103 protein-coding genes and 17 pseudogenes are annotated in these 114,268 nt (G+C 53.4%); 54 read left to right on the top strand and 66 right to left on the bottom strand.

Annotated elements, in window-relative coordinates:
• Positions 1-763 precede the first annotated feature (763 nt).
• Positions 764-1,648, bottom strand: a pseudogene (locus tag LY264_RS25265) (DUF4158 domain-containing protein); the annotation flags it as partial.
• Positions 1,649-1,807: 159 nt separating this feature from the next.
• Between LY264_RS25265 and LY264_RS25260 the strand changes: the two are divergent.
• The 4 genes from LY264_RS25260 to LY264_RS25245 all read left to right on the top strand — a co-directional run bounded on the left by LY264_RS25260 (position 1,808) and on the right by LY264_RS25245 (position 4,201).
• Positions 1,808-2,392 (top strand): recombinase family protein, encoded by a 585-nt coding sequence (locus LY264_RS25260; RefSeq protein WP_012695450.1) that lies wholly within the window; start codon positions 1,808-1,810, stop codon positions 2,390-2,392.
• Between the two features lie 185 nt (positions 2,393-2,577).
• Complete coding sequence (locus LY264_RS25255) at positions 2,578-3,135, top strand: OsmC family protein (protein WP_153754014.1); 558 nt, start codon at positions 2,578-2,580, stop codon at positions 3,133-3,135.
• Positions 3,136-3,276: 141 nt separating this feature from the next.
• Positions 3,277-3,858 carry a TetR/AcrR family transcriptional regulator gene (locus tag LY264_RS25250; protein WP_000210409.1) on the top strand — a complete coding sequence of 194 codons (582 nt, stop codon included), beginning with the start codon at positions 3,277-3,279 and terminating at the stop codon, positions 3,856-3,858.
• Between the two features lie 4 nt (positions 3,859-3,862).
• A complete protein-coding gene (locus tag LY264_RS25245) occupies positions 3,863-4,201 on the top strand; it encodes a carboxymuconolactone decarboxylase family protein (protein WP_000888080.1) in 339 nt (112 codons plus the stop codon).
• 29 nt (positions 4,202-4,230) lie between these two features.
• Here the strand turns inward: LY264_RS25245 and LY264_RS25240 are convergent, their stop codons facing one another.
• Positions 4,231-4,560: a thioredoxin family protein gene (locus LY264_RS25240; protein ID WP_002431133.1), complete on the bottom strand. Its 330-nt coding sequence runs from the start codon at positions 4,558-4,560 to the stop codon at positions 4,231-4,233.
• Between the two features lie 213 nt (positions 4,561-4,773).
• Here LY264_RS25240 and LY264_RS25235 point away from each other — a divergent pair, with 213 nt between their 5' ends.
• The 3 genes from LY264_RS25235 to LY264_RS25225 all read left to right on the top strand — a co-directional run bounded on the left by LY264_RS25235 (position 4,774) and on the right by LY264_RS25225 (position 7,486).
• Positions 4,774-5,880 carry an alkene reductase gene (locus tag LY264_RS25235; RefSeq protein WP_006687059.1) on the top strand — a complete coding sequence of 369 codons (1,107 nt, stop codon included), beginning with the start codon at positions 4,774-4,776 and terminating at the stop codon, positions 5,878-5,880.
• 65 nt (positions 5,881-5,945) lie between these two features.
• The gene (locus LY264_RS25230; protein WP_001194072.1) at positions 5,946-6,647 is read left to right on the top strand and encodes a DsbA family oxidoreductase; all 702 of its coding nucleotides are present in this window, start codon (positions 5,946-5,948) and stop codon (positions 6,645-6,647) included.
• 65 nt (positions 6,648-6,712) lie between these two features.
• Complete coding sequence (locus tag LY264_RS25225) at positions 6,713-7,486, top strand: SDR family NAD(P)-dependent oxidoreductase (protein WP_004729618.1); 774 nt, start codon at positions 6,713-6,715, stop codon at positions 7,484-7,486.
• Between the two features lie 210 nt (positions 7,487-7,696).
• Here LY264_RS25225 and LY264_RS25220 read toward each other — a convergent pair.
• A pseudogene (locus LY264_RS25220) lies at positions 7,697-8,044 on the bottom strand (EamA family transporter); the annotation flags it as partial.
• Between the two features lie 240 nt (positions 8,045-8,284).
• On the opposite strand from LY264_RS25220, the gene LY264_RS25215 reads away from it, so the two are divergent.
• The 6 genes and pseudogenes from LY264_RS25215 (at position 8,285) to LY264_RS25190 (ending at position 12,698) form a co-directional block, all read left to right on the top strand.
• Positions 8,285-9,037: an alpha/beta hydrolase family protein gene (locus LY264_RS25215; RefSeq protein WP_004729622.1), complete on the top strand. Its 753-nt coding sequence runs from the start codon at positions 8,285-8,287 to the stop codon at positions 9,035-9,037.
• Positions 9,038-9,063: 26 nt separating this feature from the next.
• A pseudogene (locus LY264_RS25210) lies at positions 9,064-9,377 on the top strand (Tn3 family transposase); the annotation flags it as partial.
• Positions 9,378-9,476: 99 nt separating this feature from the next.
• Positions 9,477-10,430 carry an IS110 family RNA-guided transposase gene (locus LY264_RS25205; RefSeq protein WP_022652300.1) on the top strand — a complete coding sequence of 318 codons (954 nt, stop codon included), beginning with the start codon at positions 9,477-9,479 and terminating at the stop codon, positions 10,428-10,430.
• Positions 10,431-10,848: 418 nt separating this feature from the next.
• Positions 10,849-11,178, top strand: a complete 330-nt coding sequence (locus LY264_RS25200; RefSeq protein ID WP_000493286.1) for a type II toxin-antitoxin system RelE/ParE family toxin — start codon at positions 10,849-10,851, stop codon at positions 11,176-11,178.
• The gene (locus tag LY264_RS25195; RefSeq protein ID WP_000780222.1) at positions 11,159-11,440 is read left to right on the top strand and encodes a helix-turn-helix domain-containing protein; all 282 of its coding nucleotides are present in this window, start codon (positions 11,159-11,161) and stop codon (positions 11,438-11,440) included. The genes LY264_RS25200 and LY264_RS25195 overlap by 20 nt, the downstream gene beginning before the upstream one ends.
• A 277-nt stretch (positions 11,441-11,717) precedes the next feature.
• A complete protein-coding gene (locus LY264_RS25190; RefSeq protein WP_016947617.1) occupies positions 11,718-12,698 on the top strand; it encodes an IS5-like element ISKpn26 family transposase in 981 nt (326 codons plus the stop codon).
• A 322-nt stretch (positions 12,699-13,020) separates the two neighbouring features.
• Here the strand turns inward: LY264_RS25190 and LY264_RS25185 are convergent, their stop codons facing one another.
• A complete protein-coding gene (locus tag LY264_RS25185; RefSeq protein ID WP_022652299.1) occupies positions 13,021-13,629 on the bottom strand; it encodes a TetR/AcrR family transcriptional regulator in 609 nt (202 codons plus the stop codon).
• Positions 13,630-14,005: 376 nt separating this feature from the next.
• Between LY264_RS25185 and uidA the strand changes: the two genes are divergently transcribed.
• The 11 genes from uidA (at position 14,006) to mphR(A) (ending at position 27,717) form a co-directional block, all read left to right on the top strand.
• The gene (uidA, locus tag LY264_RS25180; protein WP_022652298.1) at positions 14,006-15,817 is read left to right on the top strand and encodes a beta-glucuronidase; all 1,812 of its coding nucleotides are present in this window, start codon (positions 14,006-14,008) and stop codon (positions 15,815-15,817) included.
• The gene (gene uidB / locus LY264_RS25175) at positions 15,814-17,187 is read left to right on the top strand and encodes a glucuronide transporter (protein ID WP_022652297.1); all 1,374 of its coding nucleotides are present in this window, start codon (positions 15,814-15,816) and stop codon (positions 17,185-17,187) included. Before uidA ends, uidB begins: the two co-directional genes overlap by 4 nt.
• Positions 17,188-17,235: 48 nt before the next feature.
• Positions 17,236-18,501: a glucuronide uptake porin UidC gene (uidC, locus tag LY264_RS25170; protein ID WP_022652296.1), complete on the top strand. Its 1,266-nt coding sequence runs from the start codon at positions 17,236-17,238 to the stop codon at positions 18,499-18,501.
• 301 nt (positions 18,502-18,802) lie between these two features.
• Positions 18,803-19,987, top strand: a complete 1,185-nt coding sequence (uxuA, locus tag LY264_RS25165; protein ID WP_022652295.1) for a mannonate dehydratase — start codon at positions 18,803-18,805, stop codon at positions 19,985-19,987.
• 106 nt (positions 19,988-20,093) lie between these two features.
• Positions 20,094-21,563 (top strand): fructuronate reductase, encoded by a 1,470-nt coding sequence (locus LY264_RS25160; protein WP_022652294.1) that lies wholly within the window; start codon positions 20,094-20,096, stop codon positions 21,561-21,563.
• A gap of 19 nt (positions 21,564-21,582) precedes the next feature.
• The gene (uxaC, locus tag LY264_RS25155) at positions 21,583-23,013 is read left to right on the top strand and encodes a glucuronate isomerase (RefSeq protein WP_022652293.1); all 1,431 of its coding nucleotides are present in this window, start codon (positions 21,583-21,585) and stop codon (positions 23,011-23,013) included.
• 217 nt (positions 23,014-23,230) lie between these two features.
• Positions 23,231-24,019 carry a Uxu operon transcriptional regulator gene (gene uxuR, locus LY264_RS25150; protein ID WP_032430963.1) on the top strand — a complete coding sequence of 263 codons (789 nt, stop codon included), beginning with the start codon at positions 23,231-23,233 and terminating at the stop codon, positions 24,017-24,019.
• Between the two features lie 147 nt (positions 24,020-24,166).
• Positions 24,167-24,871 carry an IS6-like element IS26 family transposase gene (locus LY264_RS25145; RefSeq protein ID WP_001067855.1) on the top strand — a complete coding sequence of 235 codons (705 nt, stop codon included), beginning with the start codon at positions 24,167-24,169 and terminating at the stop codon, positions 24,869-24,871.
• A gap of 121 nt (positions 24,872-24,992) precedes the next feature.
• The gene (locus LY264_RS25140) at positions 24,993-25,898 is read left to right on the top strand and encodes an Mph(A) family macrolide 2'-phosphotransferase (protein ID WP_000219391.1); all 906 of its coding nucleotides are present in this window, start codon (positions 24,993-24,995) and stop codon (positions 25,896-25,898) included.
• Positions 25,895-27,133, top strand: coding sequence for a phosphorylated macrolide efflux MFS transporter Mrx(A) (mrx(A), locus tag LY264_RS25135; protein WP_000004159.1), 1,239 nt, complete (start codon positions 25,895-25,897; stop codon positions 27,131-27,133). Before LY264_RS25140 ends, mrx(A) begins: the two co-directional genes overlap by 4 nt.
• The gene (mphR(A), locus tag LY264_RS25130) at positions 27,133-27,717 is read left to right on the top strand and encodes a macrolide-binding transcriptional repressor MphR(A) (protein WP_001137892.1); all 585 of its coding nucleotides are present in this window, start codon (positions 27,133-27,135) and stop codon (positions 27,715-27,717) included. The genes mrx(A) and mphR(A) overlap by 1 nt, the downstream gene beginning before the upstream one ends.
• 492 nt (positions 27,718-28,209) lie before the next feature.
• On the opposite strand, the gene LY264_RS25125 is transcribed toward mphR(A), so the two are convergent.
• From LY264_RS25125 to LY264_RS25100, 7 genes and pseudogenes are all read right to left on the bottom strand, one after another.
• Positions 28,210-28,974: an IS6-like element IS6100 family transposase gene (locus LY264_RS25125; protein ID WP_001389365.1), complete on the bottom strand. Its 765-nt coding sequence runs from the start codon at positions 28,972-28,974 to the stop codon at positions 28,210-28,212.
• Between the two features lie 117 nt (positions 28,975-29,091).
• Positions 29,092-29,157 (bottom strand): annotated as a pseudogene (locus LY264_RS26045) (EAL domain-containing protein); the annotation flags it as partial.
• 43 nt (positions 29,158-29,200) lie between these two features.
• Positions 29,201-29,506, bottom strand: a complete 306-nt coding sequence (locus LY264_RS25120) for a PadR family transcriptional regulator (RefSeq protein ID WP_000130000.1) — start codon at positions 29,504-29,506, stop codon at positions 29,201-29,203.
• Positions 29,507-29,516: 10 nt separating this feature from the next.
• Positions 29,517-30,722, bottom strand: a complete 1,206-nt coding sequence (gene chrA, locus LY264_RS25115; RefSeq protein ID WP_000184001.1) for a chromate efflux transporter — start codon at positions 30,720-30,722, stop codon at positions 29,517-29,519.
• 155 nt (positions 30,723-30,877) lie between these two features.
• Positions 30,878-31,081 carry a hypothetical protein gene (locus LY264_RS25110; RefSeq protein WP_000376616.1) on the bottom strand — a complete coding sequence of 68 codons (204 nt, stop codon included), beginning with the start codon at positions 31,079-31,081 and terminating at the stop codon, positions 30,878-30,880.
• Between the two features lie 127 nt (positions 31,082-31,208).
• A complete protein-coding gene (sul1, locus tag LY264_RS25105; RefSeq protein ID WP_000259031.1) occupies positions 31,209-32,048 on the bottom strand; it encodes a sulfonamide-resistant dihydropteroate synthase Sul1 in 840 nt (279 codons plus the stop codon).
• Complete coding sequence (locus LY264_RS25100) at positions 32,042-32,362, bottom strand: DMT family transporter (RefSeq protein ID WP_118881660.1); 321 nt, start codon at positions 32,360-32,362, stop codon at positions 32,042-32,044. The genes sul1 (LY264_RS25105) and LY264_RS25100 overlap by 7 nt, the downstream gene beginning before the upstream one ends.
• 299 nt (positions 32,363-32,661) lie before the next feature.
• Between LY264_RS25100 and LY264_RS25095 the strand changes: the two are divergent.
• A pseudogene (locus tag LY264_RS25095) lies at positions 32,662-33,534 on the top strand (IS1380-like element ISEcp1 family transposase); the annotation flags it as partial.
• On the opposite strand, the gene LY264_RS25090 reads toward LY264_RS25095, so the two are convergent.
• From LY264_RS25090 to dfrA12, 10 genes and pseudogenes are all read right to left on the bottom strand, one after another.
• Positions 33,464-34,072, bottom strand: a complete 609-nt coding sequence (locus LY264_RS25090; protein WP_214632583.1) for a phosphoribosylanthranilate isomerase — start codon at positions 34,070-34,072, stop codon at positions 33,464-33,466. The pseudogene LY264_RS25095 and the gene LY264_RS25090 overlap by 71 nt on opposite strands.
• A 4-nt stretch (positions 34,073-34,076) precedes the next feature.
• Positions 34,077-34,442 carry a bleomycin binding protein Ble-MBL gene (gene ble / locus LY264_RS25085; protein ID WP_004201167.1) on the bottom strand — a complete coding sequence of 122 codons (366 nt, stop codon included), beginning with the start codon at positions 34,440-34,442 and terminating at the stop codon, positions 34,077-34,079.
• A gap of 3 nt (positions 34,443-34,445) precedes the next feature.
• A complete protein-coding gene (locus LY264_RS25080; protein WP_004201164.1) occupies positions 34,446-35,258 on the bottom strand; it encodes a subclass B1 metallo-beta-lactamase NDM-1 in 813 nt (270 codons plus the stop codon).
• A 100-nt stretch (positions 35,259-35,358) separates the two neighbouring features.
• Positions 35,359-35,535 (bottom strand): annotated as a pseudogene (locus LY264_RS25075) (IS30 family transposase); the annotation flags it as partial.
• Positions 35,536-35,766: 231 nt separating this feature from the next.
• Positions 35,767-37,308 carry an IS91-like element ISCR1 family transposase gene (locus LY264_RS25070; protein ID WP_000050481.1) on the bottom strand — a complete coding sequence of 514 codons (1,542 nt, stop codon included), beginning with the start codon at positions 37,306-37,308 and terminating at the stop codon, positions 35,767-35,769.
• Positions 37,309-37,712: 404 nt separating this feature from the next.
• A pseudogene (sul1, locus tag LY264_RS25065) lies at positions 37,713-38,553 on the bottom strand (sulfonamide-resistant dihydropteroate synthase Sul1).
• Positions 38,547-38,894: a quaternary ammonium compound efflux SMR transporter QacE delta 1 gene (locus LY264_RS25060; RefSeq protein ID WP_000679427.1), complete on the bottom strand. Its 348-nt coding sequence runs from the start codon at positions 38,892-38,894 to the stop codon at positions 38,547-38,549. The pseudogene sul1 (LY264_RS25065) and the gene LY264_RS25060 overlap by 7 nt, the downstream one beginning before the upstream one ends.
• A 163-nt stretch (positions 38,895-39,057) precedes the next feature.
• A complete protein-coding gene (locus LY264_RS25055; RefSeq protein WP_001206356.1) occupies positions 39,058-39,849 on the bottom strand; it encodes an ANT(3'')-Ia family aminoglycoside nucleotidyltransferase AadA2 in 792 nt (263 codons plus the stop codon).
• A 5-nt stretch (positions 39,850-39,854) separates the two neighbouring features.
• The gene (locus LY264_RS25050) at positions 39,855-40,145 is read right to left on the bottom strand and encodes a DUF1010 domain-containing protein (RefSeq protein WP_001336345.1); all 291 of its coding nucleotides are present in this window, start codon (positions 40,143-40,145) and stop codon (positions 39,855-39,857) included.
• Positions 40,146-40,256: 111 nt separating this feature from the next.
• Entirely contained in the window at positions 40,257-40,754 is a 498-nt protein-coding gene (gene dfrA12 / locus LY264_RS25045) for a trimethoprim-resistant dihydrofolate reductase DfrA12 (protein WP_001083725.1), read from the bottom strand.
• Between the two features lie 144 nt (positions 40,755-40,898).
• Between dfrA12 and intI1 the strand changes: the two genes are divergently transcribed.
• A complete protein-coding gene (gene intI1, locus LY264_RS25040) occupies positions 40,899-41,912 on the top strand; it encodes a class 1 integron integrase IntI1 (RefSeq protein WP_000845039.1) in 1,014 nt (337 codons plus the stop codon).
• A gap of 474 nt (positions 41,913-42,386) precedes the next feature.
• Here intI1 and LY264_RS25035 read toward each other — a convergent pair whose 3' ends face one another.
• Together LY264_RS25035 and tetR(D) are read right to left on the bottom strand one after the other, a co-directional pair.
• Positions 42,387-43,091 carry an IS6-like element IS26 family transposase gene (locus LY264_RS25035; protein WP_001067855.1) on the bottom strand — a complete coding sequence of 235 codons (705 nt, stop codon included), beginning with the start codon at positions 43,089-43,091 and terminating at the stop codon, positions 42,387-42,389.
• An 11-nt stretch (positions 43,092-43,102) separates the two neighbouring features.
• Entirely contained in the window at positions 43,103-43,759 is a 657-nt protein-coding gene (gene tetR(D) / locus LY264_RS25030) for a tetracycline resistance transcriptional repressor TetR(D) (RefSeq protein ID WP_000113282.1), read from the bottom strand.
• Positions 43,760-43,854: 95 nt separating this feature from the next.
• On the opposite strand from tetR(D), the gene tet(D) reads away from it, so the two are divergent.
• From tet(D) to LY264_RS25015, 3 genes and pseudogenes are all read left to right on the top strand, one after another.
• The gene (gene tet(D) / locus LY264_RS25025; RefSeq protein WP_001039466.1) at positions 43,855-45,039 is read left to right on the top strand and encodes a tetracycline efflux MFS transporter Tet(D); all 1,185 of its coding nucleotides are present in this window, start codon (positions 43,855-43,857) and stop codon (positions 45,037-45,039) included.
• Between the two features lie 94 nt (positions 45,040-45,133).
• Positions 45,134-46,243 carry an S-(hydroxymethyl)glutathione dehydrogenase/class III alcohol dehydrogenase gene (locus LY264_RS25020; RefSeq protein ID WP_000842134.1) on the top strand — a complete coding sequence of 370 codons (1,110 nt, stop codon included), beginning with the start codon at positions 45,134-45,136 and terminating at the stop codon, positions 46,241-46,243.
• A gap of 21 nt (positions 46,244-46,264) precedes the next feature.
• Positions 46,265-46,687 (top strand): annotated as a pseudogene (locus tag LY264_RS25015) (alpha/beta hydrolase-fold protein); the annotation flags it as partial.
• Between the two features lie 45 nt (positions 46,688-46,732).
• Here the strand turns inward: LY264_RS25015 and LY264_RS25010 are convergent.
• From LY264_RS25010 to LY264_RS24970, 9 genes and pseudogenes are all read right to left on the bottom strand, one after another.
• Positions 46,733-47,437 carry an IS6-like element IS26 family transposase gene (locus tag LY264_RS25010; RefSeq protein ID WP_001067855.1) on the bottom strand — a complete coding sequence of 235 codons (705 nt, stop codon included), beginning with the start codon at positions 47,435-47,437 and terminating at the stop codon, positions 46,733-46,735.
• 64 nt (positions 47,438-47,501) lie between these two features.
• Positions 47,502-48,752 (bottom strand): annotated as a pseudogene (locus LY264_RS25005) (DNA-binding domain-containing protein); the annotation flags it as partial.
• Between the two features lie 74 nt (positions 48,753-48,826).
• Complete coding sequence (locus LY264_RS25000) at positions 48,827-49,495, bottom strand: EAL domain-containing protein (RefSeq protein ID WP_001300294.1); 669 nt, start codon at positions 49,493-49,495, stop codon at positions 48,827-48,829.
• A gap of 35 nt (positions 49,496-49,530) precedes the next feature.
• Positions 49,531-49,767, bottom strand: coding sequence for a broad-spectrum mercury transporter MerE (gene merE / locus LY264_RS24995; protein ID WP_000993386.1), 237 nt, complete (start codon positions 49,765-49,767; stop codon positions 49,531-49,533).
• Positions 49,764-50,126, bottom strand: coding sequence for a mercury resistance co-regulator MerD (gene merD / locus LY264_RS24990; protein WP_001277456.1), 363 nt, complete (start codon positions 50,124-50,126; stop codon positions 49,764-49,766). Before merD ends, merE begins: the two co-directional genes overlap by 4 nt.
• A 17-nt stretch (positions 50,127-50,143) precedes the next feature.
• Positions 50,144-51,838, bottom strand: a complete 1,695-nt coding sequence (gene merA, locus LY264_RS24985) for a mercury(II) reductase (RefSeq protein ID WP_000105636.1) — start codon at positions 51,836-51,838, stop codon at positions 50,144-50,146.
• 51 nt (positions 51,839-51,889) lie between these two features.
• Complete coding sequence (merC, locus tag LY264_RS24980) at positions 51,890-52,312, bottom strand: organomercurial transporter MerC (RefSeq protein ID WP_001447540.1); 423 nt, start codon at positions 52,310-52,312, stop codon at positions 51,890-51,892.
• A gap of 35 nt (positions 52,313-52,347) precedes the next feature.
• The gene (merP, locus tag LY264_RS24975) at positions 52,348-52,623 is read right to left on the bottom strand and encodes a mercury resistance system periplasmic binding protein MerP (protein ID WP_000732292.1); all 276 of its coding nucleotides are present in this window, start codon (positions 52,621-52,623) and stop codon (positions 52,348-52,350) included.
• 13 nt (positions 52,624-52,636) lie between these two features.
• Positions 52,637-52,987: a mercuric transport protein MerT gene (locus LY264_RS24970; protein WP_001294663.1), complete on the bottom strand. Its 351-nt coding sequence runs from the start codon at positions 52,985-52,987 to the stop codon at positions 52,637-52,639.
• Between the two features lie 71 nt (positions 52,988-53,058).
• Here LY264_RS24970 and merR point away from each other — a divergent pair, with 71 nt between their 5' ends.
• Positions 53,059-53,493: an Hg(II)-responsive transcriptional regulator gene (gene merR / locus LY264_RS24965; RefSeq protein ID WP_000429836.1), complete on the top strand. Its 435-nt coding sequence runs from the start codon at positions 53,059-53,061 to the stop codon at positions 53,491-53,493.
• Between the two features lie 281 nt (positions 53,494-53,774).
• Here merR and LY264_RS24960 read toward each other — a convergent pair whose 3' ends face one another.
• From LY264_RS24960 to LY264_RS24945, 4 genes are all read right to left on the bottom strand, one after another.
• Positions 53,775-54,635 (bottom strand): broad-spectrum class A beta-lactamase TEM-1, encoded by an 861-nt coding sequence (locus LY264_RS24960; protein ID WP_000027057.1) that lies wholly within the window; start codon positions 54,633-54,635, stop codon positions 53,775-53,777.
• An 820-nt stretch (positions 54,636-55,455) separates the two neighbouring features.
• On the bottom strand, positions 55,456-56,826 hold the full coding sequence (locus LY264_RS24955; RefSeq protein WP_000971921.1) for an IS1182-like element ISCfr1 family transposase: 1,371 nt from the start codon (positions 56,824-56,826) through the stop codon (positions 55,456-55,458).
• 114 nt (positions 56,827-56,940) lie between these two features.
• Positions 56,941-58,077 (bottom strand): protein NO VEIN domain-containing protein, encoded by a 1,137-nt coding sequence (locus tag LY264_RS24950; protein ID WP_000080861.1) that lies wholly within the window; start codon positions 58,075-58,077, stop codon positions 56,941-56,943.
• A gap of 50 nt (positions 58,078-58,127) precedes the next feature.
• Positions 58,128-58,355 (bottom strand): hypothetical protein, encoded by a 228-nt coding sequence (locus LY264_RS24945; RefSeq protein WP_000248278.1) that lies wholly within the window; start codon positions 58,353-58,355, stop codon positions 58,128-58,130.
• 23 nt (positions 58,356-58,378) lie between these two features.
• Between LY264_RS24945 and LY264_RS24940 the strand changes: the two genes are divergently transcribed.
• Positions 58,379-58,570, top strand: coding sequence for a hypothetical protein (locus LY264_RS24940; RefSeq protein ID WP_000951934.1), 192 nt, complete (start codon positions 58,379-58,381; stop codon positions 58,568-58,570).
• Between the two features lie 481 nt (positions 58,571-59,051).
• On the opposite strand, the gene LY264_RS24935 is transcribed toward LY264_RS24940, so the two are convergent.
• Positions 59,052-59,594 (bottom strand): AAA family ATPase, encoded by a 543-nt coding sequence (locus tag LY264_RS24935; RefSeq protein ID WP_000587837.1) that lies wholly within the window; start codon positions 59,592-59,594, stop codon positions 59,052-59,054.
• A gap of 12 nt (positions 59,595-59,606) precedes the next feature.
• On the bottom strand, positions 59,607-60,467 hold the full coding sequence (aac(3)-IId, locus tag LY264_RS24930; protein ID WP_000557454.1) for an aminoglycoside N-acetyltransferase AAC(3)-IId: 861 nt from the start codon (positions 60,465-60,467) through the stop codon (positions 59,607-59,609).
• Between the two features lie 232 nt (positions 60,468-60,699).
• Between aac(3)-IId and LY264_RS24925 the strand changes: the two genes are divergently transcribed.
• Positions 60,700-61,404, top strand: coding sequence for an IS6-like element IS26 family transposase (locus tag LY264_RS24925; RefSeq protein ID WP_001067855.1), 705 nt, complete (start codon positions 60,700-60,702; stop codon positions 61,402-61,404).
• 143 nt (positions 61,405-61,547) lie between these two features.
• Here LY264_RS24925 and LY264_RS24920 read toward each other — a convergent pair whose 3' ends face one another.
• Positions 61,548-62,189 (bottom strand): type A-2 chloramphenicol O-acetyltransferase CatII, encoded by a 642-nt coding sequence (locus tag LY264_RS24920; RefSeq protein ID WP_001011939.1) that lies wholly within the window; start codon positions 62,187-62,189, stop codon positions 61,548-61,550.
• 149 nt (positions 62,190-62,338) lie between these two features.
• Entirely contained in the window at positions 62,339-62,839 is a 501-nt protein-coding gene (locus tag LY264_RS24915; protein ID WP_001239317.1) for a hypothetical protein, read from the bottom strand.
• A 79-nt stretch (positions 62,840-62,918) separates the two neighbouring features.
• On the opposite strand from LY264_RS24915, the gene LY264_RS24910 reads away from it, so the two are divergent.
• Positions 62,919-63,623 (top strand): IS6-like element IS26 family transposase, encoded by a 705-nt coding sequence (locus LY264_RS24910; RefSeq protein WP_001067855.1) that lies wholly within the window; start codon positions 62,919-62,921, stop codon positions 63,621-63,623.
• A gap of 33 nt (positions 63,624-63,656) precedes the next feature.
• On the opposite strand, the gene LY264_RS24905 is transcribed toward LY264_RS24910, so the two are convergent.
• Positions 63,657-63,926 (bottom strand): hypothetical protein, encoded by a 270-nt coding sequence (locus LY264_RS24905; RefSeq protein WP_249457705.1) that lies wholly within the window; start codon positions 63,924-63,926, stop codon positions 63,657-63,659.
• A 326-nt stretch (positions 63,927-64,252) separates the two neighbouring features.
• Here LY264_RS24905 and LY264_RS24900 point away from each other — a divergent pair, with 326 nt between their 5' ends.
• From LY264_RS24900 to LY264_RS24890, 3 genes are all read left to right on the top strand, one after another.
• On the top strand, positions 64,253-64,990 hold the full coding sequence (locus LY264_RS24900; protein ID WP_001446887.1) for a recombinase family protein: 738 nt from the start codon (positions 64,253-64,255) through the stop codon (positions 64,988-64,990).
• Positions 64,987-65,211, top strand: coding sequence for a hypothetical protein (locus tag LY264_RS24895; RefSeq protein WP_000743213.1), 225 nt, complete (start codon positions 64,987-64,989; stop codon positions 65,209-65,211). Before LY264_RS24900 ends, LY264_RS24895 begins: the two co-directional genes overlap by 4 nt.
• Positions 65,212-65,421: 210 nt before the next feature.
• Positions 65,422-66,915 (top strand): IS91-like element ISCR2 family transposase, encoded by a 1,494-nt coding sequence (locus tag LY264_RS24890; RefSeq protein WP_001120888.1) that lies wholly within the window; start codon positions 65,422-65,424, stop codon positions 66,913-66,915.
• Between the two features lie 235 nt (positions 66,916-67,150).
• On the opposite strand, the pseudogene glmM reads toward LY264_RS24890, so the two are convergent.
• Both glmM and sul2 read right to left on the bottom strand, forming a co-directional pair.
• Positions 67,151-67,393 (bottom strand): annotated as a pseudogene (gene glmM, locus LY264_RS24885) (phosphoglucosamine mutase); the annotation flags it as partial.
• An 86-nt stretch (positions 67,394-67,479) separates the two neighbouring features.
• Entirely contained in the window at positions 67,480-68,295 is an 816-nt protein-coding gene (gene sul2, locus LY264_RS24880) for a sulfonamide-resistant dihydropteroate synthase Sul2 (protein WP_001043260.1), read from the bottom strand.
• Positions 68,296-68,624: 329 nt separating this feature from the next.
• Here sul2 and LY264_RS24875 point away from each other — a divergent pair.
• Positions 68,625-68,729: pseudogene (locus LY264_RS24875) on the top strand (Arm DNA-binding domain-containing protein); the annotation flags it as partial.
• Between the two features lie 253 nt (positions 68,730-68,982).
• Here the strand turns inward: LY264_RS24875 and LY264_RS24870 are convergent.
• The 4 genes from LY264_RS24870 to LY264_RS24855 form a co-directional block, all read right to left on the bottom strand.
• Positions 68,983-69,987 (bottom strand): IS110-like element IS5075 family transposase, encoded by a 1,005-nt coding sequence (locus LY264_RS24870; RefSeq protein WP_000427619.1) that lies wholly within the window; start codon positions 69,985-69,987, stop codon positions 68,983-68,985.
• A gap of 78 nt (positions 69,988-70,065) precedes the next feature.
• Positions 70,066-73,032 carry a Tn3 family transposase gene (locus tag LY264_RS24865; protein ID WP_001138070.1) on the bottom strand — a complete coding sequence of 989 codons (2,967 nt, stop codon included), beginning with the start codon at positions 73,030-73,032 and terminating at the stop codon, positions 70,066-70,068.
• Positions 73,033-73,034: 2 nt separating this feature from the next.
• Complete coding sequence (locus LY264_RS24860; RefSeq protein ID WP_003124096.1) at positions 73,035-73,595, bottom strand: recombinase family protein; 561 nt, start codon at positions 73,593-73,595, stop codon at positions 73,035-73,037.
• Positions 73,596-73,649: 54 nt separating this feature from the next.
• Complete coding sequence (locus LY264_RS24855) at positions 73,650-74,354, bottom strand: IS6-like element IS26 family transposase (RefSeq protein WP_001067855.1); 705 nt, start codon at positions 74,352-74,354, stop codon at positions 73,650-73,652.
• A 64-nt stretch (positions 74,355-74,418) separates the two neighbouring features.
• Here LY264_RS24855 and LY264_RS24850 point away from each other — a divergent pair.
• Positions 74,419-76,962, top strand: a pseudogene (locus LY264_RS24850) (Tn3 family transposase); the annotation flags it as partial.
• Positions 76,963-77,250: 288 nt separating this feature from the next.
• Here the strand turns inward: LY264_RS24850 and LY264_RS24845 are convergent.
• Positions 77,251-77,607, bottom strand: coding sequence for a cupin domain-containing protein (locus LY264_RS24845; protein ID WP_000215515.1), 357 nt, complete (start codon positions 77,605-77,607; stop codon positions 77,251-77,253).
• Between the two features lie 402 nt (positions 77,608-78,009).
• The gene (locus LY264_RS24840) at positions 78,010-78,714 is read right to left on the bottom strand and encodes an IS6-like element IS26 family transposase (protein ID WP_001067848.1); all 705 of its coding nucleotides are present in this window, start codon (positions 78,712-78,714) and stop codon (positions 78,010-78,012) included.
• Between the two features lie 85 nt (positions 78,715-78,799).
• Here LY264_RS24840 and LY264_RS24835 point away from each other — a divergent pair, with 85 nt between their 5' ends.
• The 4 genes from LY264_RS24835 (at position 78,800) to LY264_RS26040 (ending at position 80,992) form a co-directional block, all read left to right on the top strand.
• A complete protein-coding gene (locus tag LY264_RS24835; RefSeq protein ID WP_008322227.1) occupies positions 78,800-79,822 on the top strand; it encodes a DEAD/DEAH box helicase in 1,023 nt (340 codons plus the stop codon).
• Positions 79,823-80,074: 252 nt separating this feature from the next.
• Positions 80,075-80,305 (top strand): type II toxin-antitoxin system VapB family antitoxin, encoded by a 231-nt coding sequence (gene vapB / locus LY264_RS24830; protein WP_001261276.1) that lies wholly within the window; start codon positions 80,075-80,077, stop codon positions 80,303-80,305.
• A complete protein-coding gene (locus LY264_RS24825) occupies positions 80,302-80,718 on the top strand; it encodes a type II toxin-antitoxin system VapC family toxin (protein ID WP_008322233.1) in 417 nt (138 codons plus the stop codon). The genes vapB and LY264_RS24825 overlap by 4 nt, the downstream gene beginning before the upstream one ends.
• Before the next feature lie 193 nt (positions 80,719-80,911).
• Positions 80,912-80,992: a DUF596 domain-containing protein gene (locus LY264_RS26040; protein WP_371822463.1), complete on the top strand. Its 81-nt coding sequence runs from the start codon at positions 80,912-80,914 to the stop codon at positions 80,990-80,992.
• Between the two features lie 271 nt (positions 80,993-81,263).
• Here LY264_RS26040 and LY264_RS24820 read toward each other — a convergent pair whose 3' ends face one another.
• The 6 genes from LY264_RS24820 to LY264_RS24795 all read right to left on the bottom strand — a co-directional run bounded on the left by LY264_RS24820 (position 81,264) and on the right by LY264_RS24795 (position 88,503).
• Positions 81,264-82,184, bottom strand: coding sequence for a carbohydrate kinase family protein (locus LY264_RS24820; protein ID WP_008322235.1), 921 nt, complete (start codon positions 82,182-82,184; stop codon positions 81,264-81,266).
• Entirely contained in the window at positions 82,181-83,551 is a 1,371-nt protein-coding gene (locus tag LY264_RS24815) for a hypothetical protein (protein ID WP_008322237.1), read from the bottom strand. Before LY264_RS24815 ends, LY264_RS24820 begins: the two co-directional genes overlap by 4 nt.
• 77 nt (positions 83,552-83,628) lie before the next feature.
• Positions 83,629-84,648, bottom strand: a complete 1,020-nt coding sequence (locus LY264_RS24810; RefSeq protein WP_004113181.1) for an ABC transporter permease subunit — start codon at positions 84,646-84,648, stop codon at positions 83,629-83,631.
• On the bottom strand, positions 84,635-86,167 hold the full coding sequence (locus LY264_RS24805) for a sugar ABC transporter ATP-binding protein (RefSeq protein WP_008322240.1): 1,533 nt from the start codon (positions 86,165-86,167) through the stop codon (positions 84,635-84,637). The genes LY264_RS24810 and LY264_RS24805 overlap by 14 nt, the downstream gene beginning before the upstream one ends.
• Before the next feature lie 64 nt (positions 86,168-86,231).
• Complete coding sequence (locus LY264_RS24800; protein ID WP_008322243.1) at positions 86,232-87,185, bottom strand: ABC transporter substrate-binding protein; 954 nt, start codon at positions 87,183-87,185, stop codon at positions 86,232-86,234.
• A gap of 286 nt (positions 87,186-87,471) precedes the next feature.
• Complete coding sequence (locus LY264_RS24795; RefSeq protein WP_008322245.1) at positions 87,472-88,503, bottom strand: LacI family DNA-binding transcriptional regulator; 1,032 nt, start codon at positions 88,501-88,503, stop codon at positions 87,472-87,474.
• A gap of 505 nt (positions 88,504-89,008) precedes the next feature.
• On the opposite strand from LY264_RS24795, the gene LY264_RS24790 reads away from it, so the two are divergent.
• From LY264_RS24790 to LY264_RS24760, 7 genes and pseudogenes are all read left to right on the top strand, one after another.
• Positions 89,009-89,206 carry a hypothetical protein gene (locus LY264_RS24790; protein WP_008322246.1) on the top strand — a complete coding sequence of 66 codons (198 nt, stop codon included), beginning with the start codon at positions 89,009-89,011 and terminating at the stop codon, positions 89,204-89,206.
• A 4-nt stretch (positions 89,207-89,210) separates the two neighbouring features.
• Positions 89,211-89,741: a thermonuclease family protein gene (locus LY264_RS24785; RefSeq protein WP_008322250.1), complete on the top strand. Its 531-nt coding sequence runs from the start codon at positions 89,211-89,213 to the stop codon at positions 89,739-89,741.
• 275 nt (positions 89,742-90,016) lie between these two features.
• Positions 90,017-91,072, top strand: coding sequence for an IS630-like element ISEc33 family transposase (locus LY264_RS24780; RefSeq protein WP_249457704.1), 1,056 nt, complete (start codon positions 90,017-90,019; stop codon positions 91,070-91,072).
• Between the two features lie 28 nt (positions 91,073-91,100).
• Positions 91,101-91,798 (top strand): IS1 family transposase gene (locus LY264_RS24775; protein WP_223216367.1). Its coding sequence is split into 2 segments (ribosomal slippage): positions 91,101-91,350 and positions 91,350-91,798, totalling 699 coding nucleotides; the frame shifts between segments, so codons are not numbered across the junction.
• Between the two features lie 20 nt (positions 91,799-91,818).
• Positions 91,819-92,139, top strand: a pseudogene (locus LY264_RS24770) (tyrosine-type recombinase/integrase); the annotation flags it as partial.
• The gene (locus tag LY264_RS24765) at positions 92,123-94,249 is read left to right on the top strand and encodes a tyrosine-type recombinase/integrase (RefSeq protein ID WP_022652239.1); all 2,127 of its coding nucleotides are present in this window, start codon (positions 92,123-92,125) and stop codon (positions 94,247-94,249) included. The pseudogene LY264_RS24770 and the gene LY264_RS24765, both read left to right, overlap by 17 nt.
• A 154-nt stretch (positions 94,250-94,403) precedes the next feature.
• Positions 94,404-95,612 (top strand): type II restriction endonuclease, encoded by a 1,209-nt coding sequence (locus LY264_RS24760; protein WP_032430834.1) that lies wholly within the window; start codon positions 94,404-94,406, stop codon positions 95,610-95,612.
• A gap of 33 nt (positions 95,613-95,645) precedes the next feature.
• Here LY264_RS24760 and LY264_RS24755 read toward each other — a convergent pair whose 3' ends face one another.
• Together LY264_RS24755 and LY264_RS24750 are read right to left on the bottom strand one after the other, a co-directional pair.
• Entirely contained in the window at positions 95,646-97,079 is a 1,434-nt protein-coding gene (locus LY264_RS24755; RefSeq protein ID WP_022652237.1) for a DNA cytosine methyltransferase, read from the bottom strand.
• Positions 97,080-97,382: 303 nt separating this feature from the next.
• Positions 97,383-99,521 (bottom strand): hypothetical protein, encoded by a 2,139-nt coding sequence (locus LY264_RS24750; protein ID WP_022652236.1) that lies wholly within the window; start codon positions 99,519-99,521, stop codon positions 97,383-97,385.
• A 241-nt stretch (positions 99,522-99,762) separates the two neighbouring features.
• Here LY264_RS24750 and umuC point away from each other — a divergent pair.
• Positions 99,763-100,817, top strand: a pseudogene (gene umuC, locus LY264_RS24745) (translesion error-prone DNA polymerase V subunit UmuC); the annotation flags it as partial.
• 732 nt (positions 100,818-101,549) lie between these two features.
• On the opposite strand, the gene LY264_RS24740 reads toward umuC, so the two are convergent.
• Entirely contained in the window at positions 101,550-102,515 is a 966-nt protein-coding gene (locus LY264_RS24740; RefSeq protein WP_022652318.1) for a ParB/RepB/Spo0J family plasmid partition protein, read from the bottom strand.
• Positions 102,515-103,681 carry a plasmid-partitioning protein SopA gene (gene sopA, locus LY264_RS24735; RefSeq protein ID WP_022652317.1) on the bottom strand — a complete coding sequence of 389 codons (1,167 nt, stop codon included), beginning with the start codon at positions 103,679-103,681 and terminating at the stop codon, positions 102,515-102,517. The genes LY264_RS24740 and sopA overlap by 1 nt, the downstream gene beginning before the upstream one ends.
• Before the next feature lie 370 nt (positions 103,682-104,051).
• On the opposite strand from sopA, the pseudogene LY264_RS24730 reads away from it, so the two are divergent.
• A pseudogene (locus tag LY264_RS24730) lies at positions 104,052-104,294 on the top strand (transposase); the annotation flags it as partial.
• 230 nt (positions 104,295-104,524) lie between these two features.
• Positions 104,525-105,865, top strand: coding sequence for an IS110 family RNA-guided transposase (locus LY264_RS24725; protein WP_008786676.1), 1,341 nt, complete (start codon positions 104,525-104,527; stop codon positions 105,863-105,865).
• Positions 105,866-105,921: 56 nt separating this feature from the next.
• Here LY264_RS24725 and tnpC read toward each other — a convergent pair.
• The 4 genes and pseudogenes from tnpC to LY264_RS24710 form a co-directional block, all read right to left on the bottom strand.
• Positions 105,922-107,456 (bottom strand): annotated as a pseudogene (gene tnpC / locus LY264_RS24720) (IS66 family transposase).
• A gap of 49 nt (positions 107,457-107,505) precedes the next feature.
• Entirely contained in the window at positions 107,506-107,853 is a 348-nt protein-coding gene (gene tnpB, locus LY264_RS24715) for an IS66 family insertion sequence element accessory protein TnpB (protein WP_000609174.1), read from the bottom strand.
• Complete coding sequence (locus LY264_RS26035) at positions 107,850-108,182, bottom strand: transposase (RefSeq protein ID WP_050586387.1); 333 nt, start codon at positions 108,180-108,182, stop codon at positions 107,850-107,852. Before LY264_RS26035 ends, tnpB begins: the two co-directional genes overlap by 4 nt.
• Positions 108,183-108,341: 159 nt before the next feature.
• On the bottom strand, positions 108,342-109,493 hold the full coding sequence (locus tag LY264_RS24710) for an IS30-like element IS30 family transposase (RefSeq protein ID WP_022652315.1): 1,152 nt from the start codon (positions 109,491-109,493) through the stop codon (positions 108,342-108,344).
• A 67-nt stretch (positions 109,494-109,560) separates the two neighbouring features.
• Between LY264_RS24710 and LY264_RS24705 the strand changes: the two are divergent.
• Positions 109,561-110,454, top strand: a pseudogene (locus LY264_RS24705) (IS3 family transposase); the annotation flags it as partial.
• Positions 110,455-110,594: 140 nt separating this feature from the next.
• Here LY264_RS24705 and LY264_RS24700 read toward each other — a convergent pair.
• The 3 genes from LY264_RS24700 to LY264_RS24690 form a co-directional block, all read right to left on the bottom strand.
• Positions 110,595-111,452: an IS5 family transposase gene (locus LY264_RS24700; RefSeq protein ID WP_022652314.1), complete on the bottom strand. Its 858-nt coding sequence runs from the start codon at positions 111,450-111,452 to the stop codon at positions 110,595-110,597.
• Between the two features lie 167 nt (positions 111,453-111,619).
• Positions 111,620-112,150, bottom strand: a complete 531-nt coding sequence (locus LY264_RS24695) for a GNAT family N-acetyltransferase (protein ID WP_022652313.1) — start codon at positions 112,148-112,150, stop codon at positions 111,620-111,622.
• A gap of 3 nt (positions 112,151-112,153) precedes the next feature.
• A complete protein-coding gene (locus LY264_RS24690; protein ID WP_022652312.1) occupies positions 112,154-112,423 on the bottom strand; it encodes a type II toxin-antitoxin system TacA family antitoxin in 270 nt (89 codons plus the stop codon).
• An 855-nt stretch (positions 112,424-113,278) separates the two neighbouring features.
• On the opposite strand from LY264_RS24690, the gene LY264_RS24685 reads away from it, so the two are divergent.
• On the top strand, positions 113,279-114,268 hold the full coding sequence (locus LY264_RS24685) for a RepB family plasmid replication initiator protein (protein WP_022652311.1): 990 nt from the start codon (positions 113,279-113,281) through the stop codon (positions 114,266-114,268).

Here is a 114,268-nt window from a genome sequence, read left to right as displayed (position 1 = left end):
GCTGTTCCCTGGGCACGGTCATACCTAACCTATTTAGATTAAGTATTAAAAGATCAATTTCTTACAGTACTTTTAAGGGACAACTTCAAATCTCTGAATATATCATTATCAGTATTTCAGTTAATAATACCTTCAAATAAAAAAAACGGCCCGGTGACATCCCCTGGACCGCTTCAATACACTGTCTGATGTTATATATTCACCAGTTCGCAAATATCATACCAGTTTAAGGTTTAGATAGCTATGTTGCGTTATCATTACGCAATGTAACATAAGTGTTTCGGGTGCTGCTAATCGTTATTCTTTGGGACTAAATACTACGCTATACTGGGCAGGGAAATACAAGAGTTATCGGGGAAATTGCTGGGTAATTGATGAAAAAGAAGACCATTCCTCACGGGGGAAGAATGGTCGAATATTTGTGTCCTGGTTCTGTGTACGTCAGGGTTCCAGTAGGATAGCGTCTATTATCATGAACAAAACGACAAATAAGGGGGTTAATTTGCCTCATTTTTGTTAAGTAATTGTCTATATGAATTTTTACTCTGTTTCTATCCGTAAAATGGTCAGTGACAGACATCAGACAATCATATCCTTTTATATCACTGACGTTACAGACTGGACTTGATATCATCTAAATCTTTCGGATTGCTACGATAGGAAAATGCAAGCACATTTGAGAATGATACTGGTTTGGTAAACCACCGCTTGGAATCCGATATGAAGGCATCCAGCCAGGAGTTGACGCCCTCGACACGGCTTGCAGATCAATAACTTCATCAGTCAGGGTGGCTCTGGTTTCCGATATAATACAAACCAGCGAGGCATAACGGCGAACATCCGTGAATTTTGCCAGGTCCCGGCTACTCATTTTCCTGCCTTCGCGTGCGAGTTTCAGGAGCCGGTTCTGATGCACGGAAAGCGTAATACCGTCAGGCAGTGCCAGCGACTCTATCGCATTTAACCTGTCGATATGTTGCAGGACATTTTTGCCGTTTATTTTTCCCGGAGGCTGAAGCAACCAGGCCAGTCGTGAAGGTTGTTCACCCTCAGATACCAGCAGGCGGTCCAGTGCCGCTTTTTGCCCCGGTTCAAGCTGCTCGGTCAGCGCAGAAAAAACCGCTCTGTCAGCAAGCGTTGTTGCTTCAGCAAGGGTTCGTTCGATCACCTCAACAGAGGGGAAAATAATCTTATTACTGTGGAGCCAGGAGAGCATTTCTTCCGCAAGTAAAAAACCTCTGTCTGTCCGCATGGCGTGGGGATAAAGGTGGCGAATACAGTTTTTTTGCAGCGCCCGGCTGAAGGGAGATAATTCAAGGTAGCGGTAGAGTTCAGCCAGATGTTCCCAGCGGGTGACCTCTCTTGATGCATACTCTGCCCACAGATCAGGCTGAAGTTTCAAATGAGCCGCAAGCCGGGAAACAACCCCGTAGTGAGGGGACTCATTATTGTCGGGTGGAAATCCTGGTCCTCGCAAATAACAAAGTAAAACAGCAAAACCCAGGCGGTTAGCTGGCCTGCGATGTTTATTAATAAGCGCGAGGTCATGTTCGTTCAAAAAGCACATGCGCGTCAGAAGAACGTCATCATCCGGCACAACCAACAAGCGTTCTTTTTCTTCACTACTGAGTATTTGTCTCCGTGGCATAAATGCCTCCCCTGCATATAGTTCATTTAAGTTATCACTTTGCACTGACCGAAATCGGTCGGTTTCGTACACCACTTACAGCACATGTCCGAAACTTAGTGAAATTAATTTCGGACACACGTTATAATTCGGACATCCATTTCGTACGGAAAGTTTCCCATGTCACGTGTTTTTGCCTACTGCAGGGTCTCAACTCTGGAACAGACCACAGAAAACCAGCGTCGTGAAATTGAAGCGGCGGGTTTTGCCATCAGATCCCAACGACTTATTGAGGAGCATATCAGTGGCTCGGTTGCTGCCAGCGAACGCCCCGGATTTATCCGGTTGCTAGATCGCATGGAAAATGGGGATGTACTGATTGTCACCAAACTTGACCGTCTGGGTCGTAATGCGATGGATATCCGAAAAACAGTAGAGCAACTGGCGGCTTTAGATATTCGCGTTCATTGTCTCGCACTCGGAGGCGTTGACTTGACCAGTCCGGCCGGAAAAATGACTATGCAGGTAATTTCTGCTGTAGCGGAGTTTGAGCGGGATTTGCTGCTTGAGCGAACGTATTCAGGTATTGCGAGGGCAAAAGCGGCTGGAAAACGCTTCGGTCGCCCCCCCATCCTGAGCGAGGAACAAAAGCAAACAGTGACAGAGCGCCTAAATGCTGGCATCAGTATCAGTGCTATTGCCCGGGAATTTAATACCACCCGCCAGACTATCCTTCGGGTAAAGGCTGGATTGCTGCAAGAGTGAGCGGCTGGGAAGATTATAAAAAAAATCAAATGGTTATTATGAAATAAAACAGCCTGCTGGGTTCTTTTCCCCCTATTTTTTATTAAAGAGTAGACAAAAGAGGTTCGCGATATTAATCTACCAACTAGATGGTTGGTACTGATTACACCAGCTATACCTTTTATCAAGAAATTACAGGAGCCATTATGTCTACTACCGTTAAACCTTCTGCAGACGCAGCTGCGATCCACAATACCCGTGAAGCAGTTCGCAGCCAGCCTGGCCTGGGTAACCTGACTTTCCAGATGAAAGCCCGTTCCAGCGGCGGATTAACCGTTCGCACAGAGACCGGCGCCACAATCCAGAACGGCGTTATCGATACCTGCCGTGTGGGGAAATTTTCTAATATCGGTGATGAACCCGCAGGTTTACTCGGCACCGATACCGGCATGAGCCCGACTGAATACATCATGCAGGCGCTGGCTGGCTGTTATACCGCCACCCTTACCATGATGGCTGCTGAAAAAGGGATCGACCTGGACGGTATCGAGCTGGATCTTAATTTCGATATCAACCTCAACGGCTTCCTTGGGCTGGACAGCAACGTGCGTAAAGGTGCGAAATCTATTCGCGTCGATGTTCACCTTACGAGCAAGACCGCCAGTCGCGAGGAGTTAGAAGCGCTGGTCAGCGAAATGCAAAAGAATTCGCCAATCCACGATACTCTGGCTAATCCGGTTGAAATGATTACACGCCTGGCGTGATGTCAGAGATGTAATGCTGCCATTCAGAATGCAGGATGGCAGTGACGTTCAGCTCTGCACGATACTGAGTCAGTGATACAACTTGCTACGGAAAAATAGCAACAATATAATCTATCAACTAGTAGATTATATGGAGTAATTATGACAACCATGACACGGGAACGGCTGCTCAGCGAAGCAGAACACCTGATGCGCGAAAAAGGGTATTCAGCATTCAGCTATGCTGATTTATCAAAAATAGTGGGTATCACCAAGGCCAGTATTCATCACCATTTCCCGACCAAAGATATTCTGGGTGAGCAGGTGGTAATACAGGCGTTCTCTGATACACAACGCGTATTTGAGCAGATAGAGGCGACTGAGAAAAGCGCGGAGAGAAGAATTGCGGCTTACATCGATATCTTCGCGCAAAGCCATAAAGCTTCGCTACTGCCACTGTGTTGTGCGTTGTCAGCAGAGACCGCCAATCTGCCTCAGGCAATTACTGTACAGACATCACTTTATTTCGATATGCAAATCGAGTGGCTCACAAAAGTCGTCAGGGCGGGCATGGAGTCAGGTGAGTTTTCATCCCATGCCGAACCATCAGATATTGCTTTGATGATCATTAATGTCTGTGAAGGCTCAAGCGTAGTGGCGCATGCAACGGCCAGACCCGAAGTCTTCGCCAACAGCCTTAAGTATATAAAACTGCTTCTTAATACCCCTCATTCAGGAGAATGACACTATGCTGGACTGGAACAACTATCGCTCAGAGTTAATGCAACGTTTAGGCGAGTTGGGCAAACTGACCCCCGAGACCATGAAAGGCGTGGTTGCCCTGGGCAACGCAGGTAACAAAACTGACCTTTTGGGCGCAAAAGTGCGTGAACTCATTGCCCTGGCGTGCGCAGTCACAACCCGCTGCGACGGCTGTATTGCTTTTCACGCCGACGCAGCTGTGAAAGCCGGTGCAACCGACGCTGAAATTGCTGAAGCGCTGGGCGTGGCGATTAACCTCAACGCTGGCGCGGCGGTCATTTATTCAGCCCGCACTCTGGATGCCGTCGGTCAGGCACGCGGTTAAGCATTAATAAATTCCACGTTAAAAGGGCATTACTGCCCTTTTTTTATGTCCGCAATAGCCTGAGCATATACCGATGCAGGTTTCACACCCGGTATGCGTTTAACTAATTGCCCTTCATGAAATATCAGCACAGACGGCAGCCCCCAGATCTCGTATTTGGTTGTCAGCACCGGCGCCTGATCTACATTGACTTTCCCCACCTGAATATCTCTATCGAGCCGGTCTGCAAACTGACTGAACATTTCTTCGCTGGCCTGACAGGGCGGACACCAGGGTGCAGAGAAACGTACCACCGATATTCCTTTGTACTGCTCTATCTGGCGGAAATTATCTTCGTTATAAGCTGTTAATGTACGCATGGTGATGACCTCGCAAAATGAGTGACAATTCAGAAATGGCTGCGTTATGACAAAAAAATACGACACAGCCATTGACCTACCTACTAGATGGTTGGTATATTGCCACCCATCAGATGTTTATGCAACTCCAGTGCGCGACGTCCAGTCGATGATACTGCCGGGCTGTGCAAATCCCTGCCGGGATACTCCTTTTTGTTTTTTGTGAGGTATACGATGAGTAAGCTTTTCACCCCCTACAATCTGTCTGGCCTGGCGTTAAAAAACCGTGTAGTCATGGCACCGATGACCCGCACCCGCACCATGAATGACGTGCCGGATGAGGTCGTGGCTTTGTACTATGCACAGCGTGCTTCTGCTGGCCTGCTCATCACCGAAGGGATGCCGGTTTCAGAAGAAGGCCGGGGTTACCTTTATACCCCTGGTATCTACAACGACGAACACGTCCAGGGCTGGCGTAAGGTGACACAAGCGGTTCACGCCAAAGGTGGCCGTATTTTCGCGCAGCTCTGGCACGTCGGCCGTATGTCTCACGTCTCTCTTCAGCCAGGCCACATAGCGCCGGTTTCAGCGGGCACCGTTCAGGCGGTCAATACCACCGTTTTTGCGCTGACCGAATCCGGAGAACCGGGCCCGGTTGTACCAAGCCAGCCACGCGCGCTGGAAACGCATGAAGTTAAACGCATCACTGCAGACTTCGTGCACTCCGCACGCCTGGCGATGGAAGCCGGCTTTGACGGCGTGGAAATCATGGCGGCAAACGGATTCATCTTTGACCAGTTCCTCAGTAGCGAACTGAACACCCGCACCGACGAATACGGCGGCTCGGTGGAAAATCGTCAGCGTTTCCTGCTGGAGACCATTGACGCCGTGGCGGAAGCCGTGGGTAACAGCCACGTTGCCGTGCGCCTGTCACCGTTCGGCCGCATTTATGACCTCGCGCCGTATGAAGGTGAAGAGCAAACCTGGTCAGCCATCACCGACGCGCTCGGTCAGCGGGAACTGGCCTACGTACACCTTTACTATCAGCCGGTGTACACCAAAGCGCCACTTCCGGAAGGCTTCCGCCGCCGTTTTCGCAACACGTTTAAAGGCACCATCATCGCTGCCGGCGGTTTTACCCGTGATATCGCAGAGCAGGCTCTGGAAGATGATGAGCTGGATCTGGTGGCATTTGGTGTGCCCTACATCGCTAACCCGGATCTGGTTGAAAGAATGCAAAACGGCTGGCCACTGGCAGAAAGTGACCGCGCCACCTACTACGGCGTCAGTGGTTCCCCGGAAAAAGGCTATACCGATTACCCGGTCTGGCAGGCGCAATAAATCCCATACGGTCGCGGTTCTCTGATAAGTGAGATCCGACCGCCCAACGTCTTTGAGGAATCATTATGCAAACGCTGAAACCCACCCTTACCATCGATATCTGGTCAGATTTGGTCTGCCCGTGGTGCTGGATTGCTAAAAAAAGATTTGAACAGGGTCTGAATCGCTTTGAATTTCGCGACCAGGTGGTGATCCGCCATCACAGCTACCGTCTGGCCGGTGGTACTCCCGCGATGCCTTTTAAGGATGCCATCGTTAAAAAGCTGGGCAGTCAGCATTCAGCGGAGCTGATGATGAATCAGGTGGGCACCGCCGGTAAATCTGAAGGTCTGATCTACAACTTCGACGGCATGATGTTTGGTGATACAGAAGATGCACACACCCTGCTGGTTGCCGCGCGTAAGGCCGGAATTGCGGACGCGGTGGAAGAACGTTTTTATCATGGCAGTATCACCGAAGGTCGCTCTCTCTTTGACCGTCAGCAGCTCGTTGCCATGGCCGTAGAAGCCGGTATGCCGAAAGCTGACGCTGAAGCCGCCCTGGAAAATGACGATTTTCGCGCCACCGTTTCCGACGATGAAGCCCACGCACAGTCTATTGGCCTCAGCGGCGTTCCGGTTTTTGTGATGAACGAAAAATATGCCATCAGCGGGGCTCAGGCAGCAGATAACTTTTTGAATGCCCTGCGTCAGGTCTGGGATGAACAGCAAACCGAATTTTCAGCCACTGCGGGTCAGACCTGCGGAACGGATGGCTGCAGTATTTAATCCGTCAACCGCCGGCAGTTTCACGCTGCCGGCAACGTCTTACCCACCAGTAATGGAGTCAGAAAATGAACACTTTTTTCAAAGGTAAAAAACTGCTCGTCGTCGGCGGTACCAGCGGCATGGGCCTGGCCGTGGCACGCATGGTACTGGAAGCGGGCGGCAGTGTCGTGCTGACCGGGAATAAAAAAGACAAAGCCGAAGCGGTGCAAAAAGAACTGAGCCCTCTGGGACCGGTTGCGGTCATCGCGGCGAACCTGATGACCGAAGAAGGTATGGAAACTATCCGTCAGGAAATTAATGCTCACCATCGCGATATCAGCCTGATGGTGAATGCCGCCGGTATCTTCATGCCCAAAGGATTTACCGAGCACAGCTTTGCCGATTATGACATGTATCTTTCGCTGAACCGAGCCACGTTCTTTATTACACAGGATGTCGTGAAGAACATGCTCGCCGCGAAGCTCGAAGGGTCTATCGTCAACGTCGGTTCGATTGGTGCTCAGGCTGCACTGGGTGACTCGCCGGCCTCGGCCTATTCAATGGCAAAAGCGGGTCTGCATGCCCTGACGCGTAATCTGGCGATTGAGCTGGCCAGCGCGGGTATTCGTGTCAACGCGGTGTCTCCCGGGATTGTTCATACGCCGATATACGAAGGCTTCATGGACAAAGCGGATATCGCAGATGCTATGAAGTCGCTGAACGATTTCCACCCGCTGGGACGCGTCGGAACTGCCGAAGATGTGGCAAACACTATTCTCTTCCTGTTGTCTGACAAAACCTCATGGGTGACGGGCGCTATCTGGGATGTCGATGCGGGCATCATGGCGGTCAGACGATAACCCCGTGACGCTGGCATAAGCCGCCCCTTAAGGGCGGCATTTTTTTGTCGCCAGACATGTCATCAGCAGGCTTCACTAAGAATATTCACGACCTGTTCATCCGTGCCTTTTGTGTTCCCGGCACAGGGTGTTATGCCGGGTTCTGACGACATCCTGACAGGACAAAACGGCCAGAGAGAAAGGGGTTATACACGATGAGGAGCCGGTAACGGAGAGTGATTCCCCTTTAAATAATCCGTGGATCACCATCGCAAACTGTACGGCACCAAAAAGTAACAGCGCACCTGCCCCGGTATCGAGATGGATATAGGCGACAGAGAAGAGCACTGCGTACACCATGAGGTAAAATCCGCTCAGCGGACGCCACAGCGATAATGTAGTTTTTGCGTGATAAAACAAGAAAGGTGACAGGACGAGTGCACCACTGGCCAGCCTGAGGCTGCTGAATGAAAGGGGATCAATGTGGCCTCCCTGCAGGGCCAGACGGCACAGAATAGAGTTTGCAGCAAACGCCAGCATTGCCAGGGATATTTTAAGAATGAGCGCGCAATTGGCCATTCAGTGAGACCTCATAAAATTCTTGTAAGCTACCATCTAGTTGGTAGCATAGCGTAAGTGATCACCGAACAGGAAGCAATAATCAGCTTTCAAACTGGAAGGTGAGGACAGGCATTCGGAATGAATTCTGTTTCACATCCCCAGTAGAGGAAGGAAAACGCGTAATGCCAGATGCAGAGCAGAAGATTATTTTTCCCTGCGATCAAACATATGAAATCAGTTTAAGACCTGGAATATCCTATGAAAAAACTAAAATTTACGTTCAAAAATGCGGCTGGTGAAGAACTGGCCGGATTGCTTGAACTTCCTGAAAATCCTAAAGCGTTTGCGCTGTTAGCTCATTGTTTTACGTGTGGCAAAGACCTCAAAGGCGCGGCGCGTATTGCGCGGAAACTGACAGAGAATGCTATCGCCGTTCTCCGGTTTGATTTTACTGGTCTGGGAAACAGCGAAGGGGATTTTTCCAACACCAACTTCTCATCCAATATTTCGGATCTGCTTTGCGCGGTAGATTATCTCCGCCGACAGTACGAAGCGCCTTCTTTGCTCATCGGCCATAGCCTGGGGGGATCGGCCATTCTGTCTATTGCCGGCGAAGTTCCTGAGGCAAAGGCCGTTGTCACCATAGGATCACCCGGAGAACTGACACACGTAAAACGTCTTTTTAAGGATGATGTTGAAAACATTAACCAGCATGGAGCCTATCCCGTTGAGCTGGCCGGGCGGGTATTTACCTTAAAGAAACAGATGCTGGACAATATTCAGGAACACAAAATCGCTCATAAGGTGTTCGCCATGAACAAGCCTCTGCTTATTTTTCATGCGACTGAAGATGATACTGTGTTAATTGAGCAGGCCGAAAAAATATTCAAAGCAGCAAAGCATCCCAAGAGTTTCATTTCGTTGGGTAAGGCGGATCACCTTCTGACTCATGCTCAGGATGCTGAATACGTTGCCGATATCATTATATCGTGGAGCGAATGTTACCTATAAACAGAGTAAATGCGTTCAAACTCGTAGCGCAGAGGGCGATTTTCTGCAGAGATCGGACGCTGTTTATGCTGGACTGATTTTGCGATAAAGGCTTAGGCCGATGCATACAGGCGGGGCTGAATAAGGGTGAGGCCCTTGGGCGAGCATCCTTCATGCACCGGCTGAATGAAATCAGGGATCTGGGGGTGGGAGGATCAGTGTTACCACGCCACCGGCGCTGACACTACATACGGCGGCGATAACACTCTGGAATACGGTTTATATAGAATGAACCATTGAGCCGCTTAAGCAAAAAGGAGTCCCTGTTAATGAACTGCTGGTCTCTCATCCTTCTCCACTGCTGTACAAAATATAGTCTTAGCGTGGGATAATTAATGAGATGGTCACTCCCTCCTTCCCGGTACTATGCTGAGGACAGGCTTTCATTCGGAGAACTATCATGGAAAACATTGCGCTCATTGGTATCGATCTGGGTAAAAACTCTTTCCATATTCATTGCCAGGATCGTCGCGGGAAGGCTGTTTACCGTAAAAAATTTACCCGGCCAAAGTTGATCGAATTTTTGGCGACATGCCCCGCTACAACCATCGCAATGGAAGCCTGTGGCGGTTCTCACTTTATGGCACGCAAGTTGGAAGAGTTGGGGCATTCCCCAAAGCTGATATCACCACAATTTGTCCGCCCGTTCGTTAAAAGCAATAAAAACGACTTTGTCGACGCCGAAGCTATTTGTGAAGCTGCATCGCGTCCGTCTATGCGTTTTGTGCAGCCCAGAACGGAATCTCAGCAGGCAATGCGGGCTCTGCATCGTGTCCGTGAATCCCTGGTTCAGGATAAGGTAAAAACAACCAATCAAATGCATGCTTTTCTGCTGGAATTTGGCATTAGCGTTCCCCGAGGAGCTGCCGTTATTAGCCGACTGAGTACCATTCTTGAGGATAATAGTTTGCCTCTTTACCTCAGCCAGTTATTGCTGAAATTACAACAGCATTATCACTATCTTGTTGAGCAGATTAAAGATTTGGAATCCCAGTTGAAACGAAAGTTGGACGAAGATGAGGTTGGACAGCGCTTGCTGAGCATTCCCTGCGTCGGAACACTGACAGCGAGTACTATTTCAACTGAGATTGGCGACGGGAGGCAGTACAGCACGGGAGGTAGGACGACATTGCTGGGAATTAGTAAGCGAGGTAATAAAAAGATCCGAACTTTGTTGGTTCAATGTGCCAGGGTATTCATACAAAAACTGGAACACCAGTCTGGCAAATTGGCCGATTGGGTCAGGGATTTACTGTGCCGGAAAAGCAACTTTGTCGTCACTTGTGCTCTGGCAAACAAGCTGGCCAGAATAGCCTGGGCCCTAACGGCACGACAGCAAACTTATGTAGCATAACGGCAGAAATACACCGGTTTAAAGAATTACTGATCTGGTTTTGCGAATACTGATATTGATGATACTAACGGCCCACCGGCCTGTTGAGGAACCTGTAAAACGGAAAGGCTCATTGAAGCCGTATATTTTCTGGAGGTTCATCAGGCGCGGAACTCATCAAGGCGCGGGAATAAAATCCCATTCAGACGCCGGATAGATTCAAGCAAGCCAACTTGTCGTCAAAATCGGTGTTGCAAAAACGGGAGTGACCATAGATTCCGTTTTCCAAGCGGCCCCCTTCCTCAGTGGAACGAAAACTCACGCTAACAGGGTAGTGACCGGGTAGCCACGATAACTGCCAACAAAATTAGCTTATAGGTTAATTCTACCTTGTCTGAAATTAGCCTATAGGTTAATATTAATAGAAATGGGAGGTCACATGTTTAGCGTTGTTTATCACCCGGAAGCCAGGGAAGAAGCCACAGCATTACCCGTAAAAATCAGGGTGAAGTTTGACCGTCTCATCGGCAAACTGGAGTATGACGCCCGATTACTGCGGGAGCCGGACACGAAGCCCCTGGGCGATGGACTTTTTGAGATCCGCACGATGGGGACGGACATAGCCAGGGGAATCTGGGTATACCACAAAGGCAATACCATCATCATGCTCCGTGTTTTCATCAAGAAGTCACAGAAAACGCCAGCGAAAGAAATCGATCTCGCCAAAAAGCGGTTAGCGGAGGTACTTAATGAAACTGGTAAGCCATAAAGAACTGCATAACGAGTGGATGCAGGACGATGAATATCGCGCTGCATGGCAGGAAGAAGAACGTAAGGAAAAGCTCAGGGAGCTGCTTGCTGAATGGCGCAAGCATGACAACCTGACAAAAGCGCAGGTTGCTGAACGCATGGGGGTTACACCTCCGGTTATTTCTCGCCTGGAAAACAACATCACCAAAGCCAGCATCGACACACTGACCCGCTACGCTCACGCCTGCGGCATCAAGAAACCTGTCATTGCCCTGTACTGAATAGCCAGCCCTCCGGGGCTGGCCTTTTTGTTTCGGTCAGTCCCAAAATTTTGTTAAAGCAAGTTTAAAATGTCACCTGTTTCTCCAAAGTTGAAATGTCACTTCTAAGCCAATCTATTTATACATAATCTTTACATCTTTCCCCGGTGACAAAGTGCTAATTGGTCTGTAATGTTCAATGTGTGGCAGGCAAGCCGCCGGTGACTTAGGGAAGGTGCGAACAAGTTCCTGATATGAGATCATCATATTCATCCGGAGCGCATCCCAGAGGGACATCATGAGCCATCAACTCACCTTCGCCGATAGTGAATTCAGCACTAAGCGCCGTCAGACCCGAAAAGAGATTTTCCTCTCCCGCATGGAGCAGATTCTGCCATGGCAGAATATGACCGCTGTCATCGAGCCGTTTTATCCCAAGGCGGGCAATGGCCGACGGCCCTATCCGCTGGAGACCATGCTGCGTATTCACTGCATGCAGCATTGGTACAACCTGAGCGACGGTGCCATGGAAGATGCCCTGTACGAAATCGCCTCCATGCGCCTGTTTGCCCGATTATCCCTGGATAGCGCCCTGCCGGATCGCACCACCATCATGAATTTCCGCCACCTGCTCGAGCAGCATCAACTGGCCCGTCAATTGTTCAAGACCATCAATCGCTGGCTGGCCGAAGCAGGCGTCATGATGACCCAAGGCACTTTGGTGGATGCCACCATCATTGAGGCACCCAGCTCGACCAAGAACAATGAGCAGCAACGCGATCCGGAGATGCATCAGACCAAGAAAGGCAATCAGTGGCACTTTGGCATGAAGGCCCACATTGGTGTCGATGCCAAGAGTGGCCTGACCCACAGCCTGGTCACCACCGCGGCCAACGAGCATGACCTCAATCAGCTGGGTAATCTGCTTCATGGAGAGGAGCAATTTGTCTCAGCCGATGCCGGCTACCAAGGAGCGCCACAGCGCGAGGAGCTGGCCGAGGTGGATGTGGACTGGCTGATCGCCGAGCGTCCCGGCAGGGTAAAAACCTTGAAGCAGCATCCGCGCAAGAACAAAACGGCCATCAACATCGAATACATGAAAGCCAGCATCCGTGCCAGGGTGGAGCACCCGTTTCGCATCATCAAGCGGCAGTTCGGCTTCGTGAAAGCCAGATACAAGGGGCTGCTGAAAAACGATAACCAACTGGCGATGTTATTCACCCTGGCCAACCTGTTTCGGGTGGACCAAATGATACGTCAGTGGGAGAGATCTCAGTAAAAACCGGAAATAACGCCAGAAATGGTGGAAAAAATAGCCTAAATAGGCTGATTCGATGTGTTTGCGGGAAAAAAATCGGCCCAGATCCGCGAAATTTTAATCAGCGAGTCAGCTTGGGAAGAAATGACCTGCTTATTCGCACCTTCCCTAACTAAGGCGACGGCATAAGGAAACCGCAGACAGAACTGAGTGTGGTCCTGAAAATGGCCCTGAATGACAAACCGGTGTTTTGGGATCACCCTGCACACCTTGGTTCAGGGGAGGGGGCATCATTCCTAAATATTGTTTCTGAATGGAGAATTGCAGATCAGAACAAATGCGCTCATGTACCTTGTTTGTTGACGGTGTTTCCTACATGCAGCATTCCGCCGATCATATCGCGAAATGTCATTGCGAAATCAGCATCCCGTGAATTTTCATCTGCTTCAATATCGGACAAGATGCCATAGGTCAGAGATAACAGTAACCTGGCCGCCTTTCTGTTATTGATATTATTGCCGATCTCCCCTTTGGCCTGCGCATCGTTGAAACGTGCAACGAGGAAATCTGTGATGGTTTGGTATTTGCTTTTGAGCATGTCCGCGACCTGAGGATTTCGCATCCCCTCCGCCATTATTTCCATAACTAACGCGCGTTGAGCGCAATCTTCATGTGTGACGTCAATCATAGAGTCCACCAGATAATCTACCAGGCCAACGCCTTCGAGTGGATGACGAAAGCGGGTTAAGGCTCTTTCCTGATCTTCAAGGATTATGGCCTGAATCAAGGCCTCTTTTGACACGAAGTGGTGATACAAGGTTCCAGGACTCATGTCGCTGGCCTTGCAGATGGTTTTCATTGACGTGTTATGAAAACCATTTTCTGCAAAGCACTCTCTTGCGGCATTCAGGATCCTGGTACGCGTTGACATTCCGGATAATTTTTTACCCATTGAGGTTGCTCGATTCTTCTTCGAAAACAACAGTGTAACCGGTGAGTAGATTGACGCCTACCGGCAAATTAACTTTTTTTGGTCAACCAATAATTTATGTTGCGTAGCCTTTCCGAAGTGAGAAACATATGCAAGGAAAAACTAGAATGAACGTTTGGTTGGGTATTTTTCAATCTATGTCAATTGATGGTTTTATGTATGTGTGATTGGTGTCGCATAAGCTACATTGCAAATTTTAATTTTATGACATTCTCTTCAGTTCTTTGTGGTGTGGATTCTCCGCAGTGATTCATCCGTGATAACAATGCGGTCTATGAACTGGTTAACTTGTACATTTTTTGGTTGACCAATCACCACAAAGAAAAGGAGAGTTGTGATGTTACGTCCTGTTGAAACTTCAACCCGAGAAATCAAGAAACTAGATGGTCTGTGGTCATTCTGTCTGGATACTGCTGATTGCGGCATGGCACAGCAATGGTGGAAGCGCCCGCTTTCTCAAAGTCGTGCGATTGCAGTACCTGGTAGCTTTAACGATCAGTTCGCCGATGCTGATATTCGCAATTACGTTGGGAACGTCTGGTATCAGCGGCAGGTATTTATTCCGAATGGGTGGGGTAACCAACGTATTGTTCTACGGTTTGACGCGGTCACGCATTATGGAAAGGTCTGGGTTAACGATAACTTTTTGATGGAACATCAGGGTGGGTATACCCCTTTTGAGGCTGATATTAGCCATCTTGTTTCACCGGGTGAAAATGTCCAGGTCACAGTCTGTGTGAATAACGAACTCAGCTGGCAGACGATTCCTCCGGGAATAGTGACATGTGATGATAATGGTAAGAAGCAACAATCCTATTTCCATGATTTCTTTAACTATGCCGGCATTCATCGCAGTGTCATGCTCTATACCACTCCACGCTCTTTCGTTGAAGATATCACTGTGGTGACCCATGTCAGTGACAATGGTGAAGAGGCCACCATTTGTTGGCAAGTTACGGGCAAGGGAAATATTGCTGTTGAATTACGTGATTCGGAACAGCAACTTGTCGCTTCAGGGCAAGGGGCTGAGGGCCAGTTACGATTGACTTCCCCATGCCTGTGGCAGCCTGGTGAAGGATATCTATATAATTTTAATGTGGTTTTGTCTGATTCGGCAGAGCGTGATGAATACCCGCTGCGCGTGGGGATCCGTTCAGTTGAAGTGAAGGGAGAACAGTTTCTGATTAACAACAAACCTTTTTATTTCACTGGGTTTGGGCGTCATGAAGATGCCGACTTACGAGGGAAAGGATTTGATAACGTCCTGATGGTCCACGACCATGCGCTAATGGAATGGATTGGTGCGAACTCATATCGAACATCACATTATCCCTATGCTGAGGAGATGCTCGACTGGGCGGATGAACAGGGCATTGTCATAATCGATGAGACAGCTGCAGTCGGCTTTAACCTGTCTCTGGGCATTGGCTTTGATGCGTGCGAAAAACCGACGTCATTGTACGGCGATGACGCAATTAATGATCGGACCCAACTGGCGCACCTTCAGGCTATTCGGGAACTCATCGCACGCGATAAAAACCATCCAAGCGTTGTCATGTGGAGTATTGCCAATGAACCGGATACACGTCCTGAAGGGGCCAGGGAATACTTTGAGCCTCTGGCGATTTCGACACGCGAGCTCGATCCGACCCGACCTATTACCTGTGTCAATGTGATGTTCTGTGATGCTGAAAGCGATACGATCACCGATCTTTTCGATGTGGTTTGCCTTAACCGCTACTACGGATGGTATTTACAAAGCGGCGATCTTGAGAAAGCTGAACGTGTGCTGGAAAAAGAGCTGCTGGCATGGCAGGACAAACTTCACCGCCCCATCATTATTACCGAATATGGTGTTGATACCATGGCCGGACTGCATTCGATGTACACCGATATGTGGAGCGAAGAGTTTCAGTGCGCGTGGCTCGATATGTACCATCGTGTTTTCGATCGGGTTAGCGCCGTGGTGGGTGAGCAGGTCTGGAATTTCGCTGATTTTTCTACTTCACAAGGAATTATGCGTGTTGGTGGCAACCGCAAAGGGATTTTTACCCGCGATAGAAAACCGAAATCCGCTGCTTTCCTGCTGAAAAAACGCTGGACTACCATGGCATTTGGCGAGAAACCTCAGCAGGGAGAGTCATTATGAGCCAGCAGCTCTCCTGGCGCGCCATCATCGGCTATAGCCTGGGTGATGTCGCTAATAATTTTGCCTTCGCTATGGGTGCATTATTTCTTCTGAGCTACTACACCGACGTCGCAGGCGTCGGTGCCGCAGCCGCAGGAACGATGCTGCTGCTGGTGCGCGTTTTTGACGCCTTTGCTGATGTCTCGGCGGGGCGTATTGTTGACAGCGTTAATACGCGTTGGGGAAAATTCCGTCCTTTCCTGCTTTTCGGCTCAGCACCTTTAATGGCTTTCAGCGTTTTGGTGTTTTGTGTCCCCGCAGAGTGGAGTCACAGTAGCAAAGTTATTTACGCGTATATTACTTATATGGGACTGGGGATTTGCTATAGCCTTGTGAATATCCCTTATGGCTCACTTGCAACGGCCATGACCCAACAGCCGCAATCACGTGCCCGGCTTGGTGCTGCGCGCAGCATCGCGGCCTCACTCACCTTTGTTTGCCTGGCGTTTCTCATTGGGCCACGGATTAGTGGTGCCAGTCCGACTGAGATGCAGGATGTTTATCTCTTCTGGACTATTATCCTGGCAGTTGCAGGTACTGTGTTGTATTTCGTCTGTTTTAAATCGACCAAAGAAAATGTCGTGCGTATCGTGGCGCAGCCTTCGATGAAGATAAGTTTACAGACGGTAAAGCAAAATCGACCCTTGATTATGCTGTGTGCTGGGGCACTGTGTTTACTTATCTCGACCTTTGCGGTCAGTGCATCTTCATTATTTTATGTTCGTTATGTTTTAAATGATGCTGGACTTTTCTCGGTGATGGTATTGGTTCAGATGTTGATAGGAACTGTTGCCTCGGCTCCTATGGTTCCGCGATTGGTCACTCGAGTTGGGAAAAAGAACACCTTCCTGATTGGCTCGTTGCTTGGAACTAGCGGTTATTTATTGTTTTTTTATATGTCGGCTCATTCCGTTCCTGTTGCGCTCACCGCACTGGCCATCGCTTCTGTTGGTCAGGGAATATCGATGACGGTGATGTGGGCACTCGAGGCGGATACTGTTGAGTATGGCGAGTATCTGACAGGTGTGCGGATTGAGGGGTTAACCTACTCACTGTTTTCCTTTACTCGCAAGTGTGGTCAGGCCATCGGTGGTTCAATCCCGGCATTTATTCTGGGACTCAGCGGATATATTGCTAATCAGGCACAAACGCCAGAAGTCATTATGGGTATCCGGATTTCGATTGCGCTGGTACCTTGTGGCTTCTTATTATTAGCATTTATTATTATGTGGTTTTATCCGCTAACAGATCAGAAATTCAAAGAAATTATTTTAGAGATTGATACTCGTAAAAAAACGCAACAAAAACTGATCGACGACTTTAAAAAATAAGGCCCTGTAGTTTTATTATAAAACAATTACAAACCCAAAGGTTAAACGATGAATAAAATAACACGTTTAACGGCTATTGCTATAGCCGTGGCCTCGGTGTGTACCTCTGTGTTAGCGGAACAAATCTCTGACGATGAAGCAGCATTAAGATTTAGATTAAAAAATGAGTTGCGCAGGGCTGACAAACCCAGCGCCGGAACTGGGAAGAATATATATGCCTGGGTGCAGGGAGGGCTTGTTGATTTTAATAGTGGTTATTACTCTCAATTTATAGGGGTAGAGGGTGGTGCCTATTACGTTTATAAACTTGGTGCCCGAGATAATATGAGTACGCGCTGGTACTTAGATGACCATGAAAGTTTTGGCTATGCACTTGGCGCTCTAAAAATAAAAGCTGGTGACAATGTTAGATTGAAAATAGGGCGTTTTGGAACGGATTATAGTTACGGGAGTTTACCGTGGCGAATCCCCCTTATCGGTGGCAGTTCACAGCGTACGTTACCTACAGTTTCCGAAGGCGCTTTAGGTTATTTCGCTCCGACAGAGAATTTTGAGCTTTGGGCAATGTGGCGCACAAGAGTATTTCAATGGACCGACTCGGCAACCGGTATTCGTGATGAAGGTGTATATAACAGTAAGACCGGAAAATACGATAAACATCGAACTCGCTCATTTTTAACCGCCAGCTGGCATGATGATCGTAGCCGTTATTCACTGGGGGGCTCAGTACAGAGAGATGTCTCTCACCAGCTGCAGAGCATTATTGAACAAACAATTCCGTTGTCGTCGGGATATGCCCTGAAGGGCGAGCTATTGGGTTTCTATGCCGGACTTGATGGGTTGAGCCGCTCGTCCAGCCAGCCGAATGAGACTGCATTGGTCAGCGGTCAGTTGACCTGGAGTGCGCCGTGGGGAAGTCTTTTCGCTAGCGGTGGATATCTCCGCCATTCGATGAATGGTGCGGTGGTTGATACAGATATTGGCTATCCCTTCTCACTCAGCCTCGATCGCAACCGCGAAGGGATGCAGTCCTGGCAGATGGGGGCCAACTATCGACTGACACCGCAGCTGACTTTAACACTGGCACCAGTTGTCACCCGTGGCTACGAATCCAGTCAGCGAGATGTACAAATTGAAGGTATGGGGCTGCTCAGTGCGGTTAACTATCGGGTTGCCGAGGGGCCACTCAGCGGGATGAATATATTCCTTGCCGCCGATAAGGGCCGTGAAAAGCGCGACGGCAGTTCGCTAGGTGACAGGCTTAATTACTGGGATGTGAAGATGAGCATCCAGTATGACTTTATGCTGCGGTGATGCTAACGGGAGGGGGCATTTTCACTACGACATCGGATGGCTTCAGAATAGCTGGGGTGTTGTGACTTTCGGTAGTTGCTTAACTTGTTCATCAGCACCTGCCTGAGTATGGCCTTGAGACTCCAGACGAAGCATGTGCGATGAAGAACGGATTGGCATTTATTAAAAAATTAATTGGTCGACCAATAGGTTGGCTTGTTTGGCGGGTTGTTTGACTGTATGACTCGTCCCCCCTAAACATGGCTATAGCCTGTTTGAGCTGTATAAAACAGCGATCTCATCGTAAGAGAGGAGTTGAAATATGAAACAAACCTGGCGTTGGTATGGCCCTAATGACCCGGTAACGCTTGCCGATGTACGTCAGGCTGGCGCAAGTGGCGTGGTAACCGCATTACACCATATCCCGAATGGGCTGGTTTGGTCTGTTGAAGAGATTCTGGAGCGTAAAACTATTGTCGAAGAGGCGGGGCTCGAGTGGTCTGTGGTCGAGAGCGTGCCGATTCATGAGGATATCAAAACCCACAGTGGTCAATACGATCTGTGGATAAACAATTATCAACAGACGCTGCGTAACCTGGCACAATGCGGGATCTACACCGTTTGCTACAACTTCATGCCTGTACTGGACTGGACTCGCACTGATCTTGAATATGTTTTGCCGGATGGTTCAAAAGCGTTGCGTTTTGACCAGATAGAGTTCGCAGTGTTTGAATTACACCTTTTACAACGCCAGGGGGCAGAAACTGATTACACAGCAGAAGAGATAGAGCTGGCCAATCAGCGCTTCGCTGCCATGAGTGAAGAAGATAAAGCACGCCTGACTCGCAATATAATTGCTGGTCTTCCGGGAGCAGAAGAGGGCTATACGCTAGATCAGTTCCGCGCCCATCTGGCGACTTATCAAAATATTGATAAAGCAAAATTGCGTGACAACTTTGCGTATTTCCTCAAAGCCATCGTTCCGGTTGCCGAAGCGACCGGCGTTCGTATGGCGGTACACCCTGATGACCCGCCGCGCCCGATCCTGGGTCTACCGCGTATAGTCTCCACCATTGAAGATATGCAGTGGATGGTGGAGACCGTCAACAGCATGGCGAATGGTTTCACCATGTGTACCGGCTCTTACGGCGTCCGTGCGGATAACGATTTGGTCGGTATGATTCAACTGTTCGGCCCACGTATTTACTTCACGCATTTACGCTCAACATTGCGTGAAGATAACCCAAAAACGTTCCATGAAGCGGCGCATCTGTATGGTGATGTGGACATGTATGCCGTGGTGAAGGCCATCGTCGAGGAAGAGTATCGCCGTAAAGCCGAAGGCTACGAGGATCTGATCCCTATGCGTCCTGACCATGGGCATCAGATGCTGGACGATTTGAAAAAGAAAACAAATCCGGGCTACTCGGCAATTGGCCGTCTGAAAGGGTTGGCTGAAGTACGAGGAGTCGAACTGGCGATTCAGCGCGCCTTCTTCAGTCATTAAGTTTCCGCCGGTGGCGTCACCGGCCATTCAGCGTTTATATCCACTGCAGTAGACACATACTCACCCACATTTCGTGGGTGAAGTCATCGCACGACAGGAGTTTGCCATGGAACAAAATATCGTTAGCGGCTCGCTTTCCGCTACCCGTCCGCAATGGGACGGTTCGCGTCTGGTTTCCCGTATCGTCCACCTGGGATGCGGGGCGTTTCACCGTGCACATCAGGCGTTGTTTACTCACCATTTGCTGGAGTGTAGCGACAGCGACTGGGGGATCTGTGAAGTTAACCTGATGCCGGGGAACGATGCACGGTTGATTGAAAACCTTAGAGCACAAAATCTGCTTTATACCGTCGCAGAACGTGGAGCGGAAATAACAGAACTTAAGATCATTGGCTCAATGAAAGAAGCTCTGCACCCTGAATTTGATGGATGTGACGGGATTCTGAAAGCCATGGCGCGTCCCGAGACGGCGATTGTTTCTCTGACAGTGACGGAAAAGGGCTACTGCACGGAGGCAGCCAGCGGCAAGTTGGATCTGAACAACCCTCTGATTAAACATGACCTTACATCACCACAACAACCTAAGTCGGCTATTGGATACATCGTTGAGGCTTTAGACATGCGTCGTCTGCAGGGGATAAGGCCATTTACCGTTCTGTCATGTGATAACGTTCGAGAGAATGGTCTCGTTGCCAGAGCGGCGGTTATAGGACTGGCAAAGGCACGTTCGACGGAGCTGGCGACGTGGATTGCGCAAAACGTAACATTCCCTTGTACCATGGTTGACCGTATTGTTCCGGCAGTAACGGAAGAGACACTGCAACTGATTGCCGATCAGCTTGGTGTGTTCGATCCCTGTGGTATAGCCTGCGAGCCTTTCCGTCAGTGGGTGATAGAAGATAACTTTGTCAATGGCAGACCGGAGTGGGACAACGTCGGGGCACAGTTTGTCGAAGACGTCGTACCATTTGAAATGATGAAACTACGGATGCTGAACGGTAGTCACTCTTTTCTGGCGTATCTTGGCTATCTGGCCGGCTATGAAACAATCGCCGATACCATGGCTAATCCAGAATATCGTCAGGCGGTACGGAAGTTGATGCTGAATGAACAAGCTCCCACGTTGTCGATGCCTGAGGGCACTGATTTATCGGGTTACGCTGATTTACTGCTCTCCCGTTTTACCAACCCTTCACTCAGGCACCGTACCTCGCAGATTGCAATGGATGGCAGTCAGAAATTACCGCAACGCCTGCTTGATCCAATTCGTATCCATTTGGCAAAGGGAACCGATCATCGTCATCTGGTTCTTGGCGTTGCTGGATGGATGCGCTACGTTCGTGGTCTTGACGATAAAGGACAAAAGATAGATATCGTCGATCCACTTTTTGCCCGCTATCAGGCTATCCATCAGCAGTATCATAGCGCGCAAGAACGTGTACGTGCGCTACTGGCAATTGAGTCAATTTTTGGTCGCGATCTGCCAGAAAATAGCTCGTTCGTAAATGCGGTCATGGAGACGTACGTCCGGCTGGAACAGCGCGGAGCACGCGCGGTGCTTGAATCGCTACAGTGATTAATAAAGGAGAAAAACCATGGCCGCATTTATGACGGAAGACTTTTTACTCAAAAATGAGATTGCCCGCATGCTCTACCACAGGTATGCGGCAGTAATGCCCATTTACGACTTCCATTGCCACCTGAGCCCGAAAGAGATTGCGCAGGATCGCCGTTTTGAAAATCTTGGGCAAATCTGGCTTGAAGGGGACCATTATAAGTGGCGAGCTCTACGTACTGCGGGGGTAGAGGAGAGGCTCATTACCGGGAAAGAAACCAGTGATTACGAAAAATATCTTGCCTGGGCGGACACGGTGCCAAAAACACTAGGTAACCCACTGTACCACTGGACGCACCTCGAGTTACGTCGTCCCTTCGGCATCACGAATACGCTGCTGGATCCGCAAAGCGCTGATGCTATTTGGGAACACTGCAACGCGAAGCTGGCTACCCCAGAGTTTTCGGCCCGCGGGATCATGCGACAGATGAATGTAAGAATGGTCGGCACTACCGACGATCCCATTGACGATTTGCGGTATCACCGGCAAATCGCCGAGGATGCAAGCGTTGATATCGATGTTGCACCGAGCTGGCGTCCTGACCGGGTCTTTAAAATCGAGCTGGAGGGTTTTGTTGATTATTTGCATAAGCTGGAAGCTGCAGCGGATATTAGCATTACCCGCTTCGATGATCTGCGCTGTGCGCTGCGCCGTCGTCTCGATCATTTTGTTGCACATGGGTGCCGCGTGTCGGATCACGGTATTGAAACGGTGCGTTTTGCCCAGATACCGAACGACGCGCAGCTCGACGCTATTCTTGCTAAACGTCTCGCGGGCAATGAACTCAGCGAGCTGGAGATTGCGCAATTTTCTACGGCGGTTTTGGTCTGGTTGGGTCGCCAGTATGCTGCACGGGGATGGGTGATGCAGCTGCACATTGGGGCTATTCGTAACAACAATACGCGAATGTTCCGTTTACTTGGGCCGGACAGCGGTTTTGACTCAATTGGCGATAATAATATCAGTCAGCCGCTTGCCCGGTTGCTCGATAGCATGGATATGACCAACGAGCTGCCGAAAACGATTCTTTACTGCCTCAATCCACGTGATAACGAAGTGCTGGCGACGATGATTGGCAACTTCCAGGGGCCGGGTATTTCCGGGAAGGTACAGTTTGGTTCTGGTTGGTGGTTCAATGATCAGAAAGATGGTATGTTGCGCCAGCTGGAACAGTTATCACAGATGGGGTTGTTAAGTCAGTTTGTCGGCATGTTGACCGACTCTCGTAGTTTTCTGTCCTATACCCGGCATGAATATTTCCGACGTTTATTGTGTAACCTGATTGGCCGATGGGCTGAAGAGGGTGAAATCCCTGATGATGAAGTAATGTTGAGTCGTATGGTGCAGGACATTTGTTTCAATAATGCTCAGCGCTATTTTACGGTGGATCAGGCATTATTTGTCAGCTAATAATGCGAGGCACCGCAGGCAGTGATTGGTCAGCCAATTTTTTCTTTCGGTGCATTTTGCTATGTTATAAATCAAGTTAACATATTGTATTTGTTCATAATTTAATTGGTGTCATTGTTTGGTTTGTGTGGCTATAGCTGACTGACAACTTATGCTATAGTCTGAGTAATCCCCGATATTACGGGGTTATTTTGGTAAAAGTGAAGCCACAGCCACCATGAAACAAGCTCTATTTCAGCAGCGTCCCTACCAGGAGGTGGGTTCCATGCTGCGCCTGATGATCATTGAGAAAAAATATGCCGTAGGTGGGAGATTACCGCCAGAACGCGAAATAGCAGACATGCTTGAAGTCAGCCGTACGGTCGTTCGTGAAGCGTTGATCATGCTGGAAATCGAAGGCATCGTTGAAGTTCGTCGGGGCGCTGGTATTTTTGTGGTACGCATTCCTGATGGGAAAGAGGGGGTCGTCAGAGATGAAGAGAGCAGCGACGAGAATACACCGAACCAGTGTAATGATGCCGGTCCTTTTGAACTTCTCCAGGCCCGACAACTGCTGGAAAGTAACATAGCCGAATTCGCCGCCTTACAGGCGACCCGTGAAGATATCATAAAAATGCGCCGCGCTTTGCAGTTGCAGGAGGAGGGGGCAGTTTCTGACGATCACGAGGTCGGTGATATGCAATTTCATCTGGCAATTGCTGAAGCGACTCATAATAGCATGTTGGTTGAGCTGTTTAAGCAGTCCTGGCAGTGGCGTGTTAATAATCCCATGTGGATTCAGCTCCATCTTCATTTACGTGATACACAGTACCGTAAGGAATGGTTGGTCGATCACAAACAGATCCTTGCTGCTTTAATCAAAAAAGATGCACGGGCCGCGAAATTAGCCATGTGGCAGCATCTTGAGAATGTGAAAAACCGCCTGCTGGAACTCTCAGATTTTGATGATCTTAATTTCGACGGTTACCTCTTCGAATCCTGGCCATTACGTGATGCTAACGCTTGAACAGAATCCAACCGCAATAAGTAACGGCTTTATCTCGAAAATTCTGGATAAATGGGCGTATGGACACTTACTGGTTCCTGTCACGGCACTGTTGCAAATAGTCGGTGGTGATAAACTTATCATCCCCTTTTGCTGATGGAGCTGCACATGAACCCATTCAAAGGCCGGCATTTTCAGCGTGACATCATTCTGTGGGCCGTACGCTGGTACTGCAAATACGGCATCAGTTACCGTGAGCTGCAGGAGATGCTGGCTGAACGCGGAGTGAATGTCGATCACTCCACGATTTACCGCTGGGTTCAGCGTTATGCGCCTGAAATGGAAAAACGGCTGCGCTGGTACTGGCGTAACCCTTCCGATCTTTGCCCGTGGCACATGGATGAAACCTACGTGAAGGTCAATGGCCGCTGGGCGTATCTGTACCGGGCCGTCGACAGCCGGGGCCGCACTGTCGATTTTTATCTCTCCTCCCGTCGTAACAGCAAAGCTGCATACCGGTTTCTGGGTAAAATCCTCAACAACGTGAAGAAGTGGCAGATCCCGCGATTCATCAACACGGATAAAGCGCCCGCCTATGGTCGCGCGCTTGCTCTGCTCAAACGCGAAGGCCGGTGCCCGTCTGACGTTGAACACCGACAGATTAAGTACCGGAACAACGTGATTGAATGCGATCATGGCAAACTGAAACGGATAATCGGCGCCACGCTGGGATTTAAATCCATGAAGACGGCTTACGCCACCATCAAAGGTATTGAGGTGATGCGTGCACTACGCAAAGGCCAGGCCTCAGCATTTTATTATGGTGATCCCCTGGGCGAAATGCGCCTGGTAAGCAGAGTTTTTGAAATGTAAGGCCTTTGAATAAGACAAAAGGCTGCCTCATCGCTAACTTTGCAACAGTGCCGGATTGAATATAACCGACGTGACTGTTACATTTAGGTGGCTAAACCCGTCAAGCCCTCAGGAGTGAATCATGACCGTAGTCACGACCGCCGATACCTCCCAACTGTACGCACTTGCAGCCCGACATGGGCTCAAGCTCCATGGCCCGCTGACTGTCAATGAGCTTGGGCTCGACTATAGGATCGTGATCGCCACCGTCGACGATGGACGTCGGTGGGTGCTGCGCATCCCGCGCCGAGCCGAGGTAAGCGCGAAGGTCGAACCAGAGGCGCGGGTGCTGGCAATGCTCAAGAATCGCCTGCCGTTCGCGGTGCCGGACTGGCGCGTGGCCAACGCCGAGCTCGTTGCCTATCCCATGCTCGAAGACTCGACTGCGATGGTCATCCAGCCTGGTTCGTCCACGCCCGACTGGGTCGTGCCGCAGGACTCGGAGGTCTTCGCGGAGAGCTTCGCGACCGCGCTCGCCGCCCTGCATGCCGTCCCCATTTCCGCCGCCGTGGATGCGGGGATGCTCATCCGTACACCGACGCAGGCCCGTCAGAAGGTGGCCGACGACGTTGACCGCGTCCGACGCGAGTTCGTGGTGAACGACAAGCGCCTCCACCGGTGGCAGCGCTGGCTCGACGACGATTCGTCGTGGCCAGATTTCTCCGTGGTGGTGCATGGCGATCTCTACGTGGGCCATGTGCTCATCGACAACACGGAGCGCGTCAGCGGGATGATCGACTGGAGCGAGGCCCGCGTTGATGACCCTGCCATCGACATGGCCGCGCACCTTATGGTCTTTGGTGAAGAGGGGCTCGCGAAGCTCCTCCTCACGTATGAAGCGGCCGGTGGCCGGGTGTGGCCGCGGCTCGCCCACCACATCGCGGAGCGCCTTGCGTTCGGGGCGGTCACCTACGCACTCTTCGCCCTCGACTCGGGTAACGAAGAGTACCTCGCTGCGGCGAAGGCGCAGCTCGCCGCAGCGGAATGAGCGAACGTCGATATAGCCCGCTCGCGACGCTGTTCGCGGCGACCTTTCTCTTCCGGATCGGCAACGCGGTGGCGGCCCTCGCGCTTCCATGGTTCGTCCTGTCTCATACAAAGAGCGCGGCCTGGGCGGGCGCCACGGCCGCTAGCAGCGTCATCGCGACCATCATCGGCGCGTGGGTTGGTGGTGGCCTCGTCGATCGGTTCGGGCGCGCGCCCGTCGCATTGATCTCGGGTGTGGTGGGCGGCGTGGCCATGGCGAGCATCCCACTGCTCGATGCCGTTGGCGCCCTCTCGAACACTGGGCTGATCGCTTGCGTGGTGCTCGGTGCCGCGTTCGACGCACCCGGTATGGCCGCGCAGGACAGTGAGCTGCCCAAACTCGGCCACGTCGCCGGGCTCTCCGTTGAGCGCGTCTCGTCACTGAAAGCGGTGATCGGGAACGTCGCGATTCTAGGTGGCCCGGCCCTTGGGGGGGCCGCAATCGGCCTGCTTGGCGCTGCGCCAACGCTCGGGCTGACGGCGTTCTGCTCCGTCCTTGCAGGTCTGCTCGGCGCGTGGGTGCTTCCCGCGCGTGCCGCTCGGACGATGACCACGACGGCGACTCTCTCCATGCGCGCCGGCGTCGCTTTTCTCTGGAGCGAACCCCTGCTGCGCCCTCTCTTTGGTATAGTGATGATCTTCGTGGGCATCGTTGGCGCCAACGGCAGCGTCATCATGCCTGCGCTGTTTGTAGATGCAGGACGCCAAGTAGCAGAGCTCGGGCTGTTCTCCTCAATGATGGGGGCTGGTGGTCTCCTTGGCATTGCCATTCATGCGTCGGTCGGCGCCCGGATATCAGCGCAGAACTGGCTGGCGGTGGCATTTTGTGGCTCTGCGGTGGGCTCGCTTCTGCTTTCACAGTTGCCAGGCGTGCCGGTGCTGATGTTGTTGGGCGCGCTCGTGGGACTGCTGACCGGCTCAGTCTCTCCCATTCTCAACGCTGCCATCTACAACCGCACGCCGCCAGAACTTCTCGGCCGGGTACTCGGCACGGTCTCGGCGGTGATGCTGTCAGCCTCGCCCATGGTTATGCTTGCGGCCGGCGCGTTTGTCGACCTTGCTGGTCCGCTCCCTGGCCTCGTTGTATCGGCCGTGTTTGCGGGGCTCGTGGCTCTACTCTCGCTCCGTCTTCAATTTGCTACAATGGCGGCGGCAGCCACAGCCTCCGCCCCAACCCATACAGAAGGTGAACACTGATGCCCCGCCCCAAGCTCAAGTCCGATGACGAGGTACTCGAGGCCGCCACCGTAGTGCTGAAGCGTTGCGGTCCCATAGAGTTCACGCTCAGCGGAGTAGCAAAGGAGGTGGGGCTCTCCCGCGCAGCGTTAATCCAGCGCTTCACCAACCGCGATACGCTGCTGGTGAGGATGATGGAGCGCGGCGTCGAGCAGGTGCGGCATTACCTGAATGCGATACCGATAGGCGCAGGGCCGCAAGGGCTCTGGGAATTTTTGCAGGTGCTCGTTCGGAGCATGAACACTCGCAACGACTTCTCGGTGAACTATCTCATCTCCTGGTACGAGCTCCAGGTGCCGGAGCTACGCACGCTTGCGATCCAGCGGAACCGCGCGGTGGTGGAGGGGATCCGCAAGCGACTGCCCCCAGGTGCTCCTGCGGCAGCTGAGTTGCTCCTGCACTCGGTCATCGCTGGCGCGACGATGCAGTGGGCCGTCGATCCGGATGGTGAGCTAGCTGATCATGTGCTGGCTCAGATCGCTGCCATCCTGTGTTTAATGTTTCCCGAACACGACGATTTCCAACTCCTCCAGGCACATGCGTAAACGGAGGTGTGCAGAGTCCCTGCGGCAGGCGACGAACACGACCGTCGTCGATTAGTACCGGTACGGTCGGTGGTATCGAAGTCTTGATCACCACTCAGGTCTACGGCTTACAAATGGTGACCATCCCGATACTTGCGTCAGAGCACCGGGCCGATTCTTTGACAGTGAATCACTCCCGTAAGGTTGTGCCGGTGTGGGTGTCCCGGGTCGAGACGATACTCCGCCAATGCGCCCAGCAAACAACCTGGCCATCGCAGGTGGTGGGGAGCGGTGTGGCGGATGAGTTGGACAAGTTGGTGTAGCAGCACGAGCACGGCGAGATAACATCGCAGGAGTTCGACATGCTCAAGAGACAGCTGATTGCGAATCGCGATGCAGATTCATAACCCGATTGCGGGTTGGCTTCACTCCACCATCACCGAGCAGACTAGCACGGCGGGCTCTGTTGCAAAGATTGGCGGCAGTCAGAGGTAGGCTGTCGCTCTGCGCCGATCAGGCGGCTGCTGCGAAATGGTGGTTGAGCATGCCCATGGCCTCCGTCAGCGCCGAGGGCCCAATGCCAAAAGCTCTCTCCACAAGGCGCACCTCGCCCCTGATGCCGGGCTGCAGGCACCAGGGGCGAGCCTGTCCTTTGCGCAGGGCTCGCATGACTTCGAATCCCTTGATCGTGGCATAGGCCGTGGGGATCGATTTGAAACCGCGCACCGGCTTGATCAGTATCTTGAGCTTTCCGTGATCGGCCTCGATCACGTTATTGAGATACTTCACCTGCCGGTGGGCCGTCTCCCGGTCCAGCTTTCCTTCGCGCTTCAATTCGGTGATCGCTGCACCATAGCTCGGCGCTTTGTCGGTATTGAGCGTGGCAGGCTTTTCCCAGTGCTTCAGGCCTCGCAGGGCCTTGCCCAGGAACCGCTTCGCTGCCTTGGCGCTGCGGGTCGGCGACAGGTAGAAATCGATCGTGTCGCCCCGCTTGTCGACTGCCCGGTACAGGTAGGTCCACTTGCCCCGCACCTTGACGTAGGTTTCATCCAGGCGCCAGCTCGGATCAAAGCCACGCCGCCAGAACCAGCGCAGCCGCTTCTCCATCTCCGGGGCGTAGCACTGGACCCAGCGATAGATCGTCGTATGGTCGACCGAAATGCCGCGTTCCGCCAGCATTTCCTCAAGGTCGCGATAGCTGATCGGATAGCGACAATACCAGCGCACCGCCCACAGGATCACATCACCCTGGAAATGGCGCCACTTGAAATCCGTCATCGTTCCGTCCGTCCAATCTCCGCCAAGCATGCTCAAGCTTCACGATTTTTGCAACAGAGCCCACACGAGTATTGAGCATAGTCGAGATTGGTGCAGATCACTTCTGATATTGAACTGTCAGGAGCTGGCTGCACAACAGCCATTACGCCCAATCAACTGGTGCAGTCGTCTTCTGAAAATGACAATCCAGTTAGGGTATAGCTCAACCTGACATAGAAGCAAAAACTCAACCACCTTCTACCAACTCTCCGAACAGCTCCTTGACCTTTGTTTTCGCATCAGCAAGTGCAGTTCTGCCTTGTTCAGTGATGTCATAAACACGCCGTTCACGTCGCCCGGTGCGTTCGTGGCGTGAGGTCAGATAGCCTTTTTTTTCCAGGCCGTGCAGCATCGGGTACACGGTGCCAGCGCTCATCTCGTAGCCGTGTCGGCGTAGCTCTTCGATGATCCCCAGCCCAAAGACAGGTTCCTCGGCTGCATGGTGAAGGATGTGCAGGCGGATCAAACCGCCGTAGAGGTCTTTGTCAGTCATTTTTTGTGCCTCACAGAGCGACGCTCAACAGCCACCCAGCTGCACCGCTACCGAGGACAACCAGCCACGGCGGGAGCTTCCAGAACATAAGTGCGACAAGGGCAACTAATGCCAAGCCGAAGTCTTGCGGCTGAAAGATGGCGCTAGTCCATACAGGCTGATACAGCGCGGCCAGCAGCAAGCCGACTACAGCGGCATTGATCCCGGCCAGCGCAGCTTGGATGCCTGTATTGCGGCGCAAACGCTCCCAAAATGGCATTGATCCGACGACCAGCAAGAACGAGGGCGCGAAGATAGCCAGCAGACACACAATGCCGCCGATCCAGCCCGACGGGGCGGTGTTCATCGAGGCACCAAGAAACGCGGCGAACGTGAACAAAGGGCCGGGCACCGCTTGAGCTGCCCCGTACCCCGCGAGAAAGGATTCATTGTTGACCCAGCCGGAGGGCACCACTTCGGCTTGCAGTAATGGCAGCACAACGTGACCACCGCCGAACACCAGTGATCCGACACGATAGAAGGAATCCACCATTGCCATGGTTTGACTTGGCATCAGTTCGGCCAACACCGGCAGGCCAATCAGCAAGACAAAGAACAGCGAGAGCCAAAGCACGCCGGCCCGGTGACTGACCGTGATAGGTAGGGGGTCATGCTCAACAACTTTCGCTGGCTTGAACAATAACCGGCCTGCGATGCCTGCGATAGCAATCACGCCAACCTGTCCCCACGCGGACGGCACAAGTAAAACGACGCAGGTAGCAATTGCCATGATGGTGACTCGCAGCCCATCCGTGCATAGGTTACGCGCCATGCCCCATACTGCTTGAGCGACCACGGCCACAGCCACCACTTTTAAGCCATGCAACGCGCCCTGCGAGACGTAATCGCCATAGCTGGAGATGCCGAGCGCAAAAAGGATCAAGGCTATGGCAGACGGCAGCGTGAAGCCAGCCCAAGCAGCCAGCGCCCCGCTGTATCCAGCCCGAGACAGTCCTACCGCTATGCCGACCTGGCTGCTTGCAGGCCCTGGCAAGAACTGACAAAGCGCGACCAAGTCAGCATAGCTCCGTTCGGAGAGCCAGCGCCGCCGTGTGACAAATTCGGCGCGGAAGTAGCCCAAGTGCGCAATGGGGCCGCCAAAAGATGTCAATCCAAGCCGCAGAAAAATAAGAAAGACCGACCATGGTCTGCTGTCATCGGTAGGGTTATTCGTCATACTTTCGCCTTCATGATCTGCAACGAGTTGATCAATAATAAGCGAAATTCGATAACGAAATTCGATATAAATCTAGAAAAAAATACCTCTATGTGTACTACGCAGTTTTAGCTGTGGCTTTCACAGGAGCACGCTTACTTACGGCTTAGCGTGCTTTATTTTCCGTTTTCTGAGGCGATCCCTAGGAGCTCGGATCTCAGGACGAAGGTCTCCGCGAATGTCCGGTCGATCCGCGCGACGTCCCAGGCGGGCGTTCCCTTGGCGGACATCCACGCCGCAGCGTCGTGCATCAGCCGCACAACCTCGTCGATATCACCCGAGCAGGCGACCCGAACGTTCGGAGGCTCCTCGCTGTCCATTCGCTCCCCTGGCGCGGTATGAACCGCCGCCTCATAGTGCAGTTTGATCCTGACGAGCCCAGCATGTCTGCGCCCACCTTCGCGGAACCTGACCAGGGTCCGCTAGCGGGCGGCCGGAAGGTGAATGCTAGGCATGATCTAACCCTCGGTCTCTGGCGTCGCGACTGCGAAATTTCGCGAGGGTTTCCGAGAAGGTGATTGCGCTTCGCAGATCTCCAGGCGCGTGGGTGCGGACGTAGTCAGCGCCATTGCCGATCGCGTGAAGTTCCGCCGCAAGGCTCGCTGGACCCAGATCCTTTACAGGAAGGCCAACGGTGGCGCCCAAGAAGGATTTCCGCGACACCGAGACCAATAGCGGAAGCCCCAACGCCGACTTCAGCTTTTGAAGGTTCGACAGCACGTGCAGCGATGTTTCCGGTGCGGGGCTCAAGAAAAATCCCATCCCCGGATCGAGGATGAGCCGGTCGGCAGCGACCCCGCTCCGTCGCAAGGCGGAAACCCGCGCCTCGAAGAACCGCACAATCTCGTCGAGCGCGTCTTCGGGTCGAAGGTGACCGGTGCGGGTGGCGATGCCATCCCGCTGCGCTGAGTGCATAACCACCAGCCTGCAGTCCGCCTCAGCAATATCGGGATAGAGCGCAGGGTCAGGAAATCCTTGGATATCGTTCAGGTAGCCCACGCCGCGCTTGAGCGCATAGCGCTGGGTTTCCGGTTGGAAGCTGTCGATTGAAACACGGTGCATCTGATCGGACAGGGCGTCTAAGAGCGGCGCAATACGTCTGATCTCATCGGCCGGCGATACAGGCCTCGCGTCCGGATGGCTGGCGGCCGGTCCGACATCCACGACGTCTGATCCGACTCGCAGCATTTCGATCGCCGCGGTGACAGCGCCGGCGGGGTCTAGCCGCCGGCTCTCATCGAAGAAGGAGTCCTCGGTGAGATTCAGAATGCCGAACACCGTCACCATGGCGTCGGCCTCCGCAGCGACTTCCACGATGGGGATCGGGCGAGCAAAAAGGCAGCAATTATGAGCCCCATACCTACAAAGCCCCACGCATCAAGCTTTTGCCCATGAAGCAACCAGGCAATGGCTGTAATTATGACGACGCCGAGTCCCGACCAGACTGCATAAGCAACACCGACAGGGATGGATTTCAGAACCAGAGAAAGAAAATAAAATGCGATGCCATAACCGATTATGACAACGGCGGAAGGGGCAAGCTTAGTAAAGCCCTCGCTAGATTTTAATGCGGATGTTGCGATTAGGGGTCTGACGCTCAGTGGAACGAAAACTCACGTTAAGGGATTTTGGTCATGAGATTATCAAAAAGGATCTTCACCTAGATCCTTTTAAATTAAAAATGAAGTTTTAAATCAATCTAAAGTATATATGACCTAGATTCTACGTCAGTACTTCAAAAAGCATAATCAAAGCCTTGATAAATATGCATTCCTTCGAAATTCAGCTTTCACCCATTGGGTGAAAGAAAAGTGCTCAAAAATATGTTAAATTATCAGCTTTTATGACTCGATATATGGTAAAATAATAGTAAGAAAAGTAGTAAAAAGGGGTTCTAATTATGATTAATAAAATTGATTTCAAAGCTAAGAATCTAACATCAAATGCAGGTCTTTTTCTGCTCCTTGAGAATGCAAAAAGCAATGGGATTTTTGATTTTATTGAAAATGACCTCGTATTTGATAATGACTCAACAAATAAAATCAAGATGAATCATATAAAGACCATGCTCTGCGGTCACTTCATTGGCATTGATAAGTTAGAACGTCTAAAGCTACTTCAAAATGATCCCCTCGTCAACGAGTTTGATATTTCCGTAAAAGAACCTGAAACAGTGTCACGGTTTCTAGGAAACTTCAACTTCAAGACAACCCAAATGTTTAGAGACATTAATTTTAAAGTCTTTAAAAAACTGCTCACTAAAAGTAAATTGACATCCATTACGATTGATATTGATAGTAGTGTAATTAACGTAGAAGGTCATCAAGAAGGTGCGTCAAAAGGATATAATCCTAAGAAACTGGGAAACCGATGCTACAATATCCAATTTGCATTTTGCGACGAATTAAAAGCATATGTTACCGGATTTGTAAGAAGTGGCAATACTTACACTGCAAACGGTGCTGCGGAAATGATCAAAGAAATTGTTGCTAACATCAAATCAGACGATTTAGAAATTTTATTTCGAATGGATAGTGGCTACTTTGATGAAAAAATTATCGAAACGATAGAATCTCTTGGATGCAAATATTTAATTAAAGCCAAAAGTTATTCTACACTCACCTCACAAGCAACGAATTCATCAATTGTATTCGTTAAAGGAGAAGAAGGTAGAGAAACTACAGAACTGTATACAAAATTAGTTAAATGGGAAAAAGACAGAAGATTTGTCGTATCTCGCGTACTGAAACCAGAAAAAGAACCAGCGGCGCTCCGGTGCGCGCAATCGCCTCGGCAACATTCGTCGGATTTAGCCCGCCTGCCAGCCCCCACGGCAAGGCACCGCGATATCCGGCCAGCAGCGACCAGTCGAACGCCAACCCCATGCCGCCGGGCAGCGCGCCTTTGGGGGTCTTGGCGTCGAACAAGATCAAGTCCGCCGCCCCGGCATAGGCTGCGGCGCGTGCGACATCGCTGGCGCTGGCGACGGGCAGCGCCTTCCACACCGGCTTGCCAAACCGCGCGCGCAACTGGGCCACGCGTTCGGGCGATTCCGAACCGTGCAGCTGCAGCGCGTTCAGCTTGGCTGCCACCAGTGCGTCGGCGATGACAGCATCATCCGCATCGACGAACAAACCGACCATGGCGATCTGGCCAGCTGCGCGCGATGTCAAAGCGCCCGCGACATTCGACGTAACCGCACGGGGCGACGCTGGATAGAACACCAACCCGGCATAGTCCGCCCGCGCCGCGATGGTCGCATCGAGCGCCTCGGGTGTGCTGATCCCGCAAATCTTGATTTTCGCGGGCATGCGGTCAGTCGGGGTTCTGGATCAGCCGCACCAGCGTGCAGTCGGGATCGATCAGGTAGCCGATCCTCAGGCCGCTCGCCTCCAGTTGCGGAGCTTTGAAGCGCGGCCAGCCGGTGCTTTTTTCCTCGGCTCCCGCCGCGTTCACCAATGCCACCATGGCATCGAGATCATCCAACCGCAGGCAACAGCCGAACGAGCTCGTAGCTGGGTCGAGGTCAGGATAGGGGAAGAATTCGAGCTGCAAACCGCCGCGCTGCAGGATCATCCAGCCGCGATCCTTCCAACTCGTCGCAAAGCCCAGCTTCGCATAAAACGCCTCTGTCACATCGAAATCGCGCGATGGCAGATTGGGGGTGACGTGGTCAGCCATGGCTCAGCGCAGCTTGTCGGCCATGCGGGCCGTATGAGTGATTGCGGCGCGGCTATCGGGGGCGGAATGGCTCATCACGATCATGCTGGCCTTGGGGAACGCCGCACCAAACGCGCGCGCTGACGCGGCGTAGTGCTCAGTGTCGGCATCACCGAGATTGCCGAGCGACTTGGCCTTGCTGTCCTTGATCAGGCAGCCACCAAAAGCGATGTCGGTGCCGTCGATCCCAACGGTGATATTGTCACTGGTGTGGCCGGGGCCGGGGTAAAATACCTTGAGCGGGCCAAAGTTGGGCGCGGTTGCTGGTTCGACCCAGCCATTGGCGGCGAAAGTCAGGCTGTGTTGCGCCGCAACCATCCCCTCTTGCGGGGCAAGCTGGTTCGACAACGCATTGGCATAAGTCGCAATCCCCGCCGCATGCAGCGCGTCCATACCGCCCATCTTGTCCTGATGCGCGTGAGTCACCACCGCCAGCGCGACCGGCAGGTTGATCTCCTGCTTGATCCAGTTGAGGATCTGGGCGGTCTGGTCATCGGTCCAGGCGGTATCGACCACCAGCACGCGGCCGCCATCCCTGACGATCAAACCGTTGGAAGCGACTGCCCCGAAACCCGGCATGTCGAGATAGGAAGTGTGCTGCCAGACATTCGGTGCGAGCTGGCGGAAAACCAGATCGCCAAACCGTTGGTCGCCAGTTTCCATTTGCTGGCCAATCGTCGGGCGGATTTCACCGGGCATGCACCCGCTCAGCATCAATGCAGCGGCTAATGCGGTGCTCAGCTTCGCGACCGGGTGCATAATATTGGGCAATTCCATCAAGTTTTCCTTTTATTCAGCATTAAAAACCCCGCAAATGCGAGGCCTAGTAAATAGATGATCTTAATTTGGTTCACTGTAGCAAAAATATGGGGCGAATTCAAACATGAGGTGCGACAGTTTCAAAAGCCATATGATAATCAACAAGCTGAGCAAATTTCTCTAATGGTGTAAGCCAATCTAACGCCTTTCTAGGACGAGTATTCAGTGACATGGCAACTTGATTTAAATAATGCTGATCTGCCTGATTTAAATCAATCCCTTTAGGTAAATATTGGGTATAGGAAGTATAAACCACCTTTTTGCTCCTCATCCGAAGTATCTTACCTGAAATTCCCTCACTCGTTTACCGCTCAAGCCCCAATTTTAACTGCCGGTCCAGCCTAAACCGCTCTAATAAGGTTCGATTTGGCGGTAAAATCTCTAGCCTGATAGCTCGAGAGATACAAACTGCCCCACCGCCCCGTTTAAAAGTTGGCAGTGTTGAGCAGTGTTGGATTTGGGGTCGTCAGTCAAAGAGACGACTCTGTGATGGATCGAACAGGCTGGGAGTCAGTGGCGGCGCTCGTTCTGGTGGCAGCTCACGCTGCTTGGCGGCATTCGCCTTGGCTGTTTTCTGTTTCAGATGCTTGAGAATCTGCTCAATGACCTTCGGATCTTCGATGCTGGCAATCACTTTGACGTGACCGCCGCAGTGTTCGCAGACTTCAATATCAATATTGAAGACTCGCTTGAGGCGTTGCATCCAGGTCATGGCGCGGTGGCGCTCTGCAGGACTCTTGTCACGCCAGTTAGTATCGAGACCTTCCGATTTGTCGGGCTTCTTGCCCCGCTTGGCGGGTGTTACTTGAACTCGGTGTTTGCTGTTCGGTGCAAAGACGCCGTGGAAGCGTGTGAGGTTGACTCGCGGCTTAGGTACCAACGCAGCGAGTTTGGCGATGAAGTCCAGCGGCTCGAAGATCACATGGGTGGTGCCATTGCGGTACGGAGTTTTGAGCTCGTAACGCACCTGCCCATTGGCGGTTAATGCCAGACGTTTTTCTGAAACCGCTGGCCGACTAATGTAGCGACACAAGCGCTCAAGCTTATCCCGCTGATGCGCTTCGGCCATCACACCGGCGTGTAGCGAGAAACCAGCATGGTTGGCTACTCGACTGCTTGAGTCGGCTTTATCCTCACGCCCTGGCAAGGTTTGCAGGGTGAAGACTTTGCGCCCTTGCTGGGGGCCGACGGCAATGCGATACGTAACCGAAGCACCATGTAATTGAGTCAGCGTATCGTCTTCGCCCTCTTCCAGTGTCAACCACGTATTCTCGGCATCACGCTCCAAAATCCCACGCTTTTCCATGCAGCGAGCGATGCGATGGCTGAGGGTGTGAGCGAGCGTATTCAGCTCATCGTAAGTGGGTGCCTTGACACGATGGAAGCGTTGCTTGCCATAGTCATCTTCGGCATAGACACCATCGAGAAACAGCATGTGGTAGTGGACATTGAGATTTAGCGCGGAGCCAAAGCGTTGGATAAGAGTCACTGAGCCAGTTTGTGCAGAGGCTTTGGTGTAACCGGCTTTTTTGATCAGATGAGTTGAGAGTGTACGATAGACGATACTCAAGACCTGGCCCATCAGCTGGGGATGGCGAGCCAGCAAAAAGCGTAGCTGGAAAGGAAAGCTGAGCACCCACTGGCGAATGGGCTCCTTGGGGAAGACTTCGTCTATCAGCAGCGCCGCACTCTCGGCCATCCGGCGGGCACCGCAGCTAGGGCAAAAGCCGCGTCGTTTACAGCTGAAGGCGACCAGACGCTCGTGATGACAATCCTCGCAGCGAACCCGCATGAAACCATACTCCAGACGGCCACATTGGAGGAGGTCGTTGAATTCTTGTTGGATGTAGCGAGGCAGGTGTTGACCTTGGGCTTCGAGTGAGGCTTTGAAGGCTGGGTAGTGCTGCTCAACCAGCTGGTAGAGCAGCGTCTGGTCGGGTTGGTGGCGTTCGTAACCGTTTGTTTGAGTGGGCGATTGACTCGCCGTGGCGTTCCTTGCCAGCGACATGGGTATCCTCCGCTGATACTGTGGTTATGTACAGTATCAGCGGCTTGCGTTTAGACGTCCAGTCTGGCCCTAGACATCGCTAAATGCTTAACCCGCAATAGCCCTCACGAGTTGTTATCAGCCACTACCGGTTGAGCGAGAAGGTTTTGGGTTCAGGGTGCTATTGCTCCACCAATCACAATACTGAAGCCCCAACTGTTATCAGTTGGGGCTTTTTCTTGTCTGTTTGCGGCGGTTGCGTTTTATCGGTAGTCGTCGAGCTCTGCACCATCCCACATAAGAGCTTAACGGTGCGATCTTCAACGCCATCACACAAAACTTTCTTTTTCACGCACAGTCAACTTATTGGATGTTTTATTAACAACCCAAAAGGAGATATTTAGCGGGCGGCCGGAAGGTGAATGCTAGGCATGATCTAACCCTCGGTCTCTGGCGTCGCGACTGCGAAATTTCGCGAGGGTTTCCGAGAAGGTGATTGCGCTTCGCAGATCTCCAGGCGCGTGGGTGCGGACGTAGTCAGCGCCATTGCCGATCGCGTGAAGTTCCGCCGCAAGGCTCGCTGGACCCAGATCCTTTACAGGAAGGCCAACGGTGGCGCCCAAGAAGGATTTCCGCGACACCGAGACCAATAGCGGAAGCCCCAACGCCGACTTCAGCTTTTGAAGGTTCGACAGCACGTGCAGCGATGTTTCCGGTGCGGGGCTCAAGAAAAATCCCATCCCCGGATCGAGGATGAGCCGGTCGGCAGCGACCCCGCTCCGTCGCAAGGCGGAAACCCGCGCCTCGAAGAACCGCACAATCTCGTCGAGCGCGTCTTCGGGTCGAAGGTGACCGGTGCGGGTGGCGATGCCATCCCGCTGCGCTGAGTGCATAACCACCAGCCTGCAGTCCGCCTCAGCAATATCGGGATAGAGCGCAGGGTCAGGAAATCCTTGGATATCGTTCAGGTAGCCCACGCCGCGCTTGAGCGCATAGCGCTGGGTTTCCGGTTGGAAGCTGTCGATTGAAACACGGTGCATCTGATCGGACAGGGCGTCTTAAGAGCGGCGCAATACGTCTGATCTCATCGGCCGGCGATACAGGCCTCGCGTCCGGATGGCTGGCGGCCGGTCCGACATCCACGACGTCTGATCCGACTCGCAGCATTTCGATCGCCGCGGTGACAGCGCCGGCGGGGTCTAGCCGCCGGCTCTCATCGAAGAAGGAGTCCTCGGTGAGATTCAGAATGCCGAACACCGTCACCATGGCGTCGGCCTCCGCAGCGACTTCCACGATGGGGATCGGGCGAGCAAAAAGGCAGCAATTATGAGCCCCATACCTACAAAGCCCCACGCATCAAGCTTTTGCCCATGAAGCAACCAGGCAATGGCTGTAATTATGACGACGCCGAGTCCCGACCAGACTGCATAAGCAACACCGACAGGGATGGATTTCAGAACCAGAGAAAGAAAATAAAATGCGATGCCATAACCGATTATGACAACGGCGGAAGGGGCAAGCTTAGTAAAGCCCTCGCTAGATTTTAATGCGGATGTTGCGATTACTTCGCCAACTATTGCGATAACAAGAAAAAGCCAGCCTTTCATGATATATCTCCCAATTTGTGTAGGGCTTATTATGCACGCTTAAAAATAATAAAAGCAGACTTGACCTGATAGTTTGGCTGTGAGCAATTATGTGCTTAGTGCATCTAACGCCGGAGTTAAGCCGCCGCGCGTAGCGCGGTCGGCTTGAACGAATTGTTAGACATCATTTACCAACTGACTTGATGATCTCGCCTTTCACAAAGCGAATAAATTCTTCCAAGTGATCTGCGCGTGAGGCCAAGTGATCTTCTTTTTGTCCCAGATAAGCTTGCTTAGCTTCAAGTAAGACGGGCTGATACTGGGCAGGTAGGCGTTTTATTGCCCAGTCGGCAGCGACATCCTTCGGCGCGATTTTGCCGGTTATTGCGCTGTACCAAATGCGGGACAACGTAAGCACTACATTTCGCTCATCGCCGGCCCAGTCGGGCTGCGAGTTCCATAGCTTCAAGGTTTCCCTCAGCGCCTCGAATAGATCCTGTTCAGGAACCGGGTCAAAGAATTCCTCCGCTGCCGGACCTACCAAGGCAACGCTATGTTCTCTTGCTTTTGTAAGCAGGATAGCTAGATCAATGTCGATCATGGCTGGCTCGAAGATACCCGCAAGAATGTCATTGCGCTGCCATTCTCCAAATTGCAGCTCGCGCTTAGCCGGATAACGCCACGGGATGATGTCGTCATGCACGACAAGGGTGACTTCTATAGCGCGGAGCGTCTCGCTCTCGCCAGGGAAAGCCGAAGCCTCCATAAGATCATTGAGCAATGCTCGCCGCGTCGTTTCATCAAGCTTTACGGCCACAGTAACCAACAAATCAATATCGCTGTATGGCTTCAGGCCGCCATCCACTGCGGAGCCGTACAAATGCACGGCCAGCAACGTTGATTCCAGATGGCGCTCAATGACGCTTAGCACCTCTGATAGTTGGTTCGAAATTTCGATGGTCACCGCTTCCCTCATGATGTCTAACGGGCGAGGTAAGCCGACCGCAGAATGCGGGTCGGCTTGACCGAAATGTTAGAACCAGAAGCCAAAACGGATAACTTGAATTTGGCGACGGGCGCTAACCGTGAAAAAACGCTGCGCCACCGAGGCGGCACAGCACTGCAAAAACGATAGCTGCTTGCGCTTGCTACGCAAGGGCTAGAGGCCAAAAAGACTGAAAACCTGCGCAGCCCATGCAGGCGAAGCCCGGAAAAAAGGCAAAACAGGCACTGAATAACGCCTGAAAAGCTAAATGCCGTTTGAATAAACATGAGCTAAATAAAGCTGGGTTTCAGTGGTGCTAACGTTGGACGTAACGAGAGCCGGAGCGCAGCGGAGGGAACCAAAATGCGCAGCATTTTGGCGTCCCGTTGACGGAATGGTTAGCCGTTTCGACGCGCATAAACGGAGTGGGTGTACGGAATTACAGCTTGAATGGTTTCGGTTGAGACAAGCTCGAATTCTGTTTCGTTGAGCATTGGGAAGAAGGCGTCACCCTCGAAGGTTTGATGTACCTCAGATAGAAACACGCCGTGGGCGTGAGGTAGTGCCAGAGTGTATATCTCAGCTCCGCCCGCGACGTAGAGTTCATTGCCGAGTTCGGATGCCAAAGCGATAGCGTGCGACAGCGTTGAAACAACTACGCAGCCAGTGGCGCGGTAGTTAGCTTGGCGTGAGATTACCAATGTGTGACGGTTCGGTAGAGGCTTGCCGATAGACTCAAAGGTCTTTCGCCCCATGACAACGACTTTTCCCTCAGTGAGTCTGCGAAAAATCTTCTGCTCACCCGGAATTTTCCAGGGGATATTAGGACCATTGCCAATAACCCGATTGGCTCCCATCGCAGCAACGAGATAAATGCGTACTGATTCCGAGTTCATATGGCTAACTTTGTTTTAGGGCGACTGCCCTGCTGCGTAACATCGTTGCTGCTCCATAACATCAAACATCGACCCACGGCGTAACGCGCTTGCTGCTTGGATGCCCGAGGCATAGACTGTACAAAAAAACAGTCATAACAAGCCATGAAAACCGCCACTGCGCCGTTACCACCGCTGCGTTCGGTCAAGGTTCTGGACCAGTTGCGTGAGCGCATACGCTACTTGCATTACAGCTTACCAACCGAACAGGCTTATGTCCACTGGGTTCGTGCCTTCATCCGTTTCCACGGTGTGCGTCACCCGGCAACCTTGGGCAGCAGCGAAGTCGAGGCATTTCTGTCCTGGCTGGCGAACGAGCGCAAGGTTTCGGTCTCCACGCATCGTCAGGCATTGGCGGCCTTGCTGTTCTTCTACGGCAAGGTGCTGTGCACGGATCTGCCCTGGCTTCAGGAGATCGGAAGACCTCGGCCGTCGCGGCGCTTGCCGGTGGTGCTGACCCCGGATGAAGTGGTTCGCATCCTCGGTTTTCTGGAAGGCGAGCATCGTTTGTTCGCCCAGCTTCTGTATGGAACGGGCATGCGGATCAGTGAGGGTTTGCAACTGCGGGTCAAGGATCTGGATTTCGATCACGGCACGATCATCGTGCGGGAGGGCAAGGGCTCCAAGGATCGGGCCTTGATGTTACCCGAGAGCTTGGCACCCAGCCTGCGCGAGCAGCTGTCGCGTGCACGGGCATGGTGGCTGAAGGACCAGGCCGAGGGCCGCAGCGGCGTTGCGCTTCCCGACGCCCTTGAGCGGAAGTATCCGCGCGCCGGGCATTCCTGGCCGTGGTTCTGGGTTTTTGCGCAGCACACGCATTCGACCGATCCACGGAGCGGTGTCGTGCGTCGCCATCACATGTATGACCAGACCTTTCAGCGCGCCTTCAAACGTGCCGTAGAACAAGCAGGCATCACGAAGCCCGCCACACCGCACACCCTCCGCCACTCGTTCGCGACGGCCTTGCTCCGCAGCGGTTACGACATTCGAACCGTGCAGGATCTGCTCGGCCATTCCGACGTCTCTACGACGATGATTTACACGCATGTGCTGAAAGTTGGCGGTGCCGGAGTGCGCTCACCGCTTGATGCGCTGCCGCCCCTCACTAGTGAGAGGTAGGGCAGCGCAAGTCAATCCTGGCGGATTCACTACCCCTGCGCGAAGGCCATCGGTGCCGCATCGAACGGCCGGTTGCGGAAAGTCCTCCCTGCGTCCGCTGATGGCCGGCAGCAGCCCGTCGTTGCCTGATGGATCCAACCCCTCCGCTGCTATAGTGCAGTCGGCTTCTGACGTTCAGTGCAGCCGTCTTCTGAAAACGACAAACAGCCAGAAAGGCTGTTACAGGCGATTTGATCTGCAACCTATTGGTTAAATTAATGTATCAAAAACGATGGTTTTTGTGACAGTCTTGAAAAGTCCTGACTTCTCCCGAAAAATGACTCCCCTCATGTAACAAAACTCGTTACTGTATCAACATAACAATAACCCCATAACTAATTAGCGAGAAAAGAATGAAAATCGGCTATGCACGTAAATCTACGGGCACTGTTGCAAAGTTAGCGATGAGGCAGCCTTTTGTCTTATTCAAAGGCCTTACATTTCAAAAACTCTGCTTACCAGGCGCATTTCGCCCAGGGGATCACCATAATAAAATGCTGAGGCCTGGCCTTTGCGTAGTGCACGCATCACCTCAATACCTTTGATGGTGGCGTAAGCCGTCTTCATGGATTTAAATCCCAGCGTGGCGCCGATTATCCGTTTCAGTTTGCCATGATCGCATTCAATCACGTTGTTCCGGTACTTAATCTGTCGGTGTTCAACGTCAGACGGGCACCGGCCTTCGCGTTTGAGCAGAGCAAGCGCGCGACCATAGGCGGGCGCTTTATCCGTGTTGATGAATCGCGGGATCTGCCACTTCTTCACGTTGTTGAGGATTTTACCCAGAAACCGGTATGCAGCTTTGCTGTTACGACGGGAGGAGAGATAAAAATCGACAGTGCGGCCCCGGCTGTCGACGGCCCGGTACAGATACGCCCAGCGGCCATTGACCTTCACGTAGGTTTCATCCATGTGCCACGGGCAAAGATCGGAAGGGTTACGCCAGTACCAGCGCAGCCGTTTTTCCATTTCAGGCGCATAACGCTGAACCCAGCGGTAAATCGTGGAGTGATCGACATTCACTCCGCGTTCAGCCAGCATCTCCTGCAGCTCACGGTAACTGATGCCGTATTTGCAGTACCAGCGTACGGCCCACAGAATGATGTCACGCTGAAAATGCCGGCCTTTGAATGGGTTCATGTGCAGCTCCATCAGCAAAAGGGGATGATAAGTTTATCACCACCGACTATTTGCAACAGTGCCGTAAGCTGCACCTCAAACCCCCGGATCAGGCTCTCCAGGCCATGCAGAAAGGCCTGCTCACCATCATCACTGTCCATAATCTGCAGCGCTTCCCGCAATAGCGGCGGCAGGTTTTCGTCCGGTGCTGCAGGGCGGTCGGTCAGGGCGGCAGTATGCTCCTGCTGCTCCAGTACGGCACCAAGGGTAAAATGACTGACCGCTGAAATCGCATATAACCCGTCGCGCAGTGAAAAGCCGTTTTCTGTCATAAAGCGTAACTGGGTTTCCACCGTATCATACTGTTTTTCATCAGGGCGGGTGCCGAGGTGCACTTTTGCCCCGTCACGGTAACGCAGCAGCGCCCGGCGGAAACTCATTGCATTATTGCGCAGAAATGACTGCCAGGATTCCCCCGCCGCAGGCAGTGAATAATCATGATGACGCGCCAGGATCTCCACCGCCAGCGCATCCAGTAACGCCCGTTTATTTTTCACATGCCAGTAAAGTGTCGGCTGTTCTATTCCCAGCTTCTGCGCCAGCTTGCGGGTCGTCAGCCCGTCAATCCCTGTCTCATTCAGCAGTTCCAGTGCCGCATCAATAACCGATTCTCTGTTCAGCCGTGCCATGACCGTCTCCTCCGATTTTCAGATTGACACTCTATCATTGATAGGGATATATTCCAACTCTATCAATGATAGGGAATTAACACAGGATCTGAAAAATGAATAAACCCGCTGTCATCGCGCTGGTGATTACACTGCTGGACGCGATGGGAATTGGTCTGATCATGCCGGTATTACCGTCACTGCTGCGGGAATATCTCCCGGAAGCGGATGTGGCAAACCATTACGGCATTCTGCTGGCGCTGTATGCGGTGATGCAGGTCTGTTTTGCTCCGCTGCTGGGCAGATGGTCAGATAAGCTGGGGCGCAGACCGGTGCTGCTGTTATCCCTGGCGGGTGCCGCGTTTGATTACACACTGCTGGCACTGTCCAATGTGCTGTGGATGTTGTATCTCGGGCGGATTATCTCCGGGATCACTGGTGCCACCGGCGCGGTTGCGGCTTCGGTAGTGGCGGACAGCACGGCGGTCAGCGAGCGTACCGCCTGGTTCGGCCGTCTCGGTGCGGCCTTTGGTGCCGGGCTGATTGCCGGGCCGGCTATCGGCGGACTGGCGGGGGATATCTCACCGCATCTGCCGTTTGTCATTGCGGCAATACTGAATGCCTGCACCTTTCTGATGGTCTTTTTTATCTTTAAACCGGCGGTACAGACAGAAGAAAAACCGGCGGAGCAGAAACAAGAAAGCGCAGGTATCAGCTTTATCACACTGCTTAAACCTCTGGCGCTGTTGCTGTTTGTCTTTTTTACCGCGCAGCTTATCGGGCAGATCCCGGCCACTGTCTGGGTATTGTTTACGGAGAGCCGCTTTGCCTGGGACAGCGCGGCGGTCGGTTTTTCACTGGCGGGACTCGGGGCGATGCATGCACTGTTTCAGGCGGTGGTTGCCGGGGCGCTGGCAAAACGGCTGAGTGAGAAAACCATTATTTTCGCCGGATTTATTGCCGATGCCACCGCGTTTTTACTGATGTCTGCTATCACTTCCGGATGGATGGTGTATCCGGTCCTGATCCTGCTGGCAGGCGGCGGAATTGCACTGCCTGCATTGCAGGGCATTATCTCTGCCGGGGCATCGGCGGCAAATCAGGGAAAACTACAGGGTGTGCTGGTCAGCCTGACCAATCTGACCGGCGTGGCGGGCCCGCTGCTGTTTGCTTTTATTTTCAGTCAGACACAGCAGAGTGCGGACGGTACGGTGTGGCTGATTGGCACGGCACTGTACGGTCTGCTGCTGGCAATCTGTCTGCTGATCAGAAAACCGGCACCGGTGGCGGCCACCTGCTGACCGGCGCTATACAGGCAGCGCTGTTGTGCGGTATGGTGGACGGCATTCGTGCTTATCGCCTGCCATGATAAGCCTCAGACACAGAGGAACCGTTATGAAATCACGCGCAGCAGTCGCCTTCGGGCCGGGTTTACCCCTTGAAATTGTTGAAATTGATGTGGCACCGCCGAAGAAAGGTGAAGTGCTGGTGAAAATCAGTCACACCGGGGTATGCCATACCGATGCCTACACGCTTTCCGGTGATGATCCGGAAGGTCTGTTCCCGGTGGTGCTCGGCCATGAAGGTGCCGGGGTGGTGGTTGAGGTCGGTGAGGGCGTGACCAGTGTGAAACCGGGCGACCATGTGATCCCGCTGTACACCGCCGAGTGCGGCGAGTGTGATTTCTGTACCTCCGGTAAAACCAACCTCTGTGTTGCCGTCCGCGAAACCCAGGGCAAAGGCGTGATGCCGGACGGCACCAGCCGTTTTTCGTATAACGGTCAGCCGCTCTATCACTATATGGGCTGCTCGACATTCAGCGAATATACCGTTGTGGCGGAAGTATCACTGGCGAAAATCAATCCGCAGGCCAATGCGGAGCAGGTTTGCCTGCTCGGCTGCGGCGTGACCACCGGGATCGGCGCGGTACACAATACCGCGAAGGTACAGGAAGGGGATTCTGTGGCGGTATTCGGCCTCGGCGGTATCGGGCTGGCCGTGGTGCAGGGCGCACGTCAGGCAAAAGCGGGGCGCATCTTTGCCATCGATACCAATCCATCCAAGTTTGAGCTGGCAAAACAGTTCGGCGCCACAGACTGCATTAATCCCAATGATTATGACAAACCTGTTCAGCAGGTGCTGGTCGAAATGACCAAATGGGGTGTGGATCATACCTTTGAATGTATCGGCAATGTCAATGTGATGCGGTCGGCGCTGGAAAGTGCGCACCGTGGCTGGGGGCAGTCGGTAATTATCGGGGTGGCGGGTGCCGGAAAAGAGATTTCAACCCGTCCGTTCCAGCTGGTGACCGGCCGGGTCTGGAAAGGCACGGCGTTCGGCGGCGTGAAAGGGCGTACCCAGTTGCCGGGAATGGTGGAAGATGCCATGAGCGGCAAAATCGAGCTGGCGCCGTTTGTCACGCACACCATGGAACTGGATAAAATCAATGAAGCTTTTGATTTGATGCACGACGGCAAATCCATCCGCACAGTCATTCATTACTGATAACGTATTCAGGGAGATACTATGGAACGGATTGAACATCACGTCTGTTTCGGCGGCAGCCAGGAAGTCTGGCGTCACCACTCTGCGGTGACCGGCACGCCGATGACTTTTTCCGTGTTTCTGCCGCCGCAGGCAAAAACAGAGAAATGTCCTGTGCTGTACTGGCTTTCCGGGCTGACCTGCAACGAGCAGAATTTTATCACCAAAGCCGGGGCACAGCGTTACGCAGCGGAACACGGCCTGGTGATTGTCGCGCCGGATACCAGTCCGCGCGGCAGTCAGGTGGCGGATGATAAAGAGTACGATCTCGGCCAGGGTGCCGGGTTTTATGTCAATGCCACACAGGAGCCGTGGAAAGCGCATTATCAGATGTATGATTATATTCTGAATGAGCTGCACACCCTGGTAAGCGGGCATTTCGGCACATCGGAAAAACGGGCACTGTTGCAAAGTTAGCGATGAGGCAGCCTTTTGTCTTATTCAAAGGCCTTACATTTCAAAAACTCTGCTTACCAGGCGCATTTCGCCCAGGGGATCACCATAATAAAATGCTGAGGCCTGGCCTTTGCGTAGTGCACGCATCACCTCAATACCTTTGATGGTGGCGTAAGCCGTCTTCATGGATTTAAATCCCAGCGTGGCGCCGATTATCCGTTTCAGTTTGCCATGATCGCATTCAATCACGTTGTTCCGGTACTTAATCTGTCGGTGTTCAACGTCAGACGGGCACCGGCCTTCGCGTTTGAGCAGAGCAAGCGCGCGACCATAGGCGGGCGCTTTATCCGTGTTGATGAATCGCGGGATCTGCCACTTCTTCACGTTGTTGAGGATTTTACCCAGAAACCGGTATGCAGCTTTGCTGTTACGACGGGAGGAGAGATAAAAATCGACAGTGCGGCCCCGGCTGTCGACGGCCCGGTACAGATACGCCCAGCGGCCATTGACCTTCACGTAGGTTTCATCCATGTGCCACGGGCAAAGATCGGAAGGGTTACGCCAGTACCAGCGCAGCCGTTTTTCCATTTCAGGCGCATAACGCTGAACCCAGCGGTAAATCGTGGAGTGATCGACATTCACTCCGCGTTCAGCCAGCATCTCCTGCAGCTCACGGTAACTGATGCCGTATTTGCAGTACCAGCGTACGGCCCACAGAATGATGTCACGCTGAAAATGCCGGCCTTTGAATGGGTTCATGTGCAGCTCCATCAGCAAAAGGGGATGATAAGTTTATCACCACCGACTATTTGCAACAGTGCCCATCGGCGTAGTAGTGGATGTGGTCGATGACAAAGCCGGTGCGGGTCAGCGTGCGCCGGAGGATCGGCAGAAAATCGACCAGGAACGAAGTAGCGCGTGTGACGACGGCCGGTACGCCGACACGCGCCACGGCCTCGGCCCAGCGCGCGGCCGGCGGTTGGAGCAGGCCGTTGTGCACCGAACCGTGGTAGGTGCCGACCGCCAATGTGAGCCAGCGCTCTAGCTCGCGCAGCGTCAGGGCGGCCTTGTTTTCGGAATCGTAGTCGCCGCGCTGGTCAGGGTTGGAGAAGGTCGTTCCCGGCAGTTCGTCGTGAATCATCTGCATCGCCGTGCCGATGATCCGTTCCACGATGCCGCCATAGTGCGGCTGTCCCAGCGGGCGATAGTCCAGCCGGATGCCATGCTGCTCGCAACCCCGGCGCAGGGCCTCGCTCTTGAACTCGGCCGCGTTGTCTAGGTAGAGCAGCAAGGGCTTGCCGCTCATCTGCCAATCCATTTCCACGTTCAGTCCTTCCAGCCAAGGGCGCTTGTCGCAGGCGACATGCACGAGGCACAGGCCAACCGAAACGGCAGACGGCGCTTCCAGCGTGACGACCATGCCGAGCACGCAGCGGGTGAACACGTCGATGGCGAGGGTCAGGTACGGGCGGCCAATAGGTTGCCGGTCGCGGTCATCGACCACGATCAGGTCGATGACCGTATGGTCTATCTGCACCTGCTCCAGCGGCGCGGTCACGGCAGGAGGCTCGCCGCCCACACCTTGTAGGTCACGAGCGGCATCCTGGCCTTCCCGCCGGCGGATGACCTTGCGCGGGTCAAGGCTAGCGATCCGTAAGGCCACGGTATTGCGCGCCGGCACTCGCAGTTTTTGAGCCTTGCACACCTGAGTGACTTCGCGGTGAAAGGCCGCTAGGCTGCGCTTCTGCTTGGTCAGGAACCGCTTTTGCAGTAGCTCGTGGATGACGCGCTCGACCGGTTCCGGCAAGCGCCCCTTACCTTTACCTCCACCGGACTGGCCGGGCACCAGATCCGTCACGAGGCCGCTGCCTTGCCGGGCACGCCGGATCAGAACGTATACCTGGCGCCGAGACAAGCCCAGCGCCTGAGCCGCCATATCGGCCGCTTCGTGCCCGACCGTCTCCGACTGCGCCAACGGACTGATGATCTCCGCACGACGGCGCGCACGCTCCCAAGCCTCATCAGGCAGAGTGGCCACGCCTTGTTCTGGAATCCGTGGGGTGTCCGTCGCCATGCTCACCTCGCTTTGGTGCACACGAGTATTGAGCATAGTCGAGATTGGTGCAGATCACTTCTGATATTGAACTGTCAGGAGCTGGCTGCACAACAGCCATTACGCCCAATCAACTGGTGCAGTCGTCTTCTGAAAATGACATCCATGCCCAGCCCGTGCGCGAGCTGGATCACCGCCCGCACGATAGTTTGGTCACGGGCATCATCCGGGAGCCTGGCGACAAAGGATTGGTCGATTTTCAATGTGGTGATGGGGCAGCATTTCAGATGTTGCAGGCAGGAATAGCCGGTGCCGAAGTCGTCGGCGGCGAAGCGCACGCCGATGGCGCGCAAGGCGTCGAAACTGGCGAACAGGGCTGGATTGCCGAATGCGACCGATTCGGTCAGTTCGATCTCCAGAAGCTCGGCGGGCAGGGCCATATCGGCCAGCACCCGCTTTACCTCGTCGTCGAACGTTGGCCCAACCTGGCTGGCGGACACATTGATGGCAAGACGGAACGGTTGCCATGCCGGTCCTTGCCACTTGTGCATCTGGCGACAGGCCTCGCCCAGCACCCACGCGCCTATTTCCGGCATCAGGCCGAACGACTCGGCCAGCGGCAGGAACTGGCCGGGCGGCAACAGGCCAAGCCTCGGATGCCGCCAGCGCATCAACGCTTCCGCGCCAGCGATCCGGTGATCGCGCAGATCGACCAGCGGCTGGTAATGCAGGTCAAGCTGTCCGCGCGCCGCCGCCTGCGCCAACTCGGCCGCCGTCCATCCGGCGGGCTGCGAACTCGTCATGATCCGCCCCGGAAGGCGCGCAGCAGCCGCGTTACGGCCAGAACGAACAAGCCGGTCAGCGCGAGCGCGGCAACACCCCAATGCTCGCCAAGGAAGGCACCGGCGGTCGTCCCGGCCAGCACGGCGGCGAGAATCGGCAGATGGCAGGGGCAGGTCAACACGGCCAGCGCACCCCACAGGTAGCCGGAAACGGGTTGGCGCGTCTCGGGCGGCAGTTTGTCAGGGGCGTTCACGGCAATGCCTCCTCGTGCGCCCGCTCGGCTGGCATGGAGGCCAGTTGCGCGTCCAGATGGGCCAACGCCGCGCGCCGCCGCTCGACCAACTGGCGCAGCACGGCAAGCTGCGCTGCGGCTTGTGCGCCGTCCGCTGCGTCGAGCGCACGGCACAGCCGCGCCAGGGCATCCAGGCCGATACCCGCCTCGAAGGCCGCGCGCACGAAGCACAGCCGTTGCAAGGCCGCATCGTCGAACACGCCGTAGCCGCCCGTGGTGCAGGCCACCGGCCGTAACAAGCCGCGCACCAGGTAGTCGCGCACGATATGTACGCTCACCCCAGCGTTATGGGCCAGTTGCGATACCGTGTAGGCGCTCATCGCACACCTCCTTGTCCTCACCCGGCGCAGCAGGAAAGCTGCTTCACATCCTTGTTGAAGGTCTGCGCCGCGAGCTTCAACCCTTCGACCATCGTCAGGTAGGGGAACAACTGGTCGGCCAGTTCCTGCACCGTCATCCGGTTGCGAATCGCCAGTGCGGCCGTCTGGATCAGTTCGCCCGCTTCCGGGGCCACTGCCTGCACGCCGATCAGTCGTCCGCTGCCTTCTTCAACCACCAGTTTGATGAAGCCGCGCGTGTCGAAGTTGGCGAGCGCGCGCGGCACGTTGTCCAGCGTTAGCGTGCGACTATCAGTTTTGATGCCGTCATGGTGCGCTTCCGCCTCGCTGTAGCCTACGGTCGCCACTTGCGGGTCGGTGAACACCACGGCCGGCATCGCGGTCAGGTTCAGGGCCGCGTCACCGCCGGTCATGTTGATCGCGGCGCGAGTGCCGGCCGCTGCCGCCACATAGACGAACTGCGGCTGGTCGGTGCAGTCGCCTGCGGCGTAGATGTGTTCCACGCTTGTACGCATGCCGGGGTCGATGACGATAGCGCCTTGCGGGGTGAGCGTGACGCCCGTCGCATCCAGTGCCAGCTTGCGTGTGTTGGGCGCGCGGCCGGTGGCGACCAGCAGCTTGTCGGCGCGCAGTTCGCCGTGCGCCGTGGTGAGCACGAATTCGCCGTCCCCTTCACCATTGATATACGCGACCTGGCTGGCCTGGGTGTGTTCCCTCACCTCGATGCCCTCCATGCGGAATGCGGCCGTGACGGCTTCGCCTATAGCTGGGTCTTCGCGGAAGAACAGCGTGCTGCGAGCCAGGATCGTCACCTTCGCTCCGAGTCGGGCGAACGCCTGCGCCAGCTCCAGCGCCACCACTGATGAGCCAATCACGGCCAGGCGCTTAGGAATCGTCTCGCTGACCAGCGCTTCAGTGGAAGTCCAGTACGGAGTGTCTTTCAGGCCGGGAATCGGCGGCACGGCCGGGCTCGCGCCGGTGGCGATCAGGCAGCGGTCGAATGCCACCACGCGCTCGCCGCCGTCGTTGAGTTGCACGATCAGGTTGCGATTGTCCTTAAAGCGGGCGGAGCCGTGCAGCACAGTGATCGCCGGATTGCCCTCCAAGATGCCTTCGTACTTGGCGTGGCGCAGTTCATCGACGCGGGCCTGCTGCTGGGCCAGCAGCGCCGTGCGCTGGATGGTCGGCGTGGTAGCGGCGATGCCGCCATCGAACGGGCTTTCCCGGCGCAGATGGGCGATATGGGCGGCGCGGATCATGATCTTGGACGGCACACAACCGACATTGACGCAGGTGCCGCCGATGGTGCCGCGCTCGATCAGCGTGACACGTGCGCCTTGCTCGACGGCCTTCAGCGCCGCTGCCATCGCGGCCCCGCCGCTGCCGATGACGGCGATATGCAATGCGCCGCTGCTACCCGTCTTGTCGTTTCTGCCCAGCAGATCGCGCATCTTGTCGAGCAATCCGCCCGGCGTCGAAACTGAGGGGGCATCGGCCAGCGTGGCCCGATAACCGAGTCCAGCTACAGCGGCCGTCAGCGCGTCGGGTGACGTGCCGACCTCAATGGCGAGCTTGGCGCTGCCCTTGGCGTAGGAGACATCCGCTGATTGCACGCCGGGCACTTTCTCCAGGGCGTCCTTGACATGCACTGCGCACGAGTCGCAAGTCATGCCGGTGATTTTGAGAGTGCTCATACCATCGTTCCTTATTCGTGTGGGCCGCCGTGTCGCACGGTCAGCCGTCTTTCACAAGCGCTTGGCGGGGAGTTCGCAGCCGTCCAGTCCGCAACGGCGATGCGCCGGCGACACGAAGTCCCAGATCGACACCCCAATCATCAAGGCCAGGCCGACGTACATCAGGTTCGCCGTCCACCAGTTGCCGAGCAGCCAGACCGTGGCCGCAAACACGATGGCCGGGCCGATCATGCCGAGCAGACTGCGCAGCCATTGCCGATGACTGAACCAACCCAGCGCGTTCGCCAGGAAGGCCAGCGCGGCAAACAGCGGCAGCAGGCGGCTGATGAACAGTCCCTCGTACTGGCTCAAGAAGCCCAGCCCGATGGCCGCGCCGAAGCTGGCGAGGGCTGGAAAGCAGGCGGCGCAGCCCATCGCGGAAACGACGCTGCCGAGCGCGCCGGTTTTATCGGCAATGCGTGTCATCAGTCCCATGAAGCGGCTCTCGCTGTTGTCGTTGGCTTGCTGGCTCACTGCTTGACGCTGGACGGATAGCCGGCGTCTGCGGTGGCCTTGGTCAGCTTCTGTACGCTGGCCTTGGTGTCGTCAAAAGTGACGACGGCCTCGCGCTTCTCGAAGCCCACATCGACCTTGCTCACGCCTTCGACCTTGGAGAGCGCTTTCTTGACTGTGATCGGGCAGGCGGCGCAAGTCATGCCGGGAACCGCTAGCGTGACGGTCTGGGTAGCGGCCCACACCGGGGCAACAGCGGCGGCGAGGGCAAGGGAGGCAAACAGTTTCTTCATGATGAACTCCTGGTTAATAGAAAAATGGAACGACATAGGGAAATCCAAGCGCGACCAGGACCAGCACGGCCACGATCCAGAAAATCAGCTTGTAGGTGGCGCGCACCTGCGGAATCGCGCAGACCTCACCTGGCTTGCATGCCTGCACGGGCCGGTAAATCCGCTTCCAGGCGAAGAACAGCGCCACTAGCGCCGCGCCGATGAACAACGGTCGATAGGGTTCCAGCACCGTCAGGTTGCCGATCCAAGCACCGGAGAAGCCCAGGGCGACCAGTACTAGCGGCCCCAGGCAGCAGGTCGATGCAAGAATGGCGGCCAGCCCGCCGGCGAAGAGCGCACCGCGCCCGTTTTGTGGTTCAGACATACGTTGGCCCTTTTGAATTTGGATTGGATAGCGTAACCTTACTTCCGTACTCATGTACGGAGTCAAGCGATATGGAAAATAATTTGGAAAACCTGACCATTGGCGTTTTTGCCAAGGCGGCCGGGGTCAACGTGGAGACAATCCGCTTCTATCAGCGCAAGGGCCTGTTGCGGGAACCGGACAAGCCTTACGGCAGCATCCGCCGCTATGGGGAGGCGGACGTGGTTCGGGTGAAATTCGTGAAATCGGCACAGCGGCTGGGGTTCAGTCTGGACGAGATTGCCGAGCTGTTGCGGCTCGACGATGGCACCCACTGCGAGGAGGCCAGCAGCCTGGCCGAACACAAGCTCAAGGACGTGCGCGAGAAGATGGCCGACTTGGCGCGCATGGAAACCGTGCTGTCTGAACTCGTGTGCGCCTGCCATGCACGAAAGGGGAATGTTTCCTGCCCGTTGATCGCGTCACTACAGGGCGAAGCAGGCCTGGCAAGGTCAGCTATGCCTTAGCGTGCTTTATTTTCCGTTTTCTGAGGTGCCCCCTAATAGTGTTCTTCCATTTCGGTAAAAATCCCTACCATGGATTCCCACTCGTCCGGGGGGTAATGACTCCAACTTATTGATAGTGTTTTATGTTCAGATAAGGGGTCTGACGCTCAGTGGAACGAAAACTCACGTTAAGGGATTTTGGTCATGAGATTATCAAAAAGGATCTTCACCTAGATCCTTTTAAATTAAAAATGAAGTTTTAAATCAATCTAAAGTATATATGAGTAAACTTGGTCTGACAGTTACCAATGCTTAATCAGTGAGGCACCTATCTCAGCGATCTGTCTATTTCGTTCATCCATAGTTGCCTGACTCCCCGTCGTGTAGATAACTACGATACGGGAGGGCTTACCATCTGGCCCCAGTGCTGCAATGATACCGCGAGACCCACGCTCACCGGCTCCAGATTTATCAGCAATAAACCAGCCAGCCGGAAGGGCCGAGCGCAGAAGTGGTCCTGCAACTTTATCCGCCTCCATCCAGTCTATTAATTGTTGCCGGGAAGCTAGAGTAAGTAGTTCGCCAGTTAATAGTTTGCGCAACGTTGTTGCCATTGCTGCAGGCATCGTGGTGTCACGCTCGTCGTTTGGTATGGCTTCATTCAGCTCCGGTTCCCAACGATCAAGGCGAGTTACATGATCCCCCATGTTGTGCAAAAAAGCGGTTAGCTCCTTCGGTCCTCCGATCGTTGTCAGAAGTAAGTTGGCAGCAGTGTTATCACTCATGGTTATGGCAGCACTGCATAATTCTCTTACTGTCATGCCATCCGTAAGATGCTTTTCTGTGACTGGTGAGTACTCAACCAAGTCATTCTGAGAATAGTGTATGCGGCGACCGAGTTGCTCTTGCCCGGCGTCAACACGGGATAATACCGCACCACATAGCAGAACTTTAAAAGTGCTCATCATTGGAAAACGTTCTTCGGGGCGAAAACTCTCAAGGATCTTACCGCTGTTGAGATCCAGTTCGATGTAACCCACTCGTGCACCCAACTGATCTTCAGCATCTTTTACTTTCACCAGCGTTTCTGGGTGAGCAAAAACAGGAAGGCAAAATGCCGCAAAAAAGGGAATAAGGGCGACACGAAAATGTTGAATACTCATACTCTTCCTTTTTCAATATTATTGAAGCATTTACCAGGGTTATTGTCTCATGAGCGGATACATATTTGAATGTATTTAGAAAAATAAACAAATAGGGGTTCCGCGCACATTTCCCCGAAAAGTGCCACCTGACGTCTAAGAAACCATTATTATCATGACATTAACCTATAAAAATAGGCGTATCACGAGGCCTGTGGGAGGAAAATAAAGTGTCATCCTAACTACAGGACCCTGCAACGTAGCAATTCCTGCAAAAATCCATTTAAAACAATGACTTATTTCAATTCTGCCATCTGCAAGCGTTTTGTGGGGATGGAGGCCGGAATCATTAAAGTATCATCCTAATTTTCGCTCAACCTTGGAAAATGCTGAGAATCGTAAAAATAAAGTTTCATCCTTTCCGCTACTAGTTCAAGGCTTTCTTCCGGCCGCCGGCAACAACGCTGCTTGGCTGAGGCGATCCACTTGCGCTACCGCTCACTGATCAGATCGAACTTGAACTCGACGAGCAGCCAACCATCAGGCCGAGCGTGATCGCCAAAAAAAACGGATCATGCGAAATCCTTCGTTGAGTTTGGCGCGGGTTTTAGCAAATCAGCTGGCCCGCGATCCGGTTGAGAGTGATCCGAAGCGGTCCTTGACGACCGGCACAAATCGGCCGATTCTGTTGAAAAAGTAGCTTTAGCGGCAGCCTGCCGATCAGGTGTGCCTGCTGTCGAAGTGGCTGCAAGCCACTTCAAGTTGCCTTCCGGCGTTTCACTGAGCGTCCTTGCTCAGGTTTAAGGGTTAATTTGAGGGTTTCTGCTCGTAGCAGGCATACCTATCCCGTCAGCGGTGGCCCTTGAGGCAAAAGCTTGGCCATGCGGCGCAGGTTCTGCACCATCGCAGCCAAGGTGAATTCGTCAGTGGCACCCGTTAGGCCACGCAGTCGTAAACGGTCGAGTTTCATGATCCGTTTGAGGTGGGCGAAAAGCATCTCCACCTTCTTTCGTTCGCAGCGAGAGACGAGGTACTCCGGTGTCTTGGCGATGCGTCGAGCCACGTCGCGGGCAGCCTCATGGATGCTGCGGACGATCTTCCGATTCGGCGTGTTGGGGCAGCATTTCGCTTTCAACGGGCAGGTGGCGCAGTCGGTTTGGCTGGAGCGGTAAATGACGGTTTTGGCCTTAGTTACCCGCGACCTTTGCTGGGTGAAGGCGCGCCATTCACTGCGTAGCGGTTTGCCGGCTGGGCAGCGATATTCATTGGCGTCCTGACTCCAGTGAAAGTCGTTACTGGAGAGGCTGTCGTCCTTGCGCTCGGTCTTGTCCCACACCGGCACATGCGGTTCGATGTCCTTTTCTTCGACCATCCAGGCCAGCATCGGGGCGGTGCCATAAGCGGTATCGCCGATAAGGCGTTCCGGTGTGAGATCGAACTGCGCCTCGACACGCTCGACCATCGTCCTAGTCGAATCGACTTCGGCGGTACGGTGCGCCGGGGTAGCTTCCACGTCCATGATCACACCGTGCTCAGTGTCGATCAGGTAATTCGTGGAGTAGGCAAAAAAGGCCGGGCCACCTGGCGCTGCTGTCCAACGGGACTGAGGATCAGTGAGCGAAATTTTCTTGGGAAGAGCCTCAGCCAGCGCCTCTTCATCAAGGGCTTCGAGGTACTCGCGCACTGCGCGGCTGCTGAGCTTTGGATCGTTCCAATCGACCTCATCTCCCGCCACCCCACGTTGCCGGCTGGCATCCGCCTTAATGATGCTGGCGTCGACGGCGAAACCTTCACCCTTGACTAGGCCGGCTGCCATGCAGCGCCGCAGCACCTCATTGAATAACCAGCGGAATAGATCGCTGTCACGAAAACGCCCATGGCGATTCTTCGAGAAGGTCGAGTGATTGGGGACTTCGTCTTCCAGACCCAACCGGCAGAACCAGCGATAGGCCAGGTTCAGGTGCACCTCTTCGCACAATCGCCGCTCGGAACGAATGCCATAGCAGTAGCCGACGACCAGCATGCGCACCATCAACTCCGGGTCAATCGAGGGACGCCCGATGGGGCTATAGAAATCTGCCAGGTAGGCACGTAGATCACTGAGATCCAAGCACTGGTCGATGCTGCGCAGGAGATGTTGGGCCGGGACGTGATCTTCCAGATTGAACGAGTAGAACAGGCGCTGCTGTCCTCCCGGTAACTGTCCCATCATGCTGTTCGCCCCCACGCTCGCTGACAAAGCAATTTTGCCAACGGCATGGGGAGGCCGCTACTTTTTCAACAGAATCGGCCGCACACAGCCATTCGGCTCAACAGAACCCTGCCTTTACCCCACCAAACTCCGGAAACTCGCCCGGTAGTCCGTCGGCTTGAGATGCACATGTTGGCTGAGGTCGCCGGGTAGCGTGAACAGGCGCGGACCGTCCCGAAACTGGAACACGCGATACAGATGGAATTGATCGCCCGCCTCCTTGGAGAATTCGAGTTCGTTGTGGCTGACCAAGAAAGACGAGCCTACCCCGCCATTGGTGGTTTTCACCTCGATGAAGCGCTCATGGGCGTCCTCTTCGAACGACAGGATGTCGAACCCCGCACCGTCTCCCTGGGTGTCGGACACCCAATCCAGCCGCTGAAAAAGCTCTGGGTGGCCGAGCTCGGTCAGGCGTTGCTGTTCGTAGCCAATCACCCACTGCTCCCCTGCCCGGCCCAGCTTGCGGTTGGCTTCATCGCGAGCGGCATAATCGAACTTTCGCGGTAGGCGTTGCCGTAGAGATGCCGGGGTACGCACAAGCACTTCACGGGCGGGTGGTTCTACCAAAGCCGCTCGGTAGGTTTTGTCACCCGGAAGTTTTACCTCCTCCAGGGCATCGACAAGAGCGCCGACCGTCTGCTGATGTTCCAGAACGTAGGCGTGTACGGATTTACGCAGCAGCAGTTGGCTGTTGCCGCGTGGCTTGTAGCCGTTGATATAGGGCAGGCCCAGGGCATCGAGTACGGCGCTAATGTTCTGGTGCTTGAGCTCGACTGAAGACTTGCTGCGACCGTTCAGCAGTTGGCGCAGTGCCTGGTTGTGCTCGGACTTGTGGTACGGCTCCCCAGCCGCCTCGGCACGCAGCATGTCGAAATAGTCTTCGACCGTGGCCAGGACCTCTTCTTCGGACCAGTCTTCGCCGATGCGAATGATGCGAAACCCGAGCCGCGTCAGCGCCGGAACGACGGTCGTCTCGCCACCGGAGAAGCTGTCAGCAGTGAGCGGGCCCTGCTCGGGAAATTGCTTGCCGAAGGCCACACCGGCGATGGCCTTGGAATCGCAATCGGTGCCGGTCTTCGGATCACGTACCAGGAAGTCGCGGGACTTGCCGTAGCCGTGGCGCGCCAGGAATTTCGTGCGGCCCAGTTGCACGAACTCATCGATGGCAGCCTGCACGGCGGCGGGGCTTCGAAGCTGGGAGAGTTGAGACACAGGGTCCTTCCTTACTGTCATGGTGTGCCGGGAACCGCCGAGCCACGAGATTATGAGTAGCCCCTGAACAGAAACGTCACGATAAAAGCCGTGAACGCCACCAGGCCCATTAAATCCCTTGCGTATTTGCAGCCCGTGCTGTCCAAACCTGTACCAGGTCCGATCAACACGCTCCAACCATTGAGGTACGAAAACACCGCCTGACCGAACAAAAAATGCGTGATAGCCGCCGCAGCCATGACGCCGGAATCGTCAGACAGGCTGTAGCTGTTGACCATTGCCCTGTACGCCTGCATCTGAAATGGCTATTGCCCTGATGGGAGCCGGCTTTTCAGCCACCGACACCAGCGATGCCGTCAATATTCTTTACCCGATAACCATGACCGTACAAGCTAACAAGGCCTGGCAAGCCAGCGGACTTAAAAAGTCTTTTTTTCTACCATCCCACAAAAAAGTTCGTGGTGGAGAAAAGATAAGCTATGCAAGGCTTTAGGAGACGTGGTTTTTCAGGATGACGAAGAACGATTCGGCGCTAGGTGCAACATAGGTGCATCGCACGAGCGCTAGGAACGGCGAAAAAAGGCGGACGTGGCGAAATCGGTAGACGCAGCAGACTTTAAAATTGGAGTGCCCGCGGGGAAATCCGCGGAGTAGAACCGCTCAAAGTCGGGGAACGCTAACGGGCAATACCCTAAGCCAATCCCGAGCCAAGCCCCTTCGGGGGAAGGTGTAGAGACTGGACGGGCGGCGCCTAAAGCCTTCGGGCAATGGCGAAGGGACAGTCCAGACCACGAACGTCATCAGACGGCGGCGAAAGTCGAGGTGGTACGAAAATCTGCTTCTCTGTGAGAGTACGGGTTCGAGTCCCGTCGTCCGCACCACAAAGCCAAACATCCCTGCGATGATCGACCTCTGGGCGTTTGGTCGTGAGCCCGCCACCCTCGCGCTACGCTTTGCGCAGGCGTCGAAGGCGATCAGGTGCGCCCATCGATTCCGTCGAGCACCATCGCTGCGAGTTCATCGCTGGTGTGTGCACCACTATCGAGAACACGGGTTGTGCATGGAAGCCGTTCCCTTGCGGCCAAGCATCGGGCGACATTCGCTAATCGCCACTCTCGAATCTCCGCATTTCGATTCGGGTCAGGATGCATGGTCTGGTTCGCGATCCGGTGACGCAATAGGTCCTCGTTGAGCGTCAGAAAGATGTGCAGCAGCTGATCGTCGATCCGCCTTACCCCGTCGAGTATCTCAGTCAGATAGTCCGGGTGCACGAGCGTCATTGGGATGATGATGTCCTGCGAGTAATTCCTTCGAATCTCCCTGACCGCCGCGATCGTAAGTCCCCTCCACAAGGGGAGATCCTGATAGTCTCCGCTCGCTGGCATGGGGACCGTTTCTTTCACCACGAACCCGATTTCCTCGGGGTCAAAGATCAGCGATTTGGAACGCCGATCGCGCAGCCGCTTAGCGAGCGTCGTCTTTCCGGCGCCGAAAGGTCCGTTGATCCAGATTATCATTGTCGACGGCCTCTAACCTGAAGGCTCGCAAGAGCGCTCGACGGCCTCGTGCGGAGGCACGATCGGAGTGGTTCCGAAATGCTTCTCAAGATAGGTGACGCCGAACGTCACGATGTCCTGCGCGTCGAACAGGTAGCACTGAGCAAAGCCCACGACACCTTCTCGATGGCGACCGAGCTTCACGTAAGCATTTGCTATAGTTTCAACCGCATCCGGCTTTCCTTCGATAGCAAAGCAATCGAGAATGCCGTTTGAATCGTAATCCGATGCCGTTTTCCAGGCGACTTCACCGTCTCTTCCAAGCATCGGCATCTCATACGTCACCCACCGTTTGTTGGGGATATCGGCAACCGCCTCGGCGTAGTGCAATGCGGTAACGGAGTTTAGCGGCGCACCCAACAGCAGGGCCTTCCCGCCAAGGCGAACGAACCGCTCGACGGGCGATCCTTCCCCCAAGGCGTGACCGAGTTCGTGAGGCTCCGTCAGCGTTTCAGCCAGCGGACCAACCGCGACCATCGATGCATCGGGGTGCGCGCTGCGCCGCGCGCCGGGGGCTTGAACCAGAAATTGATTCAGCAGGCCGAACCCACGGTAAGTCCCGGCTGTTGCGGGATCGAACGGCAGCCAGGTACGGCGGGCTTCGTCATCCAGCCGAGCGCCATTCAGAGTCTCCTCGTAGGGTGATCGGTCCCACGACGCGTATCCCATCACAGTGCCAGTCGGCCCAACCGCGGAGCGTAACGCGGCAACGACCGTCTCCGCTCCTCCTTCGACCGGACCAATCGCTTTAAGTGAGGCATGCACCATCAAGAGGTCACCGGTTTGGACTCCGAGTTTTTGAAGCGCCTCCGTTATTGCCTTCCGCGTATGCATCGCGATATCTCCTCTAAACTGCAAAACACTATACGGGGTCTGACGCTCAGTGGAACGAAAACTCACGTTAAGGGATTTTGGTCATGAGATTATCAAAAAGGATCTTCACCTAGATCCTTTTAAATTAAAAATGAAGTTTTAAATCAATCTAAAGTATATATGAGTAAACGGCACTGTTGCAAATAGTCGGTGGTGATAAACTTATCATCCCCTTTTGCTGATGGAGCTGCACATGAACCCATTCAAAGGCCGGCATTTTCAGCGTGACATCATTCTGTGGGCCGTACGCTGGTACTGCAAATACGGCATCAGTTACCGTGAGCTGCAGGAGATGCTGGCTGAACGCGGAGTGAATGTCGATCACTCCACGATTTACCGCTGGGTTCAGCGTTATGCGCCTGAAATGGAAAAACGGCTGCGCTGGTACTGGCGTAACCCTTCCGATCTTTGCCCGTGGCACATGGATGAAACCTACGTGAAGGTCAATGGCCGCTGGGCGTATCTGTACCGGGCCGTCGACAGCCGGGGCCGCACTGTCGATTTTTATCTCTCCTCCCGTCGTAACAGCAAAGCTGCATACCGGTTTCTGGGTAAAATCCTCAACAACGTGAAGAAGTGGCAGATCCCGCGATTCATCAACACGGATAAAGCGCCCGCCTATGGTCGCGCGCTTGCTCTGCTCAAACGCGAAGGCCGGTGCCCGTCTGACGTTGAACACCGACAGATTAAGTACCGGAACAACGTGATTGAATGCGATCATGGCAAACTGAAACGGATAATCGGCGCCACGCTGGGATTTAAATCCATGAAGACGGCTTACGCCACCATCAAAGGTATTGAGGTGATGCGTGCACTACGCAAAGGCCAGGCCTCAGCATTTTATTATGGTGATCCCCTGGGCGAAATGCGCCTGGTAAGCAGAGTTTTTGAAATGTAAGGCCTTTGAATAAGACAAAAGGCTGCCTCATCGCTAACTTTGCAACAGTGCCTTCTGAAACGAAATTACAGATTACGGTTAAAATATAAAAAAAAGCCACCAATCCTGCCGGATACGGTGGCTTAAATACAGAATTAATTAATTTATTTCAGTATGTTATCACACATCAGCTGAAGTGTATTGATAAACCTTGCTGCATGAAAACCATCACAGACTGCATGATGAACCTGTACAGAAACAGGTAATAGTACGCGGTCACCTTCCTGCTGAAACTTTGCCATTGTAAAAACCGGGGAAAAATAATCATCATTTCCGGTGATATTCAGATTAAATCCGTCAAAACTCACCCAGGGTAACGATGATATATTCAGGTGATTCTCCGGTAAATTTCCCTGCGGAAACAACCTGGTATCATGCTGATATTCTGCTGTTACCGCGTTATAACCCGCCATAAACTCACTGAGATCCGGAAAATAACGGCAGGACAGTGCGGAGAATGTTTCGGTTTCTTTATGAAAGACAGTAAAGACCGGGTCTGACTGTTCCCAGTAAATCAGTTCATTATCTTTCATTGCCATCCGGAACTCCGGAAACTGATTAACAGCCCGGGAGATCAGGTAAATCATCAGCGGATAAAACTTATAACCGGTTTTCGCCAGTGCAGTACGCAAAGCGGTAATATCGAGTTTGGTGGTCAGGCTGAATCCGCATTTAATCTGCTGACGATAAAGGGCAAAATGTTCCCTGCGATTCCAGGTATTCAGGTCAATCCGGGTAAAATTCATGGTTATTCCTTCTGATTAATAGTGAAAAATATTAATAATCAGAAGGCAGTCTGGTTGTCTCAATGGGTAACATTCCGTCCTCCGTAAGCTGTCTGGTATTCAGTAATAATACCCGATACGGGCTTAATCTGTATTAAGCCCGGTTTTATTTATTCCGGCCACTCATCCGCAAATACATAGCGGATCAGTTCTGCGGATTCACGGGGCGGTGCTCTCAGCACATCCGCCATTAAATCAATTTCCATCTGACAGGTTTGCAGCTTGTCTTCCGCCAGCACATACGGATCATCCGTCAGGAAACTATCGCCGTATTTATCCACCGACCCCTGTATTTGTGCCGAAAATAATGACTGAATTTCATCAGCGGAATAATGCGCAACCGGAGCCCCTTCACCGGCTGAATTCACCAGATCCAGCAACGCTCTGTTACCGATAATAAAGTCACGGTACCCGGCGGAAGCCTTTTTCATATCCGGCGGGCCAGACACTTCCGGATGCAGCACACGAAAGCAGAAGTCACCGGAGGTATCCTGCGCCAGTGCTTTCTGCAAAAATTCCAGCCGCATTTTCCCGTAATTAATCACCGCGTCATCCCCCGCGAGATAAAGCAGTTTTTTAATATTTTCGGTGGCCCACTGTTGCAGGCGCATATAGTACTCTAAACAGGGCACTGTTGCAAATAGTCGGTGGTGATAAACTTATCATCCCCTTTTGCTGATGGAGCTGCACATGAACCCATTCAAAGGCCGGCATTTTCAGCGTGACATCATTCTGTGGGCCGTACGCTGGTACTGCAAATACGGCATCAGTTACCGTGAGCTGCAGGAGATGCTGGCTGAACGCGGAGTGAATGTCGATCACTCCACGATTTACCGCTGGGTTCAGCGTTATGCGCCTGAAATGGAAAAACGGCTGCGCTGGTACTGGCGTAACCCTTCCGATCTTTGCCCGTGGCACATGGATGAAACCTACGTGAAGGTCAATGGCCGCTGGGCGTATCTGTACCGGGCCGTCGACAGCCGGGGCCGCACTGTCGATTTTTATCTCTCCTCCCGTCGTAACAGCAAAGCTGCATACCGGTTTCTGGGTAAAATCCTCAACAACGTGAAGAAGTGGCAGATCCCGCGATTCATCAACACGGATAAAGCGCCCGCCTATGGTCGCGCGCTTGCTCTGCTCAAACGCGAAGGCCGGTGCCCGTCTGACGTTGAACACCGACAGATTAAGTACCGGAACAACGTGATTGAATGCGATCATGGCAAACTGAAACGGATAATCGGCGCCACGCTGGGATTTAAATCCATGAAGACGGCTTACGCCACCATCAAAGGTATTGAGGTGATGCGTGCACTACGCAAAGGCCAGGCCTCAGCATTTTATTATGGTGATCCCCTGGGCGAAATGCGCCTGGTAAGCAGAGTTTTTGAAATGTAAGGCCTTTGAATAAGACAAAAGGCTGCCTCATCGCTAACTTTGCAACAGTGGCGCGACGAGCAGCAGCACCAGGAGCAGAAGCACGTCGAGAAAAAGCAACAGCAGATCGAGCAGCGCCCACGGCGGGCCGCTCGCATCGGATAAGTCGAAAAATCCGGCTAAAGTGGCCGAGCTGCACATCAGGCCGCGCGGTTTTCCTCCCTGATCGCCGGCGCGGTTTCTTCCTCCCTGAACCGCATGCAGACTTGCCGCCTCGGACACCCCGAGGCGGTTTTTTTTCGCCTCGCTCGAGCATCGCCGCATCCGACGATGCCGAGACGACCAGGCCGCGCACGTCGAGCTGCAGCATCGCCATTGCCGACGATGGCACCAGGTCGCCGGCGGTGGCCACCGACCTCGAGCTCGCATCGCCACATCCGACGATGCGCGCCGGCGTCGACCATCGCCAGGTCTGACGATGGCGGCCGCCCTGCCCTGGATCTCGCATCGCCATTTCTGGCGATGAGATCCACGGAGCGGCCATTTAGACCCGCCAATAACGACCCGGCCAAGATAAATCGCATGACGGCCTTTTTGGCCGGGGGTAGCATGACCGGACACTTTGCGTATGCCCAAAGGAGCCCGCAAGTATGCGCAGGACGAAGCCAGTAGCCGCGCCGATGGTGGCGCGGGTCTATCTGCGCGTCAGCACCGACGCGCAGGACTTGGAACGCCAAGAGGCGATCACTACGGCCGCGAAGGCCGCCGGCTACTACGTCGCCGGCATCTACCGTGAGAAGGCATCCGGCGCACGCGCCGACCGGCCTGAGCTGCTGCGCATGATCGGCGACCTACAGCCCGGCGAGGTGGTCATTGCCGAGAAGATCGACCGCATCAGCCGCCTACCTTTGCCCGAGGCCGAGCGCCTGGTGGCCTCGATACAGGCCAAAGGCGCAAGCCTGGCCGTCCCTGGCGTGGTCGATCTATCCGACCTGGCGGCCGAGGCCCAGGGCGTCGCCAAGATCGTGCTGGAAGCCGTGCAGATCATGCTTTTTCGCCTGGCCTTGCAGATGGCCCGCGACGACTACGAGGACAGGCGCGAACGCCAGCGCCAAGGCATTGAGTTGGCCCGCCAGGCCGGGCGGTACAAGGGCCGCCGTGCTGATCCGAAGCGCCGCGCCCAAGTTGTCGCGCTGCGCAAGTCCGGCTACAGCATCAACAAGACCGCCGAGCTGGCCGGGTACAGTGCGGCCCAGGTGAAACGGATATGGGCCGAGGTCAGCCAGGCCGAAGCGAAGCAGCACGGCGCGTTCGTGGAGGACGCATTGACGGAAGCCGATGCCCTGGCCGCTGTCGGCCAGGATGAGCGCCAGGAGGAAAGGGCATGAAGAAGCCGAACCAAGACGACGAGCCGTTTTTCATCACCGAGGAGATTGCGGCCGAAATGATCGCCGGCGGCTATGAGTTCGAGCTGCCGCCCATTCCTTGCACCATCCGCCTACGCGACGTGCTGGAGCGCATGACCGATGCTGAGCTAGCATTGCAGCCGGGCGAGATCGCCGACCAGGAGCGTGAACGCTGCCGGCGCAAGCCGTGTTCAACCTCATGATCTGGTCATGGTATTTTTCATGGCACTGAGCCTGATAGTTCTTGCAAATTGTTGTCACTAAAGGGTTTTGTGTGCTTGTTTACAATCGAGTGGGAGTGACGGGCACTGGCTGGCAATGTCTAGCAACGGCAGGCATTTCGGCTGAGGGTAAAAGAACTTTCCGCTAAGCGATAGACTGTATGTAAACACAGTATTGCAAGGACGCGGAACATGCCTCATGTGGCGGCCAGGACGGCCAGCCGGGATCGGGATACTGGTCGTTACCAGAGCCACCGACCCGAGCAAACCCTTCTCTATCAGATCGTTGACGAGTATTACCCGGCATTCGCTGCGCTTATGGCAGAGCAGGGAAAGGAATTGCCGGGCTATGTGCAACGGGAATTTGAAGAATTTCTCCAATGCGGGCGGCTGGAGCATGGCTTTCTACGGGTTCGCTGCGAGTCTTGCCACGCCGAGCACCTGGTCGCTTTCAGCTGTAAGCGTCGCGGTTTCTGCCCGAGCTGTGGGGCGCGGCGGATGGCCGAAAGTGCCGCCTTGCTGGTTGATGAAGTACTGCCTGAACAACCCATGCGTCAGTGGGTGTTGAGCTTCCCGTTTCAGCTGCGTTTCCTGTTTGCCAGCCGGCCCGAGATCATGGGGTGGGTGCTGGGCATCGTTTACCGCGTCATTGCCACGCACCTGGTCAAGAAAGCGGGCCATACCCACCAAGTGGCCAAGACGGGCGCGGTCACCCTGATCCAGCGTTTTGGATCGGCGCTCAATCTGAATGTTCACTTCCACATGCTGTTTCTCGACGGTGTGTATGTCGAGCAATCCCACGGCTCAGCGCGTTTCCGCTGGGTCAAGGCGCCGACCAGCCCAGAGCTCACCCAGCTGACGCACACCATCGCCCACCGGGTGGGTCGCTATCTGGAACGGCAAGGCCTGCTGGAACGGGATGTCGAAAACAGCTATCTGGCCTCGGATGCGGTGGATGACGACCCGATGACACCCCTGCTGGGGCACTCGATCACTTACCGTATCGCTGTCGGTTCACAGGCGGGGCGAAAGGTGTTCACTTTGCAAACTCTGCCGACCAGTGGTGATCCGTTCGGTGACGGGATTGGCAAGGTAGCCGGGTCCAGCCTGCACGCCGGCGTGGCGGCCAGGGCCGATGAACGCAAGAAGCTCGAACGGCTGTGCCGGTACATCAGCCGCCCGGCGGTATCCGAGAAGCGGCTGTCGTTAACACGAGGCGGCAACGTGCGCTACCAGCTCAAGACGCCGTACCGGGACGGCACCACGCACGTCATTTTCGAACCATTGGATTTCATTGCAAGGCTGGCCGCCCTGGTACCGAAGCCCAGAGTCAACCTAACCCGCTTCCACGGGGTGTTCGCACCCAACAGTCGGCACCGGGCGTTGGTCACGCCGGCAAAACGGGGCAGGGGCAACAAGGTCAGGGTGGCTGATGAACCGGCAACACCAGCACAACGGCGAGCGTCGATGACATGGGCGCAACGGCTCAAGCGTGTTTTCAATATCGACATCGAGACCTGCAGCGGCTGCGGCGGCGCCATGAAAGTCATCGCCTGCATTGAAGACCCTATAGTGATCAAGCAGATCCTTGATCACCTGAAGCACAAAGCCGAAACCAGCGGGACCAGGGCGTTACCCGAAAGCCGGGCGCCACCGGCTGAGCTGCTCCTGGGTCTGTTTGACTGACGAGCCTGAAGGCCAACGATACCAATCAAAATGCTGCGTTCACAGCGCCGCGGCAGGGATCCGCCGTGCTGGTTGTCGGAAAAGGAGCCGCTAGTGGGAAAGAGGAGGGTAAATTTTCAGCGTTGCTGGCTCCCCGTCAGCCGGATTGGGTTGCATCGCAGGGGTGTCGAAAGAGTCAACTGCGGTCCAAAGCTGTTGGACTTGGGTGAAAAGGGCGTTTATTCTTCCTATACGTTGTCGGCAGCGGGCCAAAAAGGAATACGTCCATGCCCATCGAGGTGAAACCGGCTGTGAGCGCGGGTTCAAGCATATAGCCCGACAGGCGCGTATCCTTGCCGATCACGACACGATGGCGGTGGTCACCGCGACGAAAGACACGGCCAGCCGCCATGCCGACGCGCAAGGCGGTTTCCGCCGTCATCGCGCCTTCGTTGGCTTTGCCACGAATACCGTCTGTGCCGAAATATTTGCGCACCATAAGGTCGATTATCCTGTCGTCGGGTCGCCCTCAAAGGGGACATGCCTGCTGAACCGCGAATATAGAGAAATATCCCGAATGTGCAGTTAACGAATTCTTGCGGTTTCTTTCAGCGCCGCCAATACCGCCAGCCCGTCGCGCAAGGGGCGCGGCTCGTGTGTGCGGATGAAGTCAGCTCCACCTGCGGCGGCGGCAAGCTCTGCAGCGAGTGTCGCGGCCCCGACATCCCCCGGACCACGGCCTGTGAGCGCGCGCAGAAAGGATTTGCGCGAAACAGACAGAAGCACCGGCAAATCGAAGCGCAGCCGCAATTCATCGAACCGCGCCAGCACCGAGAGCGAGGTTTCGGGAGCAGCCCCCAGAAAAAACCCCATGCCGGGATCAAGGACAAGGCGGTTGCGTTTGATACCGGCACCCGTCAGCGCCGCGATGCGCGCGTCAAAGAACGCCGCAATGTGATCCATGATGTCGCCAGCGGGTGCCTCGCGCCGATCTGCCTGCCCGTCTTGCACCGAATGCATAACGACGAGTTTGGCAGATGATTTCGCCAATTGCGGATAGAACGCAGCGTCTGGAAAACCGCGAATATCATTGAGATAGGCCACACCACGCGACAAGGCATAGGCTTGCGTCGCGGGTTGATAACTGTCGAGCGAGACGGGAATGCCATCTGCCTTGAGCGCGTCCAGCACCGGCGCGATACGCGCGATTTCTGTGTCGGACGAAACAGGCGCGGCGTCGGGATTGCTGGATGCCGGACCGAGGTCGATCACATCTGCCCCCTCGGCCATCAGCTTACGCGCCTGCGCAATGGCTGCGTCTGGCGCCAGATACCGGCCTCCATCGGAGAAACTGTCCGAGGTTATGTTGACGATGCCGAAAATGATGAGCGATTTATTCATGGGGGCTTCTATAATAATAATAATCGAGCATGAGTCTCATACGGATGCTCGGGTCGAAAGGGAATCCCCAGGCGAGTAACCTGTTTGCGGTGATCCATTAGCTGCAGGAGCAGAATAGCATACATCTGGAAGCAAAGCCAGGAAAGCGGCCTATGGAGCTGTGCGGCAGCGCTCAGTAGGCAATTTTTCAAAATATTGTTAAGCCTTTTCTGAGCATGGTATTTTTCATGGTATTACCAATTAGCAGGAAAATAAGCCATTGAATATAAAAGATAAAAATGTCTTGTTTACAATAGAGTGGGTATCGGAGACGAAGAAGGACAAGGTACATGCTGACCGATACCAAGCTGCGCAATCTCAAGCCCAGGGACAAACTCTACAAAGTGAATGACCGGGAAGGTCTCTATGTGGGGGTCGCCTCAGAAAACGGAATCTATGGTCACTCCCGTTTTTGCAACACCGATTTTGACGACAAGTTGGCTTGCTTGAATCTATCCGGCGTCTGAATGGGATTTTATTCCCGCGCCTCGATGAGTTCCGCGCCTGATGAACCTCCAGAAAATATACGGCTTCAATGAGCCTTTCCGTTTTACAGGTTCCTCAACAGGCCGGTGGGCCGTTAGTATCATCAATATCAGTATTCGCAAAACCAGATGAATGATTGTTTAAACTGGTGTATTTCTGCCTTTATGCTTCGTAAGTTTGCTGTCGCGCCGTCAGTGCCCAGGCTATTCTGGCCAGCTTGTTTGCCAGAGCACAGGTGACGACAAAGTTGCTTTTCCGACACAACAACTCCCTGACCCAGTCGGCCAACTTGCCAGACTGGTGTTCCAGTTTTTGTATGAATACCCTGGCACACTGAACCAACAAAGTTCGGATCTTTTTGTTGCCCCGCTTGCTAATCCCTAACAATGTCGTCCGACCTCCCGTGCTGTACTGTCGGGGTACCAGCCCTGTTGCCGCCGCAAAGTCACGGCTGCTGGCGTACTGCTTCCCGTCGCCAATCTCAGTTGAAATAGTACTGGCAGTCAGCGTTCCAACGCAGGGAATACTCAGCAAGCGCTGTCCAACCTCATCTTCGTCCAACTTTCGTTTCAACTGAGATTCCAGATCTTTAATCTGCTCAACAAGATAGTGATAATGCTGTTGTAATTTCAGCAGTAACTGGCTGAGATAAAGAGGCAAACTACTGTCCTCAAGAAGGGTACTCAGTCGACTAATAACGGCAGCACCTCGCGGAACGCTGATACCAAATTCCAGCAGAAAAGCATGCATCTGATTAGTTGTTTTCACCTTATCCTGAACCAGGGATTCACGGACACGATGCAGAGCTCGCATTGCCTGCTGAGATTCGGTTCTGGGCTGCACGAAACGCATAGATGGACGTGATGCTGCTTCACAGATAGCTTCAGCATCAACGAAGTCATTTTTGTTGCTTTTAACGAATGGGCGGACAAATTGCGGTGATATCAGCTTTGGAAAATGCCCTAACTCTTCCAGCTTGCGTGCCATAAAGTGAGAACCGCCACAGGCTTCCATCGCGATGGTTGTTGCCGGGCATGTCGCCAGAAATTCGATTAGCTTTGGTCGGGTGAATTTTTTACGGTAAACGGCCTTCCCACGATGATCCTGACAATGAATATGGAAAGAGTTCTTACCCAGATCGATACCAATAAGCGCAATGTTTTCCATGATGGTTCTCCGAATGAAAGCCTGTCCTCAGCATAGTACTGGGAAGGAGGGAGTGACCATCTCATTAAATAAAGCACGCTAAGCCGGTTGCAGCGGTCGTAGCGGCCTGAACTTGCCCGCGCCGATCTTGGCGCTGCTGCGCCAGAGGTAATCGCCGGTGAGGTTGATGTGCTCCCAACCGAGCGGCGACAGGTACTGCAACAGCGCGTCATCAACGGCATGGCCGTTGCCACGCAGCGCGTGCGCAGCCCGTTCCAGATAGACCGTGTTCCACAACACGACGGCAGCCGTTACCAGATTGAGGCCGCTAGCCCGGTAGCGCTGCTGCTCGAAACTGCGGTCGCGGATTTCACCCAGGCGGTTGAAAAACACTGCCCTGGCCAGCGCATTGCGCGCCTCGCCCTTGTTCAGGCCGGCATGCACGCGGCGGCGCAGTTCCACGCTTTGCAGCCAGTCCAGGATGAACAGCGTGCGCTCGATGCGGCCCAGCTCGCGGAGCGCCACGGCCAGGCCGTTCTGGCGTGGGTAGCTGCCGAGCTTTCGGAGCATCAGGGAGGCCGTCACCGTGCCCTGCTTGATCGAGGTGGCCAGCCGCAGGATTTCGTCCCAATGGGCGCGGACGTGCTTGATGTTGAGCGTGCCGCCGATCATGGGTTTCAGCGCGTCATAGGCGGCGTCGCCCTTCGGGATGTAGAGCTTGGTGTCGCCCAGGTCGCGGATGCGCGGCGCGAAGCGGAAGCCCAGGAGGTGCATCAGGGCGAAGACGTGATCGGTGAAGCCCGCCGTGTCGGTGTAATGCTCCTCGATCCGCAAGTCGGACTCGTGGTACAGCAGGCCGTCGAGCACGTAGGTCGAATCGCGCACGCCGACGTTCACGACCTTGGTGTGAAATGGCGCGTACTGGTCAGAAATGTGGGTGTAGAACGTCCGCCCTGGGCTGCTCCCGTATTTCGGGTTGATGTGGCCGGTGCTCTCGGCCTTGCTGCCGGTGCGGAAGTTCTGGCCGTCCGACGATGAGGTGGTGCCGTCGCCCCAGTGCTCGGCGAAGGGATGGCGGAACTGTGCGTTGACCAGATCGGCCAGCGCCGCCCCGTAGGTTTCGTCGCGGATGTGCCAGGCTTGCAGCCAAGCCAGCTTGGCGTAGGTCGTGCCGGGGCAAGACTCCGCCATCTTGGTCAGGCCCAGGTTGATCGCGTCGGCGAGGATCGTGGTCAGCAACAGGTTCTTGTCTTTGGCCGGGTCGCCCGATTTCAGATGCGCGAAATGCCGAGTGAAGCCCGTCCATTCGTCCACCTCCAGCAGCAGTTCGGTGATCTTGACGTGCGGCAGGATCATTGCCGTCTGGTCGATCAGCGCTTGGGCGGTGTCGGGTACCGCCGCGTCGAGCGGCGTGATCTTCAAGCCTGACTCGGTGATGATGGCGTCCGGCAGCTCGTTGGCCGTCGCCATACGGTTGACGGTGGCAAGCTGTGTTTCCAGCAGCGTCAGCCGGTCGTTCAGGTACCGGTTGCAGTCGGTGGCCACGGCCAGCGGCAATTCGCTGGCCTGCTTGAGGCTGGCGAATTTCGCGGGCGGCACCAGGTAGTCCTCGAAGTCCTTGAACTGGCGCGACCCCTGCACCCAGATGTCGCCGGAACGCAACGCGTTCTTCATCTCCGACAGCGCGCACAGTTCGTAGTAGCGCCGGTCGATGCCGGTGTCGGTCATGACCAGCTTCTGCCAGCGCGGCTTGATGAACTCGGTCGGCGCGTCGGCGGGCACCTTGCGGGCGTTGTCGCTGTTCATGCCGCGCAGCACCTCGATGGCGTCGAGCACGTCCTTCGCGGCGGGAGCGGCCCGCAGCTTGAGCACGGCAAGGAATTCCGGCGCGTAGCGGCGCAGCGTGGCGTAGCTTTCGCCGATGCGGTGCAGGAAATCGAAGTCCTCGGGCTGCGCAAGCTTCTGCGCTTCGGTGACGCTCTCGGCGAAGGCATCCCAGGACATGACGGCCTCGATGGCGGCGAACGGATCGCGGCCCGCCTGCTTGGCCTCGATCAGCGCCTGGCCGATGCGGCCGAACAGCCGCACCTTGGCGTTGATCGCCTTGCCGGACGCCTGGAATTGCTGCTGATGCTTGTTCTTGGCGGCGTTGAACAGCTTGCCCAGGATGCGGTCGTGCAGGTCGATGATTTCGTCGGTGACGGTGGCCATGCCCTCGATGGCAAGCGCCACCAGGGTGGCATAGCGTCGCTGCGCCTCGAACTTGGCCAGGTCGGCGGGCGTCATCTGGCCACCCTCACGGGCGATCTTGAGCAGGCGGTTCTGGTGCACCGACCGCTCGATGCCAGAAGGCAGGTCGAGCGCCTGCCACGCTTTGAGGCGTTCGATGTGTTCCAGCATGTGCCGCGAATTCGGTTTGACGGGCGATTGGCGCAGCCAGGCCAGCCAGGTCGTTTTGCCGTTGTCCCGACGCTTGAGCAGATCGTCGAGGCGGCGGCGATGCGCGTCCGACAGCGGTTCGGCCAAGGCATCGTAGATGCGCCGGTTGGCGCGGGTGATTGCTTCGGCGCTCGCCCGCTCGACGGCGTTGAGGGCAGGCAGAATGACCGACTGCTGCCGCAGGTGCTCGATCAAGGTGCTGGCCAGCACGATGCCCTTGTCGGTCTGCAAGGCCATCTCGGTCAGCAACTGGACGGCCTGCCGGTAGTGGCCCATGGTAAAGGGCTGGAAGCCGAACACCGTTTGCAGTTCGACCAGGTGCTCGCGCCGGGTCTGCTCCCGCTGCCCGTATTCGTCCCAGCTTTCGACGCTGACCTTGAGCTGGTCGGCGACCAGTTTCAACAAGGGCGGAAACGGCGGCTCATCGACGCCCAGGATGACACCAGGAAAGCGCAGGTAACAGAGCTGCACGGCGAAGCCCAGCCGGTTGGCCGGGCCGCGCCGCTGCCGGATGATGGAGAGGTCGGTTTCGCTGAACGTGTAGTGACGGATCAACTCATCCTTGGTGTCCGGCAACGCCAGCAGGCTTTCGCGCTCGGCGGCGGACAGGATTGAACGACGTGGCATATTTACTGATCCGTTCTCAAGTATTGATACAGGGTTTCGCGACTGATTCCGAATTCACGAGCCAGCTTGGTCTTTTGCTCGCCAGCCTCGACACGTTGGCGCAGTTCGGCAATACGCTCAGACGACAGGGATTTCTTCCTGCCACGGTAGGCCCCGCGCTGCTTGGCGAGCGCGATGCCCTCGCGCTGCCGCTCGCGGATCAAGGCGCGTTCGAACTCGGCGAACGCGCCCATTACCGACAGCATCAGGTTCGCCATCGGCGAGTCCTCGCCGGTGAAGGTCAAATGCTCCTTAAGGAACTCGATGCGTACGCCGCGCTGGGTGAGGCCCTGCACCAGGCGGCGCAGGTCGTCGAGGTTGCGCGCCAGACGATCCATGCTGTGCACCACGACCGTGTCGCCTTCGCGCACGAAGGCGAGCAGCCGTTCCAGTTCGGGCCGCCGTGTGTCCTTGCCCGACGCCTTGTCGGTGAACACTTTATCCACCTGGATCTGTTCGAGCTGCCGTTCTGGGTTCTGGTCGAAGCTGCTGACGCGGACGTAACCGATGCGCTGACCGTGCAAGGGGCACTGTTGCAAAGTTAGCGATGAGGCAGCCTTTTGTCTTATTCAAAGGCCTTACATTTCAAAAACTCTGCTTACCAGGCGCATTTCGCCCAGGGGATCACCATAATAAAATGCTGAGGCCTGGCCTTTGCGTAGTGCACGCATCACCTCAATACCTTTGATGGTGGCGTAAGCCGTCTTCATGGATTTAAATCCCAGCGTGGCGCCGATTATCCGTTTCAGTTTGCCATGATCGCATTCAATCACGTTGTTCCGGTACTTAATCTGTCGGTGTTCAACGTCAGACGGGCACCGGCCTTCGCGTTTGAGCAGAGCAAGCGCGCGACCATAGGCGGGCGCTTTATCCGTGTTGATGAATCGCGGGATCTGCCACTTCTTCACGTTGTTGAGGATTTTACCCAGAAACCGGTATGCAGCTTTGCTGTTACGACGGGAGGAGAGATAAAAATCGACAGTGCGGCCCCGGCTGTCGACGGCCCGGTACAGATACGCCCAGCGGCCATTGACCTTCACGTAGGTTTCATCCATGTGCCACGGGCAAAGATCGGAAGGGTTACGCCAGTACCAGCGCAGCCGTTTTTCCATTTCAGGCGCATAACGCTGAACCCAGCGGTAAATCGTGGAGTGATCGACATTCACTCCGCGTTCAGCCAGCATCTCCTGCAGCTCACGGTAACTGATGCCGTATTTGCAGTACCAGCGTACGGCCCACAGAATGATGTCACGCTGAAAATGCCGGCCTTTGAATGGGTTCATGTGCAGCTCCATCAGCAAAAGGGGATGATAAGTTTATCACCACCGACTATTTGCAACAGTGCCAATTTTATTACCAGGAACCACAACACTCTCCAGAGTGATCACCGAAATCCGCGAACGAGCAGCAAACCGTCTTTGGCAAAGATTACTGGCATTGCCCAATGATGAACAGAAACGACAACTGGATGAATTACTGAGCTTTAGTGAAGGTCAGAGAGTATCCATGTTCGAGCAACTGAAAAAAGGTCCTGTGACAGTCAGTAGTCCTGCATTTAACGATGCACTTGATCGTTATAACAAATTGCACCAACTGGGTTTTCAGCAACTTGATTTTACAGGCCTTCCACCGGCTCAGCTAAAAAGTCTTGCTCGCTATGCCAATGTAACCTCGGTAAAAAAGATAGTTCGTATCCCCATGAAGAAACGTACAGCGATACTTATTGCCTTTGTTAAATCATTGGAGGTCATTGCGCTGGATGAAGCCATCGATGTTTTGGATATGCTAATCACTAATATTGCGGGAGAGGCTAAAAAAGCAGGGCAAAAGAAGCGGTTGAGGACGTTGAAGGATTTGGACCGCTCTTCGTTGATACTGGCAAAAGCCTGTGCACTCCTGCTGGATGAGGTAACTGATGATTCCCACCTCCGAAAATCAATTTTTTCCTGCATTTCCAAAGAAAGACTGGCTGAGTCGGTAAAAATGGTCAATGAGTTGGCCCGACCGGCAGACAATAATTTCCAAGATGAAATGATTGAACAATATGGGCGCGTTCGCCGTTTTCTACCCAGAGTTCTTCGGGAATTAACTTTTCTGGCCGCCCCGGCGGGAGAACATACTCTGGCAGCTTTTAACTATTTATCGTCGCTAGGCGCTTCAAGAAAGCACATCCTTGACGATGCTCCAAAAAATATTATTACCGGCCCCTGGAAGCGTTTGGTTTTTGACGAAGAAGGCCGAGTAAGACGGCCTGGCTATTCACTATGTCTACTTGAGCGGTTTCAGGATGCATTAAGGCGGCGGGATATTTATCTTGAGAATAGCGATCGTTGGGGAGATCCACGGTCAAAGCTATTACAAGGGACAGAATGGCAAGCTCAACGCGTCTCTGTCTGTCGAGCATTAGGCCACCCTGTCAATGCTCAGCAGGCAACAGAAAAGCTTGCTCAGCAGTTAGATTTTGCCTGGAAAGCGGTAGCTGATAGCTTTGATGATAATGCGTCAGTCCATATCGAATACGGGGGGAAACATCCTACGTTGACTATCAGCAGCCTAGAGAAACTGGATGAATCACCAAGTCTGATAGCTCTCAACAGACAAGTCAGAGGTCTTTTACCTTTGGTGGATCTGACTGAGCTCTTACTGGAAATCAATGCCCATACAGGATTTGCCGAAGAATTTACTCATGTCAGCGAGTCTAATGCGCGAGCGAAAGATCTGCATATCAGCATTTGTGCTGTATTACTGGCAGAAGCCTGCAACATTGGCTTTGAACCATTAATTAAGCACAATATTCCATCATTAACCCGGCATCGTCTTAGTTGGGTGAAACAAAATTATTTTCGGTCAGAAACCCTTATCAAAGCGAATGCTCGCCTGGTTGATTACCAGGCTACGCTCAGTCTCGCTCAGCGATGGGGTGGTGGAGAGGTCGCATCTGCTGATGGTATGCGTTTTGTTACGCCAGTAAAAACGATTAACGCCGGACCCAATAGAAAATACTTTGGCTCTGATCGTGGAATTACCTGGTACAACTTTATCTCCGATCAGTTTTCTGGTTTTCACGGCATTGTTGTCCCAGGTACGTTGAGAGACTCAATCTTTGTTCTGGAGGGTTTACTTGAACAGCAAACGGGGTTAAATCCACAGGAAATTATGACTGATACAGCAGGTGCCAGTGATTTGATATTCGGTCTGTTCTGGTTGTTGGGATACCAGTTTTCCCCACGTCTGGCGGATGCCGGAGATGCCGTTTTCTGGCGAGTGGATAAAAATGCGAATTACGGCCCTCTCGATGAATTGGCCCGTGGTTGCATCAATCTAGCACTGATTGAGGCTAACTGGGACGATATGATGCGGATTGCGGGTTCTCTTAAATTGGGAACTGTACAAGCATCAGAGCTAATCCGTAGTTTATTGAAGAGCACGCGCCCGTCTAGTTTGGCGCAGGCCATCATTGAAGCTGGGCGAATAAATAAAACGCTATACCTGCTGAATTATATTGATGATGAAGATTATCGTCGCCGAATACTAACGCAACTAAACCGGGGTGAAGGGAGACACAGTGTGGCTCGCGCCATTTGCCATGGTCAACGTGGTGAAATCAGAAAACGCTATCGCGAAGGGCAAGAGGATCAACTTGGATCATTGGGACTGGTAACAAATACTGTTGTTTTATGGAATACGCTGTATATGCAGGAAGCCCTTGGACATATTAATACAGATAGCCAGCCTACTGAAATTAACGAAGAAGATATATCCAGATTATCACCGCTGATGCACGGTCATATCAATATGTTAGGGCATTACTCATTCACCTTGTCTGAAAACGTGATGAATGGTGAATTAAGGCCTTTAAATCAACATGTTAATGAATATGTAGACTCTTAGCGTAGGTTTTCGCCCCATTGGACCTCAAACCCCTAACGTAGTGGTCTCCAAGAACATTCAGGACTGATCCCAGGCGTCGATGGTCAAGACCTGATCGGCAGGACAGGCGGCTACGCGGTCGGGAACTGGATGGTGTTCAGTCTCATGCCGACCCCATTCGATTGATCGCGTCGCTTGCGGCACGCTGCGACGCAAGGAGGTTTGCGACCTGGTTTAGCAGCCGTGTCCGCTGCATGTCTGTTACCTATCTCCCCGACCGCTCATTGGACCAACTCCAGAGATTGGGCTCTATCGCTCAGCCAATACGAAACCGGCATTGGCTGATGCCACAACCGAGACTAACACAAATGGCTCGGTACCTGTATTTCGCGCCCCGTGCACTTGGCCCGGTCTTGCCACGGCTATCTCACCTTCCCTGAGGGCACGAACAATCCCATTGCCCTGAAAGTAATCAGCCATTCCCGACAAAACAGTCCACGTGTCTTGGCCGTGAGGATGAATGTGAGCCGCAATTTCCTGCCCGGGATGGACATGCCAAACCACGATAATTGAGTCTCGGGTTTCAAGCACAACGGAACGAATAGGCTCGCCTTCGGACGGCTGAACATACTCGGCTACAGAAAATATTCTCGATTCAACAGTCATCGGAGATCCCTCTTTCACAGTGCCCCCAGACAGGCTGGATATGAGTTCTAACTCGAATTTGAACGGGAGGCTGGTCGTGCGGTCGTGCAGTTGCCGATGAGCGTGTCGGCTGCTGCTTCCTTGCCCACCAGTGAACCAGACGGTCGCATGCGCATCCTTTCTTATCGAAACTCGTTGAGATGATATGCAATCAAGAATAGAATTTCAAGAACTATTTTCGAGAATCGCAATGCCTTGATTCCCGTGCCGCGCCGGTTGCCTTGGCGGGCTTGTCACAAACCTACGTTTTCAAGAAGAAGGAAACCGCATGCCCCGCCGTTCGATCCTCTCCGCCGCCGAGCGCGAAAGCCGGCACTGTTGCAAAGTTAGCGATGAGGCAGCCTTTTGTCTTATTCAAAGGCCTTACATTTCAAAAACTCTGCTTACCAGGCGCATTTCGCCCAGGGGATCACCATAATAAAATGCTGAGGCCTGGCCTTTGCGTAGTGCACGCATCACCTCAATACCTTTGATGGTGGCGTAAGCCGTCTTCATGGATTTAAATCCCAGCGTGGCGTCGATTATCCGTTTCAGTTTGCCATGATCGCATTCAATCACGTTGTTCCGGTACTTAATCTGTCGGTGTTCAACGTCAGACGGGCACCGGCCTTCGCGTTTGAGCAGAGCAAGCGCGCGACCATAGGCGGGCGCTTTATCCGTGTTGATGAATCGCGGGATCTGCCACTTCTTCACGTTGTTGAGGATTTTACCCAGAAACCGGTATGCAGCTTTGCTGTTACGACGGGAGGAGAGATAAAAATCGACAGTGCGGCCCCGGCTGTCGACGGCCCGGTACAGATACGCCCAGCGGCCATTGACCTTCACGTAGGTTTCATCCATGTGCCACGGGCAAAGATCGGAAGGGTTACGCCAGTACCAGCGCAGCCGTTTTTCCATTTCAGGCGCATAACGCTGAACCCAGCGGTAAATCGTGGAGTGATCGACATTCACTCCGCGTTCAGCCAGCATCTCCTGCAGCTCACGGTAACTGATGCCGTATTTGCAGTACCAGCGTACGGCCCACAGAATGATGTCACGCTGAAAATGCCGGCCTTTGAATGGGTTCATGTGCAGCTCCATCAGCAAAAGGGGATGATAAGTTTATCACCACCGACTATTTGCAACAGTGCCTTTATATTCAGGAGGCACTGGCATGGACAAGAGAGTGATATTTGCGGTTGCCGGCTCGGGCAAGACCACGCTGCTGATACGACGGTTGAGTGAGGACCGGAGGACGCTGCTCCTGACCTTCACCGTGAATAATGAAGCGCATCTGCGGGCGCAGATTATCAGACGTTTTGGCTTTATCCCGGACGGGATCAGGGTGATGACCTGGTTTGAGTTTCTGCACGGTTTTTGCTTCCGGCCTTACCTGCAGGAGCAGCTGGTATCGCGTGGCCTGAGCTTCGACCAGCCCCCACCCAGAATACCGCGCACGAATGCCCGGCATTATCAGGATCCCGCCGGACGGCTGTATCACCGGAGGCTCGCACACTTGCTGACAGCCCGCGGGCTGCTGCCGGATATCCGTACCCGGCTTGCCCGTTACTACGATGAACTGCTTGTCGATGAAGTCCAGGACTTTGCCGGACATGACTTTAATTTTCTGCTGGAGCTCTGCCGCGCGGAAATCACTGTGCTCTGTTGCGGCGATTTTTATCAACATACCTTTGATACAAGCCATGACGGCAACGTTAATTCAACGCTGCACGATGACATTACGCGATATGAGGCCCGCTTCGACGCAGCAGGTTTCAAGGTTGACCGGGACACGCTCAACCGAACATGGCGTTGCTCAGCTTCAGTGTGCGAGTTTATCACCGGGCAACTGAACATCCGTATCGCTGCCCATGGGAGACATGCCACCCTGATTGAAACGATCACAGATGCAGAGCGCACAGCCACCCTGCACGCCGATAATACGGTGATTAAGCTCTTCTATCGTGAACATCACCGTTACGGCTGCTATTCCATGAACTGGGGCGTCAGTAAAGGGCTCGACCACTTTAAGGATGTCTGCATTGTGATGGGATCCTCCCACTGGAAACTTCTAACCCGTCAGGAACTGGCAGCCCTTCCACCGTCGTCCCGTAACAGGCTGTACGTGGCATGCTCACGGGCGCGCGGCAACATTTATTTTGTTCCCGAAACTCATCTGCGCCGATTCCGAAATTGAGTTAGCTGCTTCTCAGTAGGGCACAATTCCGAAATAAAGCTGTATGGCCAACGACGTCACTTCAGGCTGGAAAAGTGCGGATCCGGTTTTGGTATTTTTCGGATCTGCGATGGATAAATGAGAAAACAGGATATGCACAGCATATCCATATGCCATGCATCTGCATATGTGACACCTATACAAATCAATCCGGCAGGCATATACTGCACATATGCACTCACACATCATGCATGATCAGCCGGAGGAACATCCATGCGCACAGTTTCTATATTTAAAAACGGCAATAACCGCGCCATCCGTCTGCCCCGGGACCTGGATTTTGACGGCGTCAGCGAGCTGGAGATCGTCCGGGAAGGGGACAGCATCATTCTGCGTCCCGTCCGGCCGACCTGGGGCTCATTCGCGCAGCTGGACAGGGCCGATCCGGACTTTATGGCGGAGCGTGAGGATGTGGTCAGCGATGAAGGACGCTTTGAGCCATGAAGAAAACCTGGATGCTCGACACTAACATCTGCTCGTTCATCATGCGCGAGCAGCCGGCAGCGGTGCTGAAGCGCCTGGAGCAGGCGGTGCTGCGCGGTGATCGCATCGTGGTCTCGGCCGTGACGTACGCCGAGATGCGCTTCGGCGCCACCGGCCCGAAGGCCTCGCCGCGCCATATTCAGCTGGTCGACGCGTTCTGCGCGCGCCTCGATGCTGTCCTGCCCTGGGACCGCGCCGCGGTGGACGCCACGACGGACATCCGGGTGGCGCTGCGCCTCGCCGGGACGCCGATCGGCCCGAACGACACGGCCATTGCCGGGCACGCCATCGCGGCCAGTGCCGTCCTGGTGACGAACAATGTGAGAGAGTTTGCGCGGGTCCCGGGCCTGATGCTGGAAGACTGGGTAAAATAAAACCGAAAAAAAATGTCGTTACGGAGACGACAGACATGAATGCTGAACACCCGAACTACGGCTGGCTTTTCAGTGAACGGGGTTCGAGGTCCAATGATGTAAAAAACCACGCTAAGAGGTTAATTCATTGTTTGTATTGAAATTTAACGGTCTTAACTCGCCCTTCAAAAATATCTTCTGGTAACGAAAACGTATAGCAAGTCGAGGAAAATATCTGGAAGGCAGCATCGGCGAACAAATTTCTTTGTATCGTGAAAACTTTCCCGAAAACTAGGAGGAAATGGAAGAGGATGGTTTCTGACGAAAAAATGCCCTGGCGGCATAGTCTGGATCCATGACTATGGCTATGAAGACTGGACCTGATACACCGCTAGTCATAACGACTCTTCGGAGCCGTTAAGCAGTCACTCGCCAATACGAAGGTCAAATAAAGTTACGCAATGACCACCCGCCAGACTCCCCCTGAAAGGGGGGAGAATGCGCGGGCAAATGTTCAGGCCATCATTCGGCCGCCTGTGATTTACAAGGGTTAGCGTCGTCAGTCTTCAGAGTTCATGGTCCCACGGCGGGTTAGCCCCTGGCCTGGAGACCGTCACCGCGGCGGCACGCATACCGAGATTGATCGCGCGGCGCACCTGCTCTCGTGACAATGTGACTAATTTAGGCTTCTCAAGGAGTCCGGCCTGCGAAAGGCTGGCGAGAATACCGGCATTGACCGTGTCCCCGGCGCCGACGGTATCGGCAACCGTTACGCGAACTCCTGGAACATGAAGATGGAAATTAGCGGTCCAGGCATCGGCGCCGTCAGCCCCGCGGGTGACCACAATAAGTTTTGGTCCCAGAGCAAGCCAACGGCGTATGACCTCGTGTTCTTCGCCGGGTTCGGCAAACCACGCGAGGTCCTCATCGGAAAGCTTGACGATATCCGCTAGGGCAATCATCCGCATCATGCGCGCTAGGTGTTTCTGCCGGTCCAGGATGAAGATTTCACGGATATTGGGATCGAGGAACATCACCCGGCGCGGCGCCTCTCTTACCATCAGCTCTTCATAAACGCTGCCGCACGGTTCGGCTATCAGGCTGATGCAGCCGAACAGGACGGCAGATACGTCATCACCGAGCGTCGGCAGGTCGCTTTCAGTCAGCATTCTGCCGGCGCTATTCTCATCGTAAAAGGTATAGCGCGCCTGTCCGCCTTCCAGCCTGACAAAGGCCAGCGTGGTCGGTAGCGGTGCGCGGGTTGAGGGCGAATAATCCACGCCAGAGGCCTCAAGCGTGTGGCGCAGCATGTCACCCATAAAATCGTCCGATAAACCGGAAAACAGCGCGACCGCTATCCCCTGGCGCCCCAGGGCAATGGCGGTATTGAACGCCGCGCCGCCGACGCAGGGCGTAAAGGCGGGAGCATTTTCACGGCTCCGGCAGGGCAGCATATCGATCAGGGCTTCTCCGCAGCAAAGGATCATGGCTTTTCCTCCTGACTCACCGCGACCTGCGGCGGCGTTTCCAGATTGTCGGCTACCTGCATCCAGTTGTCAGCGAATATCCCGCAGGCGGTTTTGATATCAACCCCGACCGGAAGCTCCGGACACTCGTTTTCCCCGTTGCTGCCCCAGTTCACCCAACCGGACTGACGGCGCTGGACTATCTGAAACGCGCCGGAGGGGCGGGAGGTCCACCAGATCATCGCCCGGCCGCTCGCTGAATCGTACTCGACGGTTTTACTGGCTGGTCCCGGGAACACGGTTTCATCCGGCACAGCGGAAACGTTGACGGGAGAATCAGTCAGGTGCCATTTCCGTTCATTCAGGTCGGCTCGTACGTGCGCCCGGGCGCGCACTACGCCAAGCCTTTCGCGGATTTCAGTTTCATCCAGCACGTTTTCCCAGCGGCAGAACATTCGCCAGTAAAGATCCCAATGAGCGGAGGCCATATCGGCGAGCTGTTCGCGGAATTCGGCAAATTTCGGACTCTGGTTTTCAGAGGTGGTAACGGTATGAGCCACCATGGCGACCAGCTCTTCGGCGTAGGGATCGCCTGCGCGATAGCGGGTACCGCCGTAGGCCGCGAAGCGGTCAAACAGCAGTTTTCCCGGACCGCTTTCAAACTCGTCGCCGACGGTGATCTTGTTGGTCACTGAACGCCCGTTAATGACCGTCGAAAAGTCATCAACCCAGTAGCGCCGCTGAAACCACGGGGTATTCCAGCTGAACTTCCAGTCGATGGTGAAGTGCTTACCGCGCAGCTCCGCTAATAATCCATCGGGGATCGTGCCGTGCATGCGATAGTGATGATAGACTGGGCCTTCCTCAACAATTTCAATATCTACGAGGGTATGTTCCGGCGGGTTAATCAGCCCATTTTCCGGGGTAAAGAACGGACCGTAAAAACCGCCGATGGCGTTATTCCCGGAAGGAAGCAGCTCGACGTTGTCCTGCAGACAGCGAAAATGGCGCAGTCCCCACTTGGATGAACCCACGCCCTGGGCGGTTCCCCGACACATTTCCAGATCGAAGCAGCCGGTATTGAGGCGGACAAAACAGTCTTTCTCCCGGCCAGGCAGGCGGTGGATACCGGCGACGTCACCGACTTCTGCCGCCGTTAGCGGCCGGTCAAGCCGCATCCGGAGCGTGCCGCTGAAGCTTACCGTTGCGATAAAGGCGGTACTGTTTTGCGTCGACTCATGAGTGAGGCGCTGGCAAAGGATCCGTTGGTCCTCGCTGGTGATTGCCCACCACAGGGGCTCCTGCAGTTTCTCGGGGAGAGTAAACGTAATCGGTTCGCGATCCCGGGTACCGTTCATCGGGTCCGTCAGCGTAATGTGATATGTCATGGGCGTATACTCCATTAAAATTTAAGCATGCGAAGACCCGCCGCCAGCGCGGCGGATAAACAAAGCGTCAGGGAAAGCTAGCGGGTACGGGCGATCTCTTTTTTCCGCCAGAAGGTAAACAGTTCCGGATGCTGCTTCAGTCCGTCAATCGCCACGGCAAGAATGATGACGATGCCTTTAATCAATAGCTGGGTGAAAAAGGGGACGCTCAGCAGAATCAGGCCGGTGCTGAGCACGCCGAGAATTATCGATCCAATCAGGGTGCCGATAATTCGCCCGCGTCCTCCGGCGAGGCTGGTGCCGCCCAGCACTACCGCCGCAATGGCGTCCAGTTCATATCCCGTACCCGCCGTAGGCTGGGCGGAAATGACCCGGGCGGCGAAGATAATGCCCGCTAGACCCGCGCAGACGCCGGCAATCATATAAACCGCCGCCAGTACGCGTTTTACCCGGACGCCGGCCAGGCGCGCGGCCTGGGCGTTGCCGCCGACGGCATAGATATGACGACCGAACCGCGTGCGCTCAAGAATAAACCACGCCAGCAGATAAACCACCAGCATAATAATGACCGGAACAGGGATGCCGGCGAGATAGCCATTCCCCAGCTCGCGGAAGCTCAGGCTACTCGATACAATAGGTTGCCCTTCGGTAATGGTATAGGCCATACCGCGCAGGAAGGTCATTGTGCCGAGAGTGACGATAAAGGGCGCGAGAGCGAGATAGGCGGTGAGCACGCCGTTCAGCAGACCGCAGAGCGCGCCCACGCCCACGCCGGCCAGAATCGCCAGCGGCGCAGGGATCCCGGCCATCGCCGCAACCACCGAGATCACGCCGGAGACGGCGACGATAGACCCGACGGACAAATCAATTCCGCTGGTTAAAATGACGAAGGTCATTCCCGCCGCCAGAATAGCGTTGACGGAAATCGAGCGGGCGATATTCAGCAGATTATCGACGCGGTTAAAGTTTGGTGCAAAGGTCGACATCAGGATCAGCAGCACCAGCAGAACGATTAAGATCCCCACCCGATCCCACCATTTCGCAAAATCAAACGGCGCTTTGACCGGCAGTTCCGTCACAGGTTTATTGTTGTCCATGGCATTCTCCGGATTGACTGGTAAAGGTTCCTGTTGCGTGCAGCATCACTTCTTCTTCCGTTGCTGAATATGAGGGTAACTGGTGAACGATTCGGCCGCCGCGCATAACCAGCACGCGGTCGCTGATGCCGATGGCCTCCGGTAAATCGGAGGAGATCACCAGAATGGCTTTCCCGGCGCGGGCGAGTTTGTCTATCAGTTCGTAAATTTCCCTTTTGGCGCCGATATCCACGCCGCGGGTCGGTTCATCGAGGATTAGCAGCCTCGAATCGCGCAGCAGCCAGCGCGCCAGCGCCGCTTTCTGCTGGTTTCCGCCGGACAGGGCGCTGACGGGTAGTTCGACCGCATTTTCCCGCAGCCGTAACCGTCGCATCTGCTCAAGGACGGCGGCGCGGATGGTTTTGCGTTTAACCACGCCGCCGGCGACAAAGTTCTCCAGCGAGCTGATATCAATGTTGTGCTCAACCGAATGACCCAGAAACAGGCCCTGGGTTTTGCGGTCCTCGGTCACCATCCCGATTCCGTCGGCGATGGCGGCGGTGGGATCTGACGGATGGCTTACCTTGCCGTTAATACGCACGCTTCCTTGGCTACGAGGGTCGGCGCCGAATAACAGCCGGGCCACTTCGGTTCGGCCAGAGCCAACCAGCCCGGACATGCTGACGACTTCGCCCGCTTTGACCTCAAAGGAGACCGGGCCGGTTGCGCTACCCGCCAGATCCGCGACCTCCAGCAGTACTTTGCCGGGCGTACGCGGTTCGTGCTGATAGAGATCGACGATTTGACGGCCAACCATCATGCGTACGATATCGGTGGTCGAGACGCTGCTCAGAGTTTCCGTGCCGATCCACGTGCCGTCCCTGAACACCGTGACCCGGTTTGCCAGCTGCCATACCTCTTCCATGCGGTGTGAGATGTAGACCATCCCGACCCCATCCTGACGCATTTGCTCGATAAGCCGGTAAAGCTGGAGGGTCTCTGCCCGCGACAGAGCGGCGGTCGGCTCATCAAGCACCAGTACTTTTGCGTTTTCACTGACGGCGCGTGCAATCTCGACCATTTGCTGACGTCCGATGCTCAACGAGCCGAGCGGCGCCTGCGGGTCGATGTCCGCGTTAATCCGGTCCAGCTTCTCCCGGGCCTCACGGAGCATCCGTTTGCGATCGAGAATACCGGCGAAAGAGGTCTGTTCCTGGCCGAGAAATAGATTTTCCGCCACAGTCATATCGGGAACCGTATTCAGCTCTTGATGGATGATGGCGATGCCATATTTGCGCGCATCTCTTGGCGTGCGAATATCAATCTCCTGCCCGTTGATATAGATCGCGCCGCTATCGCGCTGCTCGTTTCCGGAGAGGATCTTCATCAGCGTGGATTTACCCGCGCCGTTTTCCCCCATCAGGGCATGGACCTCTCCGGCGAATAAATCAAAGCGTACGTTGTTCAGTGCGAGGGTCGCGCCGTAGCGTTTTGAAATCCCTTCCAGCCTAAGCAAGGGGGATGAAGTGATGTCGGCCATTGTCTTTGCCCTCCGGGATGAACCCAATCGTCATCCCGTTTTTGCCTCTTGAGTGATGATGTGATTACCAGCCAGGATAGCTATCTACGTTGTCGCGCGTGACCAGCACGCTGGGGATCAATACGGTAGGGGACGCAATATGCTTGCCATCAACCATATCCTGAGCAAGCGAGATGGCCTGGCGCACCATTTCGCCCGGGTTTTGCGTGGCGGTACCAATAAACGGTGAGCCGCTGCGCTTGAGTTCTTCAACCGCTTCCGGGCTGCCGTCTACGCCGGTGACTTTAATCGCACCGGCTTTGCCGGCCTGCTCAACGGCCAGCACCGCGCCGAGCGCCGCAGGATCGTTCATACCGAAAATACCGGAGACATCCGGATTGGCGGTGAGCATATCGGTGGTGACCATCAGGCCGGAAGCGCGGTCGTTGCGGGATGCCTGCTGCCCGACGATTTTGATATCTGGATATTTTTGCGCGACGTTTTTACAGCCTTTGATGCGGTCAATAATGGTTTGAATCGGCGTGCCGTCCACCAGCAGCACTTTGCCTTTGCCGCCCATTTGGCTGAACAGATATTCGCAGGAGGTTTCGCCGGCCTGGATGGCATTGGTCATGATCGCCGCGTCAGCGCCCCTGGCGGGCGTATCGACCGCGATAACGATAATTCCGGCGGCTTTTGCCCGCTGAATGGCCGGCTCGATGCCGGACTCATCGACGGCGGAAATAATGATCAGATCCACTTTCTGCTGAATAAAGGCGTCAATCTGCGTGTTCTGGTTTGCTAGATCGACCTGCGCATCTTGTACGTTAAGAGTTGCGCCGATTTTTGCCGCGGCCTGCTTTGCGTTCCTTTCCATTGCAGAGAAGAAAGGGTTAGACATGTCCTGCACCATTAAGCCGATATGGGTTATTTTTTTGCTCTCCTGCGGCGCGGCGCTGGCGGCGGGGATAAATCCTGTCATGGTGGTGATTACCGCAGTAACCGCGACAGCCAGAAATGCTTTGTGAAGTTTGGTCATATTCTGTTCCTTTCATTATCGTGTGGTATGACGTACGGCCAGGTGTGGGGAAGCCTCAGAAATAATCCTCTGATGTTGTTTTTTTACTGTCGGCCGATTATTCAGCCGTTATTTAAAGCTCTAAAATGATTAGAGAGGGATGGCAAACGCTTTGCCGCTGTTAGCCGACAGGCACCTTAGCGGGCCTGGCAAAAACGCGACAGCAGTTCTTCAGGCCCGCGCGAGCGAAGCGGCGTCGGGCAGGCCCATTCGGGCGAAACGTTGTCAGCAATCTCTATAATGTCTTTTAATTGTTATGCGTTTTTTTACAGCCGCAGGACTGGCGAATAACCAGCTCGGCGGGAACTTTACGTTGGGTGTTGATTTCTCCTTTCCCTTCCAGGTTAATTAACTGGATAAGCATTTCAGCCGACTGTCTGCCAATCTCTTCACTATTTTCATTGAGCACCGTCAGCGGCGGATTTAATAGCGGCGCCCAGTCGAATTCGTCGTAGGCAATCAGGGCCATATCCTCTGGAATGGCTATCTGGCGCTGCTGGAGCTGTTTGAGTGAACCCAGCAGAATAGGGTTGTTACCGGCAATAAGGACATCCGGCAGCGCTTTCTGGCGGTCGAGGTACTGGCTCAGTTTGTCTGCAGCCGACTGCGCGTCGTTTTCCGTTTCGACAACTCCAAGCGTAGCGCCGCACCGCTCGGCGGCCTCGCGTATTCCGCGCTCGCGTTCAAAACGCGTAGTCCAGCGGTCCGGGTAGATAAGGAGCAGCCAGTTTTTATAGTCGTACTGCGCCAGATGGTTTCCAACCAGCAGGCTGGCATGGTAATTGTCGGTCGTGACGCTGGGAAAGTTGTGCTCGCCGCGGGGCGGGGAATCAACGAAGACGACCGGGATATCCCATTTCGCCAGCAGAGTCAGGCTTTCCGGCTGCAGCGTCACCGTCGAAATGATCCCGGCCATCCGTGACTCTATCAGGCGGTTAATCATCCGATCTTCCTGCGCGCGGTCATAGATGCCGTTGACCGCAATATCGCCAAGCACCACGGTCCACTGTGAAGGCTGCAGTATCTGCTGAATGCCGGACATCAGGTTGAGATAGTAATAGTTCGACGCATGGGCGGTGATCACCGCCACCGAGTCTCTGCTCGAACGGCGTAGCGCCTGGGCCGCGCGGTTGGGTACGTAGCCGAGCTCTCGCGCCACTTTTAAAATCAGCTCCCGGCTGTCGTCAGCGACGCCATCGCCACCGTTTAGCGCGCGCGAAACGGTAAACATGGAAAATCCCGTTGCTTCGCTCACATCCCGCATTGTTGCTTTACGCATTTTTCGGTCTCTGCATCTAAGAAATTACCTGCGATATATACGGTTATTATCTAAACCTAAACGTTTATGGAACCATAACATAAACGTTTAGGTTTGTTTGATCAGTGAGCCGCTTCTCGTTTTGTGAACAGAAGGTAAATAACTTTGTTTGTGAATGATTTCTGGGAAAGTTGGAGTCTCGCTCGGAAGTGAGCGTGCTCATAACTTCGCAGATCCTTTTCTGGATCGTAAAGGATCAAATCTTTCTGTTAGTTCAATCTGCTAGTGATATAGCCCTTCAGAAGCCAGTAATCGCTCTCAGAAGCCGTTTCTCAAAAAAATGCGACGAAATATTTCCATTTACGATGGGGGATATAGCCGCAATCCCGAAGCACACCGATCACCGAATTGCGAAACTTTTCATTGTACGTAAGGGCTGAAAGCCGACACTGCTGACAATCGTTTTCCAAACAGCCGTTTTGGCCTTAGCGCCCACTAAGCATCCCCCTTTTTATAAGGAACTGACATGATTAAAGTTCACGATATCACTTATGGCACACCGACTTCCTCTGTGAAAGATTTGAATGAATGGTTAGATTCACAGAGTGAGCACATCGAAATAATAAATATTGAAACCTTAATGAATATCAGTCTGGGGTCACGCATTAACAGTTACCTTAAACCGGAATTTATCCGGGTATGGTACAGAACCCCAAGAGACTGACATCATGGACAAAATCGAGGCCACTAAATTACACAGCTGCATGATCAGTCAGCTCTGTTTAATGGTTCTGCTCGTGGTGACGTTTTCGGCCACAGCGGATATCAACGGTCGGATTGTTCGTGTTCTGGACGGGGATACCGTTGAGGTTCTTGAAACGGACAACCAGCTCACGCGTGTTCGTCTGGCCGGCATCGATGCGCCGGAAAAAAGCCAGCCCTTTGGTCAGCGTTCCAGGCAGGCGCTAGCATCAATGGTGGCGCAGCGTACCGTCACTGTCACGGGCACTGACATGGATCGCTATGGCCGGCTGTTGGGTACGGTGTGGCTTGGCAAAGCGGATGTGAATGCTGCACAGATCCGCAACGGACTGGCTTGGGCTTATCGATTTCATGGAAAAGCCATCCGGGACGACTACGTAACCCTGGAAGACGAAGCCCGTCGTCAGGCGACCGGTCTCTGGTCAGTCGCGGGTCAGACAGAACCCTGGCGCTGGCGCAGTCTGCATCAGGGCACGGCTCTGTCAAATAGTGAATGATGAATGCAAAGATTTTCCTGGAAAGATGCTTTCAAATAACTACCGCCAAAAATAAATGAAACAATCAAGAGCAACCTTAATTGCACAGTGAGCTAATAACGATTATGAAATTAACTGAGAATAAATTAGAATCACTTATCGAAACGCTGAATGACATTATTTGTGATGAGGCTAAATAGCTGCGCGGAATAGTAGATCACTGAAAGGGAACTCAGCCCGGATTGTGCGATCTGATCAATCGCCAAACCAACCAAAATCACCAACCGGACTGAGCGATGCCGATCATAGTACCAATACCCCGTGGCGAACGACGCCTGATGCAGAAAGCTATTCATAAAACGCGTGATAAAAATCATGCCCGCAGACTCACGGCCATGCTGATGCTTCATCGGGGTGAACGGGTCAGCGATGTTGCCAGAACTCTCTGTTGTGCCCGTTCATCCGTTGGTCGCTGGATTAACTGGTTTACGCACTCAGGTATTGAAGGCCTGAAATCCTTACCCGCAGGGCGCTCCCGACGCTGGCCTTTTGAACATATCTGCACCCTGTTACGTGAGCTGATAAAGCATTCTCCCGGCGATTTTGGTTATCAACGTTCACGCTGGAGCACCGAATTACTGGCAATAAAAATCAATGAGATAACCGGTTGCCAGTTACATGCAGGAACCGTTCGCCGCTGGTTGCCATCTGCGGGGCTTGTATGGCGCAGGGCCGCGCCAACTCTGCGTATCCGTGACCCACATAAAGATGAAAAGATGGCGGTAATCCACAAAGCGCTGGATGAATGCAGCGCAGAGCATCCGGTATTTTATGAAGATGAAGTGGATATCCACCTTAATCCTAAAATCGGTGCGGACTGGCAGTTGCGCGGACAGCAGAAACGGGTAGTGACGCCGGGGCAGAACGAAAAATACTATCTGGCCGGCGCACTGCACAGTGGCACGGGTAAAGTCAGCTACGTGGGCGGCAACAGCAAAAGTTCAGCGCTGTTTATCGCTCTGCTGAAGCACCTGAAAGCCACTTACCGGCGGGCGAAAACAATCACGCTGATCGTTGATAACTACATTATCCATAAAAGCCGCGAAACACAGCGCTGGTTGAAAGCAAATCCCAAGTTCAGGGTAATTTACCAGCCGGTTTACTCGCCGTGGGTGAATCATGTGGAACGGCTATGGCAGGCACTTCATGACACGATAACCCGTAATCATCAGTGCCGCTCAATGTGGCAGTTACTGAAAAAGGTCCGCCATTTTATGGAAACCGCCAGCCCATTCCCCGGAGGAAAACATGGTCAGGCAAAAGTGGGTAATGGTGCCAACTTACTGATTTAGTGTACGATGGTGTTTTTGAGGTGCTCCCGTGGCTTCCATCTCCATCAGTTGTCCCTCCTGCTCAGCTACTGAAGGCGTGGTGCGTAACGGTAAAAGTACTGCCGGACATCAGCGCTATCTCTGCTCTCACTGCCGTAAAACATGGCAACTGCAGTTCACTTACACCGCCTCTCAGCCCGGTACACACCAGAAAATCATTGATATGGCCATGAATGGTGTTGGATGCCGGGCAACCGCCCGCATTATGGGCGTTGGCCTCAACACGATTTTACGTCACTTAAAAAACTCAGGCCGCAGTCGGTAACCTCGCGCATACAGCCGGGCAGTGATGTGATTGTCTGCGCTGAAATGGACGAACAGTGGGGCTACGTCGGTGCTAAATCACGTCAGCGCTGGCTGTTTTACGCGTATGACAGGATACGGAGGACGGTTGTGGCGCACGTCTTCGGTGAACGCACTCTGGCCACACTGGAGCGTCTTCTGAGCCTGCTGTCGGCCTTTGAGGTCGTGGTATGGATGACGGATGGCTGGCCGCTGTATGAATCCCGCCTGAAGGGAAAGCTGCACGTAATCAGCAAGCGTTACACTCAGCGAATTGAGCGGCATAACCTGAATCTGAGACAACATCTGGCAAGGCTGGGACGGAAGTCACTGTCGTTCTCAAAATCGGTGGAGCTGCATGACAAGGTCATCGGGCATTATCTGAACATAAAACACTATCAGTAAGTTGGAGTCATTACCCGTTTTCTGACAGAAATTATGGCTCACCGCTTTCATACTGGAGCTGGAGTAAAACGGTTCGCTAGTGGTCAGACAGGACCAGCATGCCATTTCTGACCACGCACACCTTTCGTCACCTGCGACTGACACATCTTGCCCGGGCGGGATGGAAGCTGCATGAGATAGCAACCTATGCTGGTCATCGTGATCTACGCACCACGCAGATATATATCCATCTTTCAGGCACTGATCTTGCGGCCAGAATGGCGATGACTGTTGCGGAGACTGACCGGAAAATCGCAGCTATCATGTTTGGCCCGGAGAGAGAGAATGACAGGCAAGCGTGATAAAGGTTTCATATACGCGCATTTTTGCCGTGCAGATTATGACCTGCACGCTGGCTTTAGTCCTGAGCAGAAAGAAGCGCTAAGTACAAGCCATAAACGCTCCCGTAACTATGGCAGGTCCGGTTCCCTCTCTTCCCTGATCACCCCCCTGCTGGATATCGCCAACACCAGTGGCACCGGCTGTAGACTTACCCGCACTGTAATTATGGCGATGCTGACTGAAATGCAAAATGTAGGGCAACCTTGCTGGAACTGGCGGAAAGACCAGTGGATCTCCCTGTTTGATAAATATCGTCGCGGTAAACCACTTATGATGGCATTTGCATATCATCTCGGTTCATTCACGTCGCCGCTTCAGATCCCTCATGAAAACACTCTGTCGCTTTACGCCAGTGCCATCTACGGCAACGCGATTTTCCGGGACCAGCTGAACCGGCTCTCGGAAGCACTGATATCACTGGGCTATTCCCCTCAGCACCTGCGGCATGCCGTTTCCTCCCCCCTGGGTCTGCTGATGCTACTCAATGATAATCCCAGGCTTGAAGAGATGACCACAGAGCTTCTCTGGCAAGCTCAGCAGTACCACGATAAGCGCGTATCAAGACACGTAGGGAAAATTTCTCATGGGCTTGCCGCACTTGGCATTATTGCAAAGCCGGTACGAATGCGTAACTACACCGAATGGCATGAGAAGCCGGTCGAAAATATCAGCCCTGAATGGGTCGCATGGTGCAGACGCTGGCGTGAGACATCTGTGCTTCGTCCCAGAACCCGTGAAAACCAGTACAGCTTTATTCTTCGCTGCGGCCTCTGGCTGGCAAAGGAGCATCCCGAGGTGAAGGTCCCGACAGACTGGTCTATTGAGACATGTGCCAGTTTTATCGCTGCTGTGGGGCGAATGAAAGTGGATGAGCTGTCTCTGGGGACTGAACATGGACTGCGGAAGTCCAAACGCTCCGGAGAGCCCATGATGCCACATTCACGTGCACATTTTATCTATTCGCTGCGACGATTTATGAGCGATTTCGAACTCTGGGGCTGGGGACGCCTTAATTTCAGCCCCGCCCGTCACCTTTTCACGCCGGATACCCCACTTTTTCGCCGTGGTGTAAATCCGAGAGTGATAGATGATCCCGTCTGGCTCAAACTCATCTGGGCCAGTCTGAACCTGCGCCACGAAGACCTGCTCAGTGAAATTCACTATCCCCTTTCCATGCTTCAGGCAATGGCTGTTATCTGGACCCATGCAGGTTTACGACAGAATGAACTCCTGCGCCTGACTACGGAATGCGTCACGCCTCAGTCAGAAGACATTATCAGGGAGGATGGTAGTGTCGTTCCTGCCGGAACACTATGTTATCTAAACGTCCCGGCAGGAAAGACATCGAAAGCATTTGTTAAACCCGTCTCTGTCATTGTAAAAAAATATGTAGACATATGGTTGAACATCCGCCCCGTGGATCAGGCAAAACTGAATGATGATCGCACCGGAGAAAAAGTCCGTTATCTCTTCCAGTATCGCGGCAAGCCGGCAGGCAGCGATGTGATTAACCGGACGGTCATCCCAGTCCTCTGCGCCAGAGCGGGGCTGCCGGTTGAAGACAGCGGAGGCGCCATAACCAGCCACCGTGGACGGGTTTCAGCCCTGACTGCGCTTGCCAGCGTACCACAGGGCATGTCGCTGTATGAACTGATGCAGTGGTCAGGTCATTCATCACCACAGTCAACCCTGCATTACATTCGCATCCGCCCTACACAGCTGGCAGCGTCATTTGTGAAGGCCGATCGGATAGCCCATATGATAAGCGTACTGGTCGATCACGATCCGGAAGCGGTCTCGCCCACTGATCCGGCGACCTATTATGACCTTGGTGAGTCCTTCTGCATGAATCCATTCTGGAGCAGTTGCCCGCACAGAATGGCCTGCATTGGTTGCGATTTTAATCTGCTGAAAGACAGTGCGCGCGGACTGATGCTGGAGAGTAAAACATCTATCAGGCGTTATCTCGAAGAGGTCCCGCTCACGCCTGATGAGAAAGCCATTGTAGAGCAGGATATTAAAAAAGTAGAACAGGCTCTTGCAAAATTAACCGGTAAATCCGGAGGATAAAATGAACCAATATGAGCAAAAAACGAAGATTGCGCACATCAGAGCATATTAACCAATAGGTTGCAGATCAAATCGCCTGTAACAGCCTTTCTGGCTGTTTGTATATAATTATGAAAAAATGGTGAGTAGAGTTTCAGGGTAACAGGGGATGCTTATGTCGGTTTTCCACAACTGGCTACTTGAGATCGCATGTGAGAATTACTTCGTCTACATCAAACGCCTTTCCGCCAACGATACCGGCGCAACAGGTGGTCACCAGGTAGGGCTTTATATCCCTTCAGGTATCGTTGAAAAACTGTTTCCGTCTATCAACCATACCCGTGAACTGAACCCTTCGGTTTTTCTCACCGCACATGTGTCATCGCATGATTGCCCAGACAGCGAAGCCCGGGCAATTTATTATAACAGCCGTCATTTTGGTAAAACCCGGAATGAAAAAAGGATTACCCGCTGGGGTAGAGGCAGCCCACTTCAGGATCCTGAAAATACAGGGGCTCTGACGCTCCTGGCTTTCAAGCTTGATGAGCAAGGGGGGGACTGTAAGGAAGTAAATATTTGGGTATGCGCCAGCACTGATGAAGAGGACGTCATTGAGACCGCTATTGGTGAAGTTATACCCGGAGCGCTTATATCCGGCCCCGCAGGACAGATTCTTGGCGGACTATCTCTACAGCAAGCGCCAGTAAATCATAAATATATTCTACCTGAAGACTGGCACCTGCGCTTTCCGTCGGGAAGTGAAATTATTCAGTATGCAGCCAGCCATTATGTGAAAAATTCCCTTGATCCGGATGAGCAACTTCTTGACCGCCGGCGCGTGGAGTACGACATATTTCTGTTGGTTGAGGAACTGCATGTTCTGGATATCATCCGAAAAGGATTTGGCTCTGTGGATGAATTTATTGCGCTGGCCAATTCTGTCAGCAATCGCCGTAAATCCAGAGCCGGGAAGTCGCTGGAACTGCACCTGGAGCATCTATTCATTGAGCACGGCCTGCGACACTTTGCGACGCAGGCCGTCACAGAAGGTAATAAAAAGCCCGATTTCCTTTTCCCTTCCGCAGGGGCTTACCACGATACTGAGTTTCCCGTAGAAAATCTGCGCATGCTGGCAGTCAAGACTACCTGTAAGGATCGCTGGCGTCAGATACTGAATGAGGCCGATAAAATTCATCAGGTGCATCTGTTTACACTCCAGGAGGGAGTTTCTCTGGCTCAATATCGGGAGATGCGGGAGTCGGGTGTCAGACTGGTCGTGCCATCATCTCTGCACAAAAAATACCCGGAGGCGGTGAGAGCTGAGCTAATGACGCTAGGCGCGTTTATTGCTGAGCTGACAGGGCTTTACGCAGATATTCCATAGATAATCTCCCGGCATAAATACCGGGAGGAGCGTTCAGATTCGTTCAACCTTGCACGAATCGGCATAAACCGCTTTCAGGATATAAGGTTCAAGCAGTTTGGCTACGGCTTCAAACACGGGCACCACTACGGAGTTACCGAACTGCCTGTACGACTGAGTGTCTGACACAGGAATGCGAAAAGGCCTGCCATCTACTTTTTCAAAACCCATAAGGCGCGCGCACTCTCGTGGAGTCAGCCTGCGGGGCCGATGCGCCTGATTTTCTTCGTTCGCGAAGTCTGTTTCACCTGTGACCATATCCCAGCCACGGTCTATCAGAATTTCAGACCCGTCTTTGTGATAGCGAGCAGAAAGCGTACGGGCAATGCTTTCTTTATTTTCAGGATTAACGAGGCCAAAACCGAATCCGTTACCCTTAGCTGCGTGCTTTTTGGCGTAGTTATAGAGATACTCCCAGAGTTTCGGCGTCAGTATATATTTGCTGTCAACCACGGGTTCCAGCAGTTCGCCAAATGACGGACGCTGTTCCGGATAAAAACGACTAATATCGCGCAGGGTAAAACCCTGGTGAATATTCAGATCACGACGGAAACCGACCAAAACGATACGTTCTCGGTGCTGAGGTAAAAAGTGCTTTCCGTCGATAACTTTAGGATCGTTTTTGCCCATCTCAGCTGCATCCGCAACTTCATAGCCCAGTTCGTCGAGGGTATCCATGATGACTTTAAAGGTTTTACCCTTGTCATGGCTCTTCAGGTTTTTAACGTTTTCAAGAACAAAGATGGCAGGTTTTTTTGCGCGGATAATACGCGCCACATCGAAGAAGAGCGTTCCCTGAGCCTCACATTCGAAACCATGCGCGCGCCCGAGCGAGTTTTTCTTGCTTACACCCGCAAGGCTGAACGGTTGACAGGGGAAACCTGCCAGAAGTACATCATGATCCGGCACATGCTCATTAATGTAAGCATAGGCATCGTTTTCAGGTACTTCAGGTTTATCACTGAGCGTGACTTCCCGAATATCGAGATTGAAAGTGTGTTCCTGAGCATCGTTAAACCAGTTAGCTTTATATGTGCGCACAGCCTCTTTATTCCATTCACTGGTAAAAACGCACTGGCCACCGATGGTTTCGAAGCCCTTCCGTATACCTCCAATGCCAGCAAACAGGTCAATAAACCGGAAGGCATAGTCAGGGTGATGAGCAGGCGCTTCCGGAAGCATTTTTCGTAGAAGTTCCTCTTCGGCTAACGTCAGCGACTTAGGTGAGCACTTACCATTAATCCAGCGATTAAGAGTCTCGCGACTCCACTCATTTTTACCAACTTTTCTAAGCAGTTCAGCCACGTACTTCTGGTCATAGATTTCCAGCACCTGCCCGAGCAGCTTTTTATCATTTTCCTGTCGCAGTTGTTCTTCCGCCTCTGCTTTCTCAAGCAGATCCTGCGCCAGTAATTCAAATTCAGACATATTGCCTCCATTGGGTCTTATGGGTGAAACTGTATCACTCATTTGACCCAGAGGAAATGTTTTTATCTGGATATTTAAACAGGGTTATTGTTAACGAAAATCAGCTTTTTGTCATTACAGGGCCAGAAAGATACTATCTGGCGGCATAAAAAGCGCCATGTCTCGCATGTCCCAACTTTAGAGGCTTCTGTTTCTCGCCAAAAAGGCGTGCTTATCAGCAGGCTCAATTGAATTGGAGATCCAAGTAGGTGAGTATTACTACTCACCTTCACTGCTAAGAAGAGTTACATCTAGACCATACGCTCAGGCCGTTTCCAGTTCAGCATCATCGTTCGACGCCCCGATATTAAGGAGCAGCCTGTCACATTCAACAATAACGTATTCCGGGATAAGATCGAATCGTGTGGGGTCTAGTTGGCAGATAAACTCGTTTTCAATATGATAGGTTTCATTCACAAACTTGCGAATGACACGGTTATCGGCCTCAGGTTCCAGTAGTCGGAACACCTGAAGTTTTTCATAGCCATTCGTGCAGCTTCGATATAACGACAGAATTTTGTCAGGATCATTCAGCAAGCTCAGCATATGGGGGTAATCAAAACCAAAAATATTTTTAGTGATTAAACTGCATCCATTAAGGAAGCTCTCCGGGTCCATCATCGGGTACCCTGTTCCTTCAATCAGAGGTAGGCGTGTGTCGATTGGTTCCTCTCGGCGGTGAAATAAGTTAGAAAGTACCTGATAAACATCACCTCGATTGTCCATGATTTCATAATGCCTGCGAAGATAAATGAGCTTGATCAGGTCATCACAGTCGGATTCGAGAACCACTTTGCAGATTTGGGCAAACGTCAGAATATCGCTTTCGCGGATAGGTAATTCAGTTATCGTGCCAGTGCTATAACGTAAATAGGATGCAGTAACCTGGTTACTAAACAACTTCTTCACCGACTTCAGAGTATCGATGATTGGCTCAACGTCATGTGTAAGCATCAGTACCGTCTGGTTTTTCAAACACTCAGATGAGTCACGGCGGAACAACATTTCCAGGATGGCAAATTTTTTGTTTTTATCAAACGAAGAGATAGGATCATCGAGAATAATCAGGTTGGGCTTACGAGCCAGGCATTCGTACATAAAAAGAACGATCGAAAAGGCATTACGCTCGCCGTAGCTCAAATGTTGGCTACCTCCACTGAGATAGTCGGTATAGTCGACATGGCGAAGCTTAAGACGGCACTGTTCTCCATCGCCAGATATATCTACCTGATAGCGGTAACCCGCATATGCCAGAAAAGTGTTGATATCCTTCTTGTGTTTCTGAATGAGCCGCTGCATGCCAGCGCGCTGCTTGTTGATTTGCCCCTGCAGCAAACCAGCCTGGGAAATGAGGCTATCTAACGAGGCGTTCAGTCTCCCAATTGTTGCAAGAGTTTTATCAGATTGCAGCTCGGAAAAATACTTCACATCCAAACGAAAAGAGGCTAAAGAGGCACGAATATTTCCGGCGTCGTTAAAAGTAAAACTGTTCAGGGTTTTTAATGTTAAGAGCATGGCCAGAAGATTTTCTGTCTGCTGCTTTACGGTAACAAGGTAGTCTTCATGCTTCTTCTCCAATCCTCCCTGTAACGTCGTTATTTCCCTCAGACGGGAGCGTGCGGCTTCGGAAAAATACTCGCCTAATTTATCAAGTACTGTGATGATACCAACCAGATTTTTGATCACTGCTTTGTCATATTCAGCGCTTACTTTGCTAATTTGTTCTGCTTTTTCGTGAGAATCACCTGTGCAGAAAGGACAGCATCCCTCAGAGAGTGAGCAGAAATTTTCATACCCTTTGGTCTGCCACTCGATCCACTCTACATTACGATGACTCTGAATAAATGGCTGATAAGGCTCTAGCCCGGAGGGAATATGCTGAAGCTTGTTACCCCCTGCCAACCCCTTCATCCCCGTAGAGGCTTTAGATAAGCCCTTGCTTGTCAGCTTGAACGCACCACTAAGCTCCTGAAGATGTGTAATAAATAGCTCAAGCTCATCATTACCACTGAATTCCTGCCGGATTGCCATTACCATCGAGTCGATCTCTCGCTCCGTTTGGTTGTAGGCTTCTGTTTTGATAAAGATGTCAAAGCTGTTACTAATCAGTTCATCAGGCTGAAATGTGAACTGAGACACGTACTTTTCATCAAAGCACATTACATCCTGAATTTGCTCTGTACCCGTTACACTGGGCTGAAAATCGTCGGGATTCACTGCTCGAAACTTAAAAGGTAGCAGACTGTTAAGACCAGCGGCATCACGAGAAACACTGTGCAAAATGGCACGTGATATGGTGCTTTTACCCGTGCCATTTGGAGCGAACTTAATGTTAAGTTTATTTTCAGAGAGTGTAATGCAAGCGTTATCTATGTTATTGCAGTATTTGATTTCAACATCCATTGAAAAATCCTTCTAACATGCTGAGCTGGAGAAGACTGCATCTTTTTATTAAACCCATAACGGTGGTCTTTTCATTTTACCATCGCATCAGGGAAGCCAAACAGATAGCTGACTACCTGCCTTGGAGGATTAATATACGAAATTATTAGTTGTGAATCTTGATATGTGGTAACAATTTCGGACGTATGCTTTTAGTTCATAGTAATCTTTTAAAGCATGCATTATTTATATTGATTTTCTATTCCACATAAATGCCTCGATGTCGGCGCGCGTGATGAACTGCCTGGAGGAGCTGGCCCCCAGGGTGGAACAGTATTCGATCGACGAGATGTTCCTTGACTTGACCGGTGTGGAGCACTGCATGGACCTGGAGGATTTCGGCCGGCAGCTGCGCCAGCACGTGTATGACTGTACCCGTCTGACCATCGACGTGGGTGCCGGACCGACGAAAACCCTCGCTAAATCAGCCCAGTGGGCCTCTAAAGAGTGGAAACAGTTTCGTGGTGTGCTCGCCCTGACCCGGGGGAATCCACAGCGAACGCGGAAACTGCTTTCACTGCAGCCGGTCGAAGAGATCTGGGGCGTGGGAAACCGTATTGCACGCAAGCTCAATGTCCTTGGCATCAGGACCGCGCTCGATCTGGCCCAGGCGAACCCGGCCTTCATCCGGAAAATTTCTCCGTCGTTCTCGAGCGAACAGTATGCGAACTGAACGGGGAAAGCTGCATGTCGCTTGAGGAAGCCCCGCCAGTGAAACAGCAGATTGTCTGCAGCCGCAGTTTTGGAGAGAAAATCACGGAGTACGATTCGCTGCGGCAGGCTGTCTGTCAGTACGCAGAGCGGGCCTCAGAAAAGCTGCGTAAAGAGCGCCAGTATTGTCGGCATATTTCCGTATTCATCAAAACGTCTCCGTTCGCCGTTAAAGAGCCTTACTACGGCAACGTGGCCACTGAGAAACTGCTTACCCCCACTCAGGACACCCGGGACATCATTGCGGCCGCCACAACGGCTCTGGAGCGCATCTGGAAGGACGGGCACCGGTATGCCAAAGCCGGTGTGATGCTGAATGACTTCACCGGCTCCGGCGTTTCGCAGCTGCAGCTGTTTGACGAACGTTCGCCACGTCCTCACCGCGCTGAGCTAATGAAGGTTCTCGATGATATTAATCATTCCGGTCTGGGACAGGTCTGGTTTACCAGCCGAGGGATTGCGCCTTCCTGGCAGATGAAACGCGATATGCTCTCCCCTGCTTACACCACCCGTTGGAAAGATATCCCCATTGCTAGGTTCAGTTAAATTCCCCTTTCAGAGAGAATCAGTAGTGCTCGCCGCAGCCGAACGACAGGGCGAAGCCCGCGAGTGAGCGAGGAAGCACCAGGGAACAAAACGAACATAATCTTCTTACGCACCGAATACAGGAATCACTGTAACAATCTTAAAATCGGTATTGTGATAAAAACAGCTGAACAGAGTGGAATCATAGTTCCAGTGAATCCGGCGTGTGGAATCGATATTCCCGGTTGGGGTTGACGGGTGAGTTCTGCCACGCAAGTAGAAGGTGGGACCGTGGTCCCAGTTATTCTGGTGTGTGGAATCCGTATTCCGGGCGGGATTAACGGGTGAGTTCTGACACGTAAGTAGGAGGTGGGACCGTGGTCCCATTAATCTGGTGTGTGGAATCCGTATTCCGGGCGGGATTAGCGGGTGAGTTTTGCCACGCAAGTAGGAGGTGGGACCGTGGTCCCAGTTAATCTGGTGTGTGGAATCAGTATTCCGGGATGGGTTACCGTCTGAGTTCTGATATGCAGGCTGAGGGGTGAACCGTGGAACTAGTTAAGAAAAAGTAGCAGAAACTAGATCTTAGATTATGGTAACAATCAGGTTGAGATAAGAAAACAGACCTTTTTAACACCACTGGTGTTATAGTGCAGAGAATAGCTGCTTCGGATGTATATATTCCGAAGCAGCATGTAACGCATTAAGGATATTTGAAATTAATGATAACGCTCGCTTGTAACATTAAACAGGCTAAACTTTTTGTAAGTCACGCAGTATGCTTTCTATCTTCTCGATACATTCGGCAGGTAAACGAGATTTATCGAGATTAAAAATCACCTTATCGCCTTTGTATAGGGCTGTCGCACCAGGTACAAATTGATGACGGGTATTAAGGTTAACTTTTTTACCTGATGGCTCTTTCAGAACATCTGTCAGTAAACCAATAACTTCCTCGGATTCAAAGATAACTCCCGCTTTCTTTTGCTCATGAAGCTGTTGTGTCCGTTGCAACAATAAAGCTTCTTTTCCCGAAAATGCTTTATACAGCGCCTCCCCAGAGCGGGCGGAAAGTTCACCAGGGTGAGTAAACAGGGCAACCACTGATTTTGGCAAATGGGCCGTGTTGATGCAACGCGTGATGATTTTACGGGAAATATTCTCAGCTTCAGCCAGAGCAGAGATATTGCCGTTAAAATCATTTTCCAACCGCTTTGCATAGCGGTTGCCCCGTTCATAAGCACTGACAGGGCGGTAATCATTACCCAGCCGTGATAAAGCCATCATCTGTTCGTCATCGAGATCCCCGACGAGAACACGATAATCCGATGATGTCAGAATGGCGGCTTTACGACGGCGACTACCATCTGCAATCTCAATGACACCTTCTACCCGTCGTCCGAACGCAGGCGTCTGCTGACCACTCAGGATGAAAGAGGGGATTAGATCATCAAGCGCGTCTTCGGTCAGTAGTTCCTGGTCTCGTTCATTACCTGACCAGACTCTCGATGCCGTTTCAACACTCTCGCCCGGGATGGCTTCCAGAATAAATTTCACTTCCCGGCCGCAAACTGGAAGCAGTATGGCATTTCCACGAGCCATGGCTCCTACACGTGCGATTAATGAATCAACCATCGGTGCAGCGGGTGCCGCTGACGGCTCAGTTTCGGGGCGAATATCTTTTATGGTATGTTTTGGAATAACTGGAGCACGTTTCATTATCTGATCTCCCAGCGAGGTTTAATCAGGCGATCAAAAATTTCATTACAAACAGGCTCCCAGATAGCCAGCGCATTTCGCCAGGCTCCTGTAGACGAGCGTTGATCGATAGCCTGCTCAAACACTGTTCTCATACGGATCTGACCTTTACCGACCTCGTCGGTCTCGCGTACAACGTTTTTCAGTACCATGCTTCCCCAGGCATCGCGGATCTGTTCTTCCATCCAGGGTGACTGCGAGCCATTGTTATTGCTGTACTTGGTCAGAAGAATTCTGACGTCAGGCTCAAAACCCTGCAGATCCACGTTTTTTAACAGATCGCGCAGCATGTCAAAAAACTGAAGGGCAGAGGTGTAATCGAATAACTCAGCTGGCGTTGGCACAATGAGTACATCCGCAGCACAAACAACATTGATGGTACCAATACCGAGGTTCGGTGCACTGTCGATAACAATGACATCATAATCATGAGCCACCGTTTCGATGGCCAGGCGAAGCATCATGTGGGGTTCTGTCGGGAGTTTTCCGTCGTCAAACCTTCCCATGAGCTCTGTTTCAATGCGGTGCAGAGCCAAGCATGACGGAATGATGTCGAGACCCGGCCAGCAGGTGGATTTGACGGCATAGGCTGCATCATCGCGCTCACCGAGATAAAAAGGCAACAGTGTGTCTTCGGCATGGATATGCAAATCAGGAACCCAACCGTGGTACATGGAGGCTGTGCCCTGAGGATCATTCCCTTCGACAAGTAGTACCCTCAGCCCTTTCAGCGCCAGATCCTGTGCCAGGTGGACAGATACCGATGTCTTATAAACCCCCCCTTTATGTGCTGCCACCGCAATAACGGGCGGAACGCTGTCATCAGGACGGCGCAAACGGGTGCCAAATACATCCCGCATATGATTGATTTGTTCAATGGTGTAGCCCACCCGCTGCTCCACCCGTCCACGCATTTCCATATCAGGATGTGGAAGGCGTCCTGCTTTTTCGGCATCACGGATTGCCTGAGAAGAAACACCAATCAGATCGGCGGCCTCACCCACACGCCAGCGACGGGTAATTTTCCTAGCTTCCGGACTATCATCGTTAAACTGTGCAATCGCGATAGCTTTCGTCATTTCATGACCAGCATTAATGCACTGGTCAAGCGTTTCCATCAGTCCCATTCTCTGTTCCTTGTTATCATCTTTGCATTAATCTATTAAATCTTGATAAAAATCGCAAAGCAACATTAAAATTGCAAACCACCTTAAAAATTGCAAAGCCGATCAAAATGTAGCCGTTTTCAGTTCAGCATCCAACTGAAAGTCTGCTGCATGCTTCAGTCAATATCATCCGCTCGCCGCAGAAAGCGTGCGCACGCAGGCGCATGCGTCGAGGAAGAGGAATTACTGCGTACTAACAAGGTGTGGCAGACGCTCTGAAGCTAACGAAGATCCAGCGGATGGTTTTGAATGGTGAGGAATTGACTACTGAATCGCCATGGGTTTAACAGACACCTCAGAGTCATTTAAGATGGCTTAAAGAGAGGTGCCCATGAGCGGTAAGCGTTATCCCGAAGAGTTTAAAACTGAAGCAGTCAAACAGGTTGTTGATCGCGGTTATTCTGTTGCCAGCGTTGCAACACGTCTCGATATCACCACCCACAGCCTTTACGCCTGGATAAAGAAGTACGGTCCGGATTCTTCCACTAATAAAGAACAGTCAGATGCTCAGGCCGAGATCCGCCGTCTCCAGAAAGAGCTGAAACGGGTTACCGACGAACGGGACATATTAAAAAACTGTCCATGGGTGAAACCCCGTCCTGAGTCTCAGAAACTCCCCGGAAAAGTTGGCAGGCTAATTTAGCGAAGGAAGCAGCCGTCGGCCTTTTGGTGGTATGACCCCGTAAAAAAACATGGTTCAGGGACTGTGGCGGATCCGGCAGTGGTGACTTTGATCCCGTTCAGGAAGGTGATTTCTCCGTCGTCCCCTCCTTCGTTCATCGAAAAATGAGCAAGGAGATTTCCATGAAAAAATCCTCCCGAATGTCTGTTATCCATCCTCATGCTGCGGGCGTTGATATTGGCGCTGAATTCCACGTAGTCGCCGTTCCACCGGATGCTGACGCCGAGCCGGTCAGAACTTTTCAAAGTTTCACTGGCGACCTTCATCGGATGTCCGACTGGCTCAAAACCTGTCACATTACGACCATTGCCATGGAGTCCACTGGCGTTTACTGGTTGCCTGCTTTTGAGATCCTTGAGGCTGCGGGTTTCAATGTGATCCTTGTTAATGCCAGAGACGCAAAAAATGTTCCCGGTCGCAAGACTGATGTCAATGACGCACAGTGGCTGCAGAAGCTGCATTCATTTGGCCTTCTTCGGGCCAGTTTCAGACCTGAACACGACATTTCCGTACTCAGGTCTTATTTGAGACAACGGGAACGCCTGACTGAATACCGGGCTGCTCATATCCAACATATGCAGAAGGCGTTGATGCAGATGAATGTTCAATTGCATCATGCCGTATCGGATATTACTGGCGTTACCGGTCTTTCAATCGTCAGAGCTATTGTCAGTGGTGAGCGCGATCCTTCAGTATTGATCCAGTATCGTGATGTCAGATGTAAAAAGACGCCAGAGGTTCTTCAACAGGCACTGACAGGGAACTGGCAGCCTGAACATCTTTTTGCACTTGAACAGTCGGTGGCATTTTTCGATTTTTACCAGGAAAAAATCCGTGAGTGTGATGATCAAATCGAAACTTCATTATTGCAGCTCAGCACCGGAACTGAAGAGCCTGAAGGAGTATTGCCCTCCGCCAGACATCGTACAAAACAGCCCAATCAGCTTTCCTTTGATGTCAGGCCATTACTCTGGAAAATTACCGGAGCAGACCTGACACAGATACATGGGTTCGGACCTTATCTGGCACTAAAATTCGTTGCCGAATGCGGTACTGACATGAATCGCTGGCCGGATGCGAGCCATTTTACCTCGTGGCTGTGTTTGTCCCCGGGGAATAAGATCTCCGGTGGAAAAGTACTGTCCTCGAAAACACGGCGTTCATCCAGTCGAATTGCTGCTGCACTAAGACTGGCAGCCACAACAATTGGCCGGAGCGATACAGCGCTGGGTGCTTTTTATCGTCGATTATCATCCCGTATCGGGAAAGCAAAAGCAGTCACTGCAACGGCAAGAAAACTGGCAATACTGTTCTACAATGCCCTTAAATACGGTCAGAAATATGTCGATCCTGGCGCGGATTATTATGAAGAGCGCTACCGTAATCGCGTACTCGACGGGCTTAAACGAAGGGCAAAATCACTGGGTTACTCTCTCCAGCAAGATCCCGAGTTATGCGTGTGAACCGGGAGTTTCTCAGTAAGCGTGCAGTGAGAACCGTATTGACGAAGTGAAGCTGGTCAGGCAGGCAGAGTAACCCGCCACGGGAGCAGAGCACCCACCCGGTTCACAGGCCAGTCGGCGATGACATCAAGTACATAATGCAGATAGCGTTCCGGATCCACGCCGTTTAATTTGCACGTCCCGATAAGACTGTACAGTGACGCACCGCGCTCACCACCATGATCCGAGCCGAAGAACAGCCAGTTTTTTCTCCCCAGACTGACCCGTCGTAGGGCGTTTTCGGCAATGTTATTATCCACCTCCACCCAGCCATCTTCTGCATAGCGGATCAGCGCCGGCCACTGGTTCAGCGCATACCCGAACGCCTTCGCCAGTTCTGAGTGCCTTGAGAGGGTTTTCTGTTTCTCCCGCAGCCACCCCTCCAGTGACGCCAGCAGCGGCAGCACTTTTTGGTGCCGGACTGCCTGCCGTTCCTCTGCTCTTTTACCTCTGATCTCCGACTCGATGGCATACAGCTCGCCGATCCGTTTCAGCGCCTCCTCCGTCAGGACTGACGGGGTACGGACGTGAACATCGTGGATTTTTCGGCGGGCATGGGCCCAGCACGCGGCTTCCTTTATATGGCCGTCGCGGTAGAGCTCGTTGAACCCGGCGTAGGCATCAGCCTGCAGTACGCCACTGAAGCCTGCAAGATGGGTCTGAGGGTGGATACCTTTTCTGTCCGGGCTGTAAGCGAACCACACTGCGGGGGCCAGCGCTGATCCGGCGTTGCGGTCGTCTCGAACGTACGTCCATAAGCGCCCGGTCTTCGTCTTCTTATTGCCCGGCAACAGCACCGGGACAGGCGTATCGTCAGCATGGAGTTTGCCGTCGGTCAGGACATAGTGCTGAAGGGCTTCATCCAGCGGTGCCAGCAGACGACAACACGCATCCACCCAGCCCGACAGTACAGAACGACTCAACACACACCCTGGCGGGCATAGATCTCCGACTGGCGATACAGCGGTGTGTGCTCTGCATACTTTGAGGTCAGCACTCGGGCCAGCAGCCCCGGTCCGGCGATCCCCCGTTCGATGGGGCGCGAAGGAGCCGGGGCCTGAACGATGCGATCGCACCGACGGCAGGCATGCTTTTCACGGACTGTCCGGATAACCCGGAAGGCGCTGCGCATCAGCTCCAGCTGTTCGGCGGCATCCTCACCCAGGTAACTCAGCGAACCACCGCACTCCGGGCAACACGGCTCAGTCGGCAGCAGCCGCTTCTCATCCCGTGGGAGTGACTCAGGGAACGGTTTGCGGGTGCGGGTCTGACGCAGCGGGCGCTGCACTGCCGGGTCATCCACCCGGCCGGTCAGCGTATCGCTTTCCTGCTGCAGCAGGTTCAGGTCAGCTTCCATTTGCGCGATACGGCGGGATACCTTTTCGGAACGACTGCCGAAGTTCATCCGGCGCAGCTTATCCAGTTGCGCCTGCAGATGGTCTATTTCGCGTTCCCGGTTGCTCAGCTTTTCCTGCAGGGCGTGGATCAACGCTTCCTGTTCGGCCAGGCGCTGTTTCAGCAGAAGGATGTCGTCAGAAGAGGTATCGTTCATAAGCCTGTATTTTACCAGGCTGATTCTGCGACAACCAGGATAAAGAGCGCTACAACATGGTCAGGGATGTCAGTAACCGCTTTGGCTGTCGCCAGTCGATACCTTCCATCAGCATCGCCAGTTGCGCCGGCGTCAGGAACACTTTGCCATCGCGGGCTGAGGGCCAGGCGAAGCGACCACGTTCCAGTCGCTTTGTCAGCAGGCACAGACCATCGCCGGTGGACCAGAGCAGTTTTACCTGACTGCCGCTGCGTCCCCGGAAGATGAAGACGTGGCCGGACATCGGGTCATCTTTCAGCGCGGTCTGCACCTTTGCGGCGAGGCCATTGAAGCCGTTGCGCATATCGGTGATACCGGCAACCAGCCAGATTTTTGTGCCTGCGGGAAGATTTATCATACCGGCCCCCGCATCAGTTCGCGCAGGACAGTGCTCATGAGTTCAGCAGAGGGATGAGTCAGTGTTATTTCTCCTCCCCGACATTTTATGTGGCAGGTAGCGGGAGGAGAGCAGGATGGTAGTTCGAAGGTTGGGAGAGAAGAGCCCGCCTGAAGCTGCACGGGTATCAGGGCAGGAAGCGACGATGAGTTTTTTCGGGGCCGACAGACCCGCCCTTCACGCTGCCAGAGCCTTATCCATTTAAAGAGCAGGTTATCATTGACGTCATGTTTCCGGGCCAGTGCGGCAATACTGCCTTCTTCTTCAAGAGCCAGCCTGACCAGTTCCATTTTGAATTCAGGGGAATAGTGTTTCCGGGGAAGTCTTTCTTTAGCGCGCATGAGGTGTCCACCTGCAAAATAAGTGGGTGCTTAAGTTACAGGATCCTGGATTCGGGACCAGACGGTACTCAGACGACGCTTACGTTTCTCAGGAAAGCCGCTGTAGATTCAATCTGTCAATGCAACACCCCTTTCAATTATCTCTTTCGGTGTTTTGAACTTCAGTGTCTTTCTCGGTCTGTTGTTTAGCTGAGCAGCAACCAGATCTAGTTCATGTTGAGTATATTGGGCAAGACATGTCTTTTTAGGAAAGTACTGCCGAATTAGCCCATTTGTGTTCTCATTTGTTCCCCGCTGCCAAGGACTCTGAGGATCGCAGAGGTAAACTTTAACGCCGGTGCTGACAGTAAATTCCAGATGTCTGGCCAGTTCCATTCCTCTGTCCCATGTCAGTGATTTTCTGAGTTCTGACGGTAAACTCAGGAATTTGTCGGTAAGAGCCTGATTTACTGAGACAGAATCTTTGCCCCTGAGTCTAAGGATGATCGTATAACGTGATTTTCGGTCTACAAGTGTGGCTATATGAGAGTTTTTTGTACCTGAGACTAAATCGCCCTCCCAATGCCCCAGAGAGCGTCTGTTATCGATATTTCGGGAACGTTCGTGAATTGGTGTTCCGTTCACTATGTTAATCGTACCTCTTTCGCCTTTGCGGGTATGACGCCTGCCATGGCGAAGGCTATGCGACCGTCGCAGATGCTGTATATTCAGGTGGTGTAGCGCTTCACGGCTACGAAAGTACAGCGTTTTATAAATTGTCTCAGGTGATATTCGCAGCGTTTTTTGACGTGGTTTTGTTCGCCTTAACCATCCTGATATTTGCTCTGGAGACCATTTCATCTCCAGCTTTTCCAGAACAAGCTTTCGCAATGGTAAATTTTGATCCAGTAAGCACGGTTTTGGCCTTTTCGCCATTCTGTTGGCTCGGTTATTAGCATCAACAGCTTTGTAATAGCGTCTGCCCCGATTACGCTGAACTTCACGTGAGATCGTCGAAGGACTGCGATTCAGCGCAGTAGCTATCGCACGAATGCTCATTTTGGCTGACAAACCAGCTCGTATCTCCTCGCGCTCAGACAGTGTCAGGTGAGCTACAGCCCGCTTACGCTCATGGGGTTTTATGCCGCCAGTATCCCTTAACATAGTGAAGATCGTTCCGGGTTTTGAACCCAGGATATTCGCTATTTCACTGAAGCCTGTTCCGTTCTTCCATAGTTCAAAAACAGAGGCTTTTTCCTCTGCTGTAAATGTTCGTCTCATTCAAAAAACCTCCGCAACCCCATGTTTTCACATAACTGTTGCGTTGACCAATTGAATCTACAGCGGCGTACTTCGCAAAGCTGTCCGACTGAGGTACGCCTTTATCCGTGACAACTCCTGTTGCTGGCGTGTTCGCCTGCTCTGTCGGGTGCTGGATGTTCATCCCAGTGGTTTTTACGCCTGGCTTCAGCAGCCGCATTCACAACGCCATCAGGCAGACCTGAGACTGACAGGACAGATTAAACAGTTCTGGCTGGAATCGGGATGCGTCTATGGTTATCGCAAAATCCATCTGGATCTGCGGGACAGCGGGCAACAGTGCGGAGTGAACCGGGTCTGGCGACTGATGAAACGTGTCGGGATAAAGGCTCAGGTCGGATACCGGAGCCCGCGGGCACGTAAAGGCGAGGCCAGTATCGTGTCGCCCAACAGGCTCCAGCGACAGTTCAATCCGGATGCTCCGGATGAGCGTTGGGTAACGGACATAACCTACATCAGGACCCACGAAGGCTGGCTGTATCTTGCCGTTGTTGTTGATCTGTTCTCACGCAAAATTATCGGCTGGTCCATGCAATCCCGGATGACAAAGGACATTGTCCTGAACGCACTGCTGATGGCTGTATGGCGGCGTAATCCCCAAAAACAGGTGCTGGTTCATTCGGATCAGGGCAGTCAGTACACAAGCCATGAGTGGCAGTCGTTCCTGAAATCACACGGCCTGGAGGGCAGCATGAGCCGTCGCGGTAACTGCCATGATAATGCGGTTGCAGAAAGCTTTTTCCAGTTGTTGAAACGCGAACGGATAAAGAAAAAGATCTACGGAACGCGGGAAGAAGCCCGCAGCGATATTTTTGATTACATCGAAATGTTTTATAACAGTAAGCGTCGGCATGGTTCTAGCGATCAGATGTCACCGACAGAATATGAAAACCAGTATTATCAACGGCTCGGAAGTGTCTAGATTTTCCGTGGCGATTCATTCTTCTCGGCTGACTCAGTCATTTCATTTCTTCATGTTTGAGCCGATTTTTTCTCCCGTAAATGCCTTGAATCAGCCTATTTAGACCGTTTCTTCGCCATTTAAGGCGTTATCCCCAGTTTTTAGTGAGATCTCTCCCACTGACGTATCATTTGGTCCGCCCGAAACAGGTTGGCCAGCGTGAATAACATCGCCAGTTGGTTATCGTTTTTCAGCAACCCCTTGTATCTGGCTTTCACGAAGCCGAACTGTCGCTTGATGATGCGAAATGGGTGCTCCACCCTGGCCCGGATGCTGGCTTTCATGTATTCGATGTTGATGGCCGTTTTGTTCTTGCGTGGATGCTGTTTCAAGGTTCTTACCTTGCCGGGGCGCTCGGCGATCAGCCAGTCCACATCCACCTCGGCCAGCTCCTCGCGCTGTGGCGCCACTTGGTAGCCGGCATCGGCTGAGACAAATTGCTCCTCTCCATGCAGCAGATTACCCGGCTGATTGAGGTCATGCTCGTTGGCCGCGGTAGTGACCAGGCTGTGGGTCAGGCCACTCTTGGCATCGACCAAGGTGCCTTGAGTCATCATGACGCCTGCTTCGGCCAGCCAGCGATTGATGGTCTTGAACAATTGGCGGGCCAGTTGATGCTGCTCCAGCAGGTGGCGGAAATTCATGATGGTGGTGCGGTCCGGCAAGGCGCTATCCAGGGATAACCGGGCAAACAGACGCATGGAGGCGATTTCGTACAGAGCATCTTCCATCGCGCCATCGCTCAGGTTGTACCAATGCTGCATGCAGTGAATGCGTAGCATGGTTTCCAGCGGATAAGGTCGCCGGCCATTACCAGCCTTGGGGTAAAACGGCTCGATGACTTCCACCATGTTTTGCCATGGCAGAATCTGCTCCATGCGGGACAAGAAAATCTCTTTTCTGGTCTGACGGCGCTTACTGCTGAATTCACTGTCGGCGAAGGTAAGTTGATGACTCATAATGAACCCTGTTCCATGGCTCCAGATGACAAACATGATCTCATATCAGGGACTTGTTCGCACCTTCCCTAGATACCGCAGAAGAGCTGTTTCGGCAAAAATACTGTAATAGGACTAGGCCGCTTTACATAAGCGGTACGGCTTTACTGGATCAGTCTAAACCTGTTTTATTCATCATTTACTTCGAACAATTCTTCAATAGATTTTGTCGGGTAAAAGAGCGAGTTACAGTTTTCTTCCTTTAACTGAATGAAACCCAGTCGAAGGTAGAATTTTTTGGCGTTGTCGTTCAGCGCTTCCACGAACATTCCGTGTATACCCACAGCCTGCGAGGCCTGATACACGACTTTCATCGCATGGGTAACAAGTGTTTCTCCATATCCCTGGTGGTGAATGCTTTTATCAATTGCCAGACGGCCCAAAGTCACGCTCGGCACATTCTTGTAGGGTACACGCTTTTGTTGTGTTTTGCTGGGTAGAAGTATTTTCTCAAAGCAACTTCCTGATAGCGTGTAGTACCCCATCACACGCGGTTTATTCTCTCTCGTCACGAGAACATAACCACGTAAGATCTTACTGTTATGCTGCCGTTTCAGATGGTCAGTAAGAAAAGTATTCAGATACTCTTCTCCACAATCGAAGTTGCTTAATTCATATTCAACTTCCTCTGAAAAAATCTCAATCCTTAAACCCTCCATTTATTACTCCAGTTCCCGGAGACGGTTAGCGGCGCGTTTCAGCCGGTCATTCGGTGCTGGCGGATTAATGATTGCATCCATAACCAGGTTCCAAGACTCCTCATTGAGGAGCAGACGACGGTGCTGGTCAATAACTTCTGCAGCGCGTTCTGAGGCGGTACTGACCATGAACTGCGAAATTGACTGGTTAGTCATTGCTGCAGCTTCTTCGATCATGTGTTTGTCGTCTTCATTTAATCTCAGGTCAATGCGCTGCTTTTTCAGTGCTGACATGGTTTCTCTCCCAGGCCACTCTTTAATCTGAGAGAGCGGACAGTTTTGTTGAGTTCGGGACTTAAGGCGATAGCATGTACGGATGTATACCGTACAATTATAATAGAGTTATGGTATGCATGTTTCAACCACTAGTTGGCTGTGGATCCGGGTACAGCACGTAAAGGTGTAGAGAAAAACTTCTCGATGTTGATCGGTCAGGCTCAAATTACCGTTGCTGTGTCTGATCGGAAGAAACCAGAATCAAACTGTACTATGTAACCTCCGTATCATGGCTCTGAGAGAAGTGCAGTTTTGACATAGTCTGTATTGAGAAATGAATAGATCAGTGCTCGCCGCAGTCCGGTGACCGGGCTTATGCCCGCGAACCGGCGAGGAAGCGCAATAGCACAGATGCTGGCAGGAGCAGGTACGCGTTGTTGCCGGTATGAAAAGGGATCATTAATGAACAGTCTGAATTACCTTGTCGGTCAGCAGGTTATCCACATATACAGTCATTCGATCCAGTAATAAGATCCTTAAAGCGATCCCTGTAAGATCCAAAGAAGATCCCGACACCTCTGAAGGCCGCGTCAGGACTGAGCCTGGAGCATGATCACATAAGCTGTAGCATGTTAATCATAAGCTGTAACTGGTAGACAATAAGCTGTATTATGCAACGGATATGCTGTAATAAGCGATTGATATAAACTACAGTGAGTATGTCACCTGAAAGTTCATCAGGGCTGTGCATAAACTGAAGCCAGTTGTCTGGCGTTTTACAGGCCATAACATGAGAACAGTGGCTGCTTTTATTCTAAAACAATCCACCGATCGGGGGGCTCTCTGGACAAGGACAATCTGGACTTAAAAAAGTTGTTTGAAGAGGTGGATAAATCCTCCGGTGAAGTCGTAAATCTCACTCCTAATGCCAGTAATACAGTGCAGCCAGTGGCACTGATGCGGCTCGGAGTGTTTGTCCCTACTCTCAAATCACTGAAAAACAGTAAAAAGAACACGCTTTCGCGTACTGATGCGACGGAAGAACTGACGCGTCTATCTCTCGCCAGAGCCGAAGGGTTTGATAAGGTGGAGATCACCGGTCCCCGCCTGGATATGGATAATGACTTCAAGACCTGGGTAGGGGTGATCCATTCCTTTGCACGCCATAAGGTTATCGGCGATAAGGTTGAACTGCCGTTTGTTGAGTTCGCCAAACTCTGTGGGATCCCCTCCAGTCAGTCATCACGCAAGCTCCGGGAGCGTATCAGCCCCTCGCTAAAACGTATCGCGGGTACCGTGATCTCGTTTTCCCGCACGACCGAAAGTCACACCAAAGAGTACATCACACACCTGGTGCAGTCGGCCTACTATGATACGGAGAAGGATATCGTCCAGTTGCAGGCCGATCCGCGCCTCTTTGAACTCTACCAGTTTGACCGGAAAGTGTTACTGCAGCTCAAGGCCATCAATGCCCTGAAACGCCGGGAGTCCGCCCAGGCCCTTTATACCTTTATAGAGAGTCTGCCCCGGGATCCGGCACCGATATCTCTGGCGCGTCTGCGGGCCCGCCTGAACCTGAAATCCCCTGTGTTCTCGCAGAACCAGACGGTGAGGCGTGCCATGGAGCAGCTCCGGGAGATTGGCTATCTGGATTACACGGAGATCCAGCGGGGACGCACTAAACTCTTCTGCATTCATTACCGGCGGCCCAAGTTAAAACCACCGCATGATGAGAGTGCTGAGAACCCTCAACTGCCAGCCGCACCGGGTGATGTGAGTCCGGAGATGGCTGAGAAATTGGCGCTTTTAGAGAAACTTGGCATCACGCTCGATGACCTGGAAAAACTCTTCAAATCCCGCTGA

The organism is Citrobacter portucalensis (genome assembly GCF_023374935.1).
GTDB lineage: Bacteria > Pseudomonadota > Gammaproteobacteria > Enterobacterales > Enterobacteriaceae > Citrobacter > Citrobacter portucalensis.
This window is presented reverse-complemented; position numbering and strand designations above follow the sequence as displayed.

What these genes read in the sequence shown, in the direction of transcription:
- LY264_RS25245 (WP_000888080.1), top strand. Translation starts at nt 3,863, where the DNA reads ATGCTGGACTGGAACAACTATCGCTCAGAGTTAATGCAACGTTTAGGC.
- LY264_RS25070 (WP_000050481.1), bottom strand. Translation starts at nt 37,308, where the DNA reads ATGTCGCTGGCAAGGAACGCCACGGCGAGTCAATCGCCCACTCAAACA.
- LY264_RS24755 (WP_022652237.1), bottom strand. Translation starts at nt 97,079, where the DNA reads ATGTCTGAATTTGAATTACTGGCGCAGGATCTGCTTGAGAAAGCAGAG.
- LY264_RS25050 (WP_001336345.1), bottom strand. Translation starts at nt 40,145, where the DNA reads ATGTTTATTCAAACGGCATTTAGCTTTTCAGGCGTTATTCAGTGCCTG.
- LY264_RS25010 (WP_001067855.1), bottom strand. Translation starts at nt 47,437, where the DNA reads ATGAACCCATTCAAAGGCCGGCATTTTCAGCGTGACATCATTCTGTGG.
- vapB (WP_001261276.1), top strand. Translation starts at nt 80,075, where the DNA reads ATGCGCACAGTTTCTATATTTAAAAACGGCAATAACCGCGCCATCCGT.
- LY264_RS25120 (WP_000130000.1), bottom strand. Translation starts at nt 29,506, where the DNA reads ATGACTGACAAAGACCTCTACGGCGGTTTGATCCGCCTGCACATCCTT.
- LY264_RS24790 (WP_008322246.1), top strand. Translation starts at nt 89,009, where the DNA reads ATGATTAAAGTTCACGATATCACTTATGGCACACCGACTTCCTCTGTG.
- LY264_RS24825 (WP_008322233.1), top strand. Translation starts at nt 80,302, where the DNA reads ATGAAGAAAACCTGGATGCTCGACACTAACATCTGCTCGTTCATCATG.
- merA (WP_000105636.1), bottom strand. Translation starts at nt 51,838, where the DNA reads ATGAGCACTCTCAAAATCACCGGCATGACTTGCGACTCGTGCGCAGTG.
- LY264_RS24910 (WP_001067855.1), top strand. Translation starts at nt 62,919, where the DNA reads ATGAACCCATTCAAAGGCCGGCATTTTCAGCGTGACATCATTCTGTGG.
- LY264_RS24960 (WP_000027057.1), bottom strand. Translation starts at nt 54,635, where the DNA reads ATGAGTATTCAACATTTTCGTGTCGCCCTTATTCCCTTTTTTGCGGCA.
- LY264_RS24820 (WP_008322235.1), bottom strand. Translation starts at nt 82,184, where the DNA reads ATGATCCTTTGCTGCGGAGAAGCCCTGATCGATATGCTGCCCTGCCGG.
- LY264_RS24795 (WP_008322245.1), bottom strand. Translation starts at nt 88,503, where the DNA reads ATGCGTAAAGCAACAATGCGGGATGTGAGCGAAGCAACGGGATTTTCC.
- LY264_RS24800 (WP_008322243.1), bottom strand. Translation starts at nt 87,185, where the DNA reads ATGACCAAACTTCACAAAGCATTTCTGGCTGTCGCGGTTACTGCGGTA.
- LY264_RS24840 (WP_001067848.1), bottom strand. Translation starts at nt 78,714, where the DNA reads ATGAACCCATTCAAAGGCCGGCATTTTCAGCGTGACATCATTCTGTGG.
- LY264_RS25240 (WP_002431133.1), bottom strand. Translation starts at nt 4,560, where the DNA reads ATGCGTACATTAACAGCTTATAACGAAGATAATTTCCGCCAGATAGAG.
- LY264_RS24935 (WP_000587837.1), bottom strand. Translation starts at nt 59,594, where the DNA reads ATGATAATCTGGATCAACGGACCTTTCGGCGCCGGAAAGACGACGCTC.
- LY264_RS25055 (WP_001206356.1), bottom strand. Translation starts at nt 39,849, where the DNA reads ATGAGGGAAGCGGTGACCATCGAAATTTCGAACCAACTATCAGAGGTG.
- uidB (WP_022652297.1), top strand. Translation starts at nt 15,814, where the DNA reads ATGAGCCAGCAGCTCTCCTGGCGCGCCATCATCGGCTATAGCCTGGGT.
- LY264_RS24870 (WP_000427619.1), bottom strand. Translation starts at nt 69,987, where the DNA reads ATGGAAAACATTGCGCTTATTGGTATCGATCTGGGTAAGAACTCTTTC.
- LY264_RS24695 (WP_022652313.1), bottom strand. Translation starts at nt 112,150, where the DNA reads ATGGAGGGTTTAAGGATTGAGATTTTTTCAGAGGAAGTTGAATATGAA.
- intI1 (WP_000845039.1), top strand. Translation starts at nt 40,899, where the DNA reads ATGAAAACCGCCACTGCGCCGTTACCACCGCTGCGTTCGGTCAAGGTT.
- uxuR (WP_032430963.1), top strand. Translation starts at nt 23,231, where the DNA reads ATGAAACAAGCTCTATTTCAGCAGCGTCCCTACCAGGAGGTGGGTTCC.
- LY264_RS24725 (WP_008786676.1), top strand. Translation starts at nt 104,525, where the DNA reads ATGAAAAAATCCTCCCGAATGTCTGTTATCCATCCTCATGCTGCGGGC.
- LY264_RS24900 (WP_001446887.1), top strand. Translation starts at nt 64,253, where the DNA reads ATGCGCAGGACGAAGCCAGTAGCCGCGCCGATGGTGGCGCGGGTCTAT.
- LY264_RS25235 (WP_006687059.1), top strand. Translation starts at nt 4,774, where the DNA reads ATGAGTAAGCTTTTCACCCCCTACAATCTGTCTGGCCTGGCGTTAAAA.
- LY264_RS25140 (WP_000219391.1), top strand. Translation starts at nt 24,993, where the DNA reads ATGACCGTAGTCACGACCGCCGATACCTCCCAACTGTACGCACTTGCA.
- LY264_RS24750 (WP_022652236.1), bottom strand. Translation starts at nt 99,521, where the DNA reads ATGGATGTTGAAATCAAATACTGCAATAACATAGATAACGCTTGCATT.
- merC (WP_001447540.1), bottom strand. Translation starts at nt 52,312, where the DNA reads ATGGGACTGATGACACGCATTGCCGATAAAACCGGCGCGCTCGGCAGC.
- merD (WP_001277456.1), bottom strand. Translation starts at nt 50,126, where the DNA reads ATGAGCGCCTACACGGTATCGCAACTGGCCCATAACGCTGGGGTGAGC.
- LY264_RS26035 (WP_050586387.1), bottom strand. Translation starts at nt 108,182, where the DNA reads ATGGAACTGGTCAGGCTGGCTCTTGAAGAAGAAGGCAGTATTGCCGCA.
- LY264_RS24855 (WP_001067855.1), bottom strand. Translation starts at nt 74,354, where the DNA reads ATGAACCCATTCAAAGGCCGGCATTTTCAGCGTGACATCATTCTGTGG.
- LY264_RS24835 (WP_008322227.1), top strand. Translation starts at nt 78,800, where the DNA reads ATGGACAAGAGAGTGATATTTGCGGTTGCCGGCTCGGGCAAGACCACG.
- LY264_RS24780 (WP_249457704.1), top strand. Translation starts at nt 90,017, where the DNA reads ATGCCGATCATAGTACCAATACCCCGTGGCGAACGACGCCTGATGCAG.
- LY264_RS25230 (WP_001194072.1), top strand. Translation starts at nt 5,946, where the DNA reads ATGCAAACGCTGAAACCCACCCTTACCATCGATATCTGGTCAGATTTG.
- LY264_RS24805 (WP_008322240.1), bottom strand. Translation starts at nt 86,167, where the DNA reads ATGGCCGACATCACTTCATCCCCCTTGCTTAGGCTGGAAGGGATTTCA.
- LY264_RS25160 (WP_022652294.1), top strand. Translation starts at nt 20,094, where the DNA reads ATGGAACAAAATATCGTTAGCGGCTCGCTTTCCGCTACCCGTCCGCAA.
- LY264_RS25145 (WP_001067855.1), top strand. Translation starts at nt 24,167, where the DNA reads ATGAACCCATTCAAAGGCCGGCATTTTCAGCGTGACATCATTCTGTGG.
- LY264_RS25125 (WP_001389365.1), bottom strand. Translation starts at nt 28,974, where the DNA reads ATGACGGATTTCAAGTGGCGCCATTTCCAGGGTGATGTGATCCTGTGG.
- LY264_RS25080 (WP_004201164.1), bottom strand. Translation starts at nt 35,258, where the DNA reads ATGGAATTGCCCAATATTATGCACCCGGTCGCGAAGCTGAGCACCGCA.
- LY264_RS25110 (WP_000376616.1), bottom strand. Translation starts at nt 31,081, where the DNA reads ATGGACAGCGAGGAGCCTCCGAACGTTCGGGTCGCCTGCTCGGGTGAT.
- LY264_RS25250 (WP_000210409.1), top strand. Translation starts at nt 3,277, where the DNA reads ATGACAACCATGACACGGGAACGGCTGCTCAGCGAAGCAGAACACCTG.
- sul1 (WP_000259031.1), bottom strand. Translation starts at nt 32,048, where the DNA reads ATGGTGACGGTGTTCGGCATTCTGAATCTCACCGAGGACTCCTTCTTC.
- LY264_RS24945 (WP_000248278.1), bottom strand. Translation starts at nt 58,355, where the DNA reads ATGGTCAACAGCTACAGCCTGTCTGACGATTCCGGCGTCATGGCTGCG.
- LY264_RS24905 (WP_249457705.1), bottom strand. Translation starts at nt 63,926, where the DNA reads ATGCGGCGATGCTCGAGCGAGGCGAAAAAAAACCGCCTCGGGGTGTCC.
- LY264_RS24760 (WP_032430834.1), top strand. Translation starts at nt 94,404, where the DNA reads ATGTCGGTTTTCCACAACTGGCTACTTGAGATCGCATGTGAGAATTAC.
- sopA (WP_022652317.1), bottom strand. Translation starts at nt 103,681, where the DNA reads ATGGGACTGATGGAAACGCTTGACCAGTGCATTAATGCTGGTCATGAA.
- merP (WP_000732292.1), bottom strand. Translation starts at nt 52,623, where the DNA reads ATGAAGAAACTGTTTGCCTCCCTTGCCCTCGCCGCCGCTGTTGCCCCG.
- sul2 (WP_001043260.1), bottom strand. Translation starts at nt 68,295, where the DNA reads ATGAATAAATCGCTCATCATTTTCGGCATCGTCAACATAACCTCGGAC.
- LY264_RS24895 (WP_000743213.1), top strand. Translation starts at nt 64,987, where the DNA reads ATGAAGAAGCCGAACCAAGACGACGAGCCGTTTTTCATCACCGAGGAG.
- tnpB (WP_000609174.1), bottom strand. Translation starts at nt 107,853, where the DNA reads ATGATAAATCTTCCCGCAGGCACAAAAATCTGGCTGGTTGCCGGTATC.
- LY264_RS24810 (WP_004113181.1), bottom strand. Translation starts at nt 84,648, where the DNA reads ATGGACAACAATAAACCTGTGACGGAACTGCCGGTCAAAGCGCCGTTT.
- dfrA12 (WP_001083725.1), bottom strand. Translation starts at nt 40,754, where the DNA reads ATGAACTCGGAATCAGTACGCATTTATCTCGTTGCTGCGATGGGAGCC.
- LY264_RS24815 (WP_008322237.1), bottom strand. Translation starts at nt 83,551, where the DNA reads ATGACATATCACATTACGCTGACGGACCCGATGAACGGTACCCGGGAT.
- LY264_RS25190 (WP_016947617.1), top strand. Translation starts at nt 11,718, where the DNA reads ATGAGCCATCAACTCACCTTCGCCGATAGTGAATTCAGCACTAAGCGC.
- uxuA (WP_022652295.1), top strand. Translation starts at nt 18,803, where the DNA reads ATGAAACAAACCTGGCGTTGGTATGGCCCTAATGACCCGGTAACGCTT.
- LY264_RS25200 (WP_000493286.1), top strand. Translation starts at nt 10,849, where the DNA reads ATGTTTAGCGTTGTTTATCACCCGGAAGCCAGGGAAGAAGCCACAGCA.
- LY264_RS24785 (WP_008322250.1), top strand. Translation starts at nt 89,211, where the DNA reads ATGGACAAAATCGAGGCCACTAAATTACACAGCTGCATGATCAGTCAG.
- LY264_RS24690 (WP_022652312.1), bottom strand. Translation starts at nt 112,423, where the DNA reads ATGTCAGCACTGAAAAAGCAGCGCATTGACCTGAGATTAAATGAAGAC.
- LY264_RS24740 (WP_022652318.1), bottom strand. Translation starts at nt 102,515, where the DNA reads ATGAAACGTGCTCCAGTTATTCCAAAACATACCATAAAAGATATTCGC.
- LY264_RS25255 (WP_153754014.1), top strand. Translation starts at nt 2,578, where the DNA reads ATGTCTACTACCGTTAAACCTTCTGCAGACGCAGCTGCGATCCACAAT.
- LY264_RS24940 (WP_000951934.1), top strand. Translation starts at nt 58,379, where the DNA reads ATGGCTATTGCCCTGATGGGAGCCGGCTTTTCAGCCACCGACACCAGC.
- merR (WP_000429836.1), top strand. Translation starts at nt 53,059, where the DNA reads ATGGAAAATAATTTGGAAAACCTGACCATTGGCGTTTTTGCCAAGGCG.
- LY264_RS24955 (WP_000971921.1), bottom strand. Translation starts at nt 56,826, where the DNA reads ATGATGGGACAGTTACCGGGAGGACAGCAGCGCCTGTTCTACTCGTTC.
- uidC (WP_022652296.1), top strand. Translation starts at nt 17,236, where the DNA reads ATGAATAAAATAACACGTTTAACGGCTATTGCTATAGCCGTGGCCTCG.
- LY264_RS25060 (WP_000679427.1), bottom strand. Translation starts at nt 38,894, where the DNA reads ATGAAAGGCTGGCTTTTTCTTGTTATCGCAATAGTTGGCGAAGTAATC.
- LY264_RS24845 (WP_000215515.1), bottom strand. Translation starts at nt 77,607, where the DNA reads ATGACTGTTGAATCGAGAATATTTTCTGTAGCCGAGTATGTTCAGCCG.
- ble (WP_004201167.1), bottom strand. Translation starts at nt 34,442, where the DNA reads ATGGCTGACCACGTCACCCCCAATCTGCCATCGCGCGATTTCGATGTG.
- LY264_RS24765 (WP_022652239.1), top strand. Translation starts at nt 92,123, where the DNA reads ATGACAGGCAAGCGTGATAAAGGTTTCATATACGCGCATTTTTGCCGT.
- LY264_RS24700 (WP_022652314.1), bottom strand. Translation starts at nt 111,452, where the DNA reads ATGAGTCATCAACTTACCTTCGCCGACAGTGAATTCAGCAGTAAGCGC.
- LY264_RS24915 (WP_001239317.1), bottom strand. Translation starts at nt 62,839, where the DNA reads ATGCGCCTGCAACAGTGGGCCACCGAAAATATTAAAAAACTGCTTTAT.
- chrA (WP_000184001.1), bottom strand. Translation starts at nt 30,722, where the DNA reads ATGACGAATAACCCTACCGATGACAGCAGACCATGGTCGGTCTTTCTT.
- LY264_RS24970 (WP_001294663.1), bottom strand. Translation starts at nt 52,987, where the DNA reads ATGTCTGAACCACAAAACGGGCGCGGTGCGCTCTTCGCCGGCGGGCTG.
- LY264_RS25035 (WP_001067855.1), bottom strand. Translation starts at nt 43,091, where the DNA reads ATGAACCCATTCAAAGGCCGGCATTTTCAGCGTGACATCATTCTGTGG.
- LY264_RS25225 (WP_004729618.1), top strand. Translation starts at nt 6,713, where the DNA reads ATGAACACTTTTTTCAAAGGTAAAAAACTGCTCGTCGTCGGCGGTACC.
- LY264_RS24920 (WP_001011939.1), bottom strand. Translation starts at nt 62,189, where the DNA reads ATGAATTTTACCCGGATTGACCTGAATACCTGGAATCGCAGGGAACAT.
- LY264_RS25260 (WP_012695450.1), top strand. Translation starts at nt 1,808, where the DNA reads ATGTCACGTGTTTTTGCCTACTGCAGGGTCTCAACTCTGGAACAGACC.
- LY264_RS25205 (WP_022652300.1), top strand. Translation starts at nt 9,477, where the DNA reads ATGGAAAACATTGCGCTCATTGGTATCGATCTGGGTAAAAACTCTTTC.
- LY264_RS25185 (WP_022652299.1), bottom strand. Translation starts at nt 13,629, where the DNA reads ATGGGTAAAAAATTATCCGGAATGTCAACGCGTACCAGGATCCTGAAT.
- LY264_RS25090 (WP_214632583.1), bottom strand. Translation starts at nt 34,072, where the DNA reads ATGCCCGCGAAAATCAAGATTTGCGGGATCAGCACACCCGAGGCGCTC.
- LY264_RS24710 (WP_022652315.1), bottom strand. Translation starts at nt 109,493, where the DNA reads ATGAGACGAACATTTACAGCAGAGGAAAAAGCCTCTGTTTTTGAACTA.
- LY264_RS24890 (WP_001120888.1), top strand. Translation starts at nt 65,422, where the DNA reads ATGCCTCATGTGGCGGCCAGGACGGCCAGCCGGGATCGGGATACTGGT.
- LY264_RS25195 (WP_000780222.1), top strand. Translation starts at nt 11,159, where the DNA reads ATGAAACTGGTAAGCCATAAAGAACTGCATAACGAGTGGATGCAGGAC.
- LY264_RS24925 (WP_001067855.1), top strand. Translation starts at nt 60,700, where the DNA reads ATGAACCCATTCAAAGGCCGGCATTTTCAGCGTGACATCATTCTGTGG.
- LY264_RS24865 (WP_001138070.1), bottom strand. Translation starts at nt 73,032, where the DNA reads ATGCCACGTCGTTCAATCCTGTCCGCCGCCGAGCGCGAAAGCCTGCTG.
- uxaC (WP_022652293.1), top strand. Translation starts at nt 21,583, where the DNA reads ATGGCCGCATTTATGACGGAAGACTTTTTACTCAAAAATGAGATTGCC.
- LY264_RS25020 (WP_000842134.1), top strand. Translation starts at nt 45,134, where the DNA reads ATGAAATCACGCGCAGCAGTCGCCTTCGGGCCGGGTTTACCCCTTGAA.
- uidA (WP_022652298.1), top strand. Translation starts at nt 14,006, where the DNA reads ATGTTACGTCCTGTTGAAACTTCAACCCGAGAAATCAAGAAACTAGAT.
- LY264_RS25215 (WP_004729622.1), top strand. Translation starts at nt 8,285, where the DNA reads ATGAAAAAACTAAAATTTACGTTCAAAAATGCGGCTGGTGAAGAACTG.